Here is a 115,343-nt window from a genome sequence, read left to right as displayed (position 1 = left end):
ACCTGAAGTTGCAACTTATTATGCAAAAAGAGCAGCTGGAGAAGTAGGTTTAATTTTATCGGAGGGAACAGTAATTAATCGTCCCTCTTCATCATCAGATCCCAACATTCCACATTTTTACGGCACCAATGCTTTAGCAGGATGGCAGCAGGTAATTAGTGAAGTTCACAAGTCTGGTGGGCAAATGGGTCCGCAAATATGGCACCAGGGTATTCATGCAAATCATGCTTCTGGCTGGTTACCAAGTACCCCATTTGAAGGCCCCTCATCTTTCAACAGTCCGGGTTTTGAAAACGGCGTACCGATGACGGATGCGGCTATTGCCGATACCATTGCTGCTTTTGGGCAGGCTGCGGCTGATGCCAAGGCCCTAGGTTTTGACACGGTTGAAATACATGGCGCACATCAATATCTGATTGATCAGTTTTTTTGGGATGCGACCAACAACCGCACCGACGTTTATGGGGGCAAAACCTTAGCTGAGCGTACACGGTTTGCCGTTGAAGTAATTAAAGAAGTGCGGAAACGAGTTGGTGAAGATTTCGCACTGATTATCCGCTTATCACAATTTAAACCGGCTGCTTATGACTTTAAACTGGCTAAAAATGAGCAGGAGATGGAACAATGGTTAACACCGTTGGCAGAAGCCGGAATTGATATTTTCCATTGTTCGCAGCGTCGCTTCTGGGAGCCTGAATTTGAAGGTTCTGACTTAAATTTTGCAGGATGGGCCAAAAAAGTAACTGGTAAAACTACCATTTCAGTAGGTTCGGTTGGCTTGGATGGAGATTTCTTTGGTGCTTTTGCAGGCCAAAGCTCACAACCTAGCTCGCTAGATGAATTGGTACGCAGAATGGACCGAGGCGATTTTGATTTAGTAGCAGTTGGCCGTCCGCTTTTAGCAGATCCAAATTGGGTAGAAAAAATCAAAAATAACCGAATTGAAGAATTAAAAGGCTTTAGTAAAGAAGCTTTAATGCAATTGGTATAAAAACCATATCTTTCTCTTTATTTTAATAGCATCTCGAAAGGGATGCTTTTTTGTTGTGATGTCAGATGTTACCATCTGACACACATCTCAAATATTAATTGTGGAGTCACTCTCTTTCTAATATCTTAATACCATTTTTAGCCAGTCAAATGGTAACACCTAACTTCAGATAAAAATTTTTCTGCCACGGAAACACTGAAGGCACGGAATCTCTTTTGATATTTAGGAAAGCAATACCTGTAATACTTCGGTTAGTCTAGCCCCGCCCTTGGCTTAATCCGGCTGAAAAACCTAAATCCTTTTTAATGGTGTCAGATATTACGCAAACCAATTAGCCTTAAGAATTTTTCCTTAAATTCACATCATCAAAAAATTGATTATCCCATGTCGAACATTAAACTCATTATCGAAGAAAGGCCCGCAAATATTGGAAATTTCATGGTTGGCAGACTCCTTCCTTTCCGTGAGAAACGTATGGTTGGGCCATTTTCATTTATTGATCATATGGGGCCAGCTGCAATGAGTGATCATGAAAACCTTGATGTTCCGCCCCATCCACATATTGGCCTATCTACTTTAACGTTTCTATTCGAGGGTGAAATTACCCATAAAGATAGTTTGGGATCTGATATTGTAATTAAGCCAGGGCAGGTAAACTGGATGACTTCAGGCAGTGGCATTGTACATTCAGAAAGAACCCCAGAGTACCTTCGCCATACCGATAAAATGCTCCATGGCTTACAAATCTGGGTAGCCTTGCCAAAAGATTTAGAGCAAATGGAGCCTGAATTTTGCCATGTTGAAGAGGCTGACATTCCAACCTGGACTCAAGATGGTGTTTATTTCAAACTCATTGCAGGAGGAGCTTTTGGCTATAAATCACCTGTTCCGGTATACAGTCCCTTATACTTTTTGGAGCTAAAAAGCACTGAGCGGCAACAGGTAAACATTGGCGACTACCTATTTGGCGAAAGTGCACTTTATATTTTAGAAGGAGCAATAGAGAGCGATGGACATATTTTTGAACCCCGTTTAATTTTAATTGCCAATAACGCCAAACTATGCCAATTTATTATGCACGAAAACACCACAGTTTACATTTTCGGGGGCGAGCCTTTTCCCGAAGAACGTTTTATTTACTGGAACTTTGTGGCATCCGATAGGGAATTGATTGAAAAAGCCAAGATAAAGTGGCTGGAACAAACTTTTAAACCTGTACCAGGAGAAACCGATTTTGTGCCTTTACCTAATCAAAATCCATATATTAAGAAATAAATTTGATGGAAATACAACAGAATAACGGCGAAAGTAAGGGGCAGTTCGAAGCATCGGATAATGGCATACAGGCAGGCGTTTTAGCATATATTTGGGCTGGCCCTGGCAAATTCATCATTGACCATACCGAAGTCAATCCAGATTTTGCTGGTCAAGGTATCGGAAGAAAATTAGTATGGGCAGCCGTAAATTATGCCAGAGAAAACAAAGTAAAAATCCTTCCCCTTTGTCCCTTTGCCAAAAGTGTTTTCGATAAAACATCCGAAATTCAAGACGTATTATTTTAATCTTAGTTAATTCTTTCCGCCAAACAAATTCATATTTACCGAAACAGCCACACCTGTTGAGGATAGCCTGGTATTGCCATAACCAATATCCGTTAACGGAATTTTCATAAAAGGTTTAGCGCTGATGCTTAAATTATGATTGATTTTGTGCTGAAACTCTACACCAACATTGGCTATACCCAAATAATGCTGGTTCTGGTTTCTTACTTCGAAATTTTGAGGACCTTGATAGGTGCCGTTGTAAGAATAGCGATATTGCTCTTTCAACATTAAATAACTGGATAAACCCATACTTACAGAAATAGCATTTCTACGGCCATCGAAAACTTTATAGTTTAAATTGATCGGAATATCCAGCACATCACAATTGGCATGGATATTTGCCGGATTCACCTTAAAAACGTAACTGCTGTTGGGTTTGTATAAACTAAAATCTGAATCGTAAATTTTCTTTGCATAAGAAGCCCCTGTAGTCACACTTAATTTTTTGGTTAGGATTACGGTGGCCTCTAAGCCAAAACCGCCACTTAAGCTACTTTGACCCGACTTTTGTACGCTGGTTAAATCGGGCGCAGCAAGAATACTTAATATCAACCTGGATTTCTTCTTAAAAATCGGATCTTTAACTTTTGCCACCTGACCATGAGCAGGCTCAACGATAAGGTCCTGCGCTTCAAATGCTACTGGTTCCGTTTCAACTCTTATTTCAGGCTTATAAAGCACATTAACCAATTGGTTACCATGATCATTGCCGGGTTCCATAACTTTAGGGGAAATTACTCGTGTAGATCGCGTTTCAGCTTTCCTTTGTTCATTGGCAGCTTTATCTTTATTATAATTGTTGCCAGCCAGTAACCGTTCTTGTCCATTTTCGGCCCACTCAGTCCCATCTGCTGGCTTTTCAATTAATTCTTCCTTAGCATTTAAAGGACTATTGTTATTATTGTTTTTTTCTATCCTGGTTTTAACCTGATCGTTTTTAGACTGATCAGCACTTGGTTTAACCAACAAAAACACCACCAGCAACAATGCAGCCATCCCAGCCACAGCAGTTAACCACCTAAGCGGCACTACGCTCCTCTTCGGCGTTGGATGCAATCTCTCCTCCAGATGATCCCAATCTAAATCATTAAAAGAAAGGTCGGGATTTTCCAACCCATCCTTAAATAATTTATCTATATCTTTTCCCTCTTTCATTGCATATTTGTGTTTAACCTTGCCTGTAGAAGGTTCTTGTCTACTTCCGAACTCCTCACCTGGTAAGTTTTCGTTTCCGTAGCTTTTAACATTTCCTGTAATTTTTGCCTTGCCTTGAACAGGTTAGATTTTGATGTACCTACAGATATCCCCAGCATTTCGGCAATTTCTTCATGCGTATATCCATCTATGGCAAAGAGGTTAAAAACAGTACGGTAACCCGGACTTAATTTTTGCACCAAAGCCAGTAAATCCTGATAAGCCAATTTATCATATACAGAACTTATCTGCGCAACATTTTCATGATCAATAACATCTAGCTGATCAGCAAATTTTAGATTGGCGCGATAATAATCGATAGCAGTATTGGTGATAATGCGCCCAAGCCAGGGTAAAAATGCTTTGGTAGGCTCATATTTGGCAATGCTCTTAAAAGCTTTAAAAAAACCGTCATTCAAAATTCCCGCAGCATCCAACCGATCGTTTGCGTAACGCAAACAGATACCCATAGCAAAACTATAGAAATGTTGATATAGCGCTTTTTGACTATCTCTTTCATTTCTAATGCAGCCTTGAATATACTTCTGTATAAGAATATCTTCTCTGTCGCGCTTAGCGGTCACAAACTCTCCTTTCAAAACACATTACGATGAGGAATAACGAAAGGTTGCTTCAAAAATCAATTTTTTAAAAATATTTTATAGCATTCATTCTGGCTTAAAAATCTCCGTAATGGAAGCAACCATTTAAAACTTGTGGGCGTAATAGCAGCATAACAATTTTTTATTAAAGTTAAAACTAAAAACAAAAATCTTATGCTAATCTACTTAAAAAGAAATCTATTGGCGGTACTTGGTATAGCTATAGTATTTACTGCCTGCAAAAAAAGCAGTTCAGACGAACCAACAACTCAACCCGTTAACAACAATAAAGGAATCCAACTGGCAACCGATGCCAAATTCGGATCTGTATTGACAGATAAAGACGGCAAAACCTTATACTTTTTTGCTAATGATGCAGCAGGTGTGCCAACTTGTACAAACGGTTGCGAAACCAATTGGCCTCTTTATTACAGCGCCGATGCCAGTACAGATTTAAACCTGAACAAAGCGGAAGTGGGTGAGGTTACCCGCATTGATGGACGTAAACAAAGTACTTATCGTGGTTACCCGCTTTATTATTTTGCTGGCGATGCTGCTAAAGGTGACATTAAGGGCGACGGAGTTGGTGGCATCTGGTTTGTGGCAAAACCTGATTATTCTTTGATGCTGGCCAATGCACAATTGGTAGGTGCCGATACCAGAAGTTATACCAGTGCTTATGTAGAAGGAACCGGCCTTACCAAATACTTTACAGATGCATTTGGCAGAACACTTTACGCTTTTGCTCCAGATAAGAATGGAGTAAATACCTATACAAAAGGTACAACGCAAGAAGGAATCTGGCCGGTTTATACTTCTGAAATACTAAACGTTCCATCGGTGATTGCAAAAGCTGACCTTAGTGTAATTACCGTAGCCAGCGTGAATAAAAAACAGCTTACCTATAAAGGGTGGCCATTGTATTATTTTGTATCAGATACAAAAAGAGGCGATAATAAAGGAATTACTATCCCAGGTTCAGCAGCTCCAGGCTCGGTTTGGCCTTATGTTTCGACCACCACCACGGTTGCTCCTGCACAATAAAATTATTGGGTTAAGCTAATATAGAATGGTCGGCTGTATTTTACGCAGCCGGCCTTTTTTATACCTCCAGTAAGGCCTGCTTAATTTTTTCAGCTGCTTCAGCCAATTCTTCATTATTTGGCTTTAACTTTTCTTTGCTAAAATTCATGTCGCTCACGTTATTCATCGGAATTAAATGAATATGTGCATGCGGGACTTCCAACCCAATTACTGAAACACCCACTTTTTTGCATGGAAAAGCTATTTTAACACCTTTTGCCACAATTTTGGCAAACATCCACAAACCAACATACAGATCTTCTTCCATATCGAAGAGGTAATCTACTTCAATTTTTGGAATCACCAGCACATGGCCGGCCGTTAATGGCGAAACATCTAAAAATGCTAAATATTCTACAGTTTCAGCAACAACATGGGCAGGAATTTCGCCTGCAACGATTTTAGAGAAGATAGTCATTAAGGTGGAAGGTTAAAAGGTGGAAGGTATAGGGTATAAGGTTAAGCGTTTGGCGATGAGAGCTTTAACAACCACTCACTGTCAAACGCCATGCGCTTATCTCGAAATTTCAAGTACTTCAAACTGCATTTTTCCTGCCGGCACTTCAATTTCGGCAAATTCGCCTACAGATTTACCCAGCAAACCTTGCGCAATTGGCGATTTAACCGAAATTTTTCCAGTTTTTAAATCGGCTTCACTTTCTGCTACCAATTGGTAGGTCATAGTAGCACCGTTTTTAACATTTTTTATTTTTACGATGGATAATGCCAGCACCTTTGACAAATCCAAACGCGATTCATCAATCAAACGTGCATTTGCCAATGTATTCTGTAATTTAGCTATTTTAGCTTCGTGCAGCCCCTGTGCTTCTTTTGCGGCATCATATTCTGCATTCTCCGATAAATCACCTTTATCCCTTGCCTCTGCAATTGCTTTAGATATTAGCTGACGACCGGTGGTAGTTAAATAATGAACTTCCTCTTTTAATTTATCTAACCCCTCTTGGGTGTAGTATGTTACCTCTGTCATTGCTCTATTAATTTTGTTCAAACGCTATAAAAAACAAACAAGACTATATAGTTGGTTTGCTACATAGTCTTGCTTCAATTATAACGAAGATAAAATGTGGAAATTACAAAAGCAAATAAAAGATTAAGATTTAGTGGAATTTTAGATTTAACGATCTTTTTTACACCAGCCTGTTTATACGGAAAGAGAAATCTATCAGAAACATAACATTCAATCATACAGGCATTCAAAATTCAATCATAAATTTTAATTTAGCTTAAATTATTCTTAAAAAATGAAAAAGTTATTTTCTATTGCCCTACTGGTTTGCTTAAGTGGCTATATGGTTTCTGCACAGGAACTTTACATGCCCCGAAATATTAAAGAGGCCTATGCTAAAGGTACACGTGCCATGAACGGGAAACCTGGCCCAAATTATTGGCAAAACCATGGCAAATACAATATGGATATCCAGGTAGATGCCGAAACCAAAGTGGTTAGCGGTAAAGAAGAAATTCTATACAGCAACAACAGTTCTGATACCCTAAAAAACCTGGCCATCCGCTTTGTAAACAACTTGCATAAACCCACCTCACCAAGAAGTGGTGCGGTAAGCGAAGATTTTTTAAGTTCAGGTTTAAATATTAGGGCTTTTTGGGTAGATGGTCAAAAATATAAGGTAGATAGCAAAAATTGGGGAACGGTTGGTAATGTCACCTTAAAAAACCCTTTATTACCAAAATCTAAAATCACCGTTAAAATGGAGTGGGAATATCCCTTATCAAAAGAAAGCGGGCGAGAAGGGCAGATCGATCCAAATTCCTTTTTTGTGGCTTACAGCTACCCACGTATATCGGTATACGATGATTATAACGGATGGGATCGCATTCCACATACTGATAGGGCTGAATTTTACAACGACTTTAACGATTACGAATTCACAATCAAAGCCCCAAAAAATTATGTGGTGTATGCAACCGGCGATTTCCTCAACCCAGATGAAGTATTACAACCTGAAATTGCTGCCCGTTTAAAAAAATCATACAACGGAGATGAGATCATCCATATCGCTACCGAACAGGAAATGAAGGATGGTAAAGTAACACAGCAAAAAGACTGGAATACCTGGAAATTTGCCGTGAACCACATTACCGATGTTACCTTTGCTTTAAGTAACCACTATGTTTGGGATGGTGCAAGTATAATTGTCGATAAAAAAACCAATCGCCGTGCCAGTGCCCAGGCTGCCTATAACCCAACTACCGGAACAGATTTTATCAATTCGGTTAAATACAATCTAAATGCTTTAGATTGGTTTTCGAACAATTGGCCAGGAATCCCCTATCCTTATGCAAAAACCATTGCTTTTCAAGGTTTTGCCGATATGGAATATCCGATGATGGTGAATGACTCGCAGTTTGGAGACCCCGTATTTGCACAATTGGTTCAGGATCATGAAGTCGCACACACTTATTTTCCTTTTTACATGGGTATTAACGAAACCCGTTATGCCTATATGGACGAAGGATGGGCTACCACATTTGAATATTTAATCGGCATTGCTGAACATGGCAAACAGGCTGCAGACGATTTTTACAGGAAATTTAGAGTGAACAACTATATTAACGATAAATCAGCAGAAGAAGACCAGCCTATCATTTCGATGTCTGATCAGGTTTCGGGCGCAGGTTATGGAAATAACTCTTACGGGAAAGCTTCATTATCTTATCTGGCGCTCAAAGATATGCTGGGAGATGATTTATTTAAAAAAGCACTACATACTTATATGGGTAACTGGAATGGCAAACATCCTATTCCATGGGATTACTTTAACTCCATGAATGCAGGTTCCGGACAGAATTTAAACTGGTTTTTCCAGAATTGGTTCTTCACGAATAATTACCTCGATTTAGCTGTTAGCAAAGTAACACCTGCAAAAGGGAAATCAACTGTAACAATTAAAAATGTGGGTGGCTTTGCCATTCCATTTGATATGGTTGTGACCTATACCGATGGAAAAACGGAAACCATCCACAAAAGTCCGGCAGTTTGGAAAGCCAATCCGAAAGAGCTGAACATCGTGCTGAATACGGCTAAAAAAGTGAGATCAGTTAGCTTGGATAATGGAATTTTTATGGATGCCACGCCAAAAGACAATGTTTGGTCCGGAAAATAGTTAACAGTTCGCAATTTTCAGTTGGCAGTTCCATAACGACCAACTGAAAACTGCTAATTACTAACTGATAACTAATAACTGATAACTGGCTGATGTTTAACCGGGAAATTTAAAGAGTTGGCAATAAAACACATTTTGTTGGCTTCCTGGTGTAGCGATTCTGCCAGTTCATAGTGCGCCTGATCGGCAATTAAAACCTGGGGATGCAGGGTAACTTCTCTAAAACGACCGCTTCCATCAGCCGATTCTTCCATTGTACCTATGGCTTCATCTTTATAATCAATAACCACAATTCCATTTTTAGAACAAAGGTGTAAATACCACAGCATGTGGCAGCTGGAAACGGATGCCAATAAAAGATCCTCAGGGTTATACTTAGATTTATCGCCCAAAAAAACAGAATCAGATGAACCAGCAATATCGGCTTTACCTTTTACTGAGATTATATAATCACGGTCGTATGAACGGTAATCCATTGTACCTGATCCTTTGTTGCCCGTCCAGGTAACGGTGGTCGAATATAAATGATCTTTCGGCATAATAAAACGGGTTAGATTGTATAGCCAATTTAGGAAAATAAAATGGAGATTTTCCTATTATTTGCCCTACTTTCAAACCTATGAGGTTTCGAAAACTAGATTCTTTATAGATGAGGAATATTAATTTGAAAAGCAGCGTTCGGTAGTGCTTCGGTTCCTAAAGCCCTGCTATCGCCCCAAGTCCTCTCCCGATGAAAATCGGAATCCGGGCTTTCCGTTCTGTCAGGTTTAGTTAACAACGTTTCCTAAATGGAGTGATGTCCCCATCATTAAACTTCAGAATTTTTCCTTAAACCTGCAGAAACAGCCAGCTAAAAATTAAGCCCTTTTAATTTATCAGCCAAAACTTCCGAAATTTTTCGATAGGAATCAAAAGTCCAGCCACCAACATGTGGCGTTAAAATTACTTGATTGTTATGCTTTAATTCATCATACCATGGTTGTTCACCCAAACCCGGGAATTTTTCCGTTTCCAGCACATCCAATCCAGCACCTACAATTTTTCCGGTTTTAATTGTATTCAATACTGCAGCGGTATTTACAATCTCTCCTCTGGCGGTGTTGATAAAAAAGATGGGCTTTTTAAAATGAAAGAAATATTCTTCATCAACCATTTGTCTGGTTTCTGTTGTTAAAGGAATATGTAAACTAAGCACATCGCTGTATTTTACAATTTCTTCCATACTCACTTCACGGGCAAAAGCATCAGAAAAGCCGGTTTTGTACTTATCATAAGCCATCACATCAACCTCAAAACCTGCCAGTTTTTTAGCAAAGCTTTGTCCCATAAAACCATAACCAATAATCCCGACTTTTTTGCCTTTTAATTCATAACCACGGTTTCCTTCCCGATCCCAAATACCGTTTCTAATTTCGATATCAGCCCTACGAAAATTGTTCATTAACGATAAAAGCAAACCAACGGCATGTTCGCCAACGGCATCACAATTGCCCTCCGGCGCATTGATTAATTCAATATTTCTGTCAAAAGCAATTTTATCATCAATATTATCCAAACCCGCCCCTGCCCTGGCCACAAACTTCAAATTAGTAGCAGCAGCAAAAATCTCGGCATCAATCCTAAATTTTGTACGTACGGCGATACCTGTATAATCCTTTATTTTATCTAATGTTTGTTGGCGGGTAATCTGTGGCTCATCATCAACCTGGTAACCCATGGCAATGGCCTGCTCTTTAAATGCAGGATGCAGATCATCAACAATTAATATTTTTTTCATCTGTTAATTTATGCTCAATATGAATAACAAAAGTAACATTTTGTTAATCCTTCAGTTGTAATATTCAGTTATAGTTTTTATAAAAACGGTAGTTGCAAACTGTTAACTGTAAACTCCAGATTACCCACAAAAATATTACTATAAAATGGCTGTAATAAAATAGTTACGGCCCGTTTATTAAACTAAGTTGCCGTTACTTTGTCTCCCTTTATAAAAACACACGAAATTTTATTTTTAATGAGACTTTTACAATCAAGAACTATACAGATTACCCTTTTACTTTTAAGCTTATCATTTAATCTTTTCGCACAAACAAGCGGAAAGGCGAAAATTACCGGAGTACTTAAAGATGCAAAAACACAAGAAACCATTCCATTTGCTACAGCAGTTTTAATTGATAAAGCTACAGCCAAAAATGCAAAAATAGCTCAAACCGATGTAAATGGTGCTTTTGTGATGACCGATATTCCTAACGGAACCTTTACTTTTAAAATTAGTTTTGTGGGTTACCAAACCATGGTGAGGGATAATGTAACGGTAACGGCCAGCACAGGTACTTTAAATTTTGGCGACATTAAAATGAATACGGCAAAAGGTAATGTATTAAGCGAAATTACTGTAACCGGCCAAAAACAAGGCATGCAAATGGGAATTGATAAAAAGATTTTCGCTGTAGATCAGAGCGTAATCAGCGAGGGCGGTTCTGCAGGAGATTTATTACAAAATGTCCCTTCTGTTTCTACGGATATGGATGGCAATGTGAGTTTGCGCGGTTCTTCAGGCGTTAAAGTACTAATTGATGGAAAACCATCTTTAATTGCTGGCGGTAACGTAGCACAGATCCTGCAATCCATCCCAGCGAGTTCTATTGAAAGTGTTGAGGTCATTACCAATCCATCTGCAAAATATGATGCCGAAGGCCAGTCAGGTATTATTAACATTGTACTTAAGAAAAACACAAAACTGGGTTTTAATGGCTCAGTGGCCTTAACTGCAGGTAATCGTGATAACTATAATGCCAATACCAACTTAAGTTTTCAGAACAGCAAAGTCAATATTTACGGAAACTATGGCTACCGTTACGGCAATCGTATTGGAGGCGGCTTTCAGGACATTACTTATAAATCAGATTCATTAAGAACAAGGTTCGCCAGTCAAAATACAGTTTCCAGCTCATTGGATAAAGGACACAATGCCAAGGCAGGTATCGATTATTATCTGACTCCTAAAAGTGTGATCAGTTTATCGGGTGGCTTTAACTCAAGAGAGAATGAACGTAATGATCTGCTTGACATCAGACAATTAGATAAAAACAGTTCACCAGTACTGCTCAGCAACAGAACGAATAATACCGATGGTTTTGGATCAAGTTACGACGCAAATTTAGATTACGTACAGAAATTTAAAAAGCCGAAGGAAGAACTAACCTTTAATTTTGGATATTCTTACGGCACCAACAATAACGATCAATATTACAGTACCAATACCACTAACCGTAATGGGGTACCTATTGATGAAACCTTGAGTTTACAGCGTGTATTTAATACCGGTAACAATACCAACTACAACATCCAGACAGATTATGCATTGCCTGTGGGTAAAGCGGGTAAAATTGAAGTGGGTTACCGAAGCCAGATCCGCTTGGGTGAAAATGATCAATATGCCGATTCAATCCTAAATAATAGCAGTATTTATATCAGGAACAATAAATTGATTAATGGTTTTGATAGCAAAGATCAGGTGCATGCCCTGTATTTCAATTACCAGAACCAGATTAAAGATTTCGGTTACCAGATCGGTTTAAGGGGTGAAGATGCACGTTTAGATACGCGTTTGGAAGGTTATACCAACAATACACTAACCACTGCCGAAGGAAATATCCACTATAAAAGGATATACCCAAGTGTGTTCTTAACGCAGAAACTGAAAGGCGACAACCAGCTTCAGCTAAGTTATACCCGTCGTGTTAACCGTCCACGCCCATGGGATACGAATCCATTTTTAGATGTTTCCGATCCATTAAATTACAGAGGTGGTAACCCGAATTTATTGCCTGAAGACGTACACTCTTTTGAATTGGGTTATAGCAAATACTGGAAAAAAGTAACCTTAACTTCAAGCTTGTATTTCCGTCAAACCAATGATGTGATTCAGCGTGTAAGAAGTACACCAGTTAATGGAATTATTACATCAACGCCGCAAAACTTATCGAACCAGATCAACAGCGGACTAGAATTAATCGGCCGTTTTGACCTGATTAAAGCTTTAAATTTCACCACGAACGTAAACTTATACCAGGCGAAATTTGCTGGAGATGCCCGATTTGACATCCCATCAAGTAGTGGCTTTAGCTGGAACGCCAACCTGACCGGAAATTTAGCCGTAGTTAAAAATTTATCATTACAGGTACGTGGCGATTACAGGGCACCAGAGGTGATGGCCCAGGGAAAACGTAATGCCATGTATGGAATTGACGGTGGGGCCAAATACGACTTCCCTAATAAGAAAGCTTCTTTAAGTTTCAATGTTAGAGATGTATTTAATACCAGAAGATGGAGTATGACTACCGAAGATCGTGCAACGATTGTTGATTTTGAACGCCAATTTCAGGGCACGATGGGAAATTTAACTTTCTCTTACCGCTTTGGAAAAACCACATTTACCGGCACGAATAAAAAGAAAAAAGAAGAGCAAGACAACCGCCCTGACGAAGGATCATTTTAATAGCCTAAAAGATAATCACAGCCACATCACATCCTTTCGACCGAAGCGTAGAAATCTTTAAACGATGTTGAAAGATTTCTACGTTTTCAACACTGCAATAACATCTGATTTTATTACAGCTTTTTCTACATCAGCCAACCAGGTAAATGTTGGTTGGCTACGATAAAATAAGATGATTGCTTATCTTGCGGCCATGGAAGAGATCAACCCTTGGAAAACGCTAGAAAGCGAGGTAAAATACGACAACAACTGGATCCGCTTAACCGAACACCAGGTGATTAATCCATCTGGCGGACAAGGAATTTACGGCACTGTCCATTTTAAGAACCTGGCCATAGGCATCCTCCCTTTAGATGAAAACCATAATACCTGGCTGGTTGGTCAATACCGTTATCCACTAAACGCATACAGTTGGGAAATTCCGGAAGGCGGCGGGCCGTTCCATGAAGCACCTTTAGAAAGTGCAAAACGAGAATTATTGGAAGAAACCGGATTGAGCGCCAGAACTTGGAAAGAAATCCAGCGAATGTACCTTTCCAATTCGGTAAGCGATGAACTAAGCATTATCTATATTGCTACCGATCTTATTGAAGGTATTGCCATGCCTGAAGAAACGGAACAACTCGTTGTAAAAAAATTGCCTTTTATCGAGGCCTATCAAATGGTTTTGGACGGAAAGATAACTGATTCGATGAGCGTAGCCGCAATCCTAAGAGCTAAACTGATGATGTTAAAAGGGGAACTGTAATGAGCATAACAACCAAATGTTCCTAACGGAACATCAAAAATATTGCATATTTTTTTCTACCCAGCATATGACCCTTCGGGACATTTTTCAGATAGAACATAGTCGATAAATTATCATTCCCTCTAAACATCCCAGCAATTACTCATGCTGTTCCGTAGGAACAGATCCCCGGTAGAAAATTAATAAAATTAGAATTTTCGTTCCGTAGGAACGTTTCGTTTTAATAAAAAGGCTTGGGATTTATGAAAATCGAAAAATAATTTATAATTTAATATAAGATTACGAACATCGCTTTTATAGGCCTTGTTTAAATTGTCAGGGTAATCTCTAAAAATTAAATCATCCAAAAATTTTTAATGTCCGGTATGGACATTCCCTCGGTGGAGATTGCAGACGGCAATTTTCGTTCCGTAGGAACGTTTGATTATAATTTAAATTTAGAGCGCTATGCCAAATACATACACCCAATTGCATATTCAATTTGTGTTCGCCGTTAAATTCAGGGCCGCATTGATCAAAGCGGATTGGAAAGAAAGGCTTTTGAAATATATTACCGGAATATTCCAGGCGAATAATCATAAAATGATCCAGATTAATTGTATGCCCGATCATATTCACATTTTTATTGGCATGCGACCGCACCAATCTATTTCAAGCTTAATCCAGAATGTAAAAACAGAAAGCTCAAAATGGATCAATGATCAGGGGTTTTGTAAAAGAAAATTTTCCTGGCAAGAAGGTTATGGTGCATTTTCCTATTCAAAGAGCCATATCCAACAGGTTATTCAATATATCCAAAACCAGGAACAACATCATAAAAAGAAAACCTTTTTAGAGGAATACAGGAATTTTTTAAAAATGTTTGAGATTGAATACGAAGAAAAATACATCTTCAAAGAACCAGAATAATTTATTATTATCTTTGCCATCCATTAAATCAACCAGATGAGCAAGCTTTTCGGATATATTTTAAGTCCTATATTTTATATTTTATTTGGATTAACCCTCTGTATCTTCCATCCTATACAATGGATTTGCTTTAAGCTTTTTGGCTATAAAGCGCATAAGGTTTCGGTTGATATCCTTAATTTTTTTCTTACCTATTGCCAGCTTTTTCTGCTTAACTCCATCAGTTTTAAAAACGCATACGATCTGCCAACGGATAGACCCATTATTTTTGCAGCAAACCACCAAAGTATGTACGATATCCCTTCGCTAATTTGGTTCTTAAGAAAATATAGCGCAAAATTCATTTCTAAAATTGAGCTTACCAAAGGCATTCCATCAATTTCTATTAATTTGCGTGTAGGAGGTGGTGCAAACATCAACCGGAAAGACAATAAGCAGGCCATTTCTGAAATCATCAAACTTGGTCGTAGAATGAAGGAAAATAATTGGAGCACCGTTATTTTCCCGGAAGGAACACGGGCAAAAGACGGAAAACTAAAAACATTCCAATTTGGAGGTATCGCTACCCTATTAAAAGTAGTACCTAATGCTTTGATCGTTCCGGTGGCTATAGAAAATTCATGGAAAATTGTGCGATTTGGTATGTTTCCCTTAACCACAGGAAATGCTTTAAAATGGACGGTTTTAAAGCCGATAGAACCAGGAATAAAACCAGCGAATGAGATTACGCTAGAGGTAGAGAACGAAATCAGAAAAGTTCTTGGTCAACCAATAGCAGAGCCTATTACTTTGTAAGGTAACGGCTTAATTGTTGGAATTGGTTAATTGATTCAAGACAAATGTCTATCGCCATCTCGCCTAAATATTCTTGTTTCCGATTACCCTAAAAAATTCGTCGCGGTAAGTATCACCTACAGGAATCGTTTTTTGATTAATGGTGATGCGACTACGCTCAATACTTTCAATTTTATCGACTGCCACAATATAAGATTTATGTACGCGGATAAACTGACTTTGAGGCAAAGCTTCTTCCATCTTTTTCATGCTCTGTAAAGTAATTACACGTTCATCTTTGGTAAAAATTGAAATGTAATCCTTCAATCCTTCGATGTATAAAATATCGTGTAGGTAAATTTTCTGAATTTTATGTTCCGTTTTCACGAAAATATAATCCTGAACCGGGTTTGGTGAACCCGAAAATGGTGCGGGTGTTACAATCGGTTGTGCCACGCTAACAGGGGCTTCAACTGGTTTTACCTGATTATGTACTTTTTCTACCGCTTTATAAAAACGATCAAATGCTATCGGTTTCAATAAATAATCCGAAACATTGAGGTCGTAACTTTCTAAAGCATATTGTGGGTAGGCAGTTGTTAATATGTAGTGACATTTATTGCCTGCGATTTTTAAAAACTGGATTCCGGTCAGCTCAGGCATCTGAATATCCAAAAATACCAGATCAATCCCACCCCCTTGAACAATCTGCAAAGCTTCAATAGGATTTTCGCACCTTTTAACCATGGTTAAAAAAGGCACTTTAGAAATATAATCCTGTAAAATATCAAGCGCTAAAGGCTCATCATCAACAACAATACAGTTTAGGTTCATTTTGGTTATTATTTTAATTAATGACAATATCCGGTTTATGTTTGGTTATCGGATTATATGTCGATCATCAGTTCGCAGGTATAATGTGTAGACGAATTTACAACATTTAATTTATATCTATCAGGATAAACCAATTGTAACCGTCGTTCTACATTGGTTAAACCAACTCCGCCTTGTGCATCTTTATTCTGTTGATTCTTTTTATTCACCACACTAAAATGCAAAATCTTCTGGTTCGCAATAATATTGATTTTTACAGGTTCTGTCGGATCGGTCACTACACCATGCTTAAATGCATTCTCCACAAAAGAAATTAGCATCAGAGGAACAATTTTTTGATTATCGATCTCACCGTTTAAGGTAAGCTCGATATAAGCACCATCCTTAAAACGTATTTTTTGCAGTTCGATATAACTGGTTAAATAATCAACTTCTTTACTTAAGGCTACCGTGGGCGTATTGCTTTCATAAATCATGTAACGCATAATCTCAGAAAGCTTCATAATCGCATCAGCTGTTTTATCCGATTTTTGATAGGCCAGCGAATAGATATTATTAAGTGAGTTGAAAAGAAAATGTGGGTTTAACTGTGATTTTAAAAATTGAAGTTCCATCTCACGTCGCTCACTTTCTAAGTTACGCTGAATCCGCTCACTCGCAAACCAATCAATAGTAAATTTGATAATACAGCTACTGATCATAAAAAAGCCACCAACAAAAGCTTTCCCAGCATAATATTCGTTTACATTATATTCAGCAGTTTTACCTCTCACCATCATCATATCAGCAGGATACAAAACTGCGATAACGGTCTTAATTAATGCAAAAACAGCAATCATCAGAAAAAAAGCAAAAACATAAAGCCAATACTTTTTTTCTTCTCTTAATGAGCTCAGGAATCAAAAAAATGTAGTTGATTGGAGAAGAGTGAAACATTTAGGATTCCAAATACACCAAATGAGATAAACTCTCGCTTCAGCGTTATTCCCGAACCAGTTGTGATTACAATTACAACTGCACCTATCAATATAGTCGCCCAGAAAATGCTATGCAATATTAAAGCACCTTTACCTTCTTTCATTTATATTTTTTTTTATCAGAAATAGCAGCGCATGATATATGTGCATCTGAACCGCATTTTCATGCATCCAAAATAAATAAAGTTTTACCGATTTACTTACACAATCTACCAACTGGCATTTTTTTTCTACCAACGGCCCAATAGGCAAATTTTATCGACAAACGCCAAAAATGTCTGTTGATCTAGAATCTTGAACATTTGGTATAATAGATTTTAGCAGGTTGTTTTTCTTGAGTTTCTTTGAATCATCAAAACGAAAATAAAATGAAAACATCATCAGCAATCCAATTCAAAAATCAAACAGTAATTACTGATGGTCTTTTCGCAACCTCTCAAATAAAACTATCAATCATGAAAAAGTTAGCCAACACATCGCCATTTTTACTTTTATTAGTACCGGTATTTATGATGATTATTTTAACGCTTACCGTTAACAACAATCAGAATGATGCAGAAATTGTTGTAAAACCTACAAAAACAACTGGTTCTATTGTGAAACAGGCAACTGCAATTTTCAAATAGTTGTAATGGGTAATTACGCTATCGAAACCGTAGGTCTAAACTTTAATTTCGGCAACCAGACTATAGTAAAAGATCTATCTTTACAAGTACCGAAAGGAAGCATATACGGTTTTTTAGGTCCAAATGGCGCTGGTAAAACAACCACCATAAAAATTCTATTAAACCTATTGAAGTCACCATCCGATCAGGTTTTTATATTTGGTAAAGAAATAAACAGCAATCGTATAGCGATTCTTAAACGTATAGGTGCATTGGTAGAACAACCGGCCATTTATGGTCATTTAACAGGAAGAGAAAATCTGGTTAACCGTTGTATCTTGCTCGGCATTAAAAAAGCAAAGGCTGATGAAATGCTATCCATGGTTGGCTTAGCGGAAGCAGCAAATAAAAAAGCCAATAAATATTCGCTAGGCATGAAACAACGGCTAGGCATTGCACAGGCATTAATTTCAGATCCAGAGTTACTCCTTTTAGATGAGCCTACCAATGGATTGGACCCAAATGGGATTATTGAGGTTCGGAACCTTATGATCGATCTAGCTACAAAACATCAAAAAACCATCCTGGTTTCAAGCCATCTATTGGCGGAAATAGAAAGAACAGCAACTCACGTTGGCATTATCAACAAAGGTCAGTTGTTATTTCAGGGTACGATAAACGAACTTCATTTATTGAGCAAACCCATGCTTGAAATCGAAGTCGACAATATTGAAGATGCAAGCTCCCTACTAATAAAGCAGGGATATGATGTTACGACAAAAACAGAAGAGGTGATAACTGTACCATTTGTTTCTTCACAAAAAAGCGGAGAACTAAATACATTATTAATCCAGAATGGTTTTACAGTGAGCAGTCTGTATCAACAACGAAAAGATCTCGAAAACTTGTTCCTTGATATCACTAAAACCAACTAAAATGCACGCTCTTTATATTTCCTTAGTATCAGAATTTTACAAATCCAGAAAAACCCTGGCTTTCTGGGCGGCTATATTGTTACCCCTAATTATTTGTGGTTTAATCAGTTCGGGTTTTTATTACAATGCTGAAAAAATCATCGCGAACCATTACCCTCCAATGTTCTTATGGGCCCAATATAGTGGCGCGGCACTAGGCGTAATGGGATTCTTGATCATGCCGTTCTACGTTATATTTATGGCTTTTTCAGTTAACAATATCGAACACAAGAACGATACCTGGAAAATGTTATTTGCCCAACCCCTGAATAAATTTTCAATTTATGCAGCAAAATACCTGTATTCGATATTGTTAATATTTATCTGCCTATTCCTATTTTCCACACTTACTTACGCATTTGGTCATTTATTACAGGTATTGGTTCCTAAGTTTAATTTTAATCAATACAACCCATTACATATTCTGATTAACGCTTATACCAAATTATTTTTAGCTTCTTTAGGTATTTTATCCATACAATTTATATTGAGCTTGTTATGGAGCGATTTCCTTAAACCTATGGGCATAGGCTTTGTTGGCACCATCATGGGCATTATTGCGGCTAATGTAGGGTGGAAATATGCTTACCTTATTCCCTATTCTTTACCAACGCTGGCTTTAAAAATAACTAAGGTAAAAAAAGGTACTGATCCATTAACTTTCCCTGTTTTTACCGAGGAAATATGGACAAGCTTAATTTATGCTTCAGTTCTTTTCATCATTGGCTATTTTATTGTAACCAAAAAGAGCATCAAGTAATCGCCTAAATAAAACATACCCACAAAATAAAAGCCTGCTGATCTGACTTTAGTATCAAATAGCAGGCTTTTTTGTTTAGACTGAGAGGTTGTGTATATTTTTAGTTCTTATAGAGATAATATTCTTTCTTTAAACGCCCAGACAATTAATTGATAAGAATTCTTAAGATCTAGCTTTCTCACCATATTTCTTCTATGCGTATTTACGGTATGCTCGCTGATAAAAAGCATTGAGCCTATTTCTTTGCTGTTATAACCCATTGATAGCAGATGTACAATTTCAATTTCCCTTTCACTAATCAATCCATGATTTTCTTGCAATAAAATATTATTTATCATTTTTCGAGAGAATTAAATGTTTAATAAGTGAAGTTTTACCGAAAATAAACTCATTTTAAAATAAGTCTAAAATGTTTGTTTGTATAGGATAGACTTCATTATTCGTTAACAAAAAAAATATTCTTTTGCTATTGCGTACCAAAAGTAGTGGACAAAGGCAGTATGATGTTAGCACAAAACACCCTAAATTGAAAGGTGTTTTTACGGTATTTAAAACTATTTAATTCGTTATATTCAATTGTTTATATAGTAGGAGAATTCAATTTTATCAACCCAATTTTTTACAAATTGACATCTTATCAATGTGAAAGACTTATCGATAATTACCATCAATAAACAAAAAAGTATAATTTAGTTCTTAATTTATCAATCAAATTATGTTCGAAAAAAACGCTAAAAACAGCTCAACAAACACAGTACCAGTAGGTATTGCCAGCCAAATGACGGCCGCTTTCCGCAAAAGCCAGGATGCAGAGAAAGGTGCTTTTACCGAAGCAGCCTGGTTTCCTGCAGACCAAATTATTTCATTAACCAAAAAACTGGAAGAATTTGAAGGGGATGGAATCAGGATATATTTTGCAAGATATACCGATGAAATTATTGATCAGATCAATAAACTTGACTATGGAGACAAAATCCCTCATACTTATGCCGAAATGAATACATTACTGCTCGTCATAACTAAAATAATTGATGGCAAGCCCCGCGTAGATTATTTTATTGATAAAGATGGTAGCTATGGAGGATCTGTTCCTCCACCTACTGATCCTTATAATAGATCTTCATTATGTCCACACCTATGTGATGATAAGAGTCCATTAATGTATGATTAAATAAATGACAACACACGCCGTCACGTATCTTGACATACTGAATAACTTAAAATTTATTCTTTCAAACAGCAACTCGTACATAGAGTTGCTGTGCCTTATTTTTGCTATCTGCTTTTTATCCAAAGACAAGTCTAGATTTTGGATAATCACCATATTTTACATGGTAATAGTTATGTTAACTGAAATAGTTGGCAGGTACTTCGCCATCACCTACCATACGAATTTATGTGTTTACAATATTTATACAATATTTGAGATTTCATTTATCACTTATGGATTTTTTACCTTCACAAAACAGTATGCAAATGTCAAATACTGGATGATGGCATCATATGCATTAGTAATGGTAATTTATACAATATTTACCTTTATGCATGGCATTAACGTTTACAATGCCTTTACCATCAGTATAGCGTCTGTTATTTTTGTAATTTATGGCCTTTTGTATTTTTATCTGTTGCTTAAAGACGAAAATTATATTGATTTAAAATTTCATCCAGCATTTTGGTGGGTAGGTGGAACACTAATTTTTTATTTCGGAAGTACGCTCGCCAATTTTTTTGACGATATTATTCAACAAAAGTTTTTAGGAAAATATAACACCCGGTTAATCATCTATACAACACTCAATCTTTTTTTATATGGCTTTTGGGCCTATTCATTTGTATGCAGAGCTCGTCAACGGAAAATATGTCCCTAATCATATTGGCATCATTTGTTTTTCTTCTGATGCCCATATTTTTACTCCTTTACATCAGGTCTTACAACCGGCATAAAAAAAATCATTTCCTTGAAAAGCAAAATATGCAACAAAAATTTGAGTCAGAAATGCTTCAAACACGTGTGGAAGTGCAGGACCAGACCATGCAAAGTATCGCTACCGAATTACACGATAATGTTGGCCAGCTGCTCAGCCTTACTACCCTCACCTTAAACTCCGTAAATTTAAATGATGTTGAGAAAGCCAAAAAGAAGATAGATAATTCGTTAGCCCTTGTTAACAAATCGATTAAAGAGTTAAGGGAATTGGCCAAGCTACTTCACGGAGAACAGCTGGTAGAAAATGGCATTGGCCATGCTATTGATCAGGAAATTAACTGGCTCAATAAGGCAGGAACATACGAACTGAAAGTGAGCAATCAGTTGTTAAATCTGCCGATCACATCGCCCGATAAGGATTTGATCATTCTTCGTTTGTTGCAGGAAATTATCAACAACATTATAAAACATGCTCAGGCAAAACATATAAAAATTGATGCCTATCTCAAACAAGACATTTTATATTTAAATGTAACAGATAACGGGATAGGATTTTACCCAGATGAATTCAATACTAAAAAATCGGGGATGGGTTTAAGTTCTATTTACAAAAGAATGGAGATGATCAATGGAAAATTAGTATTAAATTCGGCGCCAGGCGAAGGCACGTCTATTTCAATTGAAATCCCTTACCCTTAATTATGCAGCACCCAAGTATTGCTATTGCAATTGTTGATGACCACACCCTCTTCCGCTCTGGATTAGCGAGTTTATTAGAAGAATTTGATGAAATAGAAGTAGCATTCGAAGCCATGAACGGAATCGATCTTCAAACTAAAATCAATCAGCATGCTGGAGTTCAGCTTATTTTAATGGACATTAATATGCCCGTAATGGATGGTTTTGCTACCACCAAATGGGTTAAAGCCAACTATCCAGATGTTCACGTGCTCGCACTCAGCATGCTTGAAGATGAAAAGGCAATAATAGGGATGCTCAAAGCAGGTGCCGGGGGTTATATGCTCAAAGAATCTACACCTTCTGACTTATTGACGGCTATTAAAGTAATTGTAAACAAAGGTGTTTATGTGAATGAAATTGTATCAGGCAGGCTTTTAGTGGCTTTAAAAGACGAAGATGTTAAACCCACATTTTCTGCCAGAGAACTTACTTTTTTACAATATTGCAGTACAGAACTTACCTATAAAGAAATTGCTGATCTCATGAATGTGAGTCCTAGAACGGTTGACAACTATAGGGAATCTCTTTTTGCCAAGTTAAATATTAAATCCCGCACGGGTTTAGTGGTGTATGGCATCAAACACAACCTGATCAATATCTAACTAAAAAAATCAAAATACTGATTTACAACACAATATATACTTAATTTTACGACCGTTTTATCATTACCAGCCCTAGAACATTACAACCACATCTTATTTATTCTCCAACAATAATAATGAGATAAAATTTGGATAACTAACCAGTTAGTTTTAACTTTAGCTAAGGCAAGTCAATTTGCCATCATCCTTATTATTATTAACTATTATGGAAATTAAAGATTTAACCAAAGCGGAAGAGCAGATTATGCAGGTTTTATGGCAGTTGGAAAAAGCATTTGTTAAAGAAGTGATTGAAGAGCTCCCTCTTCCCAAGCCTGCTTACAATACCGTATCAACAATCATCAGAATTTTGGAAACCAAAGGTTTTATTGGCCATGAAGCTTTTGGCAAGGCTCATCAATATTATCCTTTAATCAGCAAAGAAGAATATAAACGCCATGCCACAGAAAAACTGTTAGGCAATTACTTCGAAAATTCGGTAGAAAGTATGTTCTCTTTCTTCGTTAAAGAAGAAAAATTGGATTTAAGTGATGTTGATGAAATTTTAAAAATGATTAACCAGATTAAACATAAGCCAAAATGAGTTTTGCCCACTACTTGTTACAGGTAAACTTATACTTAATTGTTTTTTTTGGCTTTTACAAATTACTATTATATAAGGAAACCTACTTCACCTTAAACCGCATTTATTTAGTAACTGCGGGAGTTTTATCTATATGTACGCCATTTATACGTTTAGAATGGTTAACAGAACAGAAAGCTGCACAACAGGTTTATACTTCGGTTAATTGGGAAGCGGTATTGGCACAGGCTACGATTATAACAGACCGTAATGATGGCTTTAACTGGTCCAACGTACTTGTGTACATTTACTGCGCAGGAATTTTGTTCTTTTTTGGCAGGTTTATATATAATTTATTGGCTGTTAAAAAATTGATTGCTATAAATAAAGCAGGCTCGGCTTTTTCTTTCTTTAGAAAAAAAGTAATCGATCAAGAATTACCGCTAATGGATGTGATTGATATCCACGAAGAAACACACATCAAACAATGGCATAGCCTGGATATTTTGTTTTTCGAAATTATAGGAATCATTACCTGGATAAACCCAGTGATTTATTTTTATAAGAAAGCCATTAAAAATATCCATGAATATTTGGCCGATGAACTTGCGGCCGAGTTTCAAGGCGATAAGGCGGAATACGCCATGCTGCTACTTAGCAAGGCATTTGGCATTTCACCAAACAGCTTAACAAACGGCTTTTTAGAAAAATCTTTGATCAAAAAAAGAATTTTCATGCTTCATAAAGAGCGCTCTAAAAAAATCGCTATTATTAAGTATGGAATTTTTATTCCGCTATTTGCGCTTATCATTGTACTTTCATCAGCTACTATACGCAAAAACGAAAAATTGTTGTCCATTACCGATCAAATCCCAATGGATAAACCATTGGAGATGGTTGAAAACATCATATCTTCACCTGTGAAGAATGTTATACCACCACACACTTCGGTTGACAGCAGAATAGATCCAAACTGGAAGGGGTTTTATCAATTTTTAGCAAATAACATCAAATATCCAAAGGAAGCAAATAGCAATCAAATTCGGGGTAATGCCCAAGTAAAGTTTAACATAAAAGCAGGTGTGGTGACCCATATTACATCAAATATTAAATTAGGCGCTGGCTGCGATGAAGAATTAATGAGGGTAATTTTATTATATAAAGGTTTTAATACTATTGCTGATGGAAAATATGCTTTGCCAGTGAGTTTTAGCATTCCAGAATCTTCAGAAGAATTTAAGAATAAATTGTTCCCAAAATCTGATGGATATATAAATCTGAACAAAATTAATATCTTATCCTATCTTCCTGAAGTTACAGAAACAAAAGATTTAAAATCTGAAAATAAAGGTGAAGTATACGATTTCGTCTCGATCGAGAAACAACCGGAATTTCCGGGTGGCATCACCAAATTTTATAAATATGTAGGTAGCAATATCAAATATCCGAAGGTGGCGCAGGATAATAATATTCAGGGTAAGGTTTTCCTTTGCTTTGTAGTTGAAAAAGATGGTTCCCTTTCTGACATACAGGTTACACGCGGTTTAGGTAGTGGGACTGACGAAGAAGCCATAAGGGTTTTAAAAGAATCGCCCAAATGGAACCCAGGCATCCAAAATGGCTCAGCTGTAAGGGTAAAGTATAATATCAACATTAATTTTACCCTAACCGATCCGGCAAAAGAAACCAAAACAAGCAGCATTTCCAACACTAAAATTAGATTAATGGACGGGACAAATAATGACCCATTAATTATTTTGGATGGTGTTAAATTACCAGATAACAGTCTGCTAAGTACGGTTAATCCAAATGATATCGAATCAGTGGAGGTATTAAAAGATAAAACTGCAATAGACCTATATGGGCCAAAAGCCAAAGGCGGCGTCATTTTAGTGACCAGTAAAAGTTCAAAAAGCAATATTTTCAGTCCACTTAACTCAAAAGAGCCTATAATAGATAAAAACACTAACTTTTTCGAACGACAAAGAAACTTCTAATCAAATTCAATATGAAAAAAGTAATTGTATTTAGCTTGCTGATGGGCTTTAGTTTAGCCGGTTTCGCGCAACAGACCGATAGTAATGCCGCATCGAAAACGATAATCAAAGCGAATCCAACATTCGGTACTGACCCCTTAATTATAATTGATGGGAACAAACAATATATAAGAGGCACGGCGTCGCTGTCTGGGATTAATCCTGACAATATTAAAACCATCAACATTTTAAAAGATAGTCTTGCTATTGCAAAATATGGAACAGATGGTACAGCAGGTGTTATAGAAATTGAAACTAAAAATAATACCGTTGGCACTAATCTGTTTAAACACAAAGCCATTGACACTGTAGGTCTTAATCTAAGGGGAGAAGTATTAGGACTTAGGGCAGATCCCTTACCTAATAGTGAGACGCCAGTAATCAAGAGAAACTTGCTAAACAGAGATTTTGAAGAAAAAGCAAAACCACTTTACATTGTAGATGGAAAAGAGGTTACTGACCCTAACATAAATAAAGATTCTATTAAATCAATAGATGTGCTGAAAGATGCCAATGCACTAAAACAATATGGCAACAAAGGCAAAAATGGAGTGATAATGATTACCACTAAAAAAGCAACCCCAAAGAAAAATTGATGTTAAATAAGGTAAGCGACAATTTTATCTAAACACAAAACCCCAGCAAATTTGCCGGGGTTTTGTGTTTTCTCTCCTGTCTCGGAATATTAAATCTAGAAAAAATTTAATATATATGCAAATATTACAGAATAAAATTTCTAAATAAGCAAAAATTTAATATGCAAACATAAGATTATTACAACTTTCGCAAACTTTTATTTTGCAATCAAAATATTATATAAACTATCGCTTTCAGAAATTAAAGTTTCGTATGTTTTCACAATAGTCTGCAATTGTTTAAAAAGCATTTAAAATTAAACTAACGGTATTAAGAGGAATAACAACACGTCAGCGCTATTAGACTAAAACAAGTTTAGCGAAACTAAAAAGCCCCCACATTGTGGAGGCTTAACGCCTGGTCATTAAACCAGGAACACAGTATATTTTTAAACGGTTTCTTCTGAAATAAATTTTGCAGATGCAAAATCGCGGTTCATACGTGCGATGTTTTCCAGAGAAATCCCTTTAGGGCATTCGGCCTCACAGGCACCAGTATTGGTACAGTTACCAAAACCTTCAGCATCCATTTGTGCCACCATACTCTGTACCCTGCGGTAACGCTCTGGCTGGCCTTGTGGCAATAAAGCTAACTGAGATATCTTGGCAGATACAAATAACATTGCCGAAGCATTTTTACAAGTTGCTACACAAGCACCACAGCCTATACAAGCTGCCGCTTCAAAAGCCGCATCAGCCTGCATTTTAGGAATTGGCAAATTGTTGGCATCTTGTGCATTACCTGTGTTTACCGAAATAAAACCACCAGCAGCAATAACCCTATCAAACGCAGAACGATCAACAGTTAAATCTTTTACTACCGGGAAAGCAGCCGCTCTCCAAGGCTCAACAACTATGGTATCGCCATCTTTGAAAGAGCGCATGTGCAACTGGCAGGTAGTCACCAAATCTTTTGGTCCGTGCGGACGACCATTGATAAACATTGAACACATTCCGCAAATCCCTTCGCGGCAATCATGGTCGAATACCACCGGTTCCTCACCCTTGTTAATTAATTGTTCGTTTAATACATCGAACATCTCTAAGAAAGACATATCCGGTGAAATATCGGCCAATTTATAATCTACCAAAGCACCTTTGGTATTGTTATTTTTTTGACGCCAAACTTTTAGCGTTAAGTTCATATTTCCTGTACTCATGATATTGAGGTTTTAGGTTAGCGGGTTGCATTTAGCGTTTGGCGATTAACCGCTTTACGCTGAACGCCATACGCGTCACTATTTATAACTTCTTTGTGCAACTTTAATATTTTCAAACTTCAGTTCTTCTTTATGAAGTTCGAAGTTTACACCTTCTTTAAATTCCCAGGCAGCTACGTAAGCATAGTTCTCATCATCACGTAATGCTTCACCTTCTTCTGTCTGATACTCTTCGCGGAAGTGACCACCACAACTTTCGTTACGGTTTAAAGCATCAATACACATCAACTCGCCCAGTTCGATAAAATCAGCTACGCGTCCTGCTTTTTCCAATTCAGGATTAAGCTCATTAACAACCCCAGGCACACGAACATCACTCCAGAATTCAGCACGTAAAGCCCTGATTTCCTGAATGGCCTCGTTTAAACCTTTTTCGTTACGGGCCATACCACATTTCTCCCACATAATGTGGCCTAAACGTTTGTGGAAATGATCTACAGACTTCGTTCCTTTAATATTGATCAGCTTATTTAAAATGCCCGTCGCCCTTTCCTCTGCCTCTACAAATGCAGGATGATCAGTTGGGATAGCTTTGGTAGAAATTTCTTTTGATAAATAAGCACCTATAGTATAAGGTAAAACGAAATAACCGTCGGCTAAACCTTGCATTAGAGCAGATGCACCTAAACGGTTTGCTCCATGATCAGAGAAGTTAGCCTCTCCGGTACAATATAAACCTGGTACCGACGTCATTAGGTTATAATCAACCCATAAACCACCCATAGTATAGTGAACTGCTGGATAGATACGCATTGGTGTTTCGTAAGGGTTCTCGCCAGTAATCTGCGCATACATATCAAACAGGTTACCATATTTTTCCTTAATTACCGCAGTACCTAAACGCATGCAGGTTTCTTTATCCGGATTGTGGTTACCTACTTTAGCCGCTTCGATTCTTCCGTAACGCTCCGTGTTAGCTTTAAAGTCTAAATAAACAGCCAGTTTAGAAGCGCCAACACCATAACCTGCATCGCAACGCTCTTTCGCCGCACGCGAAGCCACGTCACGGGGAACCAGGTTACCAAAAGCAGGATAACGGCGCTCTAAGTAATAATCTCTTTCATCTTCAGGAATTTCTGAAGCTTTACGGTTGTCATCTTTCTTTTTAGGCACCCAGATTCGTCCATCGTTACGTAACGATTCAGACATCAGGGTTAATTTAGATTGGTGATCGCCAGAAACGGGAATACAGGTTGGGTGAATCTGCGTGTAACAAGGGTTTGCAAAATAAGCACCTTGTTTGTGCGCTTTCCAGGCTGCAGTAACATTACTTCCCATTGCATTGGTAGAAAGATAGAATACGTTACCGTAACCACCTGTTCCTAATACAACGGCGTGACCGAAGTGACGCTCGATTTCACCTGTAATTAAGTTACGGGCAATAATACCACGTGCTTTGCCATCGATTTTAACCACCTCAAGCATTTCGTGGCGGGTATACATTTCTACCTTACCCATACCAATCTGGCGTTCTAAAGCAGAGTATGCACCTAATAATAACTGTTGACCAGTTTGACCAGCAGCATAAAAAGTACGTTGAACCTGTGTACCACCAAATGAACGGTTATCTAACAAACCACCATATTCGCGGGCTAAAGGCACACCTTGTGCCACACATTGATCAATAATATTGGCACTTACCTCAGCCAAACGATGCACATTAGCTTCGCGGGCGCGATAATCACCTCCTTTAATCGTATCATAGAAAAGGCGATAAACACTATCACCATCATTCTGATAGTTTTTTGCTGCATTGATACCCCCCTGAGCAGCGATGGAGTGTGCTCTACGTGGTGAATCCTGGAAACAAAAACATTTTACTTTGTAACCCATTTCAGCTAAAGTAGCTGCCGCCGAAGCACCTGCTAAACCTGAACCTACAATGATTACTTCAATAGTTCTTTTGTTCGATGGGTTAACCAAAGGCACAGAAGACTTATATTTTGTCCATTTACTGGCTAATTCGCCTTCTGGAATATTTGAATTAATATCTGACATATATCTTTTGTGCTAAAACTTAATCAATTAAATGTGTGTAAACTGCAATTGGCATTAATGCGAATACGATCGAAATAATTACTGCATACCATACACTAACACGTTTAATAATCCCATTATATTTCGAATGATTCCATCCCATAGTCTGGAATGCAGAAGCGAAACCGTGCAGCAAATGGTAACAAAGGGATACCATTAACAAAACATAGGCAGCAACTCTAACAGGATCCTGGAACTTTTCTTTCATTACTGCATATAAATCCTCATGTCCGTTGGCATCAACTGTTGGAATGCCTGTAAAACGGGAAACCACCCAAAAGTCTTTCAAGTGGATAACCAGAAAAATCAGCAATAAAGTTCCCAACAAGCCCATGGAGCGGCTATACCATTTACTATTAGCATTACCATTATAAACCGCGTAACCTTCTGGCCTGGCTTTTTTGTTTTGGATAGTGAGGTTAACTGCCTGGTAAATGTGCACAAGTAAACCTAAGAACAATATGTACTCACCTGCTCTAATGATCCAATTGGTAGCCATAAAATGTGCTCCAATGTTAAACTTTAAACCATTATCGTCAAGAAATATTAACGAATTAATACCAGCATGTACAATTAAAAAGAGTATCAGGAATATCCCTGTAACACCCATAACATATTTTCTTCCTATTGATGAAGAAAGTGCATTTCCGAAACCACTCATTTGATTAGGATTTATATCTAAATTTCTTGCAAAAATATCTAATTATGGTCTTAGTTTATAAACGATTATGACAAAACAGCGATAAAACATTTATTTAGAAACATTCTAAAGGATATTCGTAATTAATCGAAAGAATATGCAATTATTTAGTGTTTCGATTATTAAGCATAACTAAAATGTAGCAACTAGCTTAATATTTCCTGACCATTGAAAAGTAAGGCCATTAAGTTTGTGCAGCAGGAGCGTTAAATTTATTTGTCTGGTAAATTTTTAAAATATTCATTTACCATAGCAACTATGCTTTGGTAATATTCTCTGTAAAAAATTAATCAATAATCCCCGCGGAACGACTAGAAGTTTTTCATATATCCTTAGAGTTTTGCTTGATGAACAGGTAGGATATTAGATATCGCCTTTACTTCTATTAAAACACAATTGTCAACAACCAAACCCGGACGCAAATTTAAATCCATTTCTAAATCATCATATACCACAGACAGCACAAACTGATAGGCTACAATATATCGGTTTTTTCAACTCATATTTTGAGCAGCATTCATAAACACTTCCAATAAATCAGGACCTAATATTTTTTATGAACTTTACTTGCGAATCCTGTTACCTCATCCGATAACGGTGTAACCTCATTTTTAGTCATTCCCAAGTTTAACTTAGTTAAAACATGTTTTTAAGCATTAACATTTAAGCATTTTCACTAGGGATAATAAAACAACAAATACCCTCTTAGCTACCTTAATTTCTTAATGATAAACTTTGATATTAACTAAAAAACTAAATACCCACACATGAACAACTAATCTTTTCGTTATATTGTTCTATCAAATTAATAATATGAAAAAAGAACTATTTTTACTTTTTTTGTTCGCCTGCCTCTATTGTGCCTGCGATCCTGCTCCAGCTATTTTCAATTTGGAAACTAAAAATTTTGGTCCTAACGCGGTAATCTTTATCAAAAGTTCAGAAAACGGCGAAACCTTAAAAGCTGAAAACATCATTAATGGCAATCAAACATTCAAGATCAATATGCCCAAAACGGGTTATGCCATATTGAGTACACACGACGGCGGCCATGATGAAGAATATTACTTTTATTTAGATAAGGGCAACTATAAAGGCATTATTGATGGAAAAAATAATGGTGCTTACCCGTTTAAAAATGTACCGACTAAAGAAGGTGAAGAAATGATCAGCTTTTACAAACAAAAAGAGGAGGTGAACAGAAGCCTGTTCGATAGTTTAGCGCTCGCAGAGCATGAACTCGACCTCGCAACCCGTGATAATATTTCAGAAATGGCAAAAAAGGTTGATCTATGGAGAGCAAAAAAAATAAATTCAGAGCTCAGTAATATCCAAACTTTCGCCAAAAAACATCCTAAATCTAACGCTACTATATTTTTACTGGACAGGTTTGGAAGAGCTGATTCTGAAGCCAAAAAATACCTTTCTATCTTTAAAAGTTTAGATCAGGAAGTGCAGGAAAGCAAAAGGGGCAAAAAACTGCTTTCAGAAATTATGCAGGCCACCCAAATGATGGCTGGCAGCAAGATGCCCAATATAGAAGGTGAGACGCCTGATGGAAAAAAGTTTGATTCGAGTGTATTGAAAAATGTCAATCTGGTTATCTGCTGGGTTGCTTACAGCGGAAAAAACAGAAAAAACAACCAGATATTGGTTAATCTCTACGAAAAATATAAAGATCGTAATGTAGAATTTATTGGCGTATCGTTCGATAAGAACAAAGATAGCTGGGAACGAGTAATTAAAGCGGATAAATTAATTTGGCCGCAATATTCAGATCTTTTAGGTGCAAAATCACCTAACGCAAAAAACTTAAGTAACTTTAGTGCAACCTATTTCTTCCTAGTCGATAAAGATGGCATGATTCTAAATAATAATGACCTCGCAATCGATCTTGTCGATAGTGAAATAAGCAAACATTTAGCTGATCAAAAATGAGCTAATACTTATAAGCATAAAAAAGTCCCGATTTGCATCGAGACTTTTTACGATTTATGTATTCGAGTTTTCTTAAGCTACTTTAACATTTACCGCATTTAGGCCTTTTCTACCTTCTTCTACATCGTAGTTTACGGTATCATTCTCGCGAATGTTATCAATTAAGCCTGAAGCATGAACAAAAATTTCGGCATCGCCATTAGATGGAATGATAAATCCGAAACCTTTAGTTTCATTAAAAAATTTTACTGTTCCTTGTTGCATTATATTGTATTTTAATTTACACCAAAGATAGACTTAAATACTCATAATAAATTTTTTATTTTTTATTATATGAAAGTTTGTAAATATATTGATTATTTGCCCTTTAAAGCTTGTCCACTGATTAATTTTAATCTATAATTCATTGAGTCATCCTCAAGCCTTATGAATAAAACACCTGCAAAATGATGATTTAACTCCGATCCTCTGCCTGAAATACATACATATTGACAAAAAACCGCCTCACGATCTGTTGCCTATTATCAATAAATAACTGCAAAAAATGGAAATTTAGCTATAAGCAAGACTTTTACTTTGATCATAATTCACTTTTACATTTTCAGAAATCTTTACCATTGATTTTTCGTAGTCTTTGGCGCTATAACTCAAGATCAGCAAGTCACCAACAATCTCGTGTAGGATTAATTTCGGACTGGTATAGGTGATGGAAACCACGTGTGCCGCCTTATTTAATAGATCTGAAGCACAAATATGTAGCTCAGCATTGTCGAAAAGAATTGGGCGATTTTCTATATCATTTAAAACGGGCATTTTATACGCTAAGGCTGCAATGCTGTTCATTACCGCGTACTGGAGCTTTTGATTTAGCGCAATGGCCTTTTTATTGGCCTGCTGCATCTGAGAAAACGTATGCAGGCGTTCATCTAAGCTATATATTTTTGATCTTTCTTGAAATTCTTTATAAGTATCATGAAATATTCGTCTTTCAAAATCTGTTCTGCACATGAAATTGAAATATTGTTTCACGCTAAGGTTAATACTAGCTAAAGCCATCATATTCGGTTTTGTTAATGATTCCAACAGAAATAAATAATTAATCTTGTTAAAGACCAACGATCAATCACTAATAGCGAAACTATTTCTCGATTATGAAAAACGGATGAATATTGATTTATGTATTAATAACTATTCGAAGCAGCTAAGATTTAAGATATTTTAACAAATAGCCCTATATCTAACAAATACAGTGTTCCGGCATTAGAAATAATAATAATTGACAACGAATTACTTCATTTCAGTTTTTAAAAAACTGTTTAATTGGCCAACCGGTTATTATGTTACAAAACATGTATAACTAAAACAATTACCGATATGGAAACGAGAAACAACCATGCATTGATCCAAATGTTACTGGATTGTGCACTAGCTTGTGAACACTGTGCATCATCTTGCTTAAAAGAAGATGATATCAACATGATGATCGATTGCATTAAACTGGATAGGGATTGTGCAGATATCTGTACCCAGGCGGCCAGATTATTGCAAAGAGACTCAGTTATAGGCCACCAATATTTACTTTTATGCGAAGAAATATGCAGGCTTTGTGCAGCTGAATGTAGCAAGCACGACCATGAACACTGCAGACAATGTGCGACGGCATGCGAAGAATGTGCAGACGCCTGCCATGCCAACCACGAACCAATCAATCAGGATTAAAATTAAAAAGGCTTCCTACTCTAATTTGGGAAGCCTTTTTAATTATTTATTGCAATTAACTACTGTGCAGGGAAACTGTAATTATATGAGCCTTGCTCACTTACACCAGAAATGCTGACCATGTTATTTCTGCCTAAAGGCAATGCTTTTTGAACATCAGCCACAGAATTTACAGGTTGTCCGTTCACTTTGGTAATAATTAAACCTTTTTCAACACCAATATTATCGAAAGCTTTACCAGTAGTTACCGATGTTACAACCACACCACTGTTGATGCCATATTTCGCTTTTTGTGCTTGCGTAGCCGGAACAAAAGTCGCCCCTAGTTTGGAAACCTCTATGCTTTTACCCGCAGTATTCTTAGCTGTAAGGCCAACGCTGGCTTCTCCCTTTAAGGTTACGGTATAATCTTTAAGCGCACCGTCTCTTAATACGGTTAATTTAACCTTATCACCAGGATTCAAACGGCCTACTCTTTCCTGAAGATCAGGAGAATCATTAATTACCACTCCATCAACTTTTTTAATTACGTCACCTGCTTTGATACCCGCTGCAGCAGCACCGCCGCCAGCAACTACATCATTCACATATAAACCACTAATTTCGTTGGTTTTAATGCCTTCAGGTTTTTCTTCCCCACTTAATGGCACAAAGTTAACACCAATATAACCACGTTTAACAGAACCATATTTCATAAAATCATCTACAATTTTACGGGCAAGGTTAACTGGAATAGCAAATCCATATCCCTGGTTGTATCCACTCTGCGATGCAATTGCGGAGTTAATACCAACCAATTCGCCATTAGCATTTACAAGTGCACCACCACTGTTACCAGGGTTAATAGCGGCATCCGTTTGGATAAATGACTCAATACTGGTATTTGCCGGACGATCTGGTCTTTTACCGGTACGTTGGTATTCGCGATATTCCTCTTCTGTAATTTCATTACCTTGCTGCTCACGGCCAATTATACCAATGCTACGGTTTTTTGCACTTACAATACCCGCTGTTACGGTTGTGTTTAAATCTAATGGAAAACCGACAGCTAACACCCATTCTCCAACCTGTACATTATCTGAATTACCCATTTTTACGACAGGCAAACCAGTTGCATTTACTTTAATTAAGGCTAAATCGGTATTTGGGTCGCGACCAATTACTTTCGCCTCTACCTTACGTCTGTCTGTTAAAACCACCTCAACCTTCTCTGCATTTTCTACCACGTGGTTGTTGGTTACGATATAACCATCCTGACTGATGATTACACCGGAACCTGATGCAGCTCTTGGCATACGTTGCATCTGACGACCACCGCCACCAAAGAAATCTTCCATCATATCAAAGGGAGAAGAACCTCTGCCTCCGCCACTCTGTGCAGCGTAAGTTGTTTTAATGTGCACCACACCCGGCGCCACTGCCGCAGCTGCCTGTGTAAAATCTGCAGTACCTGCTGATGATACTTTTAGCGGGTTATTGGCAAAATACAAATTCTGTTTATCGGTAATTGTACTGCCTGTTTGGTTACGCTCAAATAGCTTATAACCTCCAATTGCTGCTGCCCCACCTATAAAAGCAGCCAACACGGTAATTCCTAATATTTTTTTCATGTGTTTGTATATTGTTTTTTAATGGTCATGAAGCTATTAAAAGCTTTTTTATTTAAAATTGGTTAGCTTTTAATGGTTTCATGTTTGTGTATGTTGTTTTTTAACAGTCATGATTTATTATAAACTAATTTGCTAGCTAATGGTTTAGCTTATAATATTCATTTATTAAATGTTCTTGTTTGCAGGAGCGTTTTAAATTTTGATTTAAGCAGGTTGCTCCAGCAGTTCCCATCTGCTTAAATTTTCTTTCGTAAGTTTATTCAAATTTAATACCATATAAACGATATTTGTATCCTCAAAGCACTTAGTTTTGTGTTAAAAAATGTTAAATCAAAAAACACAAATCATAATTAGCCTTTTGCATCTCAAATATTGCACTAGAAAATGAAGCTTTCATGAAAATTAATTTTTTTAAATATCAGGGCGCAGGCAACGATTTTATTTTAATAAATCACACCGACGACCTATCAAAAAACATTGATAATCAGACTATTGAAAGGCTATGCCATAGACGATTTGGCATTGGCGCCGATGGATTAATGTTGATCACAAAACATGAGGATTATGATTTTGAAATGCACTATTTTAATGCAGATGGCAAGCTTGGAAGCATGTGTGGAAATGGTGGTAGGTGCATTGTAGCCTTTGCCAAACAGCTCGGCATCATTGATCAGGAAACAAACTTTTTGGCAGTTGACGGACCGCATTATGCCAGAATTTCCGAAAATGGAGAATGGGTTGATCTACAAATGATTGATGTTGATGCCATTACTAAAGATGGCGAAGCCTATGTACTGAATACTGGATCTCCACATTATGTTATGCTACAAAGCGATTTAAAAGATTTTGATGTTTTTACAGAAGGGAAAAATATACGTTACCATTCTACCTATGCAGAAAAAGGTATTAATGTAAACTTTGTTGAAGATAAAGGCGATTATTTATTTGTACGCACTTATGAGCGCGGCGTTGAAGATGAAACCTATGCCTGTGGTACTGGTGTTACGGCAGTTGCCATGGCCATGGCTAAACATAAAAATCAAACTGGCCATATTAAAACCGACATTAAAGTTTTAGGAGGCGATATCAAAATAGAATTCGACTACGACGGTAAAACATTTACCAATGTATTTTTATGTGGACCGGCCAAATTGGTTTTTGAGGGAGAAGTGGAATAAGCAAACTTAGTTGACAACCTTATAATAAAGGGTATCTACATCTGCTATATTTTGTTGATACCTTTTAACAATAATTGATTTAATATTTTTCATCTTTATTAAATTCCTGCTTTTCCGGCTATAAAAAGAATAATAGGCTTTTGGATAGAAATCAATATTTTCGATCAACATCATCTTTTTAAAACCCGGTTGTAGAGGATCAAAGACCATAACACTGTCCCACCTGTTTTTTGTAAATCGGTATTGATAGTCGAGCTTTGAAGGATAAGAAATCACCACTATCGAATCTATATTTTCGCGGGTTGATTGATAATTGTAATAGTGAGGTGCGCCAAGCATTAAGCAGCTGGAACTAAATACCATAACCACTAACAGCAAAAGATATTTCATATCTTAAAGTTAAGGAAAAATTACTTGTATCATCCATTGCGTAGTAGTGTAAAATATACACTTTGTTTAGAGCCAACTGCTTAAAATAAGCAACAATTTGCTGTGATAGTTTCAATTCAAAAGTTACCAATTTAACAGCTTTTAACAAGTGTCTCAAGATATTTACAAGTATCATTTTGAAACAAAAATTACCTATAAAATACTTATATTCAGCATTTTAAATATATTTTAGAGATAGCCAGGCTGCAAAATAAATCAATCGATTGATTAAATGACAGAATTTGGACAGATATATTTTTGGTTAGGCGCTATTTTTGGATAATAATTATGGAATCGAAGTCCTAAATTTTGACGACGCTCTTAATTCCGGAAATTCAAATTTATACACACACAGAAATAGTCCATGAGAAAAGTAACAACTCTCTTTTTTAGCGTGAGCATTGGTATGCTTATAGCATCTTGCGGAAACAAGGATGCTGATAAAAAAGCCGCAGCCGCTGCAGCAGCTGGTCCGCAATCCTACCCGGTTTTTACCGTAAATACACAAAATACCACTTTAGATTCTGATTATCCGGCAACAATTGAAGGTATTCAAAATATAGACATCCGCCCTAAAGTTGATGGCTTTATCGAAAAGATTTTTGTAGATGAAGGTGCAGTAGTTAAAAAAGGTCAGTTACTTTTCACCATCAATGCGCCTCAGTATGAACAACAGGTACGCACTGCAAGAGCAGCCATTAGCAGTGCAGAAGCCGACGTTAATGCTGCCCAATTAACCGTAAATAAAACCAGGCCATTGGTTGAAAAAGACATCATTAGCAAATATGATCTGGATGCCGCCCAGTTAACACTACAAAGCAGAAAAGCAGCATTGGCACAGGCAAAGGCCGAATTGGTAAACGCACAGGTTAACTTAGGCTATACCTCGGTTAAAAGCCCTGTTGATGGTGTGGTTGGCAGTATTCCTTTCAGAAATGGAAGTTTAGTAAGCAGTACCAGTACTCAGCCTTTAACAACGGTTTCCAATATCTCGAAGGTTTATGCCTACTTTTCATTAAATGAGAAACAGCTTTTAGATTTTTCTAAAAACTATAAGGGAAATACCTTGGCCCAGCAAATGAAAAACATCCCGGCGGTAAGCTTGGTACTTGCAGACGGAACAGTATATGCACAGAATGGTAAGATCGAATCCATCAACGGGCAGATTAATACCAGCACAGGTTCTGCAAGTTTAAGGGCTACTTTTCCTAATCCTTCATCTATATTAAAAAATGGGGCCAGCGCTTCAGTAAGGGTTCCTCAACACATTGAGAATGCCATTTTAATACCGCAAAAATCAACCATCGATTTACAGGGTAAAAAATTCGTCTATGTTTTAGGCGATTCAGCTAAAGTTATTAACACTGAAATTGAAATTATGGATTTGGCCAAAGGCAAGTTCTATGTGGTAACCAAAGGCCTCAAAAGTGGAGACAAAGTTGTGTTAGAGGGTTTCCAATCTCTAAAAGATGGAACTAAAATCAAACCTGAAGAAAAAAGTGCCGATTCAGTTTATGCTGAAATCAAGAAATAACAATATCATGTTGCTTATCACACTTTTATAGTGTAATCAATATTAATTATGTTTAAGAAATTTATAGAAAGACCGGTTTTATCAACGGTTATATCCATCATCATCGTTATACTCGGTGTTTTAGGTTTAGCTACGTTGCCGGTTTCACAATACCCGGAAATTGCGCCGCCAACGGTGCAGGTTTCTACTTCATACCAGGGTGCTAATGCGGATGTGGTGATGAATAGCGTGGTTGTTCCGCTGGAAGAGCAGATAAACGGTGTGGAAGACATGACCTACATGACTTCCAGTGCCAGTAATGATGGTACTGCAACCATTACCGTAAACTTTAAATTGGGCACCAATCCGGATCTTGCCGCGGTAAACGTACAGAACAGGGTTGCACGCGCTTCCAGTTTATTACCTGCAGAGGTAACCAAATCTGGTGTAATTACAGCGAAAAGACAGGCGAGTAACGTATTGATCTTTGGTCTGTATAGCGACGACCCATCTTACGATCAGAAGTTTTTGCAGAACTATGCCAACATCAACATCATCCCACAAATTAAAAGGATCAATGGTGTTGGTGATGCAAGTGCTTTCGGAACGCTGGATTATACCATGCGGATCTGGTTAAAACCTGATGTGATGGCCACCTATGGTCTGGTGCCCAACGATATTAGTGTAGCACTTGCAGATCAGAACGTGGAGGCTGCTCCAGGTCAGTTTGGAGAGCTTGGTAATCAGGCGTTTCAATACACCCTAAAATATACAGGTAGGTTAAAAGATGAGGCACAATTTGGCAATATTATTATCCGCACAACCGATAATGGTCAGATTCTTCGCTTAAAAGATATTGCAAGAATTGAGTTAGGCGCACAAAGTTATGCCAGTTCAGTTAAATTTAACGGAAAGCAAGCTTTGGGTATTGCGATCAATCAAACGGCAGGTTCAAATGCAAAAGAGGTAATCGAAAATTCCATCAAAACCCTTGATGAAGCTCAAAAATCCTTTCCAAAAGGCGTACATTATTCCACTTTGGTTAACGTGAACGACTTCCTGGATGCATCAATCGAAAAAGTACTTCATACTTTAATTGAAGCATTTATTTTGGTGTTCCTGGTGGTATTTATTTTCTTACAGGATTTCCGTTCAACCTTGATTCCGGCAATTAGTGTACCCGTAGCCATTATCGGAACTTTCTTTTTCCTAAGTTTATTCGGTTTTACCATCAACCTGCTCACGCTATTTGCCCTGGTATTGGCTATTGGTATTGTAGTAGATGATGCAATTGTGGTAGTAGAAGCGGTACACGCCAAGCTCGACGAAGGTTACACGGATGCCAAAAAAGCAACTATTGATGCCATGGACGAAATTAGCGGTGCGATTATATCGATCACTTTGGTTATGGCCGCCGTATTTATTCCTGTGAGTTTTATCTCCGGATCATCTGGCGTATTCTATAAGCAATTCGGTTTAACACTGGCCATTTCGATCATTTTATCGGCCATTAACGCCTTAACGCTAAGTCCGGCATTATGTGCTTTATTCCTAAAACCGCATAAAGAAGAGCACAAAAAATCTAAAAACTTTTTACAGCGTTTTTACGATGCTTTTAATACATCATTTGATGCCGTAACCGGAAAATATAAAAAATCGGTAAGCTTTCTTTCCAGAAAAAAATGGATCGTTGGATTGGCCATTGCTTTTTTCGTTGGATTATTGGTTTGGACAATGAATACTACGCCTAAAGGTTTCGTGCCGAATGAGGATTTGGGAACCATTATGAGCGATATCTCCTTACCTGCAGGAACTTCGCAAGAAGAAACCAGTGTGATTATCACCAAGATTGATAGTATTGCGCACCAGATACCTGAAATTAAAAATACGTTAAGGATTGTTGGCCGAAGCATGATCAGTGGTTCAGGCAGTTCATATGGTATGGTAATTTCCCGTTTAACGCCATGGGATGAACGCAAGGGCCGCGACGTAAAAGCAATTATTGGCGAATTGTTTGCAAAAACTGCAGGCATTAAAGGGGCCAAAATTATTTTCTTTGCGCCGCCAACTATTCAGGGTTTTGGTACCAGTGGTGGTTTTGAGTTCCAATTACAGGATAAAACCGGTGGAGATATCAAAAAGTTCAATGAAATTGGAAACGGATTCTTAGCTGCGTTAAGTAAACGTCCTGAAATCCAATATGCTTCCACCTCTTTTAACCCCAATTTCCCACAATATCAGATTGATGTAAATGTGGCAAAGGTTAAACAGGCTGGCTTGAATGTTAGTGATGTATTGGGTGTAATGCAAGGATATTACGGTGGCGTTTATGCCTCTAATTTCAATAAATTCGGGAAACAGTTTAGGGTAATGTACCAGGCCGATGCGCAGTATCGCGCTAATGAGCAAACATTAACCCGCATTTTTGTTAGAACCTCTTCAGGTCAGATGGCTCCGGTATCGGAGTTTATAACTTTAACCAAGGTATACGGACCGCAGGCTATCTCACGTTTCAACTTGTTTACTTCTATTTCGGTAACGGGTAATCCAAATGCTGGCTATAGTTCAGGTGATGCCTTGAAAGCTGTTCAGGAAGAGGCTGCTAAAAATCTTCCGGCAGGATATGGCTATGAATTTTCGGGTTTATCACGAGAGGAGATGGCTGGTGGAAGCCAAACGGTTTTTATCTTTTTACTTTGCGTAATCTTTGTTTATTTCCTGCTCGCGGCACAGTATGAAAGTTATATTTTACCGTTAGCAGTTTTATTCTCTTTACCAGTTGGTTTAGCAGGTGTATTCGTTTTCGATAAAATTTTCAGCGTAGATAATAACATTTATACGCAGATTACGCTGATCATGCTTGTTGGACTGCTCGCTAAGAACGCGATTTTAATCGTAGAATATGCTGTGGATAGAAGAAGAAAAGGCATGAGCATTGCCAATGCCGCAATTGATGGTGCAACCGCACGTTTACGCCCAATTTTAATGACCTCTTTTGCCTTTATCCTTGGTTTATTACCATTAATGCTTTCTTCAGGTGTTGGTGCCGCAGGTAATACCTCAATAGGTACTGGAGCTGTAGGTGGTATGTTGATCGGAACTATATTTGGTATTTTCGTTATTCCAGCCTTGTTTATCATATTCCAATCGCTGCAGGAGCGCATCAGCAATAAATCACCTTTTAATGAAGGTATTGATCATGAACAGACGCCAGAGGAATATGAATTAGCTACTGCGAATAGCAAACATTAATATTAAGAAAATGAATTTTAGATATAAACATTCCCTTTTAATCGGTTTAGCCATTGTTACCCTGAGTGCCTGCGTAACTAAAAAATACGAACGCCCTCAGGTAAAAAGCGAGGGTTTATACCGGGATAATAATACAATAGATACAACTACGATGGCCGATCTACAGTGGAAAACGCTGTTTTCGGATACCACTTTACAGTCGCTGATTCAACAAGGTATAAATGAAAATTTGGACCTGAAACAGGCCATTGAACGAATCAAAATTGCAGAGGCTACCTTAATACAGAGTCGTGGAGCATTATTACCAAGCTTACAGGCTGATGTGAATGTAACTGATAATAAGCAATCTCAGGCCTCTTTAAACTTTCCTCCTGGGATCAATATTAATTTAGAAACTCAAACCTATAAAGCACAACTAAGCACTAGTTGGGAAGCCGATATATGGGGAAAACTAACCAGTGCAAAACGTAGCGCGTATGCAACTTTATTACAAACTGATGCTGCGAAAAGAGCAGTTCAAACGCAGTTAATCGCTACTATAGCCAATAATTATTATACTTTATTGGCACTCGACAAACAACTGGCCATTACTGAACAAACCATTAAAGTGAGAGCACAGGATGTAGAAACCATGAAAGAACTAAAACAAGGTGCTGTGGTAAATGGTGCGGCAGTTGTGCAAAGTGAAGCCAATTTATATGCTGCACAGGTAACCTTGCCTGATTTAAAAAGAAGCATTAAAGAGGCTGAAAATGCATTAAGTGTATTGGTTGCCAAAGCACCAGATGCGATTAATCGCACCACCTTAGATCAACAGACTCCATATGCGAATTTACAAACAGGTGTTTCTGCACAGTTGTTAAAAAACCGTCCGGATGTAATTGCAGCAGAATTTGGTTTTAGGTCAGCTTTCGAAAACACCAATGTGGCAAAGGCATACTTTTATCCTGCCTTAACGATTACCGCTACAGGCGGGTTATCAAGCCTACAATTACAGGATTTTTTCGGTAAATCTATTTTCTACAATTTAGTGGGCGGTTTAACACAGCCAATTTTTGCCAGGGGAGCAAATAAAGCCCGCCTAAAAACAGCTGAAGCCAATCAACAGATTGCTTTTTACAACTTTCAACAAACACTTTTAACCGGAGGTCAGGAAGTATCAAATGCTTTGTATGCCTACCAAACTGCTGCGGAGAAAGAGGAAACAAGAGCAAAACAAATTGCCTCATTAACCAAAGCAGTAGATTTTACCAAAGAATTATTACGCTACAGCTCAGCAACAAACTATACGGATGTTTTAACTTCAGAACAAAGTTTGTTAACGGCCCAATTAAACGGGATTAATGATCGATTGCAAAAATTACAGTCGGTAGTAAATCTGTACCGTGCATTGGGTGGTGGCTGGAAATAAAAAATAATTAAACGGCACATTAAAGGCATTCTAATTTTTAGGATGCCTTTTTTATTTCATGGACTGTGCCTTTACCAGTTCATCTCATTGCCATGGAAGCACAGATTAGCGCAGAAGATTTCTCGAGAGATCGTCATTCCCAGCTTGATAGGGAACCACAAAGTGCTCATGAATGCCCTAAATAAAAAAACACATGAATAATCTTAATGCAAGCGTTTTAAGATTTCTGCATGCGCGAGAACGCCGATCCCACTTGAGGACTCTGTCAATGGTAGTGGAGTCGAAGGGCATTCGTTTTGCCACGGAAGCACAGATGAACACGGAGGATTTTTTGTCATCCTGGGAATAATTTATTGTATAAAATTAATATGACTGACAGATGTAAAAAAGAAGTTTGAATGGCTACAAATACCATCATTTCGACCGCAGTGCCTGCCCGTACAGGCACTGCGCGTTGCTCCGGTTGAGACGACCGAACCAGTAGATTCTGTCAATGCTAGTGTATCCAAGGATCTCTAAATGAGGATAAACTCTTTTACTAGTTTTGTATTAAAAGCGTTAAAAACGGGTAATTATCAAACGCTTCTTCGAAAAATGAGTGTAGCAATGATCTATCCGATTAGATTTTTAAGGTGAAATTAATATTCCACAATTTAAAACTCCTGCATGTTAGTTGATTTTCAATGCTGCTTAAAAAGCTAGGCCTTTTTTATGCTAAAAAAGGCCAATTTTTTTGATGTAAATGCAAAATATTGTAAGTTTAAAGTTTTTTAAGCACTTAGCTTACAAAAATTTTAAACCAATCAATGTTACGTGTCGATAGTTCTAAAGCCTGTAAAGTGGTGTACTCTTTGTGCAAACATGAGTATTTGGGCTATTTAATTGAGCCACACGTAGTTCAACTAAATCCACAGGGAGATTTTTCGTTTACTTATCAACGAATTTTCACACATACCGCTGAAGAATTTAATGCCTGTTTAAGTGACATCGATTATAAGCTGATCAAGATTTTGGATGACATTGAGCAGGATTCGCTGATTAAAAAATATTACAAAAAATTAATCAGGCCTACTGAATTTTTTCATAAAATTTTCGACGATAAATTTTATGAAAGTGTTCGTCCTAAAATTGAAAAGAAACTTGCCGAAGCTTTAGAAATCCTGAAGGTAAAAAATGAGCTTTATATCATGGATAAAGATGGCTGGCCTGTAGAGCGCAAAATCGAACTTGCAAACGAACCTGCATCCATCCTTTTCCATTTCCGTAGGAACGAAACGGAAACACGTTATTTTCCAACCATCAAATATCAGAACCTGCGCATCGAATTCATGTTTAAAGAAGCACAGATTATTAGCAACAAACCTGCCTGGTTGTTGCTAAATGATGTATTATACTTTTTTGATCAGGACATTGAGGGCAAAAAATTACAACCTTTTTTAAATAAACGCTTTATTGCCATACCCAAAACAACAGAAGCCACTTATTTCGAAAAATTTGTTGCACCCTTAATAGAAAAACACCACGTATATGCGGAAGGCTTCGAAATCAGGACCGAGCAATTTGAGGCTATACCGGTTATAAAAGTGTTATATGTTGATGGAGGTCTTTCTCAGATTCAGCTATATTTCAAATATGGAGAATATACATTCCCGGTAGAAAATGCACATAAAGTTACCGTTCGTTTGGAAAAAACGGCTGATAACTATATTTTCCACCGCATTAAACGCTCTGCAGATTGGGAGAAAAAACAATTTAATCTACTCCTATCCTTAGGGCTAAAAAAAACAAGTTCTTTATTCAATAACCTGGAAGTAGCTTCTGCAGAAGAAAACCCAAGTTATGGCGCCATAAACTGGGTAAATGAGCACATCGAAATTTTAGAGGCATCGGGTTTTGAAATTGAACAGGCTACCGGGCAGAAAAAATTCGTTCTCGGTGCCAGTAAAATCGACCTGGAGGTTAAAGAAGGAAATGATTGGTTTGATATTCACGCCGTGGTTTGGTTTGGTAAATATCAGATCCCTTTTCTATCTTTAAAACAGCATATCTTACATAAAAAGCGTGAATTTTTATTGCCTGATGGAGAGGTGGCCATTATCCCTGATAAGTGGTTTACTCAATATGGCAGTTTGTTCAGTTTGGCTGAAACCGGACAAACGCTCAAGTTAAAGAAACACCATATTGGTTTGATCAACGATCTGGCCGAAGATAGTTTGGCAAATATTACCCTCGAACGTAAGCTCCAGCGGTTGTCAGATTTTGAAGATATTGCTGATACACAGATGCCGGTACATTTTAAAGGTAGTTTGCGCGATTACCAGAAAGCGGGCTACAACTGGTTCAGCTTTTTACGCGAATATAATTTTGGTGGTTGTTTGGCCGACGATATGGGTTTGGGTAAAACCATCCAAACATTGGCCATGCTACAAAAAGTGAAAGAAGAGGATCAATTGATTGAAACACAAACAACCTCCCTCATCATCATGCCCACTTCTTTAATTTATAATTGGTTAACAGAGGCTAAAAAATTTACACCAAAGCTTAAAATATTGGCGCATACCGGCACCAATCGCAATAAAGATGTAGCTAATTTTACAAATTACGATATTATCATTACCACCTATGGTGTCACAAGGGTTGATATAGACGAATTGAAAAGCTTCTATTTCAATTACATTATTCTCGATGAAAGTCAGAACATTAAGAACCCGGCATCAAAGTCTTTCAAAGCAGTTAGAAGCCTAAAATCGAAACACAAACTGATTCTAAGTGGAACACCGGTAGAAAATTCAGTGAGTGATTTATGGTCGCAGTTAACTTTCTTAAATCCTGGCTTATTAGGTACGCAGGCATTTTTCTACGAAGAATATGTGCAGGCAATAGAAAAGAAAAAGGACGAAGAAAAAGCAAGGAAACTCCAATCTATTATCAAACCTTTTGTACTTCGAAGAACAAAAGAGCAGGTAGCCGCAGAGTTACCTCCTAAAACAGAGCAGGTAATTTATTGCGATATGAGCGAAGACCAGGCTGCATACTACGAAAAAACCAAATCGGCCTACCGCAATGATTTATTGCAAAGCATGGATGATGGAACTTTCGCCCAGAAACAGGTTCAGCTTTTACAGGGACTAACGGCCTTACGTCAGTTAGCCAACCACCCTGTAATGATTGATGATGAATACATTTCCGATTCGGGCAAGTTTGAAAACGTTATCCATACGTTAGATAATGTACTCAAGGGCGGACATAAGGTTTTAGTATTTTCACAATTCGTAAAACACCTGGATATCTTCAAAAAACATTTTGAAGCAGAGCACATACCATTTGCTTATCTGGATGGTTCAACCCGTAACCGTGGTGAAATTGTTTCTGAATTTCAGCAGAATACAGAGTTGAAGGTTTTCTTAATCTCCATCAAAGCCGGTGGTGTTGGTTTAAACTTAACTCAGGCTGATTATGTTTTCATTCTGGATCCATGGTGGAACCCTGCTGTAGAACAGCAAGCCATTGATAGAACGCACCGTATTGGTCAGGTTAAAAAGGTTTTCATTTACAAATTTATTGCAAAAGATACGGTAGAAGAAAAAATCCTGGCTTTACAGAACCGTAAAAAATCGTTAGCCAATTCATTGATCACTACTGAAGAAAGTTTCTTCAAATCATTGAGTAAAGAGGATATCAGGGATATTTTAAACTAATATAAAGTATTTACCGTCATTAGCTCATTGGTTAATATAGCCTATATGAGCAAGTTGAATTTTGAAAGTAAATCAGCCGTATGCGTCACCCTGAATTTATTTCAGGGTCTTAATAACCGATAAGATGCTGAAACACCCGTCCGACCGGCCGGGCGGAAGTTCAGCAGGACGATCCTCAGGGGGTGATCCCACATTTAAATTTCTTTTCAAAACTCATTCTCTACTTGCTTGTTATATAAAAGAACATAAATTCTACCATTATGACAAATCAAGATTTTAATACCGCAGTGAATAATGTTAAAGAAGCATGGAAATATCCAGAACTATTTGAAAATGTTTCTAAATCGGAGCGTTGGTTATCTGGCGCAGCAGGCACATATTTACTTTTTAAAGGTATCACCAGCATTTTCTCTCATCCCGTAATTGGTTTAACAGGCGCAGCCATTGGCGCAGGACTACTTTACCGTGGTATTACAGGCTATTGCCCAATGCGCGATTTAGCAGAACAACGCAGAGAAGATGTAGCACCTGATGAGGTAGTAATTACCGAAACCTATGTTGTTGATGATTTAGGGTAAAATTTTAAATACTAAATTTCTATTTCTTAATAAACTGGTTAACTTTAAAAAAGTTAAACCACAATCATGAACAAATACACACTATTATTTATCCCGGCATTTTTCGCAGGGCAAGCTATGGCACAAGATAAGAAATCAGATCCTGCCAATGATCCGAAAACAACGGAGGTTTGGGAACCTGTTCCGAAAATCGTTACGCCTGGCAAATTGCCTCAAGATGCACCATCTGATGCGATTATTCTTTTTGGCGGTAGAAATCTAGATGCATGGCATTCTGTTAAAGACCCATCTAAACCAGCCGCATGGACAATTGACGATGGATTTTTTACGGTTAAAAAAGGAACAGGAAACATCGAAACGAATAAAAAATTTACGGATTACCAACTGCACATGGAATGGAAAATCCCTGAAAACATTTCAGGAGAAGGTCAGGCACGTGGAAATAGCGGTGTTTTTTTAGCTTCAACAGGTGGTGGTGACGATGGTTACGAAATCCAGATATTAGATGTTTATAATAATAAAACTTATGTTAACGGACAAACAGGAAGTGTTTATAAACAGGCAGTTCCATTAGCCAATGCCAACAAAAAACCTGGCGAATGGCAATATTATGATATTATTTGGAATGCGCCACGTTTTAACGAAGACGGAACCGTACAAAAACCAGCAAGTGTAACTGTATTTTTAAATGGCGTGCTTTTGCAGAACGGATTTGTACTAAAGGGTGCAACCAGGTATATTGGTACTCCTGAGTATAAAAAGCACGGCCCATCTTCCATCAAGTTACAAGATCATGGCGATCCTAGCCCTGCCATTAGTTACAGAAACATTTGGGTAAGAGAACTATAATTAGATGGTCCTCCTTTATAACAGGATCGACGAGAATTGAGATTGTATTGCTTAAAAGGAATTATAGTCACATCAAAATGTAAATCTCACACATCACTGTCGTAAACGTTGACAATAGAAATTATAATTTCAACAAAAAAACAAAGCCTGCAAGTCAAAAACTTGCACGCTTTGTTTTATAAAAAATTTGACTGTGATTGTAACAGAATTACGGTTTTATATCCCTCAAATAGCATTCAAATTCGGCTTAAGAAGTTTGAAGCATTTCTATGTACAAAGCCCTACTGATCATCTCTGCGCCTAAACTCATCAAATGATCATTTGGTAATTGGCAATCGATCAAATCGATATCCATATTACTCAAAAAAATTAATGCTGCCTTAGAGGCATTACTTACATGGCTAAACATACTTTCGCCGCAAAAAACATGGTTAATCTTTAAACCATACAAGCCTCCCACCAGTTTATCTTCCTTCCAAATCTCTACGCTATGTGCATAACCCTGTTGATGGAGTTTGATGTAAGCATTTTGCATTTCATTGGTAATCCATGTGCCATCCTGCCCTTTTCTTATTGTGGTAGCGCAGTTTTGGATCACCTGGGCAAAAGCCTTGTTAAAAGTAATCTTGAAAACCTCCTGCTTTAAAATTTTTCTCATGCTTTTACTGATCTTGATTTGATCAGGATAAATCACGCAGCGTTCGTGCGGCGAATACCAGAGAATCGGCTCACCTTCGCTAAACCACGGGAATATGCCATTTGAATAGGCAATCAGTAATCGCTCAGTACTTAAATCGCCACCAATGGCCAATAAACCATCCTCCTCTGCCAGGGCAGGATCGGGAAAACCCGGATGATCATCTAACAACTGAAAAAGCATGACCAAAAATAAGAAAGAAAACAAAGATTAAACCCTGAGGTTTTAAATAAGTCATATTGTAAAACAGTCCATTATGAATACGAAAGATAATTTTCTAAAAGTAAAACATCTTTATAACAGGGCGGGCTTCGGAATTTCTTATATCGACTTACAAAAATTAAGCAAAAAAAAACTGGATAAAGTAGTAGATAATTTGCTTAAAGATTCCCAAAAAGACGATCCAATTAACTTAGTAAACGATTTTGAATCAAGACGGCAACTTTTGGTACAGGCCGGTTTATATGCTAAGAAAGATCTTAATGATGATGAAAAGAAAATGCGTCAGCAGATTATCCGTGAACAGAATGAAGTGAGCCGCGACCTGAATATTGCTTTTATTACCAGGATGATCAATACTGATGCTCCGTTGAGGGAGAAAATGACCCTCTTTTGGCATGGTCATTTTGCCTGTCGCAGCAACAATCCGTTTTTTGCACAACAACTAAACAATATTCAAAGAGCAAATGCCTTAGGCAGCTTCAAAACCTTATTGGTTGAGGTATCTAAGTCGCCCGCAATGTTACAATACTTAAATAACCAACAAAATAAAAAGGGTAAGCCAAACGAAAATTTCGCCCGGGAATTAATGGAACTTTTTACTTTAGGAAGGGGAAATTATTCGGAACAGGACATTAAAGAATCTGCCCGCTCGTTTACCGGCTGGATGTACGACAAAGATGGGTCGTTTATTTTCAGGCAAAACCAGCACGATACCGGAACAAAAACTTTTTTCGGTAAAATTGGAAATTTTGAGGGAGAAAATATTATTGATATTATTCTCGAAAAGCCAGAAACGGCACACTTCATCGCCTGGAAAATATATAAATTCTTCGTTAATGATAGCCCAAATGAGGCACATGTTAAAGAACTTGCCACACATTTTTACAATTCGAAATACGACATCGCTTCAATGATGAAAAAAATGTTTACTTCCGATTGGTTTTATAGTCCGGAAAATGTAGGCACAAAAATTAAATCACCTGCCGAATTTTTGGTGGGTTTGAGTCGGGAGTTTTATGTTACGTATAACAAACCACAGGTTTTAATACAGCTACAAAGCAGTTTGGGACAATATTTATTTAACCCACCTAATGTGGCGGGCTGGCCTGGCGGACAAAGCTGGATTGATAGCTCATCCTTAATGTTAAGGATGCGGATTCCTTCGCTTGTTTTAAATGATGGCGAAATTGACTTTAGCGGCAAAGCCGACCCTGAAGATGAAGCCGTAATTGCCTTAAGCCGAACGGCAACCACTAATGCAAATGCTAATACCAAATCAAAATCGTACGTCAATGCGAATGCGAACTGGACAAAATTTTTAAGCACTTTACCAAAAGGATTAACGCCATTGGAACTTACCGAATATTTATTGCAACCGAAATTAAATTCTAAAATAACCACAATGGTGAGCGATAATAAAGGTTTAAGGAGTACAGCAGTAGAAATTACCAGCATGCCTGAGTATCAGTTATGCTAGGCGCATATTGGTTGATAGTTTGATGGCTCATGGTTGAGAATGATTTCACTAAGCACCCAGGCCATCTACGATAAACTTTGAACCATCAACCAATGGGCGAATGAACCATCGAACCAAAAACACTATGAACTACTAACACCATGAACAGAAGAAATTTTTTAAGAAATACAGGCTTTGTTGCAGCAGGTTCGCTATTTGTTCCCGCTTTTATGAAACCGCTTGAGGCCATGGCACTTGATGAACTAAGCCTCTACAAAAACCTGGTTGTTGTACAGCTTTCCGGCGGAAATGATGGCCTAAATACAGTTATTCCTTTTGGAAACGATATTTACTATCAAAAAAGAAATAGTATTGCCATTAAACCCGAAGAAGTAATTAAACTGAATGATATGCAGGGACTAAACCCAAACATGGCCGCCCTGCAGGAAATTTACGACCAAGGCTGGATGACCATTATTAATGACGTGGGCTACCCGAACCCCGATCGTTCGCACTTCCGATCGATGGATATTTGGCAAACCGGTAGCGATAGTAATCAATTTTTATCCACTGGGTGGATTGGCCGCTATTTAGACAGCAACTGTCAAACCTGCAAATTCCCTTACACCGCGATAGAAGTTGACGACTCCCTTTCTTTGGCCATGAAAGGTCAGACCAAAAAAGGAATTGCCTTAAAAGATCCTGTAGCTTTGTTTCGCAATACCAATGATCCTTTTTTTAAGGCGATGTTACAAAACGATAAGGAACATTTAGATGAAGATAATTTAGGTTATTTATATAAAACCATGATCGAAACTTCCTCATCAGCCAATTATATACAAAATACTTCCAAAGTTTATCAATCTAAATTCACTTACCCTAATTCGGGCTTTGCCAATCAATTGAAAACGGTTTCAAAATTTATTTCTTCGGGATTAAAAACAAGGGTTTATTACGTTTCATTGAGCGGTTTTGATACCCATGTGAATCAGACTAGTCAACAAGGCAACCTGCTTAAACAATATAGCGAGGGCATGGCAGCCTTCTTGAAAGATCTCAAATCGAACAATAAGCTCGAGGATACCTTAGTGATTACTTTCTCCGAATTTGGCCGTAGGGTAGAACAAAATGCCAGTAACGGTACAGATCATGGAACGGCGAATAACATGTTTGTTTTCGGTGGGCGATTAAAAAAACAGGGAATTTTTAACGCAGCGCCGAACCTGAGTGATCTTGATACCGGAGATTTAAAATACCAGCTGGATTTCAGGCAGGTTTACGGTACCATCTTAGATAAATGGCTGGATGTAAATAATGCGGATATTCTGAACAAAAAGTTTAATACACTCGATTTTATATAGGTATCACCAAGAAGTCAAGTTTAATAACCAACTTGCTAGGAGACTTGACTTCTTTATTATCTATTTCCTTTTTAAAACATATACTGGTCGGTTAGTATCTTTATCAATCTGCTCGGTGTAAACGCTAAACAATTCATATCCATAATTCTTCATCTTGTTTACGCCATCAATTGCCGAATTAAATTCAAGCTTTTTGTCATTATCATCCCTAATATACAGTTCACTAAAATCACCCACTTTTTGTCCATACTCTAGCGCAATCCATTGTTTATCAGCTAAAAAGCTTTTTATTGCGCGAATTTGAATATAATCTACATGGATATCGGTCAATTTCATGCCGTTTACATTTTGGGCTTTAGCGTTAAATAGCCCCAAGCATGCGACTACGGCCGCTGCAAGCGTTAATTTTTTCATATGTTGTTTCTTTTGTGTGTAATTCTAAATTACAAAGAATCCAGATAGAATGCATTAATGATCTGTAACAAAATACCTAATGTTAAATCTTACCATTAAAAAGCACCATGAACTTTTTAGGCAATATTATTTGGATTATTTTTGGTGGGATCTTTATTTTCTTCGAATATATCATCGGCGGATTAATCCTCTGCCTCACCATTGTAGGTATTCCGTTTGGTATTCAATGTTTTAAATTTGCTATTGTTGGTTTAGCGCCTTTTGGCGTTAAAATAACCGATACCTCCTCAAATACGGGATGCCTATCTACCATTATGAATTTAGTCTGGATTTTCTGCGGTGGTTTCTGGATTGCCTTAACACATTTATTTTTCGGCGTCCTGCTTTGCATTACTATTGTAGGCATTCCGTTCGGTCGTCAGCATTTTAAATTAATGAATTTGGCCTTTACGCCTTTCGGAAAATCAATTTCATAAACTTCTTTGTTCCAGCCTTTTTTTGAAAAGCAGGGTTCTGTGTTTATCGGATCCGGGAATCCTGCCATTCGCTGTAGCCCTCATGAAAAATTCGGGGCTGTCGCTGCTGTCAGGTTTATTAAACTATGGTCTGTTCCTGTGAGCAAAAACTTTCGTACTATATCGCAGCGTCATTTCCAACTTGATTGGAAATCGTAATGCCTTGCTAGGGGTTTACCTTACATTAAGATTTCCGCCTGAGCGGGAATGACGCCCCTTTAAGCTACTGAATAAGCCCTATGGATTTAGAATGTTCAATCGCTTCCGCACTATCTTTAAATAAACAAGCTTCCACTCCTTTACCTTTTACTTTTTTGAGTAATTCTTTTGTTTTGAATGCATTTTCCGGACGGATATTGCGGATGTAAACAGCTTCAATGTTTTGCGGGTATTTTTCAACTATCGAACTATAAATTTCAGGGTCCTGCTGCGAGTTATCACCAAAGAACACAAATTTTTGATTGGGAAAGGTATCTAAGATCCGCATTACCCTTAATAATTTGCCTTCATGCCCAGTTTTCCCTGTTTTAATCAAGTCTTTCCACCTTTTAAGTGTATTTAAAAGAAAAGCCCCTTCAGGAAGTTTATTAAACCTGAAAGTCTCCACTAAATAATCGTAAAGGTTCCATTCACTGCTGCTCACATAAAAAAAGGGATTGGGTTGATTTACTTCCGTGTGCGAAAGTGCCAATTGTTGATAGTGGCTGGCTGTATCTGAAAAGGTTTTGCGGGTATGCGGATTTTTAATAAACAACTCCTTCAACCTTCTGCCAATGGTTGCCGAGTGAGAAATCATCACGGTATCATCCACATCTGAAATAAAAGCGTATTGGGTAATGTGCGGGACATATACCCTACCCTCTGCGGAATTCAACACAGATCCATTCTGATCGATGGCTTCCACTCTAACCTCATGCCAGCCTGCCGGAACATCGTGTTCGGCCTTCCATTCAAACTTAAAGAAACCATCTCTTTCGGTTTTATTGTAAATAGTCTGATCAAAGAATTGCAAACGCACCTCTACAAAAGCATAAGGTTTTAGGATAAAGAGTTTTAAAAGATGAATAATGTTCACAAACAGATTGTTACTGTAAACCTGCCGTGTTTTCGCCTTGCTTTTAAAAACGTGACCATAAACAACCAGATTATGCGCATGGCCATAACCGTGATATACTTTAACACTAACAGATTTATTCATCTATGTTAAAACAGAGTTTATTTAAAGTTGTTTGTTGATAAAGTCCATCAGGTAAACATGAAATTATTATTCGTCATCAATCCAGGCTCAGGCAGCCATGATACTAATTTAAAGGAAGTAATTTCTACCCATTTCGGTTCAAAAAATACCGAAATTGATCTTTTTGAATTACCGGAAGACTGCTCTTTGGATAAGATTAAGGAGAAGATCGAAAGTGCAAAAGCAGATCGTGTGGTAGCGGTTGGTGGCGACGGGACCTTAAAACTGGTTGCAGAATGTTTATTGCACACCCAAATACCCATTGGCATAGTCCCTGCCGGTTCGGCTAATGGGATGGCAAAAGAGTTAGGCATACCAACTGATATCGAACAGGCTTTAGGCATTTTGGATGAAGGCCATCTGCAAAAAATCCACGTGGTTAAACTTAACGACGAGATATGCATTCATTTATCAGATTTAGGATTTAATGCCTACCTGGTAAAGAAATTTGACACCCTGCCGCAACGCGGTATGTGGGGCTACGCAAAAGCTACCTGGCATGCCTTGTGGAACCATAAAAGAATGGACGTACAGCTGAAGCTTAAAGACAAAACCGTTACTTCTAAAGCAGCTATGGTAGCCATTGCCAATGCTACGATGTATGGAACCGGATTAAAGATTAATCCTGACGGAAAATTAGACGATGATCTTTTTGAAGTGGTTTTGGTAAAGGATTACTCCTACCTGGAAATTATAAAGATATGGATCACCAAATTACCCTTCAACCCTAAAAAAATAGAGGTGTTTCAAACTGCTGAAGTAAAAATTTCATCAAAACACAAGGCGCACTTTCAGGTAGATGGAGAATACATTGGAAAGGTAAACACGGTTGAAGCAAAAGTCCTTCCTACTGCTATAACAGTCGTTTTACCTGAAGCATTAGAAGACTGAACGATGAATTTTAATCGTAAAATACAGTCTGAAAAATTCAGCAATAAAACAGATCCGGAATAGGATATCAAACCACCGTTCGCCCAGGTTTAACATTTCTGGTAAAAAAGTGATAAAACCGATCGAAAATACCCACACCACCAAACGGAAAGGAAATTGAATGTAATAGGCGATAAAACCAAATTTCTTAAATAAGATTAAACCGGTTGCAGAAATAAATAATGATATAAATAAGGGCAATAATAAAATTACTTTTGCCTGTGAAAGGATCTGATTGGGAATTTCATTTAAATGGGATAAAATCTGCCAAAATTGTTTGGCTAACAAAGCGATACTGATAAGATCTAATAAAGCAAAAAATCTGCTCGTGTTTTTCATTACTTACAATACTTTGCTAAATAATCATCTGCTTTTTTGCTTCCCATATACTTGACAAAAGTAAAATCCTCACAGGCACCTTGCTTATCACCTTGTTTCATTTTTTTCAAAGCCATTTGAATGCGATCATCGAGGTATTCATCGTCTATACCCAACTGATTTTTGATTGCTATTATCTGAACTTCCTGTCCAGGTTTGGCCTGATCAATGTTTTTATAGAAATTAATCACTGAATTGGTTAAGCCTTCTTCAGCCTGATAGTTTCGAATGGCTTCCTGTATCGCTTCATTCGATTTCCCTTCACAATTATAACCCGAAAGCTTAAAATTAACCGGAGCAACGATCGAAACGGTTGTATCGTAACCTGCAGGAACCTGCCATTTACCGCTGCTCATCCTTACTAAACGCAGTGCTTCTTCGTCCAGGTCAGACAATATGCCCTTACTCACCTTCGAAAAATAAACCTTGCCTTGCTGGTTAAGCTTAAAACTGATGTTCACTGTTCCCTGTATACAATTATCTTTGGAAAACTGTGGATAGATCGTATTTTGCGTTAGGAAGTTTGTAAAACCATTTTTACCAGATTTAAACTGGACCTGGCCCATAGCCAGCGAGCAGCAGAAAATTAAACAGATAGTGAACAGTTTTTTCATTGTACTAATTTACTAAAAAAAGCCGAAGTAATTTACCACAGAGAGGCACGGAGTTTTTTCACAGAGAAGATGAGAGATTAATTCAATCATTCACACGCAGGTGGAAACTACAACTTAATCAAAGTCAATCTTAAAGCGCACGCTAATAGCTGCAAGATTTGTTTCATCAGCTAGAAAAGTTTTTGCACAATGATGATCGCAACAAACCACTTTTTGATCTCTGTGGCTTCCCTCGGTTTTCTCTGTGGTTAAATTTAAAATTACGTTCAGCCACAGAAGCAAGAAAGACACGGAAAAACTTAACACCCGTTGCGCATTCCTTCTTTTCTTTGCGGTTAAGAAAAAGTAGACTTCAAAATCAAATCCGGATCAGGGCAATTGGCTAGATATTTTTCCCGCTCGCTAAACTTACATACGCCGGGGTAATCGCCTTTTAATCCCTGCATATCTTCTATCAGCTGAAAATGAAGGTGTGGTGGCCAGCGACCGTTTTCATCCTTATTACCCAGTTCTGCAAACTTTGTACCTGCTTTAATCGTCACTCCCTCTCTTAGATTACTTAAAGAAGCTAAACTTAGGTGACCATAAAGTCCGTGAAATTTATGCCCAGCAATATCATAAGACAGAATAATGGTTGCACCGTAATCGCCAAAGTTGTTGTTATCCGCAAAGCTATGAACGGTTGCATTGTAAAAGTTATAAATCGGTGTTCCCGCCGCCGCCCAGATATCTATGCCTAAATGTAACCTGCGGGGTTCCTCACCAGCATTAAAATGAGCACTTCTCGAATAAATGGTCCGGTGTTCATTGTATCCGCCAATTCCATATCGAGTATTGTTTTTAGCCAATTTTTCATTTACCCAATCAGAGAACAGATTGGTATCATCTAAAATTTCATCCGTTAATTCCGTATTGGCAACGGTAAAATCAAAAGGTAAAAGTTGATCATGTTTCGGATCGAAATCAACAATCTTTTGGATCAATTTGCGGTTCTTTTCAATTACCTGCTCTAAAATATGCATAGAAGATCATTCAAAAATATAAATGTAGTTATAAATATAGTGTGACAAAGCTCCACCGATAACAAATAAGTGCCAAAGTTCATGACTGTGCATCCACCTGGATAATTGTTTATCTTTTGCATAATAACAGGTGCCTCCAATATAAAATATGCCTCCTAACAATAGCCAGAAAATAGCTCCAATGGGTAAACTTCCTAACATTTTCTGAAGTAAAGGAACAATTAAACAGCCCATTAAAATATAGATAGACAAAGATATAGCTGTACTTTTTAAGCGGTTAAAAATTTTGAGCAGACAGCCTGTAATGGCTATCATCCAGACAATAGCAAACAGGCTCCAACGTAACCAGCCATTGAAAACCATCAAGGCAGTGGGGCTGTAAGAGCCGGCAATCATGAGGTAAATGCAGCAATGGTCAAACTTTTGCCAAAAACGTATGCCATATTCAGTTGCCGGATAACCATGATATATAGCACTTACGGCAAAAAGAATAAAAGTAGCTACGCTATAAATCCCTGCAGCGGTATATTCAATCGGTGTATCGCACTTTTGGAGCAAAAAGTATCCGGCCGGAATTGCTACCAAAGCCGGTATAAAGTGTGTGAAGAAATTAACGGGTTCCCTTAGCTTCCTCACCAAAATTATTCACTGTCTTCGTCTTTTTGCCTCGGCTCTTTGGCAATCTTATCAAAAAGATGATCCATGCGTTCCACATACTCATTGGTATCATCCACAAAGAAAGTAAGTTCTGGCACCACCCTTACCTGGTGGCGGATTCTGCTTCCCAATTTATACCTGATCTCTCCGGCATGCGAATTAACCGTATTGATTGATAGTGTGGTATTATTCGTATTTAAAAAGCTGAGGTAAACTTTAGCCACTGCCAAATCGGGCGAAACCCTTACGCGGGTAATGGTTACCAATGTATTAGGCAAAAATGCAGCACCTTCACGCTGAAAAACCTGTGCTAACTCCTCTTGTAATACTCCTGCAAATTTTTGCTGACGTTTACTTTCCATAATGTTATAATTATCAATTACCAACAATCAATTACCGGACGATATCATCCAGATAATATCAATTGATAAGGTTTAAAATTATCAATGACCAATATTCAATTACCAGACTAAGTTGTCTGTCAATATTAACGGTAAAAGATAATAATATTAAAAAATGTTAAACCTTTAAAACCTCACAACCTTCTCGATTAATATTAGTCGAAGGCGATCGTCATGCTGAATTCATTTCAGCATCTCTACTCCAAATAGACCCTGAAATAAATTCAGGGTGACGATTTCAAATTAAAAACACCTAGAAACACTGAATAGATGTTATTAATCAAACTGAGACCTACTTTTAAAAGCTTTAAGACTTATTTCCTCAACCTATTGACGGAATATTTATCTAATACAATAAATTACTATCATACGGATATCTCGCCACATGTGCAGCCTTCACCTTCTCGTACAATAACGTTTTAAATTCTTCTATATTCTCTTTTTGTGTAGCTGAAATAAACAGCACCGGTATCTTACCATGACTCATCCAACTGTTTTTAAAATCTTCCAGCGTTAACTTACCGTCATCATCATCTCCTTCTACTTCCGGCGAAACATAGGCATCAATTTTATTGAATACCAAAATCATGTCTTTATCAATGGCTCCGATATCTTTTAAGGTTTCGTTAACGGTATTAATCTGATCTTCGAAATTTGGATGCGAAACATCAACTACATGAATCAGCAAATCAGCTTCCCTAACTTCATCCAGAGTAGATTTAAAACATTCTACCAAATGGTGAGGCAGTTTGCGGATAAATCCAACGGTATCAGAAAGCAGAAATGGTAAATTCTCGATTACTACTTTACGTACAGTGGTATCTAAAGTAGCAAAGAGTTTATTTTCTGCAAATACCTCCGATTTCGACAACATATTCATGATGGTTGATTTACCAACGTTGGTATAACCTACCAAAGCGACACGAATCAGCTGACCACGGTTTTTACGTTGTGTCTCGTTTTGTTTGTCGATATTTTTTAAACGCTCTTTTAACAAAGAGATTTTATTTAAAATAATCCGTCTATCACTTTCAATCTGCGTTTCACCGGGACCACGCATCCCGATACCACCTTTTTGGCGCTCTAAGTGCGTCCACATTCCCGTTAAACGTGGTAGAACATATTGTAATTGTGCCAGCTCTACCTGTGTTTTAGCCTGTGCAGTTTGTGCCCTGTTTGCAAAAATATCCAGAATTAAATTACTCCGGTCTAACACCTTAACCCCCAGTTCGCGATCTATATTGCGCAGTTGCGATGGTGATAACTCATCATCAAATACTACGGTATCAATTTCTTCCGATTTTACATATGCTTTAATTTCTTCCAGCTTACCCGTCCCCACAAAGGTGGCACGTTCAGGCTTAAGCATTTTTTGCGTAAAAACCTTTTCCACCTTCCCTCCTGCTGTATCTACCAAAAAGGCCAGCTCGTCTAAATATTCTTTTGTTTGGGCTTCCTTTTCGCCGGGCGTAACCACACCGACCAAAATTGCCCTTTCCTGCACTACGGCAGTATCATAAAATTTTTGTTTTCCCATGTAATTAATACAAAGATACGAAATTTGCGAACGTGTAAATTTTTTGTTCAAACCTCTCTGGTTTTTAAACCTTCGAGGTTTATAAAAGGCTAAATCTGTGCTACAAATTCCTTGATAGAAGCTCCGGGATTATCGGTTTTCATAAAATTCTCCCCGATCAAAAATCCATTAAAACCTGCTACTTTCAAGTCTTTAATGGTCTGCGGATTGCTGATGGCACTTTCCGAAATTTTTAAAAATTCATCCGGAATTTTATTCACCAAATCGAACGAAGTCTGAATATCAACCGTAAAATCGGCCAGGTTCCGGTTATTTACCCCAATAGCATCTAAATGGGGTGAAATACTTCTTTCCAGCTCTTCCAGGTTATGCACCTCTAAAAGCACATTTAAACCAAGATTATGCGCAAACTTCCCAAAATCGTTTATCTGTTTCGGTGTTAATATAGCGGCAATCAACAGAATGATATCAGCACCCCAGGTTTTTGCTTCCAAAATCTGGTACTCATCGATCATAAAATCTTTTCTTAAAATCGGAATATTGTTTGCAGCACGGGCAGCCAGAATATCGTCGGTTCTACCCCCAAAGAAATCTACATCAGTTAGTACAGAAAGTGCAGATGCTCCTGCAGCATTATATGCCTGCGTCACTTCAGCAACATCAGCCACGCCATTGATTAAACCTTTTGAAGGTGATCGGCGTTTAAATTCTGCAATAATTCCAGTTCTATCGTGCGCCAATAAAAACTCTTTGAAAGAATAGGGTGTCCGCTTAAAATGTACCGAATTTTCCAAATCCGTGATGGAAACCAAGGCTTTCGCATCAGCAATTTCTTCTTTCTTACGTAATACGATTTGATCTAAAATGTTCATTTTACTAATTCGTCATACTGATCCAATAGTTATCGGATTTGTTTCAGCATGTAAAAGTTAACTAATCCCGGTAAGATCCTGAATCAAGTTCAGGATAACGACCGGATGAATAAAGGGCTAAGGAGTCGACGTCAACCAATTCTCCATCATCTGTTTACCATGTTCGGTAAGTACGCTTTCAGGATGAAATTGTACACCACGCACATCCAACGTTTCATGTCTTAACGCCATAATTTCGTTCTTATGATCTCTTGCTGTTATTTTTAAACAGGAAGGAAAATTATCTTTACTCACCACCCAGCTGTGGTAACGTCCAACGTTAATGGTTTGCGGACATTCCCAGAACAGAGGTTCATCGCCATCTACAACCGTAACCGGTGTAGCAATACCATGCATTGGCCTGCCTAAGTTGTATAATGTGCCACCAAATGCTTCTGCAATGGCCTGCTGACCTAAACATACCCCAAAAATGCTCTTTGTTGGCGCGTAAGTTTTAATTACATCCAGCAATAGACCTGCCTCTTCTGGTATACCCGGTCCTGGAGAGAGCAGAATTTTATCATATTTTTCTACATCAGCCAGGTCAAATTTATCATTTCTCCAGACTTCAGCCTCGTAACCAACTTCGTTAATTAAATGCACTAAATTATAGGTAAAACTATCGTAATTATCGATTACCAGAACCACTCCCTTGCCCACTGAAGGGGGATTACTATGCGTATTTTTTTCCATTGTTTTTCTTACTAGTGGATTTTACTCCAGATTAAAAACTCCCAACTCCAAACTAAATCTGCTCTGCCATTTGTACTGCTTTACGCAATGCAGCAATTTTATTGTTAACTTCCTGCATTTCTGTTTCAGGTACTGAATCGGCTACAATACCTGCTCCGGCGCGGTAATGAAGTTCGTTATTCTTGCTCATAAAAGTCCTGATCATGATGGCATGGTTAAAATCTTCATTAAAACCCATAAAACCGATGGCACCTGCATAAAAGTTCCTGCCCAGCTTTTCATTTTCATCAATCAGCTGCATGGCTTTATATTTTGGCGCGCCACTCAAAGTCCCTGCCGGATAAGTATCGGCAACCACCTTAAAAGCACTTACATTTTCCTGCAAATGGCCGCTCACTTTACTCACCAGATGGATCAGGTGGGAGTAATACTGCACTTCTTTAAAAGACTTTACTTCAACGCGGTTACAGTGTCTGCTTAAGTCATTTCTGGCCAAATCTACCAGCATGACGTGCTCGGCACTTTCTTTAGGATCTTGCTCTAGCTTTCTGGCCTGCTCTGCATCTTCAATGTCGTTGCCACTTCTTTTAAATGTTCCGGCGATTGGAAAAATATTGGCCGAATTATTTTTGATCGTAATCTGCGCTTCTGGCGAAGAACCGAACAGTTTAAAATTACCGTAATCAAAATAAAACAGGTAAGGTGATGGATTTATTGAACGCAGGCATCGGTATACATTAAATTCGTCTCCCGTAAAGGCTTGTTTAAATGCTCTTGAAGGCACGATCTGGAAAACATCTCCGCGATAAATATGCTTTTGTAGTTTCTCTACCAGATCCATAAAACCCTGATCGGTCAGATTTGAACTTTCCTCACCACGAAGCTGGAACTTATATTCAGGATAATTTTTATTCTGGATCAGGTATTCCATTTTTTCCAACCCACCCCCTTCTTCACCTTCAAAAGTATTTTTGAATAACGTAATTTCGTTTTTAAAGTGATCTATGGCGATAATGTAACGGTACAAGTGGTACTGCATTTCCGGGATTTCCTCACCTCCAGGAGTTTCAGAAGTAAACTTGATGTCTTCAAAATGCTGCACGGCATTCCAGGTAAAGTAACCAAACAGGCCGCTTGAAATGAATTTTATTTCAGGCAGTTCAGTCTCCTTAAACTTATCCTTAAAATCGGTAATTTCATCAATCAGGTTTTTGCTCTCGGTAATTTCTACCCTACCATCAGGAAAGTACGTTTCCAGTCGGGAACCTTTTAAAATAATACCTGCAACCGGATCGGCACAAACAAAACTCATGGAATTTTCTCGACTGTGGTAATCCGAACTCTCCAGTAAAATGCTGTTTGGATAAACATCGCGCAAGCGCAGGTAAATGCTTACCGGCGTGGTGGTATCGGCAAGTAGTTTTTTGTAAGTTGTATTTATTTTATACATGATTTTACTCTATTGCTATTGCTTCGTGCATCGCAATAACGGTTAATTTCTTTAACAATAAAAAGCCCGGCGTGTGGTTCTACGCCGGGCTTTAATGGTTCTTTAATAAGGTTTAGGTTGATAAACTATATTTCTTTCATACGCAGCCAGCGCAATCCGTTTTCGAATTACTTTGCCAAAGCCAGATATGTATATTGTTGATCATGAGCCACAAAAATATAAAGAATTTTGAAAAAGCAAAATATTTATGAAAATAAGTTTAGCACGGAGCCGGAAATCCGAAGTCATAAGTCTTAATCCACTTGTCATCCTGAGCATAGCGAAGGATCTTTTACACAATGTCGTCATTTCGAGCGGAGTGCGACGCAGTCGAGAAATCTGCCTAGATAGATCTCTCCCCGCCTGTACGGGCAGGCATTCCGCGATGCTTCAGTCGAGATGACGACTGCTGATATACCTAGCTTTGCGACCTCCTTGCCTTTGCTCTGTGTACGGTAAAAAACGAGTGTATTAAAAACAAAAAATCCCGATCTATTAAAACGGGATTCTACATCAATTACAGGATATTCAAATTAAGAAACTCCAAAAAACGATCTTCCTGGAACTGCTTTAACCATTAATAAAATAGCTACAATAATTAGAACTAGCGCTAAACAAAAGAAAATAGCAATAGTGCGGTGCTTCGCTACAGCATCTGTCACTTTTTTCGACTTAGCATTACCCACTGTGATTAAAACAATGGCAATAAGCATCATTGAAGTATGTTCAGCTTTAAAATAACGGCCAATGGCATCGCTCATTGGCAATTTGGTTAGCGGACTTAAAAAGAACAAGACCAAACCAATCAAAAATTGTATATGCGCACTAATCAGAGCAAAGACATTTAGTTTGCGATTGCCTTCTGTATATGTTTTATTTCCAAACCAGCCCGATAATGCGTTGATTACCGCGATAACTAATAAAATCAATACGATGTAGCGCCATCCGGAGTGCGCAGATTTTAAGATACTGTACATTTTTCTAAAATATGTTTAATCAAAAATAGGGATTAATTGTAAAAAATAGGATATTCTGTGAAATGAACGCTTATTTATATTAGTTTTAAACAAATTAAAATCCAAACTGACTATGAAGAAAATTTTACTTGCCCTTGGGCTGGTATTTTCTGCTACATTTTTGTTTGCACAGCAAGCCTCCTTCCCTGTTAATGGCTCTTATGATACCAGACCTGGAATGTTTGCCTTCACCAACGCAACCATAGTAGTAAATGCCAACCAAACCCTTACCAATGCAACACTTTTAATTAAAGGACAAACCATTCAGGCTATTGGAGCCGGCTTAACCGTGCCAAAAGGTTATGTGGTGATCGATTTAAAAGGAAAATTCATTTATCCATCACTGATTGATGCTTTTAGCAGCTACGGTCTTACCGAAGCTCCTGTGCAACCACGCGGTTTTGGTGGTCAGCGTCAATCTATTTTTGTCTCGACCAAAAAAGGTGCTTATGGCTGGAATGAAGCGATCAGACCTGAAACCTATGTGAAAAATATTTTTTCTACTGATAGTAAAAAGGCAGATGATTTGCGTAAGGTTGGCTTTGGAAGTGTAAATGTGATTAACCGCGATGGCATTGCGCGCGGAATTTCTGCAGCAGTAACCTTAAATGAGGGTGCCGATAACAGTGTATTTTTAAAAGACCAAACCGCAGCAAACTACTCATTCAACAAAGGAAGTTCATCAAACGACTACCCTACTTCGTTAATGGGTTCTATTGCTTTATTGCGTCAAACCTACTATGATGCACAATGGTATGGCAAACAAAAAGATGAATACAACATCTCGCTGGATGAATTTAGTAAGCAACAAACCATCCCACAGATTTTTGAAGTGGATGGATGGCAGAACATCCTGCGTGCAGATAAAATCGGGAAAGAGTTTGGCAAGAAATACATCATTAAATCGACCGGTGATGAATACCAACGCATTAATGAAGTTAAAGCGACCGGAGCAAGTTTAATCATTCCGCTAACTTTCCCTAAAGCTTATGATGTGGAAGATCCGGCAGAGGCCAGAAATGTAACTTTATCGCAAATGAAGGGCTGGGAACTGGCGCCAACCAATCCTGCAGTTTTAGAAAAAGCGGGAATTAAATTTGCCTTAACATCATTTGGCTTAGAAAACAGCCGCGATTTCTGGGCAAACATCCGCACAGCCATAGAAAATGGCCTGACAGAAAAACAAGCTTTACAATCGGTTACCGAAATCCCTGCTTCACTTCTGGGCATTAGCGATAAGGTAGGCTCCTTAGAGAAAGGAAAAGTAGCCAACTTTTTGATCTCATCAGATAACCTGTTTAAAAACGGAAACATTATTTTCGAAAACTGGGTTCAGGGCAAACGTTTCATTGTAAACAAAATAGATGTAAGCGACCTGCGGGGCACTTACAATTTAAATGTTGATGCTGTTGGTACTTTAACCTTAAAAATTACGGGTACAGGTGGTGGCTCTACCGCGGCAATTGAAAGAGTTGGGGTAGATAGCGTAAAAACAACCGCTCCTTTTACCAGGAATGGCGATTGGATCAACATCAATTTCAACCTAAAGAAAAATCCTAAAGGCGATATCCGTTTAAGTGGTTATATCACTTCGGCCAACCCGGTTACCATTAAAGGCGAATCTGCATTGGCTGATGGTACCGTAGGAAAATTTACAGCTACTTATAAAGAAGCAGCTAAAGAAACCCCTAAAAAAGATGAGCCTAAACCTACTCTAGCTTTAGGTCCGGTGATCTATCCTTTCTCCGCTTTCGGTAGTGCTGAACTCCCAAAACAAGAAACCGTACTAATTAAAAATGGTACCGTTTGGACGAATGAAAAAGATGGCATTCTTCAAAATGCTGATGTGCTCTTGGAAAACGGAAAAATTAAAGCTGTTGGTAAAAATCTTTCAGCAAACGGCGCTAAAGTGATTGATGCCACCGGTAAACATGTTACTGCAGGCATTATCGATGAGCATTCGCACATTGCGGGTTCCGGAGGCATAAATGAAGGCGCACAATCCGTTTCTGCTGAAGTACGAATTGCTGACGTTATCAACTCAGAAGATATAAACATTTACCGCCAGTTAGCCGGAGGGGTAACCACTTCACAAATCCTTCACGGTTCGGCAAATCCCATTGGTGGCCAATCACAATTAATTAAATTACGTTGGGGCAAATCGCCCGAAGAACTGAAATTTGCAGGTGCAGATGGTTTTATCAAATTTGCATTGGGCGAAAATGTTAAACAGAGTAATTTCGGTACCGGTGCCCGTTTCCCGGTTACACGTATGGGGGTTGAACAAACTTTTGTTGACGAATTTACCCGGGCAAAAGAATATGCCAAAGCCCTCTCGGTGAAAGGTAACGGCGTACGCCGCGATTTGGAATTGGATGCCATTGTAGAAATTTTAAACAACAAGCGTTTCATTACCTGCCACTCTTACGTGCAGAGCGAAATTAACATGCTCATTCACGTTGCAGATAGTTTAGGCTTTAAGATCAATACGTTTACACACATTTTGGAGGGTTACAAGGTGGCCGATAAGATGAAAGCGCACGGCATTGCCGGTTCAACCTTCTCTGATTGGTGGGCTTATAAAAATGAGGTGGCTGAAGCTATTCCCTACAACGGAAAAATTATGCACAATGTGGGGGTAACAACTGCTTTCAATTCCGATGATGCCGAAATGGCCCGTCACTTAAACCAGGAAGCTGGCAAATCAGTATTATATGGAAATGTGCCTGAAGAAGAAGCCTTTAAGTTTGTAACCTTAAACCCGGCAACAATGCTGCACATTGATGACAAAGTGGGTAGCTTAAAAGCGGGTAAAGATGCCGACGTAGTCATCTGGACTGCTAATCCGCTTTCCATTTATGCCAAAGCGGAAAAAACTTTTGTAGATGGCATTGCTTACTGGGATATAGAGAAAGATGCACAGATAATCAAAGCCATGCAGAGTGAAAAAGCCCGTTTGATCCAGAAAATGTTAGAGAGTAAAAGCAAGGGTGGCCGTACTCAGCGCCCAATGGGTGATGCACCACGCCTTTACAATTGCGAGACTTTAGAAAACTATTCAGCAGAATTAACCGAGAAAGAACATGCACACTAAACAATACTTATTCAGCCTGGTTTTATCGGCAACAAGCCTGATGTGTTTTGCACAGGCCAACATATCGCCAGCTAAGAAGCAAAACAAAACCATTGCTATTACGGGTGCAACCGTACACGTGGGTAATGGAACAGTGATCGAAAATGGCACCGTCCTTTTTGCAAATGGAAAAATCATCTCGGTAACTGCCGATGCCCAAGTGCCGCAGGATGATGTAACACGTATTGTAGCAACAGGAAAACATATTTATCCAGGGTTTATTGCAGCTACTACCAATTTGGGATTAACAGAGATTGAAGCTGTTAAAGCAACGCTGGATTTTCAGGAAATCGGCGATTTTAATTCGCACATCCGTTCCATCGTCGCTTACAATACCGATTCAAAAGTTCCCGCAACTTTACGCAGTAATGGAATTTTAATGGCACAGCCAACGCCACAGGGTGGAACGGTTTCAGGCAGTTCGTCAGTGGTTCAGCTTGACGCGTGGAACTGGGAAGATGCAGCACTTAAAACTGACGATGCCATGCATATGACCTGGCCAGTTACACCGCGTTTTAGAGGTGGTTTTGGTCGTCCGCAACAGTCGCCGGAAGTTTTAGCAGAAAGAACACAGGCTGCAGTTGCGCAGTTAACCTCGTTTTTTACAGAAGCTAAAGCCTATTCTGAAATGGGTAAACCAGATGTAATTAATACCCGTTTCGAGGCGATGAAAAAAGTATTTGCCGGCAATGAGAAATTATTTATCGCGGCAGAAAGTCAGAAAGATATTGTTGCAGCAGTTAATTTTGCCAAAAAATTCGGCATTACCCCTGTAATTACGGGTGCAGATGAAGCCTATCTGATCATTGATTTCTTAAAAGACAATAACATCACACTCGTGGTTAAGCAACCACATGCTTTGCCCAACAACAATGATGATGATGTAAACATGCCTTACAAAAATGCAGCAATACTGGCCAATGCCGGCTTAAATGTAGTATTGAGTATTGATGGTTACTGGCAACAACGCAACCTGCCTTTTATGGCAGGCACCGTTACGGCCTGGGGTTTGGATAAGGAAAAAGCTTTATCGACCATTACCTTAAATGCAGCTAAAGCCATGGGCATTGATAAAACCACCGGCAGTATAGAAACCGGTAAAGATGCGACTTTCTTTATTTCCACGGGCGATGCATTGGATATGCGCACGAATAAAGTGGAACAGGCTTTTATCCAAGGTCGTGATATTAACCTGGATAACCTACACAAACAATTGGACAAGAAATTTAGTGAGAAATATACTACTGAAAAGAAATAGATTTCAGGTGGTTAACTGGTTAATTATTTAATTAGTTGATTTACTGTAAAAACTTAAAATTAGAACGGCTGGTATTCATTTATCAGCCGTTTTTTGATGGATTATTTTCACACTGCACTCTAGGCAACACAATCTCAATTCTCGCCTACACACCTCTTGCATAAAGAAGCATCGTTAACATTAGCTTAATAATAAGCCAAAAAACTAAATAATCCTAAACCATTTCATAACCTAAAATCCAAACCGGCTTAATACTGTACTAACATCTTTGTCGTCATAAAAAAACCAGAAACTAATCATGATGAAACTAGCCTGAGCAGTAAAAATAGCATGCTCATGAAAGCTTCTTAGTCGCTAAAAAACAAATGATGATGAAAAATTTACTTATTGCAATGATGCTGTTTTTATGTTATGCCAGTAATTCGGCTATGGCACAAACTACTCAGGCATCAATCTCCGGAATTGTTACGGATAATCAAAAGAAGCCCATACCAGGTGTATCTGTTCAAATTAAAAACAACTCTACCGGTTTTACCACCAGAACATCAACAAATGCTCAGGGAGAATATACCTTTAAAGAACTTCCTTTAGGTGGCCCTTACACCATTAAAGCAACATACATTGGCTTTGCAGACCAAAACAGAACAGGTTATATGCTTAACCAGGGCGACGCTGTATCTGTAGCGGTTAATATGCAGGAAGATGCAAAAACGCTTGATGGCATTACGGTTAATGGATCAGCGTTAAAAAATAAAGTGCAGCAATTTGGTGCTTCAACAGAAATTTCATCTAAAACGATGAATTTATTGCCAATAAACGGCCGTAACTTTTCAAGCCTAACAGACTTATCTCCTTTATCAGGCCCAGGTGGTATTTCAGGTCAGTTGGGTTCCTCTACTAACTTCACAATTGATGGCATGACAGCGAAAAACCCAACTTCAGCAGGCAGTACAACCAGCCGGAGTGGTGCGCCATACTCTATCTCCATTGAAAGCGTACGCGAGTTTAAAGTAGTGACTAATCAGTATGATGTGAGTTTGGGCCGTTCAGGTGGTGGTACCATCAGTGCCGTAACTAAATCTGGTACTAACCAAATTACAGGTAGCGCTTTTGCTTATAACCGTGCTGATTTCCTTGCGAGTAAATACGATATCAGGGGGAACAGAAGAACTAATGATTTTTCAACTTATCAGTATGGTTTTAGCTTAGGTGGCCCGATCATTAAAGATAAATTACATTATTTCGCAGCCTGGGATCATCAGAGAGATTCTCGCCCATTAATTATTGCGGATATTAACTCGGATGCGGATATTGCCCGTTTCAACATTACAAATGCCACATTAAATAACTTCTTGGCTGTTGCAAGATCAAAATATGGTGTAGCCAATACCCCACAATTTGGTTCTTTCCCTAAAAAAAGAGGTACCGATGCAGGTTTTCTTCGTTTAGACTGGCAGATTGATGATAAAAATTTATTAACGGTCAGAGATAACTATACCAACGACAGAAATCCGCTAGGATTAGCAGATAATACGGCCATTAACTTTTACGAAAGTTACGGTAATGATAAAAACGTTGATAATAGTTTACTGGCTACCTTACGTTCAACACTTAATAGCAAAGTTACCAATGAGTTAAAAGTGCAGCACTTGTATACCTACCAGGCCAGTACTCAAAATGATGAATTGGGCTTTTCCATCCCAAGGGCTGTTGTATCTAACTTAGAATCTACCTCACCAACAGGAAGCATATTAACTACTGCAGTTCAAATTGGCGGGCATCGCTTCGGACAAGAAAGTTTCACCAATAATGTTTTCCAGTTAGTAGATAACTTATATTACAATACAGATAAAATTAAATACACCTTTGGTGTAGACATTATGTATACCCACGCCCTGTCGTTGTATGGTAGCGAGGTGAATGGACGTTTTACGTTTAACAGATCGGGTACTGCTGCAGCAGGCAACCAGCAAACTGCTTTACAAAATTTCAATAACCTGATACCGATAAGCTATTACAGGGAAGTACCTTTAGTTGCCGATCCGAGTGTGATTGGTAAATTATGGAATACTGCAATTTACGGCCAAATGCAAACTAAATTGGGTAAAGGGTTGGATTTTACAGGTGGTTTACGCTTAGATTACAGCAAATATCCAACATCACCATTAAACCAACAACTGTTTGATGCCATAGGTGTTAGAACAGATCATGAATTAAAGCAATTTTTAATTCAGCCTCGTATCCAGTTTAACTGGGATGTAAATGAAAAACATACAGATTATGTTCGTCTGGGCGCCGGAATTTTTGGATCTGACGTAAACAATTATGTAACCATTAACAACTTAACATTTGATGGTAAACATTTTGCAACAGTTGATGTTACAGGTACTGGTGTACCAACGCCTAACTTTATTGGGTATAGAAACGGAACTGCTACAGCACCAACGCTACCAGCACTACAAATCCCTACCATAAATACCTATGCTGATGATGCCAAAATACCGGTAGTATACAAAGCAAACCTATCTTACAACAAGCTAATAAATGATAGAATAAGGATAGGGATTACGGGTTATGCAACATTAGCTCGTCATAACTATATGTATGTAGACAGAAATATGGTTGCCGATCCTTTCTTCAGACTATCAAACGAAGGAAACAGGGGAGTTTATGTACCTGCAAATACAATCAATACAGGTAATGGAAATACAGACTGGAAAACAGGCCGTTTAACTAATACGTTCGGTAGGGTGTTAGAATTGAATAGCAAAGGAAAAGTAAATCAGTTTGCTGTTGTTGTAGATGGTACCTGGAGATATTTTAAAGACGGGGAAATCACAGCGAGCTATACCTGGAATGATACTAAAGATAACACCTCATACAATGGGAATGTGGCCAATTCAGCCACCTTATCATTACCAGTAGTAGATGACCCCAGGAATTTAAGTAATATGACCTATTCGAATGGTCAATTTAGGAATAAAGTCGTTATTTATGGAACATTACCATCATTTCATGGTATTATAGCTGGTATTCGATATTCGGGCATTGGTGGTACCAGGTATAGTTTATTATCTGGTGGAAACACCAATGGTGATTTTGTTGCGACGAACGATTTGGCATACATCTTTGATCCATCAAATACCAATGTACCGGCAACACTTAGAACTGCCATCCAAACATTATTGGCCAATGGCGATGCAAGCCAAAGTTTAAAAGATTACATCACAAAATACCAAGGTACTTTTGCACAACGTAACGGCGGTATAAATGGCTTTTATGGTACAGTTGATTTAAGATTGGCTTATCAGATTAAATTTGGCAGAAACAGAAAACAGACCATTGAAGTTTCCGGAGATTTATTTAACGTAGCAAACCTGTTTAAGAAAACCTGGGGTACTTCAGAAACTTTAGGAACACAGGCTCTGTATGCCGTTACGGGTTTTGATGCGGCCAGTTCTAATTACAACTATCGCTTGAACAATACCGGAATCGTAACTCCATCAGGTAACCCATGGCAGGCACAAATCGGTTTACGCTATGGATTTTAAATAAAAATCAGCTAATTATCTTAGCTTAAAGTCATAAAAAAAGGGAATGGATTTTTATCCGTTCCCTTTTTTTATGTTTGTACTTAAAACAACAAAACTTAATGGGATTATTACTCACTTACCTGAAAAGCCATAAATGGATTGTGGCTTTAGCGTTATTGCTTGCAGGTTTAAATATTGGCTTTTCTTTGATGGATCCGCTTATTACCGGAAAAATTTTAGATCGCTTCATCAACAAAAAAGACACATTAACTTATGCCCAATACCTTTGGGGTTCAGTAGGATTAATTGTTTTGGCTATCGGCGCAGCTATGGTTTCGCGAATCGCCAAAAACTTTCAGGATTATTTTACCAGCGTGATTGTCCAAAAAGTTGGCGCAAAAATGTATGCCGATGGTTTGCAGCACTCGCTAAAATTACCTTATCAGGTTTTCGAAGATCAGCGCAGTGGCGAAACCCTGGGTATTTTACAGAAAGTACGTTTAGATTCTGAGAAGTTTATTACCGCATTCATCAGTATCTTATTCGTAAGTTTAATCGGGATGGTATTCGTGATCGTATACTCGTTCACGGTAAGTTATAACGTTACTTTGGTTTATTTTTCAGCCATTCCTATCATTAGCTTCGTCAGCTGGTTTTTAAGTCGTAAAATCAAGACCATACAGCGGGCTATTGTTGGCGAAACTACTGCTTTGGCCGGTTCCACGACCGAATCGCTTAGAAATATCGAGCTGGTTAAGAGTTTAGGCCTGGCCGATCAGGAAATTGATCGCTTGAACAAAACCACTTATAAAATTTTGGGGCTTGAGCTTAAAAAGGTAAAATATGTGCGTAGCATGAGCTTTGTACAGGGTACGACCGTAAACCTGGTACGCAGTACCATGGTGTTGGTTTTATTATTGCTCATTTTTGACAACACCATTTCCGCAGGTCAGTATTTAACATTTTTATTTTATTCATTTTTCCTATTCGGACCATTACAGGAGTTGGGCAATGTAATTCTAGCCTGGAGAGAAGCGGAGGTTTCGCTCGGTAACTTTAAAAAGATTTTAAGTACGCCAATAGATAAGAAACCAGAAAATCCTACTGAAATTCAGAAAATCAATGATTTAACTTTTAATGAGGTTGGCTTCAAACACCAAACCGCTAACCGCAATGCTTTAGAAAATATTTCTTTTAAAACCCATAACGGACAAACCATTGCTTTTGTTGGCCCTTCAGGCTCTGGAAAAACCACCCTAGTAAAATTATTGGTTGGTCTTTATCCGCCCAAAGCGGGTGAAATTTTATACAATGGTATTTCCAGCAGTCAAATTGATTTAGATGCCCTGCGGGAGAAGATCGGTTTTGTAACTCAGGACACGCAGCTATTTTCGGGTACAATAAGAGAAAATCTGTTATTCGTGAATCCTACAGCAACAGATGAGGAATGTTATAAAGTATTAAACCAGGCAGCCTGCCAAACTTTACTGTCGCGTGCCGACAAAGGGCTGGATTCAATCATTGGTGAAGGTGGTGTAAAGGTTTCGGGTGGGGAGAAACAGCGTTTATCTATTGCGCGGGCCTTATTGCGCAAACCTGACATCCTTGTTTTTGATGAAGCTACATCTTCGCTCGATTCGATTACGGAAGAGGAAATCACCAAAACTATCCGTTCGGTTTCCCATTTAACCGATCACATTACCATTCTGATTGCACACCGGTTATCAACCATTAAACATGCCGATCAGATTTATGTATTGGAAAAGGGCCATATTATTGAGCAAGGCAAACATGAAGAGCTAATTGCACAAAATGGCTTGTACCAGGCCATGTGGCGCCAACAAATTGGCGAGCGGATTGTTGAAGTTTAAGCAACTAAAATTTATTCGGATGTTATTAGCAGAAATCAACAGCAACCAAGTGGCCTTGTTCGTGATTATACCGGCCGTTTTATGGTTGGCCTTAATCTTGATCGCGCTTTATCATATCTCCAGAAACAGCTCAATGGGTTTTAGCGTAAAGGTATTGTGGTTCATCATTATCCTGCTGGCACCCTTCCTTGGCTCTATTATCTACCTCATGTGGGGTAAAAATAAGAAGTTCTAAGTGCTCTAAATAAAGCCAAGATTGTGTTTTTAACGGATTTTCGTTTTTAAATAGTGAATTTTAATTTGTCAACTTTAATAGCCAAAGCGCCAGAAAGTTGACAAATTTCAACTACCATCCAACCTTTATTTGGCATCCTGCCTGTCAACTGTTAATAGTAACAAAAACCCAATTGCACTAAACCTGACTGTACGGAAATACTTTTTGTTACGCGGACTTAACAAGCGGTACTACCATTAACAAAAAGATTGGAGGAAAGGCAGGACTACCAAAAAATCTTGCACACTATTGCTTTCCCATCTATAAAAAAGCATTATTTATGCCTTAGGCAGATATCTTTACTGAACTTTATAGGCATTCTAATTTTAACGTCGGCAATTCCTTAACAAACAAGTTATTAAGGTTGATGACTTTTAGCATCAACCATTCTTAGCGGTTTGCTCGTTAATATCCTGTAAACTTAATTTGATTAATGACCTTGTTTTAAACCAGGTAATACCTGCTATCGCTATCGTCATGCTTCCTCCAAATACAACCGCAGGAACCAGCTTCATCAGTTTAGCCGTTAAACCCGACTCAAATTCGCCAATCTCATTTGATGAACCAATGAACATACTGTTTACCGCTGAAACCCTTCCCCGCATCTCATCTGGAGTAAGCAATTGCATGATGGTTTGTCTGATAATTACACTTACACTATCAAATGATCCCTCCAGAAAAAGAAAAAACAAGGTGAGATAGAAGTTTTTAGATAAACCATAGCCAATAATGCTAAGGCCAAAACCAGTTACTGCAATTAACAAATTGCGCCAGGGTTTGCCCATGGGCGAAAAGCGGGTCATAGCGAGCATGGTAATTACAGCCCCCGAAGATGCTGCACCGCGCATCATGCCCAGTCCGAAAGACCCTAAGTGAAAAACATCTTTAGCAAACATGGGCAATAAGGCTACAGCGCCACCAAAAAACACAGAAAACAGATCTAAGCTCATGGCCCAAACCATCATCTTCGTTTTAAAAACAAACTGAATCCCTTCTTTTAAACTATGGAATATATTCTGTGTAGGCACATAAGTGGCTGGGTGCTTTTTGAAGGTAAATATGCAGATCAACGATACCGTAACAAGGGCCACAATGACGCTATAGGCTGCTGTAATTCCCCATAACCAATTGACTAAACCACCAAACAATGGCCCTATAATAGTTGCCAGCTGCCAACTGCTGCTGTTCCATGTACTTGAATTTGGATATAATTTTTTAGGAACAATCTTCGCCATTAATGAAAATGTTGCCGGACCAAAGAAACCCCTGGCCAAGCCAATACAGAAAACCAGGCCATACATGATCAACACGATAAGGTCTTCCTTGAGGTGAAGATATTTACTGGTAATAATCAGCATTAAAACCGAGGCCAGCCAAACACCTGAAAAAATCTTGATTAATAACCGACGTTTTTCACTCTTATCAGCAATGTAACCACCATAAAGTGCAATTCCAATAGCTGGAATGGCTTCGCATAATCCAACCAGGCCAAGTTTTAATGGATCATGGGTTAAATCGTAAATGTGGTAGCCGATAACAACGGCCTGCATTTGATAAGCGAGCGTAAAAAAAAACCGCATGCCCAAGAATGATCTAAATTCTTTATAACGGAGGGCTGCAAATGGATCTGGTTTTACAATAACGGAGTTGGGGCCTGAATCTGCCATGGAGAAAAAATTATTTGCAAAACTAAGCTTTGAAAACCAATACACGAATAGAAAAAGGCTCAACATTAATTATTTATATTAATATTAAGATTCCCGATTAAAAACCTGATGCTTTAAGCATAAAAAACCCGATGAATAATTATCCATCGGGTTAAACATTCTGGCCATTTAGTAACCAGGGTTTTGTTCAAGTAAATTATTTTTGTTTACTTCATCTCGGCTAAATGGCCTGAAATAAAGTTTATTGTCCCAGCTTCTGTTTTCTTGCGCATTTTCCTCAACCGGAGTATAAGTATAATCATATACCGTTGGATCGTAATGGTAAGGGGCAGTCATACTTTTGCCAGACTTAAACTTACCGGTTACCTTGATATAAGTAACTTTTCTGCCCAAAGTTTCATTGGCAATTAACCATCGGCGTGCATCATGGTAACGTTGTTCTTCATAAGCCATTTCTATACGGCGCTCATGGCGGTAAACCTCTCTAAGTCCGGTTTGATCTGTAGCGGTTACAGCAGGCATACCTGCCCGAAAACGAATTTTATTTAACCAGTTTGTAGCATTACTAAGTTCACCCAACTCAATACTTGCTTCAATATAATTAAATACCGCTTCTGTATACCTGAAGAAAGGCCATGGCACATTCTGCGACATGGAAGCATCTACAATAGTTGGATCCGGATCAATAAACTTATGGTAATAATAACCGGTCCAGCTACCATTCCAGTTTTCAATAGAGCTAGCTCTTGTATCCAGGCCTCTAAAATCGAATCTAGCACCTTTATCGTCTAATAGATCATAGATACCCGTTTGGATCTGGCTTGCGGGATCGACGTCACCAGAAGCTTTATCACGTGGTTTCCAACCAGCACCATCGTATAAAATGGTAGCATAAAAACGAGGATCTCTGTTTTGGTAAGGATTAGCTTTTTGTGCTGCATTTGCCCAGCTAAACTTACTGCCATCTTTCATCTCATAATCATCAACCAACAAGCCGATAGGCGTATTACCAGCCCAGTTATGGTAACCATTCGGGCCATTCTGCTGTGCATGTTTAATGTTATTTTGAATAATGAAATAACGGGCAAAAATGAGTTCTGATGATGCAGTTGCGTCTATCCCAGATGCCTTACTTGCGCCCCCCATAGCGATACTTTTATAATTTAACTGTCCATCTGTAGCAGGAGCAGAAAGATTTAATTTATAACCTATACCTAAATCCAAAACGGCTTTAGCCGTAGTTTGTGCCAACTTATAACGATCAGCCTGGCTACCGCTGGCATAACTTAAAAAATCTAATTTTTGAGCAGCAATATTGGTTACTTTAGTCGTAAGCTTTGCCCTATCGTGCAAATCGCTGGCAGCATAAATCAATACCCTTGATTTTAACGCTAAAGCGGCAAGGGCTGTGGTACGTCCTTTATCAAGTGTTTTACCTGTTAACAACCTATTGGCTTCATCGCAATCTTTAACAATAAAATTTACGCACTCTTCGTACGTATTTCTTTTTACGCTATAGTTATCATCCAATACATAAATCTTTGTGATAAGTGGTACTGCGCCATAATAACGCAATAACTGCTGATAATAATAAGCCCTTAAGAAATAAGCTTCGCCCAATAACTGATCTTTCAACGACTGGCTGCTCAAACTATTATCACCACTGGTAATTTTTTCGATGGTGATATTACAGGCCCTGATGCGGTTATACATTTGTTTATAAGCCCAGGTATCGTCAACCCAGCCTAATGTAGATGGATTAATGGTAGCACTATTAACCAGATCAATACCACGGGTTGGGTGCGTAAACAAGGCTTCATCTGAAACCGAAGCCAGCATTTGCTCCGAAAAACCTCCATTGCCCAATCCGTTATAGATATCGTTAACAAAGGCCTGCGCAGTTGCAGGATCTTTCCATACTGACTCTGCCGGCACCTGGCTAGGGGAATCTACATCTAGAAAATCTTTCTTACAGGAGGCTGCCAAAAAGGTAGTAAGAATTAATATATAGAACTTTATATTTTTATTTATTGCTTTCATATTCTTGATTGTAACGGTTAAACTGGATTACATTTTAAAAAGCGGCCTTGATACCAAAGTTGATTACCCTGGCCTGTGGATAATACTGACCGCTCGAATTGGTTGATTCTGGATCCCAAATTTTGATTTTATCAAGGGTAGCCAGATTCAATCCATTTGTATAAACCCTCACACTGTTTAAGCCAACTTTTTCAACCCAGCCAGTTGGCAAGGTATAGCCTAACTCCGCATTTTTAAGCCTGATGTAATTATTGCTCCTCAACCAATAGGTATTGTTCAGTGCATTGTTGCTATCAGTATAATATGTAGCTCCGCGGTTTGACAAACGTGGATTTACCGAACTTGGATTATCAATGCTCCAACGGTTTTGGTATGACCATTCTAAGAAATTACCAATATCGCCCGATTCCGTAATCCCTACAATCTGCATCCCGCCAGTTGCACCTTGAATCAGAACTGACAAGTCGAATCCTTTATACTGTAGATTTAAATTAAAACCTCCGGTAAAGGTTGGCGTACCATTCTTATCCAAACGTATTTTATCATCGGCATTGATTTTGCCATCACCATTAATGTCTTTAAATTTCATATCGCCCGGGCGGAGATTGCTGGTTAATGCACTATAATTAATTTTATTGGCATTAATTTCAGCCTGATCTTTAAAAACTCCATCATAATCGTAAACTAACCACGAGTTGGTTACCCTACCTGTTGAAAGCTGCCAATCTGGGGCACCAGGTGTTTCATCCCAAAAAATGATTTTGTTTTTGGCGTAACCGCCGTTTACGCTCACACCAAAATCTAAATCACCAATCCGATCATTATAGCTCAATTTGAACTCGAAACCTTTATTGTTTACCTTTCCTAAATTTACAGGAGGTAAACGATCGGTAATGCCTGAGCTTTCAGGTACAGAACTACCTCTGCTAATTAAAATATTAGTGCGTTTGTTATAGAAATAATCCAACTCAAGCGATAATTTATTATTGAGAAATGATGCGTCCAAACCTACGTTGGTATTATTGGCCACTTCCCATCCAAAGTTGAAGTTAGGTACTTTACCCTCTGTTAGCGTTTTTGTAACCAAATCATTAAAAGTGTAAGTTCCAAAGTTCATTAAGCTTAAGTATTGATATTCCTGAAGTGCATCTCCGAAATATGCCTCAGCACCCATCTGTCCGTATGATGCTCTTAATTTTAAATTGTTTATGAACTTAACATTTTCTTTGAAAAAAGACTCTTCAGATAAACGCCATCCCACAGATACACCGGGAAAAAAGCCAAAGCGCCTGTTGGTTGGGAAAATATAAGAGCCATCTACCCTCCACAAAAATTCCGCAAGGTATTTTTCTTTGTAATTATATCCAGCCCTTCCAAAATAACTTAAACGTGCTCTGTTAAACAAGTTATTCGGATCGCCAGGGTTATTTCCTAACGATTGTTCACGCTCATCACCTGCAAGTAGCTCCTGAACAGATGTTGAAATAAAATATCTCCTAAAAGCTGTAAATCCATCATTTGTTACCTTTTCGCGGGTTACACCAGCCATTAAACCAATATTGTGATCACCGATTTTTTTATCGTAATTGATCATTCCCGTTAAGTTAATGGCTAATTGTCCACCAGCAGTTTCCCTAAGTCTCGGATCAGTATATTGCGACCTTACTGTACCAGATAATACCGGCGTTACACCATCCGATTCAAAAGTTTTCTTGTCCCAATCGTAAAGTGTCCAGGGCAATTGCCAGTTTTTCTGTCGGCCAGAATATTTATCGACTGCAGCAGTTCCTGTTACCTTTAATCCCTCAACACCTGGGATTTTAATTTCTACCTTACCTGTGGTTTGAAAATAATCTCTGATATCTTTATTATAACCGGTCAAATCTGTTGTAGATACCACTGGATTGTAACCATATTCGATATCTCTTCCAGGTTTACCATTTGGCCATATTGCAATTTCGGTCGGTCTTCCCCGCATTAAAAACCTAAAAATATCACCTGCACCTACCGTTGGGAAATTACGGTTTTCCTCTCTGGCTGTTACCCCTAAAGTTGTGGTAATGTATTTACTTAGCTTTGCCTCGAGATTAAAACGCATATCATATTGTTTATATCCCGTGGCAGAATTCTTATAGTATCCATCCTGATCAAGATAACCCAAAGAAACGAGGTACTTTACATTTTCACTACCGCCATTGATCTGAACATTGTGCCTTTGCTGAGGCGACCAGTTTTGAAAAGTGGTTTTAAACCAATCGGTATTAGGGTATCTTAAAGGATCTGATCCATCTGCAAATTTCCTGATCTCATCAGCTTTATAAGCGGCATTAATTGTTTTCCCTCCTGTAGATGTATAGGAACCTGTAGATTTGAAACTGTTCCATGCGGCCGCCCATTCATTTGGGTTAATATCAGAACCAAAAATATTCAGTTCATTCAAAATTTCGGCATACTGAACCGAATTAGTCATTTTTGGTATCCTGGTAGGCTGTTGCAAGCCATAACTGAAATCATAAGAAAACTGAGGCTTGCCAGATTTACCCAGCTTGGTGGTAATTAAAATTACTCCGTTGGCCGCTTGCGAGCCATAGATAGCAGCAGATGCATCCTTCAACACCGATACACTTTCAATATCGTTCGGATTTAAGCGTTCGATACCACCCGCCCGGTTAGGTATCCCATCAATTACGATCAATGCGTTATTGTTCCCAAGTGAGTTTGTACCACGAATTCTGATGGTCGACCCATCATAGCCCGGCTCTCCACTCCCCTGCAAAGCTGTTACACCTGGCAATCGTCCTGCTAAAGAGTTACTTAAATTTACTGATGAAGATTTAGCAAGCTCGGTACCTTTAACTGAAGCAACGGCACCAGATACAACAGCTTTCTTTTGTGTACCATACCCTACTACAACTACTTCCGAAAGATTTTGATTATTCTCTAATAGCTTTACATTAATATTAGTTTGTTTTTTTACCTGAACTTCCTGATCCGTGTAACCGATATAGGTAAATACCAATGTGGCATCTTCAGGTACTTTGATGCTAAAATTTCCAGATCCATCCGTTACCGTTGCTGCTGTACCTCCTTTTAACTTTACACTTACACCCGGCACAGGGCCTTTCGCATCTGTAACTTTCCCTTTAACAATAATATCGTCAAAGGGGATTTTGTAAAAATCAAAAGGTTCCTTTTCATGCAATGATGCCTTGGCAGACATGCCGGCAAGTGGCGAAAAAACGAGACAACCACCGCAAACAAGAAATAGGCTACTTTTGGCAAAAGTCCTCAATAGATTTTTTTTCATAGTTTTCAATTTATTTTGGTTAGATATTGATGTAATACGTCTTAATATTCATGTATGATCATAAATATTCAATATTGCATTATTGTTCCTTTGATTAATTGAGTCGTTCAGCTACATTAATTTTGCAAAGACATTGTAGGCTTAACATTCACTGAGTCAATAAATCAAGGTTAACCAGTATGAATCCCCTTATCTGATACATAAACTAACAATTAGTAATACTCCTGAACAAAGTATATTATGACTAATACCCGTCATCTAAACAGTTAATATTGGTTATACGCAAGATAGGAATATTAGTAAGTTAAAAATGAACCTGAAATGGCAATTATATTGGTATGTTTTGTAAAAAAAAATATTACACAGATTATGATATGTAAAACAAATAATACAGTTCTAAATATTATTGTAAATGAAAAAAGTTATTGAAATTATTGACTAACTTATTTTATCAAACGAAATTCCTCTTTCTAACTTTTGCAAATGTGCTTTTAAAGCTGCATGCTCAGGTTTTTCTAACTGAGGATCTCCAGAAAAAAGTTCAATAACCGTGTTGCGCGCTTCAGATAAAATTATCTGATCTTTAGCGAGGTCCGCAAGTTTCAAATCCAGTACACCACTCTGCTGCGTTCCGGTAATATCACCAGGACCGCGAAGCTGCAGATCAATTTCCGAAATTTCAAACCCATTATTAGTGCGTACCATTGTTTCTAAACGGATCTTACCCTCCTTACTAAGTTTGTTACCACTCATTAAGATACAGAAAGATTGCTCTGCCCCACGTCCTACCCTACCACGCAACTGGTGAAGCTGAGACAAACCAAAACGCTCGGCATTTTCAATAACCATAACTGAGGCATTAGGCACATTTACACCCACTTCAATTACGGTTGTAGCTACCATAATCTGACTTTTACCATCAATAAACTGCTGCATCTCAAACTGCTTATCTGCATTTGGCATTTGCCCATGCACAATACTGATCTGATAAGTTGGGCGGGGAAATTGGTAACTCAACTGCTCAATTCCAGCCTCTAGATTTAAAAGATCCAATTTTTCGCTTTCCTTTATTAAAGGGTAAACAATATAAACCTGTCTGCCTTTGGCTATTTCCTGTTTCATGAAACCAAACATCCTAAGCCGTTGGCTTTCAAAAAGATGCTTTGTTTCGATGGGTTTTCTGCCCGCCGGTAATTCATCGATAATCGAAACATCAAGATCACCATACAGGGTCATGGCCAGCGTACGCGGAATCGGTGTAGCCGTCATGACCAGAATATGCGGAGGAATAATATTTTTCCGCCAAAGTTTGGCACGTTGTTCAACACCAAAACGGTGCTGTTCATCAATCACTACCAGCCCCAGGTTTTTAAACTGAACCTTATCTTCAATCAATGCGTGTGTTCCAATCAGAATATCGATCTCTCCATTCTCTAACTGCTCATGCAAAATGGTACGCTCCTTCTTTTTAGTATTTCCGGTAAGGATGGCAACACGCACCAGGTTATCGGTTACGAGCTCGGTAATAGAGGCATAGTGCTGACGGGCCAAAATTTCAGTAGGTGCCATCATACAAGCCTGGTAGCCATTATCATTTGCCAATAGCATGCTCATCAACGCAACCGCCGTTTTACCACTGCCTACGTCGCCCTGAACAAGCCGGTTCATCTGAACACCCCGCTGTGTATCAATCCTGATTTCTTTAACCACCCGTTTTTGAGCGTTAGTTAACTCAAAGGGCAAAAATTCGTTGTAAAAGCGGTTTATTTTTTCACCGACTTTATCAAAGGTTGCGCCTTTAAATTTTAACTGGCGCAAATGCTTATTATGTAAGAGCTGTAACTGGATGAAGAACAACTCCTCAAACTTTAGCCGCCTTTCCGCAGCATTTAAATCTTTTTGATTTTTGGGAAAATGAATATTGAGCAGTGCCAATTTTTTATCTGGCAGCTGGTATTTATCTATAATGTATTGCGGTAAATTCTCCGGTACCTGAGGAATAACCTGATCGAGCAAACCAGCAATTAAACGTTGCAGTCCTTTTGAATCGAGATTAAACTTCTTAAGCTTTTCTGTTGAATTATAAACAGGTTGTAAGGTCAAATTACCTCTTCCTACCGGTTTGCGTTGGTATAGCTCCATCTCCGGATGGGAAATACTGAATGTTCCGTTAAAAAAATTTGGTTTCCCAAAGGCTACATACGCGGCACCAACCGTAATATTTTCGTCAACCCATTTTAAGCTCTGAAACCAAACCAGTTCCATTATTCCGGTTTCATCTTTAAAAACAGCTACAATACGTTTTGCTCTTTTATCGCCAATTACCTTTTTGCTCATTACCCGGCCAATGATCTGGATATATTGCGAATCGGGATTAATCTGATTGATTTTAAAATATTTAGTACGGTCTATATACCTGAAAGGATAATGTGCAAGCATATCCTGATAGGTGAACAGGCCGAGATCTTTTTTCAAAATATCAGCACGGCTTGGTCCAACGCCTTTTAAAAACTCAACAGGTGTATCTAATACCGAATTAAACAAAATATTCTACTGTTTCTTGTAAACAACCCTTTTTAACAACTGTGCATTAAAAATAACGATCGATAGCAGCAAAAGCAAATAAGCAAAAAGTTGATGCAGATCGATTTTCTCTTTAAAATAGAAAAATGCGACAGTAAAAGCAACAATTGGATTGATGTAGATTAAAATACCCAGGGCAGATGATGGCATTCCCATCAGCGCATAGGCATTTAAAAAAAGTGGAACAATCGTAAATACAATGGCGATCAAAAATATATGCAGCCAAAAAACAGATTCAGTAGGAAAAGGCGCGGCATGGAGAAAATACAATGGTAGCAGCATCAATCCGGATAAGATTAACTGAACACCTAAAAAGTTAAATTTATCCAGTCCTTTAATTATTTTTAGCAGGATAACATACATGGCATAAAAGGATGCAATGATAATGGCCCATATTACTTCGCGTAAGGATCCGGTTGCCAATAGTATGATACTTATGAATGCAAAAATTAACGCTATAACCTTTGCCTTGGTTAATTGCTCTCTTAAAATAATAAATCCACATAGTGCAGTTAACAGCGGGCAAACCATATAGGCAAAGGCCGCTGCCTTTAAGCTCACACTATTTACCGCATAAATGTATGTGAACCAATTTCCGGTTATCAGAAATGACGATACTAGAGTGAGTATTATGAGTTTGATTTTCTTGCTTGTGCTTAATGATTTCAAGAAATTCAAATCACCTTTCAACGCTTCTCTCCTGAATAAAAAAATGGTTGTCCAAATTAAAATAATGGAGACGAATATCCTATAATATAAAATTTCAGGAGGCGGGAAACCTTTTATGTTGCGTAAAGGTATAGACATTGTTCCCCAGATGATGTAAGGAACAATGCCAGATATAAAATATTTACTTTTACTTTCTGCCAAAACTAGCCTATAATGGCAATTACAGAGATTTCTACATTCACATTTTTAGGCAGTACCGAAACCTGAACGGTTTCACGAGCAGGAAAATCAGCAGTGAAGTATTGTCCATAAACCTCATTTACTTGAGCGAAAGTACCCATATCACTTAAAAAAATAGTAGACTTTACCACATTCTCAAAAGTTAAACCGGCCTCAAGCAGAACAGCTTTAAGGTTGCGCATTACCTGATGTGTCTCTTCTTCAATATTTCCAATATTTAATTCGCCACTTTCCGGATTTATGGCTACCTGACCAGATACGAATAAAAAGTTTCCAGCTTGTACAGCTTGGCTATATGGCCCAATTGGAGCTGGAGCATTGGTTGTTTTAATAATTTGTTTCATAAATTTTGAGTTATTTGGCAAGCCACTGAATAAGCTTATAGATGATACCAGCAAGAAAAATTAAGATTGCCAATGCATTAATAAAATGCATAATCCTAAGATTGATATTATTTGGCCTACCAGGATCTTTTTTTCTAAAAAAGTACATGATACAAACTTAGCTAAAAAGCTCAACACGAAAAACTAAAAGGCATAAAAAAAGTCCCGGTTTACACCGGGACTTTCTTAAATTTTATATTGAAATACTAGTTTCTAGCAGTTTCAACACGACGGTTCTGGATACGACCTTCTTCAGTATCGTTAGAAGCAATTGGGTTAGCTTCGCCATGACCTTTAGTAGCAACTTGACTAGCGTTAACGCCAGAGTTTACTAAGTAAGTTTTAACAGAGTTAGCTCTGTCTTTAGATAATTTCAAGTTATATGCAGCAGTACCTTCGCTTGAAGCATAACCGTTTACAGTTACTTTACCACCGTTTTCACGTAACACTGAAGATAATTTATCTAAAGTAGGGTAAGACTCAGTTTTTAAAACTGAAGAGTTGAAATCGAAACCAATTCTTTCGAAACCAGTTACATTAGAAGCTACTGTATCAGTAGAAGTTGCTTTTGGAAGTGGACAACCTGAACCATCAACAGCTGTACCAGCAGGAGTTCCTGGGCATTTATCGAATTGATCAGCAACACCGTCACCGTCAGTATCTTTTTTCAAATCTTCAACAGATTTCTCAACAGCAGAAACACGGTTTTTCAATGCTTCAACTTCTTGACGTAAAGTTGGATCTTTTAACTCATCGTACATAGTAGCTAATGGGTTAGACCACTCTAAACTTGGCTTAGCAGAAGAACCTAAAGAGAACTCTAAACCAGCATAACCGTATGAGAATTTATCTTTAGATGTACCATTTGCATAAACTCCATCTACGTTATCAGCATCAACAAAGTTCATGGTGTAACCTAAGTTAAAGTTAACACGCTCAGAAACTTTGAATTTAACACCAGCACCAACTGGAATATAGAAACCTTTTACGTAATCTTTAGCATCATGTCTGTCATCAGCAGGACCAACAGCTCTACCTTTCCAGTCGATAACCTGACCATTACCAGTAGTAATTTTTGGCGCATAAGCCAACATACCAGCACCAGCTGTTACAAAGAAACCTACGGCGTTTTCACGACGTAAGAAATCGATAGAACCTACGTTTACAACACCACGTAAATCTACAGCATATTGTAATTGAGTTTCGAAATCTCTAACTGCAGGATTAGTAATACCTTCGTTACTACCTGAAAGTTTACCACGAGTTCCGTTTAATTCTAAACCGAAAGAGTGACCCAACTGTTTACGGATGTTTAAACCGTAACCTAAATTAGCATCCCATCTGTTAAAGTCATTAGTACCACCGATAGCAACAACTGGCATTAAAACACCACCATGTACACCGATAGACCAAGTTCTGTACTGTCCTCTACCGCCAAATACCTTGACAGCAGAAGAGGTTGCAGGAGCATCCTGAGCGACAGCAAGAGAAGCAACTCCTGTTAATGCCACTAAAGAAAGCGCAACACTTTTCTTTAAAGTAGAATAATTCATTTTTTCTTTTTTAAGGGTTAAACAATTTTAATTGATTAATTTTTCAGTAATGGCAAAATTAATCAAAATTTTAAATTTTCAAACTTTTGTACAAACTCCGTTCCAAACTTCAATAGTTACTAATCATTTTATTACATTTGACCATTGCCCAAATAAAATACCATTTTCATGAAATATCCAACTATTGATCAGTCGTTATTTATTTTAAATCGCAAAAACTTCTGTAAGAGCCTAAAAGACAATTCACTAGCTATATTCAATTCAAGCGATGAATTTCCCAGAAGTGGTGATCAAAACTTCGTTTTTAAGCAAAATCCCGATTTATTTTATTTATCTGGAATTGACCAAGAACAAACAATTTTGATGTTATATCCTGATTGTCCTAATCCTTTGTACAGAGAAGTCCTGTTTTTAAGACAGACAAACGATTATATCAAAGTTTGGGAAGGATATAAATATACCAAAGAACAGGCAAAAGCTGCATCAGGCATCCAATCAGTATATTGGCTGGAAGATTTTGACAACATTTTACACAGCATAGTTAACTATGCGGAACATATTTATTTAAATACAAATGAAAATGATAGATATGCCCACGAAGTTCCTTATCGCGACGTCCGTTTCATCGAGAAAATGAAATCAAAATATCCATTGCACCACTATGAACGTGCTGCACCGATTATGCGAAATTTGCGTACGGTTAAATCAGATGTAGAGATTGAACTAATTAAAAAGGCATCGTCAATAACGCGTGATGCCTTTATCAGGGTACTAAAATTTACCAAACCTGGGGTTAAGGAATATGAAATTGAAGCGGAGATTATACATGAATTTATCCGTCAGGGCGGAACAGGCCACGCTTATACACCGATAATTGCTTCGGGCCATAATGCCAACATTCTGCATTACAATGACAATAACCAGGTTTGTAAAGATGGAGATGTCATACTTTTAGACCTTGGAGCAGAGTATGCCAATTATAATGCAGATATGAGTAGGGCTATTCCAGTTAATGGCAGGTTTACACAGAGACAGAAGGATGTATATAATGCCGTACTGTATGTAATGAAAGAATCGATTAAATTAATTGGCGAAGGGACAATATGGAATACTTATCATGAACAGGTTGGTGAAATCATGACATCGCAGTTAATTAATCTTGGACTCATTTCAACCACAGATGTAAAGAATCAAAATCCAGCGTGGCCGGCTTATAAGAAATATTTTATGCATGGTACTTCGCACCACCTGGGTATAGATGTACATGACTTTGCAGGAAGATATACTCCATTTACCAGCGGCAACGTCCTTACGGTTGAGCCCGGCATTTATATACCAGAAGAAGGCTTAGGCATCCGTTTAGAAAACAATATTCTCATTACTGCAAACGGAAACATAGACTTAATGGCCGATATACCCTTGGAAGCAGAGGAGATTGAAGATATTATGAACAGTTAGTCAGTTTGCATTGATCAGTTTGCAATCGCAGTTAATCAATTAACCATTGCCAAACTTATCCGCAAAACGGTAAATATTAAAATCATCTTTTTTTAAGGCTGCCTGAATTTTTTCACGCAGCCTTTTTTTATCAATATGCTGCATTTTCTGATGCTGTATAAGTTTCCATGCCTTCTCTGCAAATAAAAAAGCTTTTCGGTTATGGTCAAAAAGTTCGGGTTTGATGATCCATTTACACAATTCGTCTATACCTATATTTTTATCTGCAACAGTTTTTAGGATGGGAATAGTCTTTATACCGTGATGAACGATTTTTTTAAGGTTATTGGCAAAAATATCTGCTCCTTCCCGATCAGCCTTGTTAATTACAAAACAACCTGCAATTTCCATCAAACCAGATTTGATATGCTGAACTTCATCTCCGGATTCTGGCACCAATACAACAATTGTTTTATCTGCCAATCCAGCAATTTCAACTTCCGATTGCCCTACCCCAACAGTTTCAACAATAATCAGATCGAAATTAGCGGCCTTTAAAACATCAACCATTTCAATGGTTTTTGCCGAAATACCACCTAAAGCACCTCGTGTTGCCAATGAACGGATAAAAACATTTGGATTATTAAACTGACCAGCCATCCGGATACGATCGCCCAATAAAGAGCCAAAATTAAATGGAGAAGTCGGATCTATTGCTAATATAGCAATTCGTTTGCCTTCAGCAACAAAATGATTGGTAACCGCATTTACCAGCGTACTCTTACCGGCACCCGGTGGCCCTGTAATGCCCAAAACAGTAACGTCAGTTCTACTATCTAAACTTCTTAAAATCGAATCGGCTGGTTCAATATCATTTTCAACAAGCGTTAATGTTCTTGCCAAAACTTTATAATTGCCCGCTTTTACTTCGCTTAAAATGGATAGATGCATATTCATCAATAAAACTATCTTTGTACAAATTAACAAAAATTATTAGCTACCCCAGGCACCACCAATGAAAGTTACCGGTTTTACATTTTTAAGAAATGCTATTGTTAACGATTATCCTGCAAAGGAAGCGATACTTTCTGTGCTGCCATTGTGTGATGATTTTATTGTTGCATTGGGGAACTCTACAGACGAAACTTCAGAAATGGTTAAAAGTATTGACCCTAAAATCAGAACTATTGATACCATTTGGGATGAAAGCATCCGCGAAGGGGGGCGTGTTTTTGCAGATGAAACCAATAAGGCTTTAGCTGAAATAAGTAAAGATGCCGATTGGATGATCTACATCCAGGGCGATGAAGCCATACACGAAGATTATCTTCCACTGATCAAAAAAGAAATGGAAGCTGAACTCAACAATAACGATGTTGAGGCCTTGCTTTTAAAATACAAACATTTTTATGCTTCTTATGATTACCTGGCCGAATCGAGGCGCTGGTACAGAAGAGAAGTTAGAATTATCAAAAATCTGCCTGGAGTTCGCTCTTACCGTGATGCACAGGGCTTCAGAATTAATGATAGAAAACTTAAAGTTAAGTTAATTGATGCCTATATTTATCATTATGGCTGGGTGAAACCGCCAAAAGGATTACAGGGCAAAGTGCGAAATTTTAATCAGTTTTATCAGACAGATGAGTGGATTGAAGAAAATTATCCAGTGCAGGAAACCTATGACATGCACAATGCCGATCGTTTGGTTCATTTTAAAGGCAGCCATCCTAAAGTAATGCAAGCCAGAATTGCAGCCGCAAACTGGAAATTTGATAAAGATCTCACCAAAGAAACTCCAAAAATGAATTTCAGGAGAAGAGTCTTGCAAAAAATTGAAGATCTCACCGGATTGCGGTTGTTTGAGTACCGCAATTATAAAATCGTGAAATAGATGCAGAAGAGTGTTTCAATTATCATCCCAAATTATAATGGTAAACATCTGCTCCAAAAATATCTACCCTCTGTTTTAACAGCAGTAGAAAATGCAGGTACAGAATTTGAAATAATTGTAATTGACGATGGCTCAAAAGATGATAGTATTTTTTTCGTAAGGGAGAATTACAAAAATGTAATATTACTCATTAATGATAAAAACCGGGGCTTCTCTTTTACCTGCAACCATGGTATCAGCGTGGCCAAATATGATTTAATTTTACTTTTAAACTCTGATGTAAAACTTACCCCCGACTATTTTGAACATCAGTGGAAATACTTCGATAGGCCAGATACATTTGGAGTAATGGCACGGATTATGAGTTTTGATGAAAGCCGGATTGAAGACGCTGCACGTTTTTTATATTACGGTGGCTGCCGTATTAAGGCGAATAAATTCTATTATAGCGAAAACCCTGAAGATGAAAATGTGTACACAGCCTATCTTTCTGGTGCCAATGCTCTGGTTGATGCCAAAAAATTAAAAGAACTAGGTGGTTTTGATGAGATTTACTCTCCATTTTCATCAGAAGATTTCGATTTAAGCCTGCGGGCATGGCAATTGGGCTGGAAATGTTATTATGAACATCAGTCTATATGTTTTCATCATGTAAGTGGCAGTACTAAAACCCAGATCAAATCTAACTTTATTAAAAAAATATACTACCGTAACCGGTATATCCTACAGGGAATTCACCTTCAGGGACTCAAAGAAAAGCTTTATCCTCTGCAGCAAATTTTTACAGAGCTTATTCCGAAAATCATTACGGGGAAAATCTGGGTATTGGAAAGCTATAAAGATTATTTGGCACAAAAAGCCCTCGTAAATGCAAGCAAAGAAAAGCTTCAGATTTTGAAAAAAAAATATAGTTCAACCCTAAGTATTTCTGACATAGTGGCGATTATCAATCAATCAGTTAGCAATAAAAAAATTAAACGATTGTAATTTTAAACGATTGTAATTTTAACGTACCCTTTTGTCAAAATCGGTTAGGTTGAATTGAAAACCTTACCTTTGTCAAGTTTACTTAGATTTTTTGGAAATATTTTAGTACATTTTCCATATTACATATACCATTTCAAATAAAATGAAGACATACTTTCGTTTATTATCATTTGCTAAACCGATTGAAAAATTTGCAATTCCTTACATTATTGCAACATTATTTGCCATAACTTTTAATACCTTTCTTTTTACACTTTTAGGCCCCTTATTAGAGACGCTTTTTATAAAAGATGCTCCTACAACGTTATCAAAAGTTAGCTCTTCAATTGATTTTATGGGCAGATTTAGCCAGTATATACAGCATGCTATTGATGCCTATGGTAAAACCGAAACTTTAAAACTGGTATGTGTTGTGATTGTTATTACGGTGGTATTATCAAATCTTTTCCGTTACCTTTCTCAGAGATTCATGGAAGATTTAAGGGTACACACATTATTGAATCTTCGCAGAACAGTTTTCAACAACGTCATGAACCTACATGTCGGCTTTTTCAACAATGAACGCAAAGGAGATATCATTTCTAAAGTAGCGTCGGATGTTCAGGTAGTACAATTTACCGTTACCAACACCTTACAAGTTGTTTTTAAAGAGCCGCTACAGTTATTATTCTATGTTGGTGTACTCATTTCAATCTCGGTTAAACTTACACTATTCTCTTTACTGGTTATCCCAGTATCTGGTTTTATCATTAGTAAAATAGTTAAACGCTTAAAACATCAGGCCAAAGAGTCTCATGAGTCTTTCGCAAAAATGATAGGATTCTTAGATGAATCTCTAAGCGGAATTAAGATCGTAAAAGCTTTTAATGCAACTCCAAGGATTAAAGACAAATTTGACCAGGAGAATAAATTTTATTCGTACCTGAATAGAAAAATGGCAAGAAGGCAACAGCTGGCTTCACCAGTTTCGCAAACTTTAGGCGTTTTTGTTGTTGTTTTTATTGTACTTTATGGCGGAACAATGATTTTGACTGGACAGGGAGATTTAACACCAGCAAAATTTCTGGTCTATATTGCCACTTTCTCACAAGTGATGCAGCCAGTTAAGGCGCTTACTGATTCATTTAGTGGAATCCATTCGGGTATCGCTGCCGGAGAACGTGTTTTGGATCTGATTGATACCAAGCCTGAACTGGAGAATAAATCGGATGCCCAGGTATTATCGGGTTTTGAAAAATCATTGGTATTGGAAAATGTTTCTTTTAATTATGGCGATAAAGAAATATTGAAGAACATCAATATCAATGTCGAAAAAGGGAAAACAGTAGCTTTGGTTGGTCCTTCTGGAGGTGGAAAAAGCACTTTAATGGATCTTATTCCACGTTTTCACGATCCGAAAACCGGTACGATAAAAATTGACGGCATAGATTATAAAGATTTAACCGTAGAAAGCATTAGGGCCCAAATGGGAACGGTAAATCAAGACTCTTTTCTGTTTAACGATACCATTTTCAACAATATTGCTTTTGCAAAACCAAATGCAACTGAAGAAGAAATAATAGCAGCTGCAAAAATCGCAAATGCGCACGAATTTATTGAGCATACGGAAAATGGCTATCAATCTTTTGTTGGCGACCGTGGAAACAGGCTTTCTGGCGGACAGCGTCAAAGGGTTTGTATTGCCAGAGCTGTTTTGGCCAACCCCCCCATTATGTTGCTAGATGAGGCCACCTCTGCCCTGGATACCGAATCGGAAAAATTAGTACAGGAAGCGCTGAACAATTTAATGAAAAACCGCACCTCAATTGTGATTGCCCACCGATTAAGCACTATACAATATGCCGACAAAATTGTGGTGATAGATAAAGGGCAGGTTGTAGAAAGTGGAAGCCATACTGAACTTTTAAGCCACAATGGCCTTTACAAACGCTTAATTGACATGCAAGCTTTTGGCGATTAAATTTCTTCCAGAATCGATTGCAGTTTTAAGGTTTGATCCAGTGCATTAAAACTTTTTGCATACTGTTTAATGTAATCCTTATCGTATACTGCATAATTTTCTTCTATTTTTTCCATTGCCTTTGCTAATTCTGTAAACGAAAGCTGGTTTACCACTATACCGATTTTATCATTTACATATTCCTCAATACCACCCGAGTTAAAGCCGGCTATTGGTTTGCCCAGATGTGCAGCTTCTTGCATGACCAAAGGAAAAGAGTCTTGGCGTGACAATAACAAGAAAGCCTTACCTAAATTAAAGTAATCGTAATAGTCGGTAGATTTTCGGCCAACAAAAAATAGTCTGTCTTTAAAAGCAGCTCTGCCGGCTATCCTCGCATAAGCTGTTGTACCCGAATCTTCGATTCCACCAATCCAGACAATTTTATGATTGGATTTTAATTTCTTTAATAAAGGAATTACAAAATCGACACCTTTAATTGCATTAACACTGCCAGCCATTATCCAGATAAAATCGTTGGGAGAAAAATTGAACTGCTCGTTTACTTTACTATGGCTAAGAGAAATGAATCGGTCATCAACAAAGCTGTTCAGCAATTTCACATTTTGATGCCCCATATCTTCTAAATTTTGGCATACGACTTTCGAACATCCAATACACAGATCCGATTTCAACAAATTCTCTATGGTTTTTTCCTTAACCATATCATAATACAATGGCATTTCATGAACATGAGAAATAATCTTCACGCCCAGCTTCACCGCAATTGCATATGCATCTCTGTTTACAATCGTATTAATATACCAATAATCTGCTTTAACCTTTCTCTGTATTTTCCGTAGCTGAAATCCTATAGGGTTTACGTTAACAGCATATAGTAATAGCCTAAACAGCCTGAGCAGATAATTTCTGCTTTTTTTATAACCAACAAAGTATTTGATATATTTTGGAAGGTCCTTAAGCAAAGCCCCATCATTACGCGTAAATAAGTAGGCTTCGAATTTTTCTGCATTCAAATTTTCAAGGATGTAAAGTAACTGCATTTCTGAACCTGTTCTACCAAAAAACGGGGTGATAAACAATATTTTTTTGGGTGCTGTCGCTCCTTCTTTTTTTGAAAAACCTGTAGTCATTTTGTCTTTTTTTAAGGCTTTAAAGATGCAAAAATCTATGCCATCTTTTATAAGCTTATTAACGCTTAATTATCTTATTTTTACGGCACCTAAGCCCAATACATGATTGACGAGCAAAAAAATCTTATTACAGTATTAATGCCTGTTTTTAACAGCGGACTTTTTGTTAAGGAAGCTATTGAAAGCATACTCAATCAATCTTATCGAAACTTCGAATTTTTGATTATCAATGATGGAAGTACAGATCAATCACATGCTATAATTAGCTCTTTTTCAGATAGCCGGATAAAATATATTAACAATGAAGTGAATAAAGGTATAGTTGATACTTTAAATGAGGGACTGAAGTTAAGTAAGGGAAGGTATATAGCTAGAATGGATGCAGATGATATCGCTCTGCCCAATCGGTTAAGCAAACAAGTAAATTTTCTAGCTGCAAACCCAACCTATAAATTATGCGGCAGCAGGGCCATTGCTATTGATATATACGGAAAAGAAATAAACAACCTGAACCGGCCACAGCATAGTACTAAGATCAAAGTATTTAACTTATTCCGCAATGCTTTTATACATCCAACAATTATGGCGGATGCAGAAACAATAAAGAAATTTGCCTATAGCGAAGATTTTAAATATGCTGAAGATTATTTTTTATTTTCTCAAATCACGATGAGTTATCCGGTTGCAAACTTGCGCCAGCGTTTGTTACAATACCGCATTCACGAGGAAAGTATAACATCGACGAAAAGGGAAGAAATGGTACAAAGCGAGCTCAAAACAATCATGAATTTATTATCGTTCTTATTTGATGAAGTAGATCAAGAAAACTTATTAATTCACCATTCAATCTTACGCCCTGAATGTGCAGATTTTTCCGGGCAAGAAGTAGAGCATCACTTGGTCAATATCTTAAAAGCCAATCAAAAAAAGCAGGTATTCGATCACAAGATACTCAGTAAACAACTCCAAAAAGAATGGTATAACTATCTAATGAAATCCGACAATGAATCTTCCCTGAAGAAGTTTTTAGGATCAGATTTATTTACGCTTAACAATTTGAATTTAAAACAGGTTGTAAAACTCCTATTAAAATAATTGATTCATGGAGCCACTTATTTCTATAGCGCTTTGTACCTATAATGGTGCTAACTTTTTACCTCAGCAACTGGATAGTATCCTTAACCAAACGTACAAAAATATAGAGCTGGTTATAGTTGACGACTGCTCTAAAGATGGTACAAAAGCAATTTTAACCCAGTACGCAGAGCGTTACGAATCGATTAAGCTCCACTTCAACGATCAAAACATTGGTTTTAATGCGAATTTTCAGAAAGCAATAGCAATTTGTTCAGGAGATTTTATAGCCATAAGCGATCAGGATGACATATGGCTGGAGAATAAATTAAAACTATTACATCAGAATATAGGAGATAACTGGCTGATTTTTTCGAATTCAGAATGGATAGATGAGAAAGAAAATCCCATTGGGCGGCAAACATTAAATCCCGATTTTAAGTTGGGAAACCGTGATTATAGAAGTGCACTATTCTACAATTCGGTTACAGGGCATACCACTCTTTTTTCAAAAACACTGTTACCCTATATATTTCCAATTCCTGAAACAGGATATTACGATTGGTGGATAGGGTTTGTGGCCTTATATCATCATAAAATCACTTGTTTAAATGAATATTTAACACTGCACAGAATCCATAGTTCCTCAGTGATGCACAAGTTTAAAGGTAATGTTAAAACTGATATTAAAGCAGAACGTTTTAAAGAAATCGATCTGAATCTTTCCCTTGTCCGAAATTATAAAAACTTAAAAGAAGCGGATAAAAAACTGATCAAGAAAATATATGCCGCCCGCCGCAGAAAGGGATTCAGTCCATATTTAATCAGGCTTATCTATAAATATTATCAAGATTATTTTCCTGATCTGAAAAGTAGAACAGGATTAAGCAGACTAAATTTTGCTATCAAATTTTCCAAAAACTTTTAGGCTACAGTACTTATTAAACACATGAAAATTTACCGTTGGATAGATAAATACAATTATAAAGTATCAATTAAGATTACTAAGAGATATTATACCGGAATATCAAAAAGAAAAACAAAACTATATTCTTTATCGCCGTCTTTTTGGGGAAACTACCTGCTGCGTTTATTACTGGTATTCGCGTCTGTTATTTTTTTCAAGAAATCTGTTTTTAAAGGTTTTTACAATATCATATCTCGTAAATTTTCTCCTTTTTTCCGTTCCGATGTCAACCCCATATTCTATATTAAAACAAGAGATTTAGTTTCAGCATTATTTGGTTACCGGTATTTTGTTGATGAGGCTACTCCAGTTCTTTTGGACAGGAAAACCATTTTTTCAGAAAAAATAGCATTTCAAACACCAAAGGATCCATTTATTAGCATTATTATAATTGGCAACTACCGCCTGGATTATCTTTATAACTGCTTAAAATCCTTAAGCGATCACATTTCTGAAAAATACACTTTTGAAGTCCTTGTATTCGAAAATCAAGATCACTATATTAATTCTTTCCTGAATAATAACGTTAAGGGAATTACCCTGTTAGAAACGGCTTCTTTTGCATCAGTTTTAAAAAATGCGAAAGGAAATTTAATCTATATACAATCAAGTCAGGCTATAATAAAGAAAAACTGTATTGAAATCCTTGCCGAAGTACTGAAAAATAGAGATGTGGGTTGTGCAGGGGTAAAACACCTTTATAGAAATGGCTTACTTATTAGAACAGAGGATGAAACTATTTTTTATGAGGACAGTAATCATCCTGAATTTAATTCTCAAAAAGAGATTAGGCATTATGCTTCAGCTAATTTTATTTTTCAAAGAGATCATTTAATTGACTTCAACCTGTCTGATATTGATCTTCTCTCTTCATTTAATATTGGAAGGCAGATTGGTGAATTCCTTAGCGGCAAAAACAAAAAGGTTATTTATCAACCTTTGGCAGAAGTTGTGTGTTATAATACCCGTCAGTTAAAGATTCAGGCTTTAACTGAAAAGCCTGAACAAAAAACTATCTTATTTATAGATGATGTTATCCCTACACCTGATCAGGATTCTGGTTCAAATAGGATATTCAAAATTATGCAGCTGGTAAAAGCTTTGGGATTTCATGTTTTATTTTTGCCCGCCAACGGAGAGAAAAATACAATGTATTTTGATCAGATGATTTTGGAAGGGTTTGAAGTGCTATACCGTTTTCCCAATATGCGCGGAATGATCAAAATCCTCGAAGGTAAACTTCAGAATATTGATGCAGTGTGGCTGTGCAAACCGCACAACAACGAGCAATTTAAGTTTCTATTTGAGCAGAAAAAAGATTTATTCTGGATTTATGACACTATTGACCTTCATTTTTTAAGGTTAAAACGGGAGGGCGATCTTTCTGGAGACCATGCTATTATTCAAGCAGCCAATGATGTTAAACAGGTTGAATTGAATATTGCAAAAAATGCCAGTATTACCTTGGCCATTACAAAGGATGAGAAAGAAATTTTGGAAAACGAGGGCATAAACAATGTTGAAATCATGCCAAATATCCACGAAATAAAGACCATCACAGAAACTGCAAGTTCTTTCAATTTAAGAAACGGCTTGCTTTTTATTGGCGGCTATCTGCATAAGCCCAATGTAGACGCTGTAAAATGGTTAGTTAAAGAAATTATGCCTTTGGTATGGGCCATTGACTCCCAGATAACCTTAACACTTTTAGGGAGCAACCCTACCGATGAAATACTTGCGCTGCGCTCGAACAAGGTAATTGTTCCTGGCTATATACATGATGTTTCAGCCTATTTCGACAATAACCGCATATTTGTTTCGCCGTTAAGGTTTGGCGCAGGCATGAAAGGAAAAATTGGACAGAGTCTAGAATATGGACTTCCAATCGTTTCTACAGATATTGGCGTAGAAGGTATTGGGTTAACAGATGGCCATGATGTAATGGTAGCAAATGATACCAAAGAGTTTGCAGAAAAAATCATTCAGTTATATAATTCTCCCGATCTTTGGAACAACATCAGAAACAATTCCATTAACGCATTGAAAGCATATACCCCTGAAGTGATAAAACTGCAACTGGAAGAATTATTGAGGAACTTAAGCAAAGAAAAGTAGCATGAGCGAACAAAAGATCTCAATTATTACAGTTAATTATAACAATCGTACTGGACTTGAAAAAACGATGAGCAGTGTTTTTTCACAAAGTGCCACCAATATAGAATTCATTGTTATTGATGGTGGTAGTAACGACGGCAGTGTCAAATTATTAAACCAAAATGCTGATAAGATTACCTATTGGATAAGCGAATCAGACAGGGGGATCTATCATGCAATGAACAAAGGGATAAAGATTGCTACAGGAGATTATATCTTATTCCTCAACAGTGGTGATTGGTTGCACAGCGATACGGTAATCGCGCAATCGCTAACGTCCATGAATGAACAACTGGATATTTATTATGGCGACATTATTTATGACGAGATACATCAGCAGAATAAAAGAGCGTTTCCGGATCAATTAAATTTTGCCTTCTTTTTCGAACAAAACATATCACACCAGGCCAGTTTCATAAAGAAAAGTTTGTTTAAAACGATCTTTCTTTACAATGAAAATTTTAAAATCGTATCTGACTGGGAATTTTTCACCTATGCCATATGCAAGCGGGAGGCCTCGTACAAACACCTCGATATTATTATCACGAATTATGATGCAACAGGCATTTCTTCCAATACCGATAACCATCTGTTAATGAATTCGGAGCGTGAAACATCTTTAAATATTCACTTTCCTGAGTTTATAGCTGATTACAATTACTTTAAACAGTTAAGGGATAAAAAAACAGAACAGTTTTTGTATATTAAACAATACCCGATAGCGTACAAATGCCTAAAAGCAATTATTAACCTCATTTTACTTTTTTTACCAAAGTTTAAAAAATCAAGCTAAAAATTTATGGTTAAGGTTTTATACGATCATCAAATATTTACAGAGCAAGTCTATGGAGGCATTTCCAGGTATTTTAAGTATTTGATGAATGGAATACAGAAAACAGAAGAGGTAGAGTATCAACTGGGCCTTTTAAGATCAGATAACTACTATATCAGAGATGAACAGCAACCTTTAAGTAGCTCATTATTCAATCCACTTTTTAAAACACAAGAGAAACTTCTTAAACGCAACAACTCTTACAGTAAATACCTGCTTAAGAAAAATGATTTTTCTGTTTTTCACCCTACATATTTTAATCCTTATTTTATCAAGTACCTAAAAAAGCCGCTGGTCATAACCGTTCATGATATGACCTATGAGGCATTGCCTCAATTTTTCTCTTCATCTGATCCTTTACCTTTTTATAAAAGAATATTAATGGAGAAGGCAGATAAAATTATTGCTATATCCGAAACCACTAAAACCGACATATTAAAATACAGTAATGTTAATGTAGATAAAGTAGAAGTTATATATCATGGAATAGATTTGGCTAAACCAGTATACGCTCCTGTTAAAGGCTTACCCGAGCAATACATTTTATTTGTTGGTGCCAGATGGAGTTATAAAAATTTTCATTTAACTGTGGAGGCTTTCAAAAAATTAACCCAAAGATATCCTGAGTTACGGCTGGTATTTGCGGGTGGCGGGGCTTTAAGCTATGGTGATTCAGAGTTTTTAATGCGCAATAATATTTTAGATAAGACCATACAATTATCTGTTAGTGATGATCAGTTGAATACGCTTTATAAAAATGCCCTATGCTTTGTTTATCCATCATTATATGAAGGTTTCGGATTGCCAATATTAGAAGCTTTTAAGAACAATTGCCCTGTTTTGCTTAGTAACTGTAGCTGTTTTAATGAGATTGCAGGAGATGCTGCACAGTATTTCGATGGCCAATCTTCACAATCGCTGACAGAAAAGCTCGAAACGATTATTTCATCTCACCCACTTAGAAAAGAAATGGGCAATGCAGGTCAAAAAAAATCGCTAGAATATACTATTGACAAATGTGTTTCAAAAACGATTGAACTATATAAAAAAATTATTTAAACGCCTATAAATTAAGCAAAATGGTTCAATCCTTAAAAAAGCGACTTGAACCATCTTTTAAACCTTCTTCTGAAAGAATTGTGTTTTTTTAGGTAAGCCATTTCCGCTAACTTACCCCTAATATTAAATTCTTCGAACAAAAGATTATAATCTGCCTCTTTTTCCGGCACCATATATTTTGGGTGAACCAGCTCTCCTAATTCCTCTAAAGGAACATTGGCAAAGGGACTATTGGCATTAGTAGTATTTTCTGCAAGTTGATCGAATCCAATGTTACTGACCAGATTATAATTAGGAACAATAGTCAGTGAATGACTAAATAAGTGTGAAAAAGTTACCTGATAATCCCATGTATCAATTTTACCCGCCTTGGTTTCATTAAATATTTCAATCCATCTCTCAACGATTAAGGGATCTTCAAATATTTTTTGCAATGGTTCTTTAACTTCATCTGAATTGTATTGGCTTAAATTTTTATCATAGTTATTCCAGGATCTTTTCCAGGTTGCCCAGCCCCAGCCATTGGTTAGATTAGAAAAATAATATGAGCCTTTGCCCCATTTTTTTTTCGTGTCAAAATTAAAGCCAGATATCAGCCAGATTCTCGTATCATTCCGGTATTTCTCCAGCAAATGATCACAATAATAAAAAAAGCTCATAGAGGGTAAACAGTCGTGCTCTAATATAATTCCCTCCTCCTCGTGTTGAAAGAACCAATCGATTGCAGAAGATATAGCTTCTTTTGGCCCCAAATTCTCTTCTCTGAATAAGGTCTGTACTTCGCACTCCCAATCAATAGATGCCATTACTGCTTCTTTGGCTTTCCTACAATCATCTGCCTCAGTTGCCCGGTTTTCCCGTGGACCATCGCAGGTAAGATATAACCGCGCAGGCTGAGCTTGCTTAATTTGCTCTAAAACTTTCAGTGTAGTATCAACTCTATTAAAAAAAATAAATAATATGGAGGATTGAGTTTGGTAAGCGGTATTGTTTGTGGACATATTGGGTTTAAGCAGGCAAAAATGGTGGTGAATAATCCATATCAGGCAATTTAACAGTTTAAGATTACATTAAAATGGATCACCTAAAACAAATCTACTAAAATAAAAAGAAAGCGTTTAACCAGCACCTATTGCTTATTATTTAACATTAAAATTTAAAGAAATAGTTTTAAAACTATCTGCCAATTATCCACCTAATTTTTGTTTTACTTATCAGGGCAATAAGCAACAATGTAGCAGAATAAACAATTGTAAACCTACAAGCTATATAAAGAAGCATGTTACCCAAAGACATTTCATTGAATTGAATTAAGTGGAACGGCCTGAATACTTCTGGCAAAAGATGAGTAACCAATATATAGTGTATTAAATAAACACCAAATGTGGTTTCCCTCGGCTTTAAATACTTGACAAATCTAAACTCCTTTATTTTAAATAATAGAAAGATAGTAGCTAAGGAATAGAAAACGTTACATATTCTTAATGTATTATACGGATCTTCACTTCTTACCTGTATTAAATGAATAATATCGAACACCGCTAAACAGAAAGTCAGCATGAATAAACCGATAAAGATATAGTATGGCGTTTTTTGAATAAAGGCTTCAATTTTACTCCAATATTTATTAAGAATAGCTCCCAACCATAGATAAAAAATGAATCCAAAAATTGCAATAGTGTGCGATGTAATAAACCATTCAAAATATACATTTGCGCTATAGGCTAATGTAAGTACTAAAAAAATTGCTCCTAGCCACCATTTATACAAATACTTCTTAAAACACAAGAGTATTGCGATACAAAACATAAAATTGATAATAAACCAATAATTGGTAAATAAATAAATCATCTCTATTTTTTCTATCAATAATCTACGGAAATGAAAATCGCCTGACCGATGCAGCGCAATATAATTTTGAATAATAATAGCACACAAAAATACCAGTGACCATATTAACCAGGGTAGAAATACCGTGGATAAACGTCGTTTGAAATATTGCCATGATGAATAGGTTGTAAACTTACTTCCAAGTAAAAAACCAGCTAATAAAAAGAAGGCTATTGTACCAAATTTAGAAAACTGAATTAATCCGATATAAACGATGTGTTTGAGTGGAAAGCCATTAAAAATATAGGTGCCATTATAGGTACAATGTTCCATAACTATTCCCATCATGGATATACAACGGATGGTATCTATAAAATCAAAATTCCTTTTTACCGGTACTTTTTTTTCTTGTATTTCAGTATGCATTAAATTATTTTGGTATTTGAACTGACAAATATCCACAAAAAAAAGAGTTCCGAATTATTCAGAACTCTTTTAACATTTAAGTATGTAAAATATTACAATTAATGGTTGTAAGTTAACATATAGAATTTTATTCCCTCGTTTACATAACCCCCATATGATGAATTAACCGTATTATAATAATGATCACCAATACTTGAAGCAAAGTAGCTATAAACAGCTGATGTACCTACCATACCATCACTTCCATAAACATAGCCAACTATACCTTCATAGATATACCAACCATAATTTTGTTTATCTGTTGTATAATAATGATCTCCTGATGAAGAACTAGTATTAACGTACCGGTGCAATGGGATGGTTCCACTTTTTTGAATAGTGTGTACATACCCTAAAACTTTTTCATAAGTAAATCCAGGTCTATCTTTTTTTAGAGTGGTATAAAAATGGTCACCCCGATTACTATAATATTGATACAATTCCATGGTATCATTTTCTGGCAATGGATAAGTAGTAGATTGTGGGCTCTGAAGCAGATAAAAAGCGATCCCTTCCAAGTGTTGTTCAGTAATTTCTATATTTTCGCCCGCAATTGAGGCTGGCTGTGTATTATAATAATGATACTCAGAGTTATTAATTGCCCTACTATAAACGGGCAAAGTTTTTGTTACTTGACTCGTGTAGACGTAGCCTTCCTCCCCAATCTTATAGCAACCGGGATAAGTAGTTAAAGTTGAAAAAATAAATTCCGTACGATCAATCCTAGCTCCTCGAACAGGATTTGGTCGAAATTTATTTAGCATAACTGTTCCTGGCTGCTGTACTGTAAAAACATATCCTATAATCCCCACAAAATCTCTTGTTCCAGAATGTAAACCGTCTGATATAACTACAGATTGCCCAAGCCACTCTGAACTAAGATAACAACCACCTAAGCTTTGAGAATAATAGTACAATGGTTTTGATCCAGGTACAGGAGGAGCGCTGGGAGGAGGCGTTCCTACTCCAGGATTTGGAGGGGGCTGTAATGTAATAGAATAGGATGAACCAGAACGATAAGTACCATTACTTAAACCATCAAAGATAGTATACTTTAAAAAAACCCTTCCTTGCGTTTGTGTTGAAGTTAGCGTTCCTTGAATGGAAGATGACCAAATAGTTTCCGTTCCCCAATTAGTTTTATTAATTCCAGCAGAGCTTATAACAGTCTCAGTACTGCCCTCAACGTAAATTAATTCAACAGTAATCGGGAATCCGTCACCTGCTCTAACAAAGTCAAAACTTGCGGTAAAACTAATGCCATTTGGTGAGTATATTTTTCCGTCGTAGCTATTAGAAGCAGTAAAGCTACTTAAGCTTACTGATGCTTTAGATTTTAGACTAATGAAAACTAAAAACAATAGCGTAAATAATAAATATTTTTGTTTCATAATCTTATCTTTCGTTTTTAAGTTTATATTCATTTGCTCTATCATAAAGCAGTTCAATTTGCATTCGACTTAACTGAATGTCCCCAAAAGTGAATGTTTCTAAATCTTTATCATACTTTATTTTCTCTGCGGGGACTTCCCACATGATAGAGATAAACTTTTCCATTTTCTGTAACTTTGTTTTTTCCAAAATCGAAACCTGATTTATTGTTTCGTTTGTTTTACTGTCTTTTTTACATCCTTGAAAGGATATGAGTCCTATACTTCCCAATAATAGTATGCAAACATTTTTTTTCATAAATATTTTTCTTCAAAAAGACAGATAAAAAATATTAATTTTGACAACTCCTTATTATCATTATTTACATTATTAAATATGCAATATGTAAATATTAAAAATACATAGCCGTTAACGTTTCTTAATATGTTAGATATAGGAGTTACCTTAAAAAGGTACAGGGATAAGCATGGGTATACGCAGCAATACGCTGCTAATGTAATCGGGATAAGCAGGGTTGCTTATCGAAAATGGGAAAACAATGAGGTAGATTTTGCCATATCGCAGCTGGCCAAAATTGCCGAACTTTATGAGGTTTCTATTAATGAGATTATTAGTCAATCGGATTTTAAACGGAAAAAGATAATTTCGGATAAAGAAAAAGGGCATCAATATTATTGATGCCCTTGTCTATTTTTGGTGAAAACTATTTACAGTTTTCTTGCTACTTCAACCTGTTCGTAAGCTTCTACAATATCACCTACTTCGATGTTGTTAAAGTTCTGGATATTTAAACCACACTCGTAACCTTTTGATACTTCTTTCACATCATCTTTATAGCGTTTTAATGATGCCAGTTCTCCTGTATAGACTACAACACCATCTCTAACGATACGGATTTTGCTGTTACGGGTAATCTTACCATCCAGTACCATACAACCTGCAATGGTACCCACTTTCGTGATTTTGAATGTTTCACGAATCTCAACGTTAGCCACAATTTTCTCTTCAAATTCCGGATCCAACATACCTTCCATTGCCGACTTAATCTCGTTGATGGCGTCGTAAATGATAGAATATAAACGAATATCAATCTGCTCAGCTTCTGCCAGTTTACGTGCACCTGTTGATGGACGAACCTGGAAACCGATAATGATTGCATCTGACGCCGAGGCTAATAATACATCAGATTCTGAAATCTGACCAACACCTTTACTGATGATATTGATCTGGATCTGCTCTGTAGATAGTTTCAGTAATGAATCTGACAATGCCTCGATAGAACCATCCACATCACCCTTAACAATGATATTAAGTTCTTTAAAGTTACCGATTGCCAGACGACGACCAATCTCATCCAAGGTAATGTGTTTCTGTGTACGTAAACCCTGCTCGCGCTGTAACTGCATCCGTTTGTTTGCAATATCACGTGCTTCAGTTTCACTTTCTAAAGCATTAAAACGATCACCCGCTGTAGGTGCACCTTGCATACCCAAAACCTGTACTGGCTGTGATGGACCTGCAGATTCTACTTTAGCACCACGCTCATTGGTTAATGCCTTAACACGTCCGCTGTAGCTACCGGCTAAGATTGGATCTCCAACTTTTAACGTACCACCCTGAACCAATACTGTAGTTACAATACCACGTCCTTTATCTAAGGCGGATTCAATTACCGTACCTGTAGCACGTTTATTCGGGTTAGCTTTCAGTTCTAATAACTCAGCTTCTAACAATACCTTATCTAAAAGCAAATCAACATTTAAGCCGCTTTTGCTTGAAATTTCCTGCGATTGGTATTTACCACCCCAATCTTCAACCAGGATATTCATTACCGATAACTGCTCACGTACTTTATCTGCATTTGCACCCGGTTTATCTACTTTGGTGAAAGCAAATACCAATGGTACGCCTGCCGCCTGTGCGTGGTTAATGGCCTCTTTTGTTTGAGGCATTACTGCATCATCAGCAGCAATAACAATAATGGCAATATCGGCTGCCTTGGCACCACGGGCACGCATCGCTGTAAAGGCTTCGTGACCTGGCGTATCTAAAAAGGTTACTTTTTTACCTGAAGGCGTAGTTACCATGTAGGCACCGATGTGCTGGGTGATACCACCGGCCTCACCAGCTACCACGTTTGCTTTACGGATATAATCCAGCAAAGAGGTTTTACCGTGATCGACGTGCCCCATAATCGTTACAACCGGAGCTCTTTCAATTAAATCAGCCTCGTTATCTTCTTCCTCAATTACATTGTCCTCCTCTTCATCTGGCTTTATGAATTGAATTTCATAACCAAACTCATCAGCAACAATGGTTAAGGTTTCAGCATCTAAACGTTGATTAATGGAAACAAACATTCCAAGACTCATACAGGTACCAATAATTTTGGTAACTGGTACATCCATCATGTTCGCCAACTCATTAGCTGTAACAAACTCTGTTACCTTTAATATTTTCGATTGTGATTCAAGCTCATTTGCCGCTTCTTCTGCATTAAACGCTACATCATCACGTTTCTGACGACGTAATTTAGCACGTTGTGCAAATTTACCAGATTTACCTGCGCCACTTAAACGGGCAAGAGTTGCTTTGATCTGATCTTGAATTTCTTTCTCAGTAGGTTCTTCTTTAGGTCCGCTTGGTGTAGCATTTCTATTTTGAAAACCTGGTCTGTTATTGTTATTTCTATTTCCTTGGTAAGGCGTCCCACCTTGTCCGGCTGGCCTGTTACCCTGGTATGGTGTACCACCACCTTGCCTGTTGCCTTGATAAGGTTGGCGGGGCTGACCTGGTGCACCGCCCTGACCTGCAGGGTTATTCTGTCCTTGCTGGCCCTGACCTCCTTGTTGGCCTGGTTGTCCAGGTGCTCCAGGGGTTTTCTTACGTTTGCGCTTGCGTTTAGCGGCCTCACTATCACTAGATGATGCTACCGGGCCATTTCTTCTATCTGGTGTTGTTGGCAAAACAATTTTACCAATAATGTTCGGACCTGTTAATTTAACGGTACGCGCCTTAATTACTTCAGGCTCATTGCTTGCCGGTTTTACTTCAGCCGGCTTTTCTTGGGCCTTAGGCTGTTCAGCTGGCTTTACAGGCTCGGTTGCTTTAGCTACTGGTGTTTCTGCAGCTGGCGTGGAAGCAACAGGAGTTTCTTCTTTTTTAACCTCAACCGGTTTTTCTTCCACTTTAGGCTGCTCTACCGGTTTTACAGTTTCTGGTGCTTTAGCTATTGTTGGCTCTACAACAGGCGCTGGAGCAGGTGTTTCCTCTTTTTTAGCTGGGCGTGTTTTCGGATTAAGATCATTTAAATCGATCTTTCCTACAATCTTAACCCCAGGTAATCCTGTTTCCTCTACTTTATTTTCTTTCACTGGCTCTACTGCTGCCGCAGGTGCTGGTGTTGGCGCTTCTACCTTAGGTGTTTCTACAGCCTTTGGTTTTTCTACCGGAGGGGTAAATGATTGAGCATTTTTAATTAAAATCTCCTCATTTTTCTCAAAATCGGCATTTTTTTTCGGCGCTTCTACTGGCTTCTCAGTTTCAGGCTCGTCGCGACGTATTTTACCAATCACTATTTGTTTGGCTTCTTCTCTTACGATCTTATCTCCCTGATACTCTTTTAATAAGGCATTATACATCTCACCCGTAAGTTTAAACATAGGGCTCTTCTCGGCAGAGAAGCCCTTTTTGTTTAAAAACTCAACGGCTGTACCCATGCCTATATTAAGTTCTTTAATAGCTTTAATTAAAATGATTGGTTTGTCGTCTGACATTTAGCTCCTGTTATTTTTTATAATAAAACAAAAGTAGTGTTTATTTGGCAATTACACCACTTATTCAAATTCTGACTGTAAAATCTGAACCACTTCCTTAATGGTTTCTTCTTCTAAGTCGGTGCGTTTTACCAAATCTTCTACTGTAAGTGCTAAAACACTCTTAGCAGTATCGCACCCGATAGCCTTTAATTCATCGATGATCCAGCTATCAATCTCATCTGAGAATTCTTCTAAATCAACATCCTCGTCGCTTTCTTCACCTGCTTCACGGTACACATCAATTTCATAACCAGTTAATTTACCAGCCAGTTTGATATTATGTCCGCCACGTCCAATGGCCAATGAAACCTGATCTGGTTTTAAGTAAACCGATGCATGTTTGGTTTCATCATCCAATTTAATAGATGTGATTTTAGCCGGGCTCAACGCACGGGTAATGTATAACGAAATATTATTAGTGAAATTAATCACATCAATATTTTCGTTTTTCAATTCGCGAACGATTCCATGAATACGTGATCCTTTCATACCCACACAGGCTCCTACCGGATCAATACGGTCATCGTACGATTCAACCGCAACTTTAGCGCGCTCTCCTGGTTCACGAACAATTTTCTTAATGGTAATCAAACCGTCGAAAATTTCCGGAACTTCCTGCTCGAACAAGCGTTGTAAAAATTCTGGTGCCGTTCTCGAAATAATAATCTTCGGATTGGCATTGATCATTTCTACTTTAGAAATTACCGCTCTTACAGAATCGCCTTTTTTGAAATAATCAGCAGGAATCTGCTCGGTTTTAGGCATTAGAAGTTCGTTACCTTCATCATCTAAAACCAAAGTTTCTTTCTTCCAAACCTGATAAACCTCTCCTGTTACAATTTCACCAACGCGATCTTTATATTTTTTGAAAATCTCATCTTTCTCTAATTCCAATACTTTAGAAACGAGTGTTTGGCGTGCGGCTAAAATCGCTCTGCGACCAAAGCTTTCTAAAGTAATCTGCTCAATATAATCATCACCAACTTCTAAAGTCGGGTCAAGTTTCTGTACATCAGCAAGTTCGATCTCCAAATCATCATCCTCAGAAAACCCATCCTCCATTACTTTTCTCGTTCTCCAGATTTCCAAATCCCCGTTATCAGGATTCACAATTACGTCACAGTTCTCGTCTGTTCCGTATTTTTTACGCAACATGCTACGAAAAACTTCTTCCAGCACACTGATCACCGTTGGGCGATCTATATTTTTGAAATCTTTAAACTCTTGAAAAGAGTCGATCAAATTAATTGTTGTAGTACTCATTTTACTTAAATGAAATTAACACACTTGTTTCTAATATATCATTAAACGGAACATCTGTCTGAATTGCTACCGCCTTTTTCCCTTTTTCTTTAACCGATTCTTCAATCAGCAGATTATTCTCTGTAACCGCTAACAGCTTCCCTTCCTTTTTTAATCCTTCTTTTAGCTTAATGCTTACCGTACGGCCTACATTTTTATTGTACTGACGGATTAATTTTAAAGGCTCGCCAACACCCGGCGAAGAAACTTCTAAATTATAAGCCTGTTCTATTGCATTTTCTTCTTCGAGATGAAAACCAACATGCCTGCTTATGGCTACACAATCCTGTATGCTAATACCTTCGTCGCCATCAACATGAATAATCAGCTTATTGTTTGGCAACATCTTCACATCAACCAAAAACAGTTCTGGCCGATCTGCAATTTTTTCCTCTACGAGGGCTGCAACTCTCTTTTCTACCTGCATATTTTAACCTGATTTCATAGAAAAAGGGGACATTGTCCCCTTCTCTTTTCTTCGATTACGATGCAAATGTAGTAATTTTTTATGAAAAATCAAACACAGGCGCTAATTATTATGCTGATTATTACCGTTTAAGTGTTTGCTGTACTGCTTTTAGATTCTGCTTACCCTTTCCCATAACCAGATCTCCAACGGTTGCAAATTTCACTCCGATATAACTTTCTACCAAATACTCTTTACCTTTTAGAAAAGGCTGATCAGGACTAAACACAAGCGAATCGCCTAATATTTTGATCTTTCCAGGCACCTCCCGCTCATCCTGAATGCTATCCAGATCATCTGGCTTGATCAAAACCGAAATCATATTAACGGTATCAGCTTTGCCCTGATAAGCATTTTTAACCTGCAAAAGGCTCGCCTCATCTATATTTTTAATGATGATTGAAGTGCTATCTCCAGAAAACTTAATTACCGGTTTATTGTTTCTATTCGAACATGAAAACACGGATACAGAAATCCAGACGAAAACTGAATAGGTAAAATAGTGTTTAAACATTTACAAATGTAAAAATTATGAGATTTATTATCGAAATCCTGCTAACAGGACTGGCATTTTTTATAGGCGCTAAACTGGTGCCTGGGGTAAGTATTGATGGCTTCGGAAACGCCATTATCGCTTCAGTATTGATTGCACTTGCAAATGCAACAATCGGATTTATTTTAAGGCTATTAACCTTTCCAATCAATTTCTTAACCTTGGGATTGGTATCATTTATCATTACCGTTTTAATGATTTTATTGGTTGATAACATGATGACTTCGTTTAACACTTCAGGCTTTTTTGCCGCAGCATTTTTAGCAATTGTGGTTGCTTTGATTAAGGCGGTATTCAGTGCTGTTGCGGGAGATAAGGAATAATTTTGTTTTCGGTTGGCAGTTTTCAATCGAACTGCCAACTGAAAATCGATAACTAAAAACTAACGAATAACTTCTCTTGAAATCACCATCTTCTGGATCTCAGAAGTCCCTTCGTAAATCTGGGTAATTTTAGCATCGCGCATCAACCGTTCCACGTGATATTCTTTTACAAAACCATAACCACCGTGAACCTGTACAGCTTCTACGGTTACATCCATAGCCACTTTAGAAGCAAACAGCTTAGCCATCGAGCCTGCCTGTGTGTAAGGCAAGCCCTGATCTTTTAGCCAGGCAGCCTTATAAACCAGTAGTCGGGCGGCTTCGATCTGCGTCGCCATATCAGCCAATTTAAAAGCAATAGCCTGGTGCTCAGCAATTGGTTTCCCGAATGATTTACGCTCTTTAGCATACTGCGTAGCCAATTCGAAAGCACCTTGTGCGATACCCAAAGCCTGAGCAGCAATACCAATCCTTCCTCCTTCTAATGTTTTCATGGCAAATTTAAACCCAAAGCCATCTTCACCAATCCTATTCTCTTTTGGCACTTTAACGTCGTTAAACATTAACGAATGTGTATCGGAGCCACGGATGCCTAATTTATTTTCCTTTGGCCCAACAGTAAAACCCTCCATTCCTTTCTCTACGATAAAAGCGTTTATACCTTTATGTTTTAATTCGGGATGGGTTTGGGCAATAACCAGGTAAGTTGATGCAGTATTTCCGTTGGTGATCCAGTTTTTGGTACCGTTAAGCAGATAGTAATCCCCCTTATCTTCGGCTGTTGTACGTTGCGAGGTCGCGTCAGACCCGGCTTCGGGCTCCGACAGACAAAAAGCACCAATTTTCTCACCAGCGGCCAGCGGCTTTAAATATTTTTCCTTTTGGGCTTCACTACCATAGGCTTCTAGTCCGTAGCAAACCAATGAGTTGTTTACCGAAACCACTACAGATGCAGACGCATCTATTTTAGAAAGCTCTTCCATTACCAGAACGTATGAAATGGCATCGAGTCCGCTTCCTTTATATTTTTCACTCACCATCATCCCCAGGAAGCCAAGTTCTCCAAGTTTTTCTATCTGCTCGGCAGGGAATTTTTGATGCTCATCTCTTTCAATTACGCCTGGCTTTAACTCTTGCTGCGCAAAATCGCGGGCAGCTTGCCGAATCATTAATTGCTCTTCACTTAATTCAAAATGCATAACATTTATGTATAAAAGGTTAGTAAATCAAATGTAGCATTTCTGATCGAAATTACTATGGCCGCATAGTAATTTTATTTTCGTGATAATGGTTCTCGTCTTGCTGAACTTGTTTCAGCATCGATTTATGACAGAGCTTCTAAATTAAATTAGATCCGGTAAGCTCAATAAGACTTAAAAAGTTTATTTAGTATCTTTTTTAGTTAAGATAAAGAACAAACTTAAACTCCCTAAAATCAGGATCAACAAAAACTGTGAGGAATGAATAATGGTTGAATAGGCCAAACCATCTTTGAAAGATATGCCATATAATGCCAATGACTGGGCAACCATCCAATGAAAAACACCAATACCCCCCTGAACAGGCGCTACCATAGCAAAGCCTGAGAAAACAATGGCGGTAAATGCAGCATTGATATGCAATCCAGAAGTACCCTGAATGGAAGAAAAAGCAAAGTACATAGAAAGCAGGTAGAAAAACCAAATACCCATTGTATAGGTTAAAAACAAACCCTTTTGCTTAAGCTTACTGTATGAGCCAAATCCCTGACGCAGGTTTACAAAAATACGCAAGAATTTTTTACCAAATTTTTGACGAAGAATATAAACTGCAATAGCAATGAGAAGAAATATTACGACGCATAACCCAACTAACCACCAATAGTTGAACTTACTTAATTTTTTAGCGAGATTGAGATATACGGTTTGATAAAGAAAATCGGATACAATATCATACTGAAAAATAAGCATTGCCAGGCTGGTCAGAAAAAGCATCACAACATCGAATAGCCGCTCGGTAATCACCGTCCCGATAGAAGCAAACATAGGCACCTTTGCTGCTTTATGAACAACAGTGCAGCGTCCAATTTCACCAAAGCGTGGCAAAGCAAGATTGGCAAGGTAGCCAATCATTACAGCATGGTACATATGCCAAAAACTCACATTATAATGGATAGACTGATATAACATTTGCCAGCGCAAAGCACGCAATACATGCGCAACTAAAACAGCAATGGCTGAAATCACGACCCAAAAGTAATTGGCCGTTTTAATTTCCTGCCAAATCTTTTCTAAATCCTGACCCCGGAAAGCTAAAAACAAGACGCCCATCCCTATTAAAAACAGGATGATAAATTTTAGCGTTGTTTTGAGGTCAAATGTCACAATGTTATTTTAGCAAATGATTGTTATCGTCGGGAAAAACCAGTATCGGATTATATTTTTTGGCCTCTTCTATCGGCAACGAGCCGTATGACATGATGATGAGCACATCACCTAGTTGAGCCAAACGTGCTGTGGCGCCATTTAAGCAAATGGTTCCCGTTCCGCGCTCGCCTTTAATTACATAGGTTTCAAAACGTGCACCATTATTATTATTTACAATCTGCACTTTTTCATTGGCAATAATGTTAGCTGCATCCATCAAATCCTCATCTATCGTAATACTGCCTACATAATTCAATTCGGCTTGTGTTACCCTAACACGGTGTATTTTCGATTTTAATATTGTAATAACCATTTGGCAAAGTTAGTAATCAGTTTGGAGTTTTAAATAATGGATGATGTAATATGGGAAATGAATGATGGTTCATGACTTAAGAACTGATGTTTGGCATTGCGGAACATGATCGATAAAACTAGGAGCTATACATCGGCCATCTTACGTCACCTTATAATCATATTATCGATCAATCTCGTTGATCCCACTTTTGCAGCAACCAGGGCAACTAAATTATCTTCATCTTTTGATTTTGCCGGCTCGAGTGTATTGCCATCTGCAAGGGTAAAATAATCAAGTTCAACCCCTTGTATGCCTTTGAAGAATGCTTTTGCACGGTCAACCAATTCTACTAATGAATATTCATTAAAATGATCAACAACGAACTGCAATGATTTACTCAGCACGAGCGAATGAGCCCGTTCGTCGGTTGATAAATGGATATTTCGGCTGCTCATGGCTAAACCATCATCTTCGCGGATAATAGGACAGGTAATAATGGTGATGGGCAATTTAAAATAAGCGAGCATATTTTTGATCATCAATACCTGCTGAAAGTCTTTTTGTCCAAACATGGCCACATCTGGCTCCACAGCATCAAATAGCTTTTTTACAATCTGTGTTACACCCTGGTAATGGCCTTTCCTAAATTCTCCCTCCAGTAAAAACTCGGCTTTACCTAAATCAATGTGCCATGCCTCATCAGCACCAGTTGGGTACATCTCTTCAACATTAGGCATAAACACAGCGCTACAACCGGCATCAGCAAGCATCGCCAGGTCATGCTCAATCGGGCGTGGATATTTTTCCAGATCTTTAGGATCGGTAAATTGTGTAGGATTTACGAAAATACTGCAGATAATGATATCTGCGTTTTGCTGGGCCAGTTTTATCAGTGAGATATGGCCATTGTGCAGCGCGCCCATGGTAGGCACCAATGCTATTTTCTTAGCTGAAGCTTTTAATGGCTGCAAAAAAGCCTTAAGCGCAGCTTTGGTTTTAAATATTTCCAATTTTGGACAATCTAAATTAAAGCCGTAAAGGTGTAAATTAATCTAAATGAAACCAAACAAATGCTTGCTATATTGATAAATAGTATTATTATGCTTACCTTTGCAGCTCATTATCTTTTATTTAACTTAATATTTTCTTAAAATATGGAGATGGCAAAAACGAAGCTGCTGATTGTTACACACGAGATGTCGCCTTTCCTCGAGCTTACTAAAATTTCTGAAATTACGCGCCAATTGCCACAGGCTATGCAAGAAAAAGGATTCGAAATCCGAATCTTGATGCCAAAATTTGGTAACATCAACGAAAGAAGAAATCGTTTACACGAAGTAATTCGTTTATCGGGAATGAACATCATTATTGATGACAATGATAACCCTTTAATCATCAAGGTAGCCTCCATCCCAGCTGCACGCATGCAGGTTTATTTCTTAGACAACGAAGAATATTTTCAACGCAAACACGTATTTAGAGATGCCAGCGGAAAATTTTTCGATGATAACGATGAACGTACGATTTTCTTCTGCAAAGGTGCATTGGAAACAGTTAAAAAATTAGGTTGGGCGCCAGATATTGTTCATTGCCATGGCTGGATGAGTGCTTTGGTTCCTGCTTACATTAAAACTACTTACAAAAACGATCCTACATTTAAGAATTCAAAAGTGGTTTATTCTGTTTACGAGGACGGTTTTACAGAGAAATTAAATGCCAATTTTGCTACTAAGGCAGTAATGGCCAATATGACTGAGGATGACACTAAAGCATTTTTACCATCTGACTGTGACAGCATGCACATCGGTGCCATAACTCACTCAGATGCAGTGGTTTTAGGAGATGAAAACCTAAGCAAAGATGTGTTAAAATTTGTTAAAGATTCCAATAAGCCGACATTAGCTTTTAACTTAACCGAGAATTTTGAAAACTTCTATAATTTTTATGAAGAAATTTCAAATGATGAATTGGTTTCAGTAGCTTAATCAGGTATTATTATTTTAAATATGAAATTTACAAAACAAGACTTATTAACCCTGTTGATAGGTCTTTTTCTTTTTGCATCATGTAAGAACCCCGATGGTGTTGGTTTAGATGTTGACCCTAATACAGCCATTACCGGAACTTTAGTAGTATCGCCGGTTACCACACAATTGGTAGAGGAAACAGCAGCAAATACTTCAGGATTAAATCGTTATCCCTTAGGTTACATGACTGATCCCGTTTTTGGTAAAACAGAGGCGGGTATAGCGATGACGGTTTACCCGGTAAGCAGCAGTTATGATTTTGGAACCTCTCCGCAACTTGATTCAGCGGTTTTAGTATTAAAATTCGATGAATCCAGCACAGCGACGAAATTTTATGGTGATACAACTAATTCTAAATACAGTATAGATGTATATCAATTGGCCAATAAGGTAACCAGCTATAAAAGTTCCGATGTTCAGGCTATTAATAATACCTTATTAGGGAATTTCACAGGCAGATTGGCGCCAAATACTAAAACAAAGGTATATGATATTGTCGCCGGAAAAGTCGATACTTTAAAAACAGTACCTGCACAGATTAGGATACCTTTAAATAAGGCATTTATACAAAATGC

The 115,343-nt window shown here is 37.8% G+C and carries 103 protein-coding genes (2 of these 103 running past the window's edge); 50 read left to right on the top strand and 53 right to left on the bottom strand.

Annotated elements, in window-relative coordinates:
• The 3 genes from PGN18_RS08710 to PGN18_RS08700 all read left to right on the top strand — a co-directional run.
• Positions 1-991 carry the 3' portion of an NADH:flavin oxidoreductase gene (locus PGN18_RS08710; protein WP_335319061.1) on the top strand. It extends 110 nt beyond the left edge of the window, so only the last 991 of its 1,101 coding nucleotides appear in the window; its start codon lies beyond the left edge, outside the window; its stop codon occupies positions 989-991.
• A 384-nt stretch (positions 992-1,375) separates the two neighbouring features.
• The gene (locus tag PGN18_RS08705) at positions 1,376-2,266 is read left to right on the top strand and encodes a pirin family protein (protein WP_335319060.1); all 891 of its coding nucleotides are present in this window, start codon (positions 1,376-1,378) and stop codon (positions 2,264-2,266) included.
• A gap of 5 nt (positions 2,267-2,271) precedes the next feature.
• On the top strand, positions 2,272-2,553 hold the full coding sequence (locus PGN18_RS08700) for a GNAT family N-acetyltransferase (protein ID WP_335319059.1): 282 nt from the start codon (positions 2,272-2,274) through the stop codon (positions 2,551-2,553).
• 6 nt (positions 2,554-2,559) lie between these two features.
• On the opposite strand, the gene PGN18_RS08695 is transcribed toward PGN18_RS08700, so the two are convergent.
• Together PGN18_RS08695 and PGN18_RS08690 are read right to left on the bottom strand one after the other, a co-directional pair.
• Positions 2,560-3,750, bottom strand: coding sequence for a hypothetical protein (locus tag PGN18_RS08695; RefSeq protein WP_335319058.1), 1,191 nt, complete (start codon positions 3,748-3,750; stop codon positions 2,560-2,562).
• Positions 3,747-4,388, bottom strand: a complete 642-nt coding sequence (locus PGN18_RS08690; protein ID WP_335319057.1) for an RNA polymerase sigma factor — start codon at positions 4,386-4,388, stop codon at positions 3,747-3,749. The genes PGN18_RS08695 and PGN18_RS08690 overlap by 4 nt, the downstream gene beginning before the upstream one ends.
• Positions 4,389-4,565: 177 nt before the next feature.
• Between PGN18_RS08690 and PGN18_RS08685 the strand changes: the two genes are divergently transcribed.
• The gene (locus tag PGN18_RS08685; RefSeq protein ID WP_335319056.1) at positions 4,566-5,435 is read left to right on the top strand and encodes a hypothetical protein; all 870 of its coding nucleotides are present in this window, start codon (positions 4,566-4,568) and stop codon (positions 5,433-5,435) included.
• Positions 5,436-5,493: 58 nt separating this feature from the next.
• Here PGN18_RS08685 and PGN18_RS08680 read toward each other — a convergent pair whose 3' ends face one another.
• Positions 5,494-5,892 (bottom strand): HIT family protein, encoded by a 399-nt coding sequence (locus tag PGN18_RS08680; RefSeq protein WP_335319055.1) that lies wholly within the window; start codon positions 5,890-5,892, stop codon positions 5,494-5,496.
• A gap of 96 nt (positions 5,893-5,988) precedes the next feature.
• Positions 5,989-6,462 (bottom strand): transcription elongation factor GreA, encoded by a 474-nt coding sequence (gene greA, locus PGN18_RS08675; RefSeq protein ID WP_039472782.1) that lies wholly within the window; start codon positions 6,460-6,462, stop codon positions 5,989-5,991.
• Positions 6,463-6,736: 274 nt separating this feature from the next.
• Between greA and PGN18_RS08670 the strand changes: the two genes are divergently transcribed.
• Positions 6,737-8,617, top strand: coding sequence for a M1 family metallopeptidase (locus tag PGN18_RS08670; protein ID WP_335319054.1), 1,881 nt, complete (start codon positions 6,737-6,739; stop codon positions 8,615-8,617).
• A gap of 71 nt (positions 8,618-8,688) precedes the next feature.
• Here the strand turns inward: PGN18_RS08670 and PGN18_RS08665 are convergent, their stop codons facing one another.
• Together PGN18_RS08665 and PGN18_RS08660 are read right to left on the bottom strand one after the other, a co-directional pair.
• Positions 8,689-9,156 (bottom strand): OsmC family protein, encoded by a 468-nt coding sequence (locus tag PGN18_RS08665; RefSeq protein ID WP_335319053.1) that lies wholly within the window; start codon positions 9,154-9,156, stop codon positions 8,689-8,691.
• A 311-nt stretch (positions 9,157-9,467) separates the two neighbouring features.
• Positions 9,468-10,394: an NAD(P)-dependent oxidoreductase gene (locus PGN18_RS08660; RefSeq protein WP_335319052.1), complete on the bottom strand. Its 927-nt coding sequence runs from the start codon at positions 10,392-10,394 to the stop codon at positions 9,468-9,470.
• Between the two features lie 237 nt (positions 10,395-10,631).
• On the opposite strand from PGN18_RS08660, the gene PGN18_RS08655 reads away from it, so the two are divergent.
• The 4 genes from PGN18_RS08655 (at position 10,632) to PGN18_RS08640 (ending at position 15,570) form a co-directional block, all read left to right on the top strand.
• Entirely contained in the window at positions 10,632-13,118 is a 2,487-nt protein-coding gene (locus tag PGN18_RS08655; protein ID WP_335319051.1) for a TonB-dependent receptor domain-containing protein, read from the top strand.
• A gap of 193 nt (positions 13,119-13,311) precedes the next feature.
• Positions 13,312-13,866, top strand: a complete 555-nt coding sequence (locus PGN18_RS08650) for an NUDIX hydrolase (RefSeq protein WP_335319131.1) — start codon at positions 13,312-13,314, stop codon at positions 13,864-13,866.
• A 447-nt stretch (positions 13,867-14,313) separates the two neighbouring features.
• A complete protein-coding gene (tnpA, locus tag PGN18_RS08645; protein WP_335319050.1) occupies positions 14,314-14,775 on the top strand; it encodes an IS200/IS605 family transposase in 462 nt (153 codons plus the stop codon).
• A gap of 36 nt (positions 14,776-14,811) precedes the next feature.
• On the top strand, positions 14,812-15,570 hold the full coding sequence (locus PGN18_RS08640) for a lysophospholipid acyltransferase family protein (RefSeq protein WP_335319049.1): 759 nt from the start codon (positions 14,812-14,814) through the stop codon (positions 15,568-15,570).
• Positions 15,571-15,633: 63 nt separating this feature from the next.
• Here the strand turns inward: PGN18_RS08640 and PGN18_RS08635 are convergent, their stop codons facing one another.
• The 3 genes from PGN18_RS08635 to PGN18_RS08625 are packed head-to-tail and all read right to left on the bottom strand — an operon-like array spanning position 15,634 to position 17,464.
• Positions 15,634-16,383, bottom strand: coding sequence for a LytR/AlgR family response regulator transcription factor (locus tag PGN18_RS08635; RefSeq protein ID WP_335319048.1), 750 nt, complete (start codon positions 16,381-16,383; stop codon positions 15,634-15,636).
• Between the two features lie 53 nt (positions 16,384-16,436).
• Positions 16,437-17,222, bottom strand: coding sequence for a sensor histidine kinase (locus tag PGN18_RS08630; RefSeq protein ID WP_335319047.1), 786 nt, complete (start codon positions 17,220-17,222; stop codon positions 16,437-16,439).
• Between the two features lie 53 nt (positions 17,223-17,275).
• The gene (locus tag PGN18_RS08625) at positions 17,276-17,464 is read right to left on the bottom strand and encodes a hypothetical protein (protein WP_335319046.1); all 189 of its coding nucleotides are present in this window, start codon (positions 17,462-17,464) and stop codon (positions 17,276-17,278) included.
• Positions 17,465-17,815: 351 nt separating this feature from the next.
• Between PGN18_RS08625 and PGN18_RS08620 the strand changes: the two genes are divergently transcribed.
• The 3 genes from PGN18_RS08620 to PGN18_RS08610 are packed head-to-tail and all read left to right on the top strand — an operon-like array spanning position 17,816 to position 19,699.
• Entirely contained in the window at positions 17,816-17,986 is a 171-nt protein-coding gene (locus tag PGN18_RS08620; protein ID WP_335319045.1) for a hypothetical protein, read from the top strand.
• A gap of 5 nt (positions 17,987-17,991) precedes the next feature.
• Positions 17,992-18,900 carry an ABC transporter ATP-binding protein gene (locus PGN18_RS08615; protein WP_335319044.1) on the top strand — a complete coding sequence of 303 codons (909 nt, stop codon included), beginning with the start codon at positions 17,992-17,994 and terminating at the stop codon, positions 18,898-18,900.
• A gap of 1 nt (position 18,901) precedes the next feature.
• Positions 18,902-19,699, top strand: a complete 798-nt coding sequence (locus tag PGN18_RS08610; RefSeq protein ID WP_335319043.1) for an ABC transporter permease — start codon at positions 18,902-18,904, stop codon at positions 19,697-19,699.
• A 107-nt stretch (positions 19,700-19,806) separates the two neighbouring features.
• Here PGN18_RS08610 and PGN18_RS08605 read toward each other — a convergent pair whose 3' ends face one another.
• Positions 19,807-20,037 (bottom strand): response regulator transcription factor, encoded by a 231-nt coding sequence (locus PGN18_RS08605; RefSeq protein WP_335319042.1) that lies wholly within the window; start codon positions 20,035-20,037, stop codon positions 19,807-19,809.
• 377 nt (positions 20,038-20,414) lie between these two features.
• On the opposite strand from PGN18_RS08605, the gene PGN18_RS08600 reads away from it, so the two are divergent.
• The 7 genes from PGN18_RS08600 to PGN18_RS08570 all read left to right on the top strand — a co-directional run bounded on the left by PGN18_RS08600 (position 20,415) and on the right by PGN18_RS08570 (position 26,166).
• A complete protein-coding gene (locus PGN18_RS08600) occupies positions 20,415-20,870 on the top strand; it encodes a hypothetical protein (RefSeq protein ID WP_335319041.1) in 456 nt (151 codons plus the stop codon).
• A 172-nt stretch (positions 20,871-21,042) separates the two neighbouring features.
• On the top strand, positions 21,043-21,570 hold the full coding sequence (locus tag PGN18_RS08595; protein ID WP_335319040.1) for a hypothetical protein: 528 nt from the start codon (positions 21,043-21,045) through the stop codon (positions 21,568-21,570).
• Between the two features lie 104 nt (positions 21,571-21,674).
• Positions 21,675-22,328, top strand: a complete 654-nt coding sequence (locus tag PGN18_RS08590) for a sensor histidine kinase (protein ID WP_335319039.1) — start codon at positions 21,675-21,677, stop codon at positions 22,326-22,328.
• 2 nt (positions 22,329-22,330) lie between these two features.
• Complete coding sequence (locus PGN18_RS08585; RefSeq protein ID WP_335319037.1) at positions 22,331-22,972, top strand: response regulator transcription factor; 642 nt, start codon at positions 22,331-22,333, stop codon at positions 22,970-22,972.
• Between the two features lie 205 nt (positions 22,973-23,177).
• Positions 23,178-23,555: a BlaI/MecI/CopY family transcriptional regulator gene (locus PGN18_RS08580; protein WP_335319036.1), complete on the top strand. Its 378-nt coding sequence runs from the start codon at positions 23,178-23,180 to the stop codon at positions 23,553-23,555.
• Positions 23,552-25,531 (top strand): TonB family protein, encoded by a 1,980-nt coding sequence (locus PGN18_RS08575; protein ID WP_335319035.1) that lies wholly within the window; start codon positions 23,552-23,554, stop codon positions 25,529-25,531. The genes PGN18_RS08580 and PGN18_RS08575 overlap by 4 nt, the downstream gene beginning before the upstream one ends.
• A gap of 11 nt (positions 25,532-25,542) precedes the next feature.
• The gene (locus PGN18_RS08570) at positions 25,543-26,166 is read left to right on the top strand and encodes a TonB-dependent receptor plug domain-containing protein (protein ID WP_335319034.1); all 624 of its coding nucleotides are present in this window, start codon (positions 25,543-25,545) and stop codon (positions 26,164-26,166) included.
• Between the two features lie 428 nt (positions 26,167-26,594).
• On the opposite strand, the gene PGN18_RS08565 is transcribed toward PGN18_RS08570, so the two are convergent.
• The 4 genes from PGN18_RS08565 to PGN18_RS22365 form a co-directional block, all read right to left on the bottom strand.
• Complete coding sequence (locus PGN18_RS08565; protein WP_293785546.1) at positions 26,595-27,365, bottom strand: succinate dehydrogenase/fumarate reductase iron-sulfur subunit; 771 nt, start codon at positions 27,363-27,365, stop codon at positions 26,595-26,597.
• A gap of 78 nt (positions 27,366-27,443) precedes the next feature.
• The gene (locus PGN18_RS08560) at positions 27,444-29,423 is read right to left on the bottom strand and encodes a fumarate reductase/succinate dehydrogenase flavoprotein subunit (RefSeq protein ID WP_335319033.1); all 1,980 of its coding nucleotides are present in this window, start codon (positions 29,421-29,423) and stop codon (positions 27,444-27,446) included.
• 19 nt (positions 29,424-29,442) lie between these two features.
• Positions 29,443-30,123, bottom strand: a complete 681-nt coding sequence (locus PGN18_RS08555) for a succinate dehydrogenase cytochrome b subunit (RefSeq protein ID WP_335319032.1) — start codon at positions 30,121-30,123, stop codon at positions 29,443-29,445.
• Positions 30,124-30,494: 371 nt separating this feature from the next.
• Positions 30,495-30,644, bottom strand: coding sequence for a GxxExxY protein (locus tag PGN18_RS22365; RefSeq protein ID WP_442955346.1), 150 nt, complete (start codon positions 30,642-30,644; stop codon positions 30,495-30,497).
• 331 nt (positions 30,645-30,975) lie between these two features.
• On the opposite strand from PGN18_RS22365, the gene PGN18_RS08550 reads away from it, so the two are divergent.
• Positions 30,976-32,100 (top strand): TlpA family protein disulfide reductase, encoded by a 1,125-nt coding sequence (locus PGN18_RS08550; protein WP_335319031.1) that lies wholly within the window; start codon positions 30,976-30,978, stop codon positions 32,098-32,100.
• Between the two features lie 72 nt (positions 32,101-32,172).
• Here PGN18_RS08550 and PGN18_RS08545 read toward each other — a convergent pair whose 3' ends face one another.
• Positions 32,173-32,364, bottom strand: a complete 192-nt coding sequence (locus PGN18_RS08545) for a cold-shock protein (RefSeq protein WP_090984599.1) — start codon at positions 32,362-32,364, stop codon at positions 32,173-32,175.
• A 288-nt stretch (positions 32,365-32,652) separates the two neighbouring features.
• Positions 32,653-33,159 carry a hypothetical protein gene (locus PGN18_RS08540; protein ID WP_335319029.1) on the bottom strand — a complete coding sequence of 169 codons (507 nt, stop codon included), beginning with the start codon at positions 33,157-33,159 and terminating at the stop codon, positions 32,653-32,655.
• Positions 33,160-33,474: 315 nt separating this feature from the next.
• Here PGN18_RS08540 and PGN18_RS08535 point away from each other — a divergent pair, with 315 nt between their 5' ends.
• Positions 33,475-33,819 (top strand): four-helix bundle copper-binding protein, encoded by a 345-nt coding sequence (locus tag PGN18_RS08535; protein ID WP_335319028.1) that lies wholly within the window; start codon positions 33,475-33,477, stop codon positions 33,817-33,819.
• Positions 33,820-33,878: 59 nt separating this feature from the next.
• Here PGN18_RS08535 and PGN18_RS08530 read toward each other — a convergent pair whose 3' ends face one another.
• Positions 33,879-35,429, bottom strand: coding sequence for a trypsin-like peptidase domain-containing protein (locus PGN18_RS08530; protein ID WP_335319027.1), 1,551 nt, complete (start codon positions 35,427-35,429; stop codon positions 33,879-33,881).
• Between the two features lie 395 nt (positions 35,430-35,824).
• On the opposite strand from PGN18_RS08530, the gene dapF reads away from it, so the two are divergent.
• Positions 35,825-36,607, top strand: coding sequence for a diaminopimelate epimerase (gene dapF, locus PGN18_RS08525; RefSeq protein WP_335319026.1), 783 nt, complete (start codon positions 35,825-35,827; stop codon positions 36,605-36,607).
• A gap of 6 nt (positions 36,608-36,613) precedes the next feature.
• Here dapF and PGN18_RS08520 read toward each other — a convergent pair whose 3' ends face one another.
• Positions 36,614-36,997 carry a hypothetical protein gene (locus tag PGN18_RS08520; RefSeq protein ID WP_335319025.1) on the bottom strand — a complete coding sequence of 128 codons (384 nt, stop codon included), beginning with the start codon at positions 36,995-36,997 and terminating at the stop codon, positions 36,614-36,616.
• A 403-nt stretch (positions 36,998-37,400) separates the two neighbouring features.
• Between PGN18_RS08520 and PGN18_RS08515 the strand changes: the two genes are divergently transcribed.
• From PGN18_RS08515 to PGN18_RS08490, 6 genes are all read left to right on the top strand, one after another.
• Positions 37,401-38,570 (top strand): efflux RND transporter periplasmic adaptor subunit, encoded by a 1,170-nt coding sequence (locus PGN18_RS08515; RefSeq protein ID WP_335319024.1) that lies wholly within the window; start codon positions 37,401-37,403, stop codon positions 38,568-38,570.
• A gap of 48 nt (positions 38,571-38,618) precedes the next feature.
• Positions 38,619-41,801, top strand: a complete 3,183-nt coding sequence (locus tag PGN18_RS08510; RefSeq protein WP_335319023.1) for an efflux RND transporter permease subunit — start codon at positions 38,619-38,621, stop codon at positions 41,799-41,801.
• A 10-nt stretch (positions 41,802-41,811) separates the two neighbouring features.
• A complete protein-coding gene (locus tag PGN18_RS08505) occupies positions 41,812-43,212 on the top strand; it encodes an efflux transporter outer membrane subunit (protein ID WP_335319022.1) in 1,401 nt (466 codons plus the stop codon).
• A gap of 806 nt (positions 43,213-44,018) precedes the next feature.
• On the top strand, positions 44,019-46,910 hold the full coding sequence (locus PGN18_RS08500) for a DEAD/DEAH box helicase (RefSeq protein WP_335319021.1): 2,892 nt from the start codon (positions 44,019-44,021) through the stop codon (positions 46,908-46,910).
• Positions 46,911-47,170: 260 nt separating this feature from the next.
• On the top strand, positions 47,171-47,488 hold the full coding sequence (locus PGN18_RS08495) for a YgaP family membrane protein (protein WP_205059321.1): 318 nt from the start codon (positions 47,171-47,173) through the stop codon (positions 47,486-47,488).
• 66 nt (positions 47,489-47,554) lie between these two features.
• Positions 47,555-48,337 (top strand): 3-keto-disaccharide hydrolase, encoded by a 783-nt coding sequence (locus tag PGN18_RS08490; protein WP_335319020.1) that lies wholly within the window; start codon positions 47,555-47,557, stop codon positions 48,335-48,337.
• A gap of 247 nt (positions 48,338-48,584) precedes the next feature.
• On the opposite strand, the gene aat is transcribed toward PGN18_RS08490, so the two are convergent.
• Positions 48,585-49,217 (bottom strand): leucyl/phenylalanyl-tRNA--protein transferase, encoded by a 633-nt coding sequence (aat, locus tag PGN18_RS08485; RefSeq protein ID WP_335319019.1) that lies wholly within the window; start codon positions 49,215-49,217, stop codon positions 48,585-48,587.
• 73 nt (positions 49,218-49,290) lie between these two features.
• Here aat and PGN18_RS08480 point away from each other — a divergent pair, with 73 nt between their 5' ends.
• Together PGN18_RS08480 and PGN18_RS08475 are read left to right on the top strand one after the other, a co-directional pair.
• Positions 49,291-50,733: a DUF1800 domain-containing protein gene (locus PGN18_RS08480; protein WP_335319018.1), complete on the top strand. Its 1,443-nt coding sequence runs from the start codon at positions 49,291-49,293 to the stop codon at positions 50,731-50,733.
• 140 nt (positions 50,734-50,873) lie between these two features.
• A complete protein-coding gene (locus tag PGN18_RS08475; RefSeq protein WP_335319017.1) occupies positions 50,874-52,073 on the top strand; it encodes a DUF1501 domain-containing protein in 1,200 nt (399 codons plus the stop codon).
• A 60-nt stretch (positions 52,074-52,133) separates the two neighbouring features.
• Here the strand turns inward: PGN18_RS08475 and PGN18_RS08470 are convergent, their stop codons facing one another.
• Complete coding sequence (locus tag PGN18_RS08470) at positions 52,134-52,487, bottom strand: hypothetical protein (protein ID WP_335319016.1); 354 nt, start codon at positions 52,485-52,487, stop codon at positions 52,134-52,136.
• Positions 52,488-52,594: 107 nt separating this feature from the next.
• On the opposite strand from PGN18_RS08470, the gene PGN18_RS08465 reads away from it, so the two are divergent.
• The gene (locus PGN18_RS08465) at positions 52,595-52,963 is read left to right on the top strand and encodes a YccF domain-containing protein (RefSeq protein WP_335319014.1); all 369 of its coding nucleotides are present in this window, start codon (positions 52,595-52,597) and stop codon (positions 52,961-52,963) included.
• Positions 52,964-53,225: 262 nt separating this feature from the next.
• On the opposite strand, the gene PGN18_RS08460 is transcribed toward PGN18_RS08465, so the two are convergent.
• Positions 53,226-54,200, bottom strand: a complete 975-nt coding sequence (locus tag PGN18_RS08460) for an App1 family protein (protein ID WP_335319013.1) — start codon at positions 54,198-54,200, stop codon at positions 53,226-53,228.
• A gap of 57 nt (positions 54,201-54,257) precedes the next feature.
• On the opposite strand from PGN18_RS08460, the gene PGN18_RS08455 reads away from it, so the two are divergent.
• Entirely contained in the window at positions 54,258-55,130 is an 873-nt protein-coding gene (locus PGN18_RS08455; RefSeq protein ID WP_335319012.1) for a diacylglycerol/lipid kinase family protein, read from the top strand.
• Here PGN18_RS08455 and PGN18_RS08450 read toward each other — a convergent pair.
• The 10 genes from PGN18_RS08450 to PGN18_RS08405 form a co-directional block, all read right to left on the bottom strand.
• Complete coding sequence (locus PGN18_RS08450; protein WP_335319011.1) at positions 55,119-55,508, bottom strand: hypothetical protein; 390 nt, start codon at positions 55,506-55,508, stop codon at positions 55,119-55,121. The two genes, PGN18_RS08455 and PGN18_RS08450, sit on opposite strands and share 12 nt — an antisense overlap.
• Positions 55,508-56,161, bottom strand: coding sequence for a TonB family protein (locus tag PGN18_RS08445; protein ID WP_335319010.1), 654 nt, complete (start codon positions 56,159-56,161; stop codon positions 55,508-55,510). Before PGN18_RS08445 ends, PGN18_RS08450 begins: the two co-directional genes overlap by 1 nt.
• A gap of 335 nt (positions 56,162-56,496) precedes the next feature.
• Positions 56,497-57,183, bottom strand: a complete 687-nt coding sequence (locus tag PGN18_RS08440) for a peptidoglycan DD-metalloendopeptidase family protein (RefSeq protein WP_335319009.1) — start codon at positions 57,181-57,183, stop codon at positions 56,497-56,499.
• 6 nt (positions 57,184-57,189) lie between these two features.
• Positions 57,190-57,819: a PAQR family membrane homeostasis protein TrhA gene (gene trhA / locus PGN18_RS08435; protein ID WP_335319008.1), complete on the bottom strand. Its 630-nt coding sequence runs from the start codon at positions 57,817-57,819 to the stop codon at positions 57,190-57,192.
• Positions 57,820-57,824: 5 nt separating this feature from the next.
• Positions 57,825-58,202, bottom strand: a complete 378-nt coding sequence (gene rbfA / locus PGN18_RS08430; RefSeq protein WP_090984644.1) for a 30S ribosome-binding factor RbfA — start codon at positions 58,200-58,202, stop codon at positions 57,825-57,827.
• 385 nt (positions 58,203-58,587) lie between these two features.
• A complete protein-coding gene (gene hflX, locus PGN18_RS08425; protein ID WP_335319007.1) occupies positions 58,588-59,778 on the bottom strand; it encodes a GTPase HflX in 1,191 nt (396 codons plus the stop codon).
• Positions 59,779-59,867: 89 nt separating this feature from the next.
• Positions 59,868-60,650, bottom strand: coding sequence for an indole-3-glycerol phosphate synthase TrpC (trpC, locus tag PGN18_RS08420; protein WP_335319006.1), 783 nt, complete (start codon positions 60,648-60,650; stop codon positions 59,868-59,870).
• A 117-nt stretch (positions 60,651-60,767) separates the two neighbouring features.
• A complete protein-coding gene (locus tag PGN18_RS08415; RefSeq protein ID WP_335319005.1) occupies positions 60,768-61,382 on the bottom strand; it encodes an anthranilate synthase component II in 615 nt (204 codons plus the stop codon).
• 52 nt (positions 61,383-61,434) lie between these two features.
• Positions 61,435-62,832, bottom strand: coding sequence for an anthranilate synthase component I family protein (locus PGN18_RS08410; protein WP_335319004.1), 1,398 nt, complete (start codon positions 62,830-62,832; stop codon positions 61,435-61,437).
• 572 nt (positions 62,833-63,404) lie between these two features.
• Positions 63,405-63,848, bottom strand: a complete 444-nt coding sequence (locus PGN18_RS08405) for a cytochrome B (RefSeq protein WP_335319003.1) — start codon at positions 63,846-63,848, stop codon at positions 63,405-63,407.
• Between the two features lie 112 nt (positions 63,849-63,960).
• On the opposite strand from PGN18_RS08405, the gene PGN18_RS08400 reads away from it, so the two are divergent.
• The 5 genes from PGN18_RS08400 (at position 63,961) to PGN18_RS08380 (ending at position 73,917) form a co-directional block, all read left to right on the top strand.
• Positions 63,961-66,981 (top strand): amidohydrolase family protein, encoded by a 3,021-nt coding sequence (locus tag PGN18_RS08400; RefSeq protein ID WP_335319002.1) that lies wholly within the window; start codon positions 63,961-63,963, stop codon positions 66,979-66,981.
• Entirely contained in the window at positions 66,971-68,278 is a 1,308-nt protein-coding gene (locus PGN18_RS08395; protein ID WP_335319001.1) for an amidohydrolase family protein, read from the top strand. The genes PGN18_RS08400 and PGN18_RS08395 overlap by 11 nt, the downstream gene beginning before the upstream one ends.
• A gap of 371 nt (positions 68,279-68,649) precedes the next feature.
• Positions 68,650-71,829 carry a TonB-dependent receptor gene (locus tag PGN18_RS08390; RefSeq protein ID WP_335319000.1) on the top strand — a complete coding sequence of 1,060 codons (3,180 nt, stop codon included), beginning with the start codon at positions 68,650-68,652 and terminating at the stop codon, positions 71,827-71,829.
• 101 nt (positions 71,830-71,930) lie between these two features.
• The gene (locus PGN18_RS08385) at positions 71,931-73,682 is read left to right on the top strand and encodes an ABC transporter ATP-binding protein (protein ID WP_335318999.1); all 1,752 of its coding nucleotides are present in this window, start codon (positions 71,931-71,933) and stop codon (positions 73,680-73,682) included.
• Positions 73,683-73,701: 19 nt separating this feature from the next.
• Positions 73,702-73,917 (top strand): PLDc N-terminal domain-containing protein, encoded by a 216-nt coding sequence (locus tag PGN18_RS08380; protein WP_134204276.1) that lies wholly within the window; start codon positions 73,702-73,704, stop codon positions 73,915-73,917.
• Positions 73,918-74,336: 419 nt separating this feature from the next.
• Here PGN18_RS08380 and PGN18_RS08375 read toward each other — a convergent pair whose 3' ends face one another.
• From PGN18_RS08375 to PGN18_RS08340, 8 genes are all read right to left on the bottom strand, one after another.
• A complete protein-coding gene (locus PGN18_RS08375) occupies positions 74,337-75,623 on the bottom strand; it encodes an MFS transporter (protein WP_335318998.1) in 1,287 nt (428 codons plus the stop codon).
• 168 nt (positions 75,624-75,791) lie between these two features.
• Positions 75,792-77,663: a RagB/SusD family nutrient uptake outer membrane protein gene (locus PGN18_RS08370; RefSeq protein ID WP_335318997.1), complete on the bottom strand. Its 1,872-nt coding sequence runs from the start codon at positions 77,661-77,663 to the stop codon at positions 75,792-75,794.
• Between the two features lie 34 nt (positions 77,664-77,697).
• On the bottom strand, positions 77,698-80,970 hold the full coding sequence (locus PGN18_RS08365; RefSeq protein ID WP_335318996.1) for a SusC/RagA family TonB-linked outer membrane protein: 3,273 nt from the start codon (positions 80,968-80,970) through the stop codon (positions 77,698-77,700).
• 438 nt (positions 80,971-81,408) lie between these two features.
• Entirely contained in the window at positions 81,409-83,514 is a 2,106-nt protein-coding gene (recG, locus tag PGN18_RS08360) for an ATP-dependent DNA helicase RecG (protein WP_335318995.1), read from the bottom strand.
• A gap of 6 nt (positions 83,515-83,520) precedes the next feature.
• Positions 83,521-84,423 carry an EamA family transporter gene (locus PGN18_RS08355; RefSeq protein ID WP_335318994.1) on the bottom strand — a complete coding sequence of 301 codons (903 nt, stop codon included), beginning with the start codon at positions 84,421-84,423 and terminating at the stop codon, positions 83,521-83,523.
• Positions 84,424-84,425: 2 nt separating this feature from the next.
• Positions 84,426-84,806: a RidA family protein gene (locus PGN18_RS08350; RefSeq protein WP_335318993.1), complete on the bottom strand. Its 381-nt coding sequence runs from the start codon at positions 84,804-84,806 to the stop codon at positions 84,426-84,428.
• Between the two features lie 10 nt (positions 84,807-84,816).
• Positions 84,817-84,954: a DUF6728 family protein gene (locus PGN18_RS08345; protein ID WP_335318992.1), complete on the bottom strand. Its 138-nt coding sequence runs from the start codon at positions 84,952-84,954 to the stop codon at positions 84,817-84,819.
• Positions 84,955-85,051: 97 nt separating this feature from the next.
• Positions 85,052-86,398, bottom strand: coding sequence for an OmpA family protein (locus PGN18_RS08340; protein ID WP_335318991.1), 1,347 nt, complete (start codon positions 86,396-86,398; stop codon positions 85,052-85,054).
• 168 nt (positions 86,399-86,566) lie between these two features.
• Here PGN18_RS08340 and PGN18_RS08335 point away from each other — a divergent pair, with 168 nt between their 5' ends.
• Positions 86,567-87,856, top strand: coding sequence for an aminopeptidase P family protein (locus PGN18_RS08335; protein WP_335318990.1), 1,290 nt, complete (start codon positions 86,567-86,569; stop codon positions 87,854-87,856).
• Positions 87,857-87,895: 39 nt separating this feature from the next.
• On the opposite strand, the gene meaB is transcribed toward PGN18_RS08335, so the two are convergent.
• On the bottom strand, positions 87,896-88,792 hold the full coding sequence (meaB, locus tag PGN18_RS08330; protein WP_335318988.1) for a methylmalonyl Co-A mutase-associated GTPase MeaB: 897 nt from the start codon (positions 88,790-88,792) through the stop codon (positions 87,896-87,898).
• 58 nt (positions 88,793-88,850) lie between these two features.
• Here meaB and PGN18_RS08325 point away from each other — a divergent pair, with 58 nt between their 5' ends.
• From PGN18_RS08325 to PGN18_RS08315, 3 genes are all read left to right on the top strand, one after another.
• Positions 88,851-89,726 (top strand): glycosyltransferase family 2 protein, encoded by an 876-nt coding sequence (locus PGN18_RS08325; protein ID WP_335318987.1) that lies wholly within the window; start codon positions 88,851-88,853, stop codon positions 89,724-89,726.
• Complete coding sequence (locus tag PGN18_RS08320) at positions 89,727-90,713, top strand: glycosyltransferase family 2 protein (RefSeq protein ID WP_335318986.1); 987 nt, start codon at positions 89,727-89,729, stop codon at positions 90,711-90,713.
• A gap of 142 nt (positions 90,714-90,855) precedes the next feature.
• On the top strand, positions 90,856-92,673 hold the full coding sequence (locus PGN18_RS08315) for an ABC transporter ATP-binding protein (RefSeq protein ID WP_335318985.1): 1,818 nt from the start codon (positions 90,856-90,858) through the stop codon (positions 92,671-92,673).
• Here the strand turns inward: PGN18_RS08315 and PGN18_RS08310 are convergent.
• Complete coding sequence (locus tag PGN18_RS08310) at positions 92,670-93,806, bottom strand: glycosyltransferase family 4 protein (protein ID WP_335318984.1); 1,137 nt, start codon at positions 93,804-93,806, stop codon at positions 92,670-92,672. The genes PGN18_RS08315 and PGN18_RS08310 overlap by 4 nt on opposite strands.
• 102 nt (positions 93,807-93,908) lie before the next feature.
• Here PGN18_RS08310 and PGN18_RS08305 point away from each other — a divergent pair, with 102 nt between their 5' ends.
• Genes PGN18_RS08305 through PGN18_RS08285 form a run of 5 tightly spaced genes read left to right on the top strand, consistent with a single transcriptional unit; the run spans position 93,909 to position 99,892 of the window.
• Positions 93,909-94,901: a glycosyltransferase family 2 protein gene (locus PGN18_RS08305; protein ID WP_335318983.1), complete on the top strand. Its 993-nt coding sequence runs from the start codon at positions 93,909-93,911 to the stop codon at positions 94,899-94,901.
• Positions 94,902-94,908: 7 nt separating this feature from the next.
• Positions 94,909-95,808: a glycosyltransferase gene (locus tag PGN18_RS08300; protein WP_335318982.1), complete on the top strand. Its 900-nt coding sequence runs from the start codon at positions 94,909-94,911 to the stop codon at positions 95,806-95,808.
• 21 nt (positions 95,809-95,829) lie between these two features.
• Positions 95,830-97,962 carry a glycosyltransferase gene (locus PGN18_RS08295; RefSeq protein WP_335318981.1) on the top strand — a complete coding sequence of 711 codons (2,133 nt, stop codon included), beginning with the start codon at positions 95,830-95,832 and terminating at the stop codon, positions 97,960-97,962.
• Between the two features lies 1 nt (position 97,963).
• Positions 97,964-98,794: a glycosyltransferase family 2 protein gene (locus tag PGN18_RS08290; RefSeq protein ID WP_335318980.1), complete on the top strand. Its 831-nt coding sequence runs from the start codon at positions 97,964-97,966 to the stop codon at positions 98,792-98,794.
• Between the two features lie 6 nt (positions 98,795-98,800).
• The gene (locus PGN18_RS08285; protein ID WP_335318979.1) at positions 98,801-99,892 is read left to right on the top strand and encodes a glycosyltransferase family 4 protein; all 1,092 of its coding nucleotides are present in this window, start codon (positions 98,801-98,803) and stop codon (positions 99,890-99,892) included.
• 32 nt (positions 99,893-99,924) lie between these two features.
• Here the strand turns inward: PGN18_RS08285 and PGN18_RS08280 are convergent, their stop codons facing one another.
• From PGN18_RS08280 to PGN18_RS08265, 4 genes are all read right to left on the bottom strand, one after another.
• A complete protein-coding gene (locus PGN18_RS08280; protein WP_335318978.1) occupies positions 99,925-100,893 on the bottom strand; it encodes a nucleotide-diphospho-sugar transferase in 969 nt (322 codons plus the stop codon).
• 175 nt (positions 100,894-101,068) lie between these two features.
• Positions 101,069-102,148 (bottom strand): acyltransferase, encoded by a 1,080-nt coding sequence (locus tag PGN18_RS08275; RefSeq protein WP_335318977.1) that lies wholly within the window; start codon positions 102,146-102,148, stop codon positions 101,069-101,071.
• A gap of 98 nt (positions 102,149-102,246) precedes the next feature.
• A complete protein-coding gene (locus PGN18_RS08270; RefSeq protein ID WP_335318976.1) occupies positions 102,247-103,578 on the bottom strand; it encodes a hypothetical protein in 1,332 nt (443 codons plus the stop codon).
• A 4-nt stretch (positions 103,579-103,582) separates the two neighbouring features.
• On the bottom strand, positions 103,583-103,876 hold the full coding sequence (locus PGN18_RS08265) for a hypothetical protein (RefSeq protein WP_335318975.1): 294 nt from the start codon (positions 103,874-103,876) through the stop codon (positions 103,583-103,585).
• 126 nt (positions 103,877-104,002) lie between these two features.
• Between PGN18_RS08265 and PGN18_RS08260 the strand changes: the two genes are divergently transcribed.
• Positions 104,003-104,257, top strand: a complete 255-nt coding sequence (locus tag PGN18_RS08260; protein WP_335318974.1) for a helix-turn-helix domain-containing protein — start codon at positions 104,003-104,005, stop codon at positions 104,255-104,257.
• A 29-nt stretch (positions 104,258-104,286) separates the two neighbouring features.
• Here PGN18_RS08260 and infB read toward each other — a convergent pair whose 3' ends face one another.
• The 4 genes from infB to PGN18_RS08240 all read right to left on the bottom strand — a co-directional run bounded on the left by infB (position 104,287) and on the right by PGN18_RS08240 (position 109,679).
• On the bottom strand, positions 104,287-107,355 hold the full coding sequence (gene infB, locus PGN18_RS08255) for a translation initiation factor IF-2 (protein WP_335318973.1): 3,069 nt from the start codon (positions 107,353-107,355) through the stop codon (positions 104,287-104,289).
• A gap of 60 nt (positions 107,356-107,415) precedes the next feature.
• Positions 107,416-108,660 (bottom strand): transcription termination factor NusA, encoded by a 1,245-nt coding sequence (gene nusA / locus PGN18_RS08250; protein ID WP_265852614.1) that lies wholly within the window; start codon positions 108,658-108,660, stop codon positions 107,416-107,418.
• A gap of 1 nt (position 108,661) precedes the next feature.
• Positions 108,662-109,126, bottom strand: coding sequence for a ribosome assembly cofactor RimP (rimP, locus tag PGN18_RS08245; RefSeq protein ID WP_335318972.1), 465 nt, complete (start codon positions 109,124-109,126; stop codon positions 108,662-108,664).
• Between the two features lie 121 nt (positions 109,127-109,247).
• Positions 109,248-109,679 (bottom strand): hypothetical protein, encoded by a 432-nt coding sequence (locus PGN18_RS08240; protein ID WP_335318971.1) that lies wholly within the window; start codon positions 109,677-109,679, stop codon positions 109,248-109,250.
• Positions 109,680-109,696: 17 nt separating this feature from the next.
• Between PGN18_RS08240 and PGN18_RS08235 the strand changes: the two genes are divergently transcribed.
• Entirely contained in the window at positions 109,697-110,041 is a 345-nt protein-coding gene (locus PGN18_RS08235) for a phage holin family protein (RefSeq protein ID WP_335318970.1), read from the top strand.
• A 59-nt stretch (positions 110,042-110,100) separates the two neighbouring features.
• On the opposite strand, the gene PGN18_RS08230 is transcribed toward PGN18_RS08235, so the two are convergent.
• The 4 genes from PGN18_RS08230 to panC form a co-directional block, all read right to left on the bottom strand.
• Complete coding sequence (locus tag PGN18_RS08230) at positions 110,101-111,240, bottom strand: acyl-CoA dehydrogenase (protein WP_335318969.1); 1,140 nt, start codon at positions 111,238-111,240, stop codon at positions 110,101-110,103.
• 183 nt (positions 111,241-111,423) lie between these two features.
• Positions 111,424-112,404, bottom strand: a complete 981-nt coding sequence (locus PGN18_RS08225) for a lysylphosphatidylglycerol synthase transmembrane domain-containing protein (RefSeq protein ID WP_335318968.1) — start codon at positions 112,402-112,404, stop codon at positions 111,424-111,426.
• A 4-nt stretch (positions 112,405-112,408) separates the two neighbouring features.
• On the bottom strand, positions 112,409-112,759 hold the full coding sequence (panD, locus tag PGN18_RS08220) for an aspartate 1-decarboxylase (RefSeq protein WP_205057665.1): 351 nt from the start codon (positions 112,757-112,759) through the stop codon (positions 112,409-112,411).
• Between the two features lie 146 nt (positions 112,760-112,905).
• The gene (gene panC, locus PGN18_RS08215) at positions 112,906-113,751 is read right to left on the bottom strand and encodes a pantoate--beta-alanine ligase (protein ID WP_335318967.1); all 846 of its coding nucleotides are present in this window, start codon (positions 113,749-113,751) and stop codon (positions 112,906-112,908) included.
• A gap of 150 nt (positions 113,752-113,901) precedes the next feature.
• Here panC and PGN18_RS08210 point away from each other — a divergent pair, with 150 nt between their 5' ends.
• Both PGN18_RS08210 and PGN18_RS08205 read left to right on the top strand, forming a co-directional pair.
• Positions 113,902-114,726: a glycogen/starch synthase gene (locus PGN18_RS08210; RefSeq protein ID WP_335318966.1), complete on the top strand. Its 825-nt coding sequence runs from the start codon at positions 113,902-113,904 to the stop codon at positions 114,724-114,726.
• Between the two features lie 21 nt (positions 114,727-114,747).
• A protein-coding gene (locus tag PGN18_RS08205; protein WP_335318965.1) for a DUF4270 domain-containing protein crosses the window boundary here: on the top strand, positions 114,748-115,343 show its beginning. 838 nt of this gene lie beyond the right edge of the window; 596 of the gene's 1,434 nt are visible here — the first part of the coding sequence; its start codon is at positions 114,748-114,750; the stop codon falls past the right edge of the window.

Origin of the sequence: Pedobacter terrae (assembly GCF_036946585.1) — a bacterium.
Classification (GTDB): Bacteria; Bacteroidota; Bacteroidia; order Sphingobacteriales; family Sphingobacteriaceae; genus Pedobacter; species Pedobacter terrae_C.
Note: the sequence above shows the minus strand (reverse complement) of the source record. Positions and strands in the feature narration are given on the sequence as shown.

What these genes read in the sequence shown, in the direction of transcription:
- PGN18_RS08705 (WP_335319060.1), top strand. Translation starts at nt 1,376, where the DNA reads ATGTCGAACATTAAACTCATTATCGAAGAAAGGCCCGCAAATATTGGA.
- PGN18_RS08700 (WP_335319059.1), top strand. Translation starts at nt 2,272, where the DNA reads ATGGAAATACAACAGAATAACGGCGAAAGTAAGGGGCAGTTCGAAGCA.
- PGN18_RS08695 (WP_335319058.1), bottom strand. Translation starts at nt 3,750, where the DNA reads ATGAAAGAGGGAAAAGATATAGATAAATTATTTAAGGATGGGTTGGAA.
- PGN18_RS08685 (WP_335319056.1), top strand. Translation starts at nt 4,566, where the DNA reads ATGCTAATCTACTTAAAAAGAAATCTATTGGCGGTACTTGGTATAGCT.
- PGN18_RS08680 (WP_335319055.1), bottom strand. Translation starts at nt 5,892, where the DNA reads ATGACTATCTTCTCTAAAATCGTTGCAGGCGAAATTCCTGCCCATGTT.
- greA (WP_039472782.1), bottom strand. Translation starts at nt 6,462, where the DNA reads ATGACAGAGGTAACATACTACACCCAAGAGGGGTTAGATAAATTAAAA.
- PGN18_RS08670 (WP_335319054.1), top strand. Translation starts at nt 6,737, where the DNA reads ATGAAAAAGTTATTTTCTATTGCCCTACTGGTTTGCTTAAGTGGCTAT.
- PGN18_RS08665 (WP_335319053.1), bottom strand. Translation starts at nt 9,156, where the DNA reads ATGCCGAAAGATCATTTATATTCGACCACCGTTACCTGGACGGGCAAC.
- PGN18_RS08660 (WP_335319052.1), bottom strand. Translation starts at nt 10,394, where the DNA reads ATGAAAAAAATATTAATTGTTGATGATCTGCATCCTGCATTTAAAGAG.
- PGN18_RS08655 (WP_335319051.1), top strand. Translation starts at nt 10,632, where the DNA reads ATGAGACTTTTACAATCAAGAACTATACAGATTACCCTTTTACTTTTA.
- PGN18_RS08650 (WP_335319131.1), top strand. Translation starts at nt 13,312, where the DNA reads ATGGAAGAGATCAACCCTTGGAAAACGCTAGAAAGCGAGGTAAAATAC.
- tnpA (WP_335319050.1), top strand. Translation starts at nt 14,314, where the DNA reads ATGCCAAATACATACACCCAATTGCATATTCAATTTGTGTTCGCCGTT.
- PGN18_RS08640 (WP_335319049.1), top strand. Translation starts at nt 14,812, where the DNA reads ATGAGCAAGCTTTTCGGATATATTTTAAGTCCTATATTTTATATTTTA.
- PGN18_RS08635 (WP_335319048.1), bottom strand. Translation starts at nt 16,383, where the DNA reads ATGAACCTAAACTGTATTGTTGTTGATGATGAGCCTTTAGCGCTTGAT.
- PGN18_RS08630 (WP_335319047.1), bottom strand. Translation starts at nt 17,222, where the DNA reads ATGATTGCTGTTTTTGCATTAATTAAGACCGTTATCGCAGTTTTGTAT.
- PGN18_RS08625 (WP_335319046.1), bottom strand. Translation starts at nt 17,464, where the DNA reads ATGAAAGAAGGTAAAGGTGCTTTAATATTGCATAGCATTTTCTGGGCG.
- PGN18_RS08620 (WP_335319045.1), top strand. Translation starts at nt 17,816, where the DNA reads ATGAAAAAGTTAGCCAACACATCGCCATTTTTACTTTTATTAGTACCG.
- PGN18_RS08615 (WP_335319044.1), top strand. Translation starts at nt 17,992, where the DNA reads ATGGGTAATTACGCTATCGAAACCGTAGGTCTAAACTTTAATTTCGGC.
- PGN18_RS08610 (WP_335319043.1), top strand. Translation starts at nt 18,902, where the DNA reads ATGCACGCTCTTTATATTTCCTTAGTATCAGAATTTTACAAATCCAGA.
- PGN18_RS08605 (WP_335319042.1), bottom strand. Translation starts at nt 20,037, where the DNA reads ATGATAAATAATATTTTATTGCAAGAAAATCATGGATTGATTAGTGAA.
- PGN18_RS08600 (WP_335319041.1), top strand. Translation starts at nt 20,415, where the DNA reads ATGTTCGAAAAAAACGCTAAAAACAGCTCAACAAACACAGTACCAGTA.
- PGN18_RS08595 (WP_335319040.1), top strand. Translation starts at nt 21,043, where the DNA reads ATGTTAACTGAAATAGTTGGCAGGTACTTCGCCATCACCTACCATACG.
- PGN18_RS08590 (WP_335319039.1), top strand. Translation starts at nt 21,675, where the DNA reads ATGCAACAAAAATTTGAGTCAGAAATGCTTCAAACACGTGTGGAAGTG.
- PGN18_RS08585 (WP_335319037.1), top strand. Translation starts at nt 22,331, where the DNA reads ATGCAGCACCCAAGTATTGCTATTGCAATTGTTGATGACCACACCCTC.
- PGN18_RS08580 (WP_335319036.1), top strand. Translation starts at nt 23,178, where the DNA reads ATGGAAATTAAAGATTTAACCAAAGCGGAAGAGCAGATTATGCAGGTT.
- PGN18_RS08575 (WP_335319035.1), top strand. Translation starts at nt 23,552, where the DNA reads ATGAGTTTTGCCCACTACTTGTTACAGGTAAACTTATACTTAATTGTT.
- PGN18_RS08570 (WP_335319034.1), top strand. Translation starts at nt 25,543, where the DNA reads ATGAAAAAAGTAATTGTATTTAGCTTGCTGATGGGCTTTAGTTTAGCC.
- PGN18_RS08565 (WP_293785546.1), bottom strand. Translation starts at nt 27,365, where the DNA reads ATGAGTACAGGAAATATGAACTTAACGCTAAAAGTTTGGCGTCAAAAA.
- PGN18_RS08560 (WP_335319033.1), bottom strand. Translation starts at nt 29,423, where the DNA reads ATGTCAGATATTAATTCAAATATTCCAGAAGGCGAATTAGCCAGTAAA.
- PGN18_RS08555 (WP_335319032.1), bottom strand. Translation starts at nt 30,123, where the DNA reads ATGAGTGGTTTCGGAAATGCACTTTCTTCATCAATAGGAAGAAAATAT.
- PGN18_RS08550 (WP_335319031.1), top strand. Translation starts at nt 30,976, where the DNA reads ATGAAAAAAGAACTATTTTTACTTTTTTTGTTCGCCTGCCTCTATTGT.
- PGN18_RS08545 (WP_090984599.1), bottom strand. Translation starts at nt 32,364, where the DNA reads ATGCAACAAGGAACAGTAAAATTTTTTAATGAAACTAAAGGTTTCGGA.
- PGN18_RS08540 (WP_335319029.1), bottom strand. Translation starts at nt 33,159, where the DNA reads ATGATGGCTTTAGCTAGTATTAACCTTAGCGTGAAACAATATTTCAAT.
- PGN18_RS08535 (WP_335319028.1), top strand. Translation starts at nt 33,475, where the DNA reads ATGGAAACGAGAAACAACCATGCATTGATCCAAATGTTACTGGATTGT.
- PGN18_RS08530 (WP_335319027.1), bottom strand. Translation starts at nt 35,429, where the DNA reads ATGAAAAAAATATTAGGAATTACCGTGTTGGCTGCTTTTATAGGTGGG.
- dapF (WP_335319026.1), top strand. Translation starts at nt 35,825, where the DNA reads ATGAAAATTAATTTTTTTAAATATCAGGGCGCAGGCAACGATTTTATT.
- PGN18_RS08520 (WP_335319025.1), bottom strand. Translation starts at nt 36,997, where the DNA reads ATGAAATATCTTTTGCTGTTAGTGGTTATGGTATTTAGTTCCAGCTGC.
- PGN18_RS08515 (WP_335319024.1), top strand. Translation starts at nt 37,401, where the DNA reads ATGAGAAAAGTAACAACTCTCTTTTTTAGCGTGAGCATTGGTATGCTT.
- PGN18_RS08510 (WP_335319023.1), top strand. Translation starts at nt 38,619, where the DNA reads ATGTTTAAGAAATTTATAGAAAGACCGGTTTTATCAACGGTTATATCC.
- PGN18_RS08505 (WP_335319022.1), top strand. Translation starts at nt 41,812, where the DNA reads ATGAATTTTAGATATAAACATTCCCTTTTAATCGGTTTAGCCATTGTT.
- PGN18_RS08500 (WP_335319021.1), top strand. Translation starts at nt 44,019, where the DNA reads ATGTTACGTGTCGATAGTTCTAAAGCCTGTAAAGTGGTGTACTCTTTG.
- PGN18_RS08495 (WP_205059321.1), top strand. Translation starts at nt 47,171, where the DNA reads ATGACAAATCAAGATTTTAATACCGCAGTGAATAATGTTAAAGAAGCA.
- PGN18_RS08490 (WP_335319020.1), top strand. Translation starts at nt 47,555, where the DNA reads ATGAACAAATACACACTATTATTTATCCCGGCATTTTTCGCAGGGCAA.
- aat (WP_335319019.1), bottom strand. Translation starts at nt 49,217, where the DNA reads ATGCTTTTTCAGTTGTTAGATGATCATCCGGGTTTTCCCGATCCTGCC.
- PGN18_RS08480 (WP_335319018.1), top strand. Translation starts at nt 49,291, where the DNA reads ATGAATACGAAAGATAATTTTCTAAAAGTAAAACATCTTTATAACAGG.
- PGN18_RS08475 (WP_335319017.1), top strand. Translation starts at nt 50,874, where the DNA reads ATGAACAGAAGAAATTTTTTAAGAAATACAGGCTTTGTTGCAGCAGGT.
- PGN18_RS08470 (WP_335319016.1), bottom strand. Translation starts at nt 52,487, where the DNA reads ATGAAAAAATTAACGCTTGCAGCGGCCGTAGTCGCATGCTTGGGGCTA.
- PGN18_RS08465 (WP_335319014.1), top strand. Translation starts at nt 52,595, where the DNA reads ATGAACTTTTTAGGCAATATTATTTGGATTATTTTTGGTGGGATCTTT.
- PGN18_RS08460 (WP_335319013.1), bottom strand. Translation starts at nt 54,200, where the DNA reads ATGAATAAATCTGTTAGTGTTAAAGTATATCACGGTTATGGCCATGCG.
- PGN18_RS08455 (WP_335319012.1), top strand. Translation starts at nt 54,258, where the DNA reads ATGAAATTATTATTCGTCATCAATCCAGGCTCAGGCAGCCATGATACT.
- PGN18_RS08450 (WP_335319011.1), bottom strand. Translation starts at nt 55,508, where the DNA reads ATGAAAAACACGAGCAGATTTTTTGCTTTATTAGATCTTATCAGTATC.
- PGN18_RS08445 (WP_335319010.1), bottom strand. Translation starts at nt 56,161, where the DNA reads ATGAAAAAACTGTTCACTATCTGTTTAATTTTCTGCTGCTCGCTGGCT.
- PGN18_RS08440 (WP_335319009.1), bottom strand. Translation starts at nt 57,183, where the DNA reads ATGCATATTTTAGAGCAGGTAATTGAAAAGAACCGCAAATTGATCCAA.
- rbfA (WP_090984644.1), bottom strand. Translation starts at nt 58,202, where the DNA reads ATGGAAAGTAAACGTCAGCAAAAATTTGCAGGAGTATTACAAGAGGAG.
- hflX (WP_335319007.1), bottom strand. Translation starts at nt 59,778, where the DNA reads ATGGGAAAACAAAAATTTTATGATACTGCCGTAGTGCAGGAAAGGGCA.
- trpC (WP_335319006.1), bottom strand. Translation starts at nt 60,650, where the DNA reads ATGAACATTTTAGATCAAATCGTATTACGTAAGAAAGAAGAAATTGCT.
- PGN18_RS08415 (WP_335319005.1), bottom strand. Translation starts at nt 61,382, where the DNA reads ATGGAAAAAAATACGCATAGTAATCCCCCTTCAGTGGGCAAGGGAGTG.
- PGN18_RS08410 (WP_335319004.1), bottom strand. Translation starts at nt 62,832, where the DNA reads ATGTATAAAATAAATACAACTTACAAAAAACTACTTGCCGATACCACC.
- PGN18_RS08405 (WP_335319003.1), bottom strand. Translation starts at nt 63,848, where the DNA reads ATGTACAGTATCTTAAAATCTGCGCACTCCGGATGGCGCTACATCGTA.
- PGN18_RS08400 (WP_335319002.1), top strand. Translation starts at nt 63,961, where the DNA reads ATGAAGAAAATTTTACTTGCCCTTGGGCTGGTATTTTCTGCTACATTT.
- PGN18_RS08395 (WP_335319001.1), top strand. Translation starts at nt 66,971, where the DNA reads ATGCACACTAAACAATACTTATTCAGCCTGGTTTTATCGGCAACAAGC.
- PGN18_RS08390 (WP_335319000.1), top strand. Translation starts at nt 68,650, where the DNA reads ATGAAAAATTTACTTATTGCAATGATGCTGTTTTTATGTTATGCCAGT.
- PGN18_RS08385 (WP_335318999.1), top strand. Translation starts at nt 71,931, where the DNA reads ATGGGATTATTACTCACTTACCTGAAAAGCCATAAATGGATTGTGGCT.
- PGN18_RS08380 (WP_134204276.1), top strand. Translation starts at nt 73,702, where the DNA reads ATGTTATTAGCAGAAATCAACAGCAACCAAGTGGCCTTGTTCGTGATT.
- PGN18_RS08375 (WP_335318998.1), bottom strand. Translation starts at nt 75,623, where the DNA reads ATGGCAGATTCAGGCCCCAACTCCGTTATTGTAAAACCAGATCCATTT.
- PGN18_RS08370 (WP_335318997.1), bottom strand. Translation starts at nt 77,663, where the DNA reads ATGAAAGCAATAAATAAAAATATAAAGTTCTATATATTAATTCTTACT.
- PGN18_RS08365 (WP_335318996.1), bottom strand. Translation starts at nt 80,970, where the DNA reads ATGAAAAAAAATCTATTGAGGACTTTTGCCAAAAGTAGCCTATTTCTT.
- PGN18_RS08350 (WP_335318993.1), bottom strand. Translation starts at nt 84,806, where the DNA reads ATGAAACAAATTATTAAAACAACCAATGCTCCAGCTCCAATTGGGCCA.
- PGN18_RS08345 (WP_335318992.1), bottom strand. Translation starts at nt 84,954, where the DNA reads ATGTACTTTTTTAGAAAAAAAGATCCTGGTAGGCCAAATAATATCAAT.
- PGN18_RS08340 (WP_335318991.1), bottom strand. Translation starts at nt 86,398, where the DNA reads ATGAATTATTCTACTTTAAAGAAAAGTGTTGCGCTTTCTTTAGTGGCA.
- PGN18_RS08335 (WP_335318990.1), top strand. Translation starts at nt 86,567, where the DNA reads ATGAAATATCCAACTATTGATCAGTCGTTATTTATTTTAAATCGCAAA.
- meaB (WP_335318988.1), bottom strand. Translation starts at nt 88,792, where the DNA reads ATGAATATGCATCTATCCATTTTAAGCGAAGTAAAAGCGGGCAATTAT.
- PGN18_RS08325 (WP_335318987.1), top strand. Translation starts at nt 88,851, where the DNA reads ATGAAAGTTACCGGTTTTACATTTTTAAGAAATGCTATTGTTAACGAT.
- PGN18_RS08320 (WP_335318986.1), top strand. Translation starts at nt 89,727, where the DNA reads ATGCAGAAGAGTGTTTCAATTATCATCCCAAATTATAATGGTAAACAT.
- PGN18_RS08315 (WP_335318985.1), top strand. Translation starts at nt 90,856, where the DNA reads ATGAAGACATACTTTCGTTTATTATCATTTGCTAAACCGATTGAAAAA.
- PGN18_RS08310 (WP_335318984.1), bottom strand. Translation starts at nt 93,806, where the DNA reads ATGACTACAGGTTTTTCAAAAAAAGAAGGAGCGACAGCACCCAAAAAA.
- PGN18_RS08305 (WP_335318983.1), top strand. Translation starts at nt 93,909, where the DNA reads ATGATTGACGAGCAAAAAAATCTTATTACAGTATTAATGCCTGTTTTT.
- PGN18_RS08300 (WP_335318982.1), top strand. Translation starts at nt 94,909, where the DNA reads ATGGAGCCACTTATTTCTATAGCGCTTTGTACCTATAATGGTGCTAAC.
- PGN18_RS08295 (WP_335318981.1), top strand. Translation starts at nt 95,830, where the DNA reads ATGAAAATTTACCGTTGGATAGATAAATACAATTATAAAGTATCAATT.
- PGN18_RS08290 (WP_335318980.1), top strand. Translation starts at nt 97,964, where the DNA reads ATGAGCGAACAAAAGATCTCAATTATTACAGTTAATTATAACAATCGT.
- PGN18_RS08285 (WP_335318979.1), top strand. Translation starts at nt 98,801, where the DNA reads ATGGTTAAGGTTTTATACGATCATCAAATATTTACAGAGCAAGTCTAT.
- PGN18_RS08280 (WP_335318978.1), bottom strand. Translation starts at nt 100,893, where the DNA reads ATGTCCACAAACAATACCGCTTACCAAACTCAATCCTCCATATTATTT.
- PGN18_RS08275 (WP_335318977.1), bottom strand. Translation starts at nt 102,148, where the DNA reads ATGCATACTGAAATACAAGAAAAAAAAGTACCGGTAAAAAGGAATTTT.
- PGN18_RS08270 (WP_335318976.1), bottom strand. Translation starts at nt 103,578, where the DNA reads ATGAAACAAAAATATTTATTATTTACGCTATTGTTTTTAGTTTTCATT.
- PGN18_RS08265 (WP_335318975.1), bottom strand. Translation starts at nt 103,876, where the DNA reads ATGAAAAAAAATGTTTGCATACTATTATTGGGAAGTATAGGACTCATA.
- PGN18_RS08260 (WP_335318974.1), top strand. Translation starts at nt 104,003, where the DNA reads ATGTTAGATATAGGAGTTACCTTAAAAAGGTACAGGGATAAGCATGGG.
- infB (WP_335318973.1), bottom strand. Translation starts at nt 107,355, where the DNA reads ATGTCAGACGACAAACCAATCATTTTAATTAAAGCTATTAAAGAACTT.
- nusA (WP_265852614.1), bottom strand. Translation starts at nt 108,660, where the DNA reads ATGAGTACTACAACAATTAATTTGATCGACTCTTTTCAAGAGTTTAAA.
- rimP (WP_335318972.1), bottom strand. Translation starts at nt 109,126, where the DNA reads ATGCAGGTAGAAAAGAGAGTTGCAGCCCTCGTAGAGGAAAAAATTGCA.
- PGN18_RS08240 (WP_335318971.1), bottom strand. Translation starts at nt 109,679, where the DNA reads ATGTTTAAACACTATTTTACCTATTCAGTTTTCGTCTGGATTTCTGTA.
- PGN18_RS08235 (WP_335318970.1), top strand. Translation starts at nt 109,697, where the DNA reads ATGAGATTTATTATCGAAATCCTGCTAACAGGACTGGCATTTTTTATA.
- PGN18_RS08230 (WP_335318969.1), bottom strand. Translation starts at nt 111,240, where the DNA reads ATGCATTTTGAATTAAGTGAAGAGCAATTAATGATTCGGCAAGCTGCC.
- panD (WP_205057665.1), bottom strand. Translation starts at nt 112,759, where the DNA reads ATGGTTATTACAATATTAAAATCGAAAATACACCGTGTTAGGGTAACA.
- PGN18_RS08210 (WP_335318966.1), top strand. Translation starts at nt 113,902, where the DNA reads ATGGCAAAAACGAAGCTGCTGATTGTTACACACGAGATGTCGCCTTTC.